The sequence below is a fragment of the Streptococcus sp. DTU_2020_1000888_1_SI_GRL_NUU_041A genome (genome assembly GCF_032387735.1).
In the GTDB taxonomy this organism is placed as follows: Bacteria; Bacillota; Bacilli; order Lactobacillales; family Streptococcaceae; genus Streptococcus; species Streptococcus sanguinis.
This window is the reverse complement of sequence record NZ_CP135591.1, coordinates 2,075,755-2,190,299: the sequence shown is the minus strand read 5'-3', so window position 1 is coordinate 2,190,299 and position 114,545 is coordinate 2,075,755. Positions and strand designations below refer to the sequence as shown.

Annotated in this window: 108 protein-coding genes, 2 pseudogenes and 1 riboswitch (2 of these 111 only partly in view); of the genes and pseudogenes, 67 read left to right on the top strand and 43 right to left on the bottom strand. The window is 44.4% G+C overall.

Annotated elements, in window-relative coordinates; all coding sequences use genetic code 11:
* The 3 genes in view from RSK81_RS10795 to rnhC are tightly spaced (at most 59 nt apart) and all read right to left on the bottom strand, a layout consistent with a single transcriptional unit that may run on beyond the window.
* Positions 1-540: the start of an ATP-dependent RecD-like DNA helicase gene (locus tag RSK81_RS10795; RefSeq protein ID WP_315686787.1), read on the bottom strand. Its footprint begins 1,827 nt before the window's first position; only the first 540 of its 2,367 coding nucleotides appear in the window; it begins with the start codon at positions 538-540; its stop codon lies beyond the left edge, outside the window.
* A 59-nt stretch (positions 541-599) separates the two neighbouring features.
* A complete protein-coding gene (gene lepB / locus RSK81_RS10790; RefSeq protein ID WP_315686785.1) occupies positions 600-1,229 on the bottom strand; it encodes a signal peptidase I in 630 nt (209 codons plus the stop codon).
* A gap of 3 nt (positions 1,230-1,232) precedes the next feature.
* Positions 1,233-2,123: a ribonuclease HIII gene (gene rnhC / locus RSK81_RS10785; protein ID WP_002901499.1), complete on the bottom strand. Its 891-nt coding sequence runs from the start codon at positions 2,121-2,123 to the stop codon at positions 1,233-1,235.
* A 188-nt stretch (positions 2,124-2,311) separates the two neighbouring features.
* Between rnhC and RSK81_RS10780 the strand changes: the two genes are divergently transcribed.
* The 7 genes from RSK81_RS10780 to RSK81_RS10750 all read left to right on the top strand — a co-directional run bounded on the left by RSK81_RS10780 (position 2,312) and on the right by RSK81_RS10750 (position 9,806).
* Complete coding sequence (locus RSK81_RS10780; protein ID WP_002896593.1) at positions 2,312-2,602, top strand: hypothetical protein; 291 nt, start codon at positions 2,312-2,314, stop codon at positions 2,600-2,602.
* Between the two features lie 10 nt (positions 2,603-2,612).
* Positions 2,613-3,164: a CvpA family protein gene (locus tag RSK81_RS10775; protein ID WP_002901497.1), complete on the top strand. Its 552-nt coding sequence runs from the start codon at positions 2,613-2,615 to the stop codon at positions 3,162-3,164.
* 54 nt (positions 3,165-3,218) lie between these two features.
* Positions 3,219-5,552, top strand: coding sequence for an endonuclease MutS2 (locus tag RSK81_RS10770; protein ID WP_002918162.1), 2,334 nt, complete (start codon positions 3,219-3,221; stop codon positions 5,550-5,552).
* A 9-nt stretch (positions 5,553-5,561) separates the two neighbouring features.
* Complete coding sequence (locus RSK81_RS10765) at positions 5,562-6,206, top strand: GNAT family N-acetyltransferase (RefSeq protein WP_002918161.1); 645 nt, start codon at positions 5,562-5,564, stop codon at positions 6,204-6,206.
* A gap of 100 nt (positions 6,207-6,306) precedes the next feature.
* Positions 6,307-7,725, top strand: coding sequence for a C69 family dipeptidase (locus RSK81_RS10760; RefSeq protein WP_002918160.1), 1,419 nt, complete (start codon positions 6,307-6,309; stop codon positions 7,723-7,725).
* An 84-nt stretch (positions 7,726-7,809) separates the two neighbouring features.
* Positions 7,810-8,124, top strand: a complete 315-nt coding sequence (trxA, locus tag RSK81_RS10755) for a thioredoxin (RefSeq protein WP_002901492.1) — start codon at positions 7,810-7,812, stop codon at positions 8,122-8,124.
* 166 nt (positions 8,125-8,290) lie between these two features.
* A riboswitch (glycine riboswitch) is annotated at positions 8,291-8,383 on the top strand.
* 85 nt (positions 8,384-8,468) lie between these two features.
* Positions 8,469-9,806, top strand: a complete 1,338-nt coding sequence (locus RSK81_RS10750; RefSeq protein ID WP_002903371.1) for an alanine/glycine:cation symporter family protein — start codon at positions 8,469-8,471, stop codon at positions 9,804-9,806.
* A 65-nt stretch (positions 9,807-9,871) separates the two neighbouring features.
* Here RSK81_RS10750 and sstT read toward each other — a convergent pair whose 3' ends face one another.
* Positions 9,872-11,089, bottom strand: coding sequence for a serine/threonine transporter SstT (gene sstT, locus RSK81_RS10745; protein WP_002901488.1), 1,218 nt, complete (start codon positions 11,087-11,089; stop codon positions 9,872-9,874).
* A 143-nt stretch (positions 11,090-11,232) separates the two neighbouring features.
* Between sstT and RSK81_RS10740 the strand changes: the two genes are divergently transcribed.
* From RSK81_RS10740 to RSK81_RS10715, 6 genes are all read left to right on the top strand, one after another.
* The gene (locus tag RSK81_RS10740) at positions 11,233-12,096 is read left to right on the top strand and encodes a mechanosensitive ion channel family protein (RefSeq protein ID WP_315686782.1); all 864 of its coding nucleotides are present in this window, start codon (positions 11,233-11,235) and stop codon (positions 12,094-12,096) included.
* A 21-nt stretch (positions 12,097-12,117) separates the two neighbouring features.
* Positions 12,118-12,747: a DUF4352 domain-containing protein gene (locus RSK81_RS10735; protein ID WP_315686780.1), complete on the top strand. Its 630-nt coding sequence runs from the start codon at positions 12,118-12,120 to the stop codon at positions 12,745-12,747.
* 173 nt (positions 12,748-12,920) lie between these two features.
* Positions 12,921-13,823, top strand: coding sequence for a DUF2268 domain-containing protein (locus tag RSK81_RS10730; RefSeq protein WP_315686778.1), 903 nt, complete (start codon positions 12,921-12,923; stop codon positions 13,821-13,823).
* Positions 13,824-13,887: 64 nt separating this feature from the next.
* Complete coding sequence (locus RSK81_RS10725; RefSeq protein ID WP_315686776.1) at positions 13,888-14,256, top strand: EXLDI protein; 369 nt, start codon at positions 13,888-13,890, stop codon at positions 14,254-14,256.
* Positions 14,257-14,506: 250 nt separating this feature from the next.
* Positions 14,507-15,511 (top strand): NADP-dependent oxidoreductase, encoded by a 1,005-nt coding sequence (locus tag RSK81_RS10720; RefSeq protein ID WP_002903364.1) that lies wholly within the window; start codon positions 14,507-14,509, stop codon positions 15,509-15,511.
* A gap of 16 nt (positions 15,512-15,527) precedes the next feature.
* A complete protein-coding gene (locus tag RSK81_RS10715) occupies positions 15,528-16,172 on the top strand; it encodes a TetR/AcrR family transcriptional regulator (protein WP_315686774.1) in 645 nt (214 codons plus the stop codon).
* Between the two features lie 99 nt (positions 16,173-16,271).
* On the opposite strand, the pseudogene RSK81_RS10710 reads toward RSK81_RS10715, so the two are convergent.
* From RSK81_RS10710 to gdhA, 3 genes and pseudogenes are all read right to left on the bottom strand, one after another.
* Positions 16,272-16,417 (bottom strand): annotated as a pseudogene (locus RSK81_RS10710) (NADP oxidoreductase); the annotation flags it as partial.
* A gap of 15 nt (positions 16,418-16,432) precedes the next feature.
* Positions 16,433-16,918 carry a GNAT family N-acetyltransferase gene (locus RSK81_RS10705; RefSeq protein ID WP_315686772.1) on the bottom strand — a complete coding sequence of 162 codons (486 nt, stop codon included), beginning with the start codon at positions 16,916-16,918 and terminating at the stop codon, positions 16,433-16,435.
* Positions 16,919-16,949: 31 nt separating this feature from the next.
* Positions 16,950-18,296, bottom strand: a complete 1,347-nt coding sequence (gene gdhA / locus RSK81_RS10700; RefSeq protein WP_049553248.1) for an NADP-specific glutamate dehydrogenase — start codon at positions 18,294-18,296, stop codon at positions 16,950-16,952.
* A 351-nt stretch (positions 18,297-18,647) separates the two neighbouring features.
* Here gdhA and RSK81_RS10695 point away from each other — a divergent pair, with 351 nt between their 5' ends.
* From RSK81_RS10695 to RSK81_RS10660, 8 genes are all read left to right on the top strand, one after another.
* Positions 18,648-19,586, top strand: coding sequence for a dihydroorotate oxidase (locus tag RSK81_RS10695; protein ID WP_315686770.1), 939 nt, complete (start codon positions 18,648-18,650; stop codon positions 19,584-19,586).
* 162 nt (positions 19,587-19,748) lie between these two features.
* Positions 19,749-20,684 (top strand): peptide-methionine (R)-S-oxide reductase MsrB, encoded by a 936-nt coding sequence (gene msrB, locus RSK81_RS10690; protein ID WP_315686768.1) that lies wholly within the window; start codon positions 19,749-19,751, stop codon positions 20,682-20,684.
* A 158-nt stretch (positions 20,685-20,842) separates the two neighbouring features.
* Positions 20,843-21,715 carry a MetQ/NlpA family ABC transporter substrate-binding protein gene (locus RSK81_RS10685; protein ID WP_002926744.1) on the top strand — a complete coding sequence of 291 codons (873 nt, stop codon included), beginning with the start codon at positions 20,843-20,845 and terminating at the stop codon, positions 21,713-21,715.
* A gap of 249 nt (positions 21,716-21,964) precedes the next feature.
* Positions 21,965-23,032 (top strand): methionine ABC transporter ATP-binding protein, encoded by a 1,068-nt coding sequence (locus tag RSK81_RS10680; protein WP_002934700.1) that lies wholly within the window; start codon positions 21,965-21,967, stop codon positions 23,030-23,032.
* Entirely contained in the window at positions 23,032-23,724 is a 693-nt protein-coding gene (locus RSK81_RS10675; protein ID WP_315686765.1) for a methionine ABC transporter permease, read from the top strand. The genes RSK81_RS10680 and RSK81_RS10675 overlap by 1 nt, the downstream gene beginning before the upstream one ends.
* 137 nt (positions 23,725-23,861) lie before the next feature.
* Positions 23,862-25,133: a TRZ/ATZ family protein gene (locus RSK81_RS10670; RefSeq protein ID WP_315686763.1), complete on the top strand. Its 1,272-nt coding sequence runs from the start codon at positions 23,862-23,864 to the stop codon at positions 25,131-25,133.
* Positions 25,134-25,243: 110 nt separating this feature from the next.
* Entirely contained in the window at positions 25,244-26,626 is a 1,383-nt protein-coding gene (locus RSK81_RS10665; RefSeq protein ID WP_315686762.1) for a CapA family protein, read from the top strand.
* A gap of 184 nt (positions 26,627-26,810) precedes the next feature.
* Positions 26,811-27,011, top strand: a complete 201-nt coding sequence (locus tag RSK81_RS10660) for a RhtB family transporter (RefSeq protein WP_315686761.1) — start codon at positions 26,811-26,813, stop codon at positions 27,009-27,011.
* Between the two features lie 152 nt (positions 27,012-27,163).
* On the opposite strand, the gene RSK81_RS10655 is transcribed toward RSK81_RS10660, so the two are convergent.
* The gene (locus RSK81_RS10655) at positions 27,164-28,036 is read right to left on the bottom strand and encodes a helix-turn-helix domain-containing protein (protein ID WP_315686760.1); all 873 of its coding nucleotides are present in this window, start codon (positions 28,034-28,036) and stop codon (positions 27,164-27,166) included.
* Between the two features lie 105 nt (positions 28,037-28,141).
* Here RSK81_RS10655 and RSK81_RS10650 point away from each other — a divergent pair, with 105 nt between their 5' ends.
* On the top strand, positions 28,142-29,587 hold the full coding sequence (locus RSK81_RS10650) for a glycoside hydrolase family 1 protein (protein WP_315686758.1): 1,446 nt from the start codon (positions 28,142-28,144) through the stop codon (positions 29,585-29,587).
* 76 nt (positions 29,588-29,663) lie between these two features.
* Here RSK81_RS10650 and RSK81_RS10645 read toward each other — a convergent pair whose 3' ends face one another.
* The 3 genes from RSK81_RS10645 to RSK81_RS10635 all read right to left on the bottom strand — a co-directional run bounded on the left by RSK81_RS10645 (position 29,664) and on the right by RSK81_RS10635 (position 33,482).
* Positions 29,664-31,388 carry an ABC transporter permease/substrate binding protein gene (locus RSK81_RS10645; RefSeq protein ID WP_315686756.1) on the bottom strand — a complete coding sequence of 575 codons (1,725 nt, stop codon included), beginning with the start codon at positions 31,386-31,388 and terminating at the stop codon, positions 29,664-29,666.
* 14 nt (positions 31,389-31,402) lie between these two features.
* The gene (locus RSK81_RS10640; RefSeq protein WP_004189995.1) at positions 31,403-32,593 is read right to left on the bottom strand and encodes a glycine betaine/L-proline ABC transporter ATP-binding protein; all 1,191 of its coding nucleotides are present in this window, start codon (positions 32,591-32,593) and stop codon (positions 31,403-31,405) included.
* 247 nt (positions 32,594-32,840) lie between these two features.
* Positions 32,841-33,482 (bottom strand): GntR family transcriptional regulator, encoded by a 642-nt coding sequence (locus RSK81_RS10635; RefSeq protein ID WP_002896558.1) that lies wholly within the window; start codon positions 33,480-33,482, stop codon positions 32,841-32,843.
* A gap of 180 nt (positions 33,483-33,662) precedes the next feature.
* On the opposite strand from RSK81_RS10635, the gene RSK81_RS10630 reads away from it, so the two are divergent.
* The 8 genes from RSK81_RS10630 to RSK81_RS10595 all read left to right on the top strand — a co-directional run bounded on the left by RSK81_RS10630 (position 33,663) and on the right by RSK81_RS10595 (position 42,522).
* Positions 33,663-35,327, top strand: coding sequence for a MutS-related protein (locus RSK81_RS10630; RefSeq protein WP_002926733.1), 1,665 nt, complete (start codon positions 33,663-33,665; stop codon positions 35,325-35,327).
* Between the two features lie 7 nt (positions 35,328-35,334).
* Complete coding sequence (locus RSK81_RS10625; protein WP_002915994.1) at positions 35,335-36,192, top strand: Cof-type HAD-IIB family hydrolase; 858 nt, start codon at positions 35,335-35,337, stop codon at positions 36,190-36,192.
* Positions 36,192-36,824: an SGNH/GDSL hydrolase family protein gene (locus tag RSK81_RS10620; RefSeq protein WP_315686753.1), complete on the top strand. Its 633-nt coding sequence runs from the start codon at positions 36,192-36,194 to the stop codon at positions 36,822-36,824. The genes RSK81_RS10625 and RSK81_RS10620 overlap by 1 nt, the downstream gene beginning before the upstream one ends.
* Positions 36,825-36,969: 145 nt before the next feature.
* Positions 36,970-37,365, top strand: a complete 396-nt coding sequence (locus tag RSK81_RS10615; protein WP_002901456.1) for a CopY/TcrY family copper transport repressor — start codon at positions 36,970-36,972, stop codon at positions 37,363-37,365.
* Between the two features lie 18 nt (positions 37,366-37,383).
* Positions 37,384-37,755: a cupredoxin domain-containing protein gene (locus RSK81_RS10610; RefSeq protein ID WP_002901455.1), complete on the top strand. Its 372-nt coding sequence runs from the start codon at positions 37,384-37,386 to the stop codon at positions 37,753-37,755.
* Between the two features lie 10 nt (positions 37,756-37,765).
* A complete protein-coding gene (locus RSK81_RS10605; RefSeq protein WP_315686751.1) occupies positions 37,766-39,988 on the top strand; it encodes a heavy metal translocating P-type ATPase in 2,223 nt (740 codons plus the stop codon).
* 300 nt (positions 39,989-40,288) lie between these two features.
* Entirely contained in the window at positions 40,289-42,064 is a 1,776-nt protein-coding gene (spxB, locus tag RSK81_RS10600) for a pyruvate oxidase (RefSeq protein ID WP_004189978.1), read from the top strand.
* Between the two features lie 110 nt (positions 42,065-42,174).
* Entirely contained in the window at positions 42,175-42,522 is a 348-nt protein-coding gene (locus RSK81_RS10595) for a VOC family protein (RefSeq protein ID WP_002926730.1), read from the top strand.
* A gap of 134 nt (positions 42,523-42,656) precedes the next feature.
* Here RSK81_RS10595 and RSK81_RS10590 read toward each other — a convergent pair whose 3' ends face one another.
* The 4 genes from RSK81_RS10590 to RSK81_RS10575 all read right to left on the bottom strand — a co-directional run bounded on the left by RSK81_RS10590 (position 42,657) and on the right by RSK81_RS10575 (position 45,696).
* A complete protein-coding gene (locus tag RSK81_RS10590; protein WP_002926729.1) occupies positions 42,657-43,532 on the bottom strand; it encodes a cysteine ABC transporter substrate-binding protein in 876 nt (291 codons plus the stop codon).
* Between the two features lie 88 nt (positions 43,533-43,620).
* Positions 43,621-44,370, bottom strand: coding sequence for an amino acid ABC transporter ATP-binding protein (locus RSK81_RS10585; RefSeq protein WP_002926728.1), 750 nt, complete (start codon positions 44,368-44,370; stop codon positions 43,621-43,623).
* A gap of 8 nt (positions 44,371-44,378) precedes the next feature.
* Complete coding sequence (locus tag RSK81_RS10580) at positions 44,379-45,056, bottom strand: amino acid ABC transporter permease (protein ID WP_315686748.1); 678 nt, start codon at positions 45,054-45,056, stop codon at positions 44,379-44,381.
* The gene (locus tag RSK81_RS10575; RefSeq protein ID WP_002910633.1) at positions 45,016-45,696 is read right to left on the bottom strand and encodes an amino acid ABC transporter permease; all 681 of its coding nucleotides are present in this window, start codon (positions 45,694-45,696) and stop codon (positions 45,016-45,018) included. Before RSK81_RS10575 ends, RSK81_RS10580 begins: the two co-directional genes overlap by 41 nt.
* A 245-nt stretch (positions 45,697-45,941) precedes the next feature.
* Between RSK81_RS10575 and RSK81_RS10570 the strand changes: the two genes are divergently transcribed.
* From RSK81_RS10570 to RSK81_RS10545, 6 genes are all read left to right on the top strand, one after another.
* Positions 45,942-47,177, top strand: a complete 1,236-nt coding sequence (locus tag RSK81_RS10570) for a DUF3592 domain-containing protein (RefSeq protein ID WP_315686747.1) — start codon at positions 45,942-45,944, stop codon at positions 47,175-47,177.
* Positions 47,178-47,406: 229 nt separating this feature from the next.
* The gene (locus RSK81_RS10565; protein WP_002910631.1) at positions 47,407-48,846 is read left to right on the top strand and encodes a 6-phospho-beta-glucosidase; all 1,440 of its coding nucleotides are present in this window, start codon (positions 47,407-47,409) and stop codon (positions 48,844-48,846) included.
* Positions 48,847-49,126: 280 nt separating this feature from the next.
* Entirely contained in the window at positions 49,127-49,807 is a 681-nt protein-coding gene (locus RSK81_RS10560; protein WP_002896543.1) for a response regulator transcription factor, read from the top strand.
* A gap of 1 nt (position 49,808) precedes the next feature.
* Positions 49,809-50,684, top strand: coding sequence for a HAMP domain-containing sensor histidine kinase (locus tag RSK81_RS10555; protein ID WP_315686746.1), 876 nt, complete (start codon positions 49,809-49,811; stop codon positions 50,682-50,684).
* Positions 50,685-51,138: 454 nt separating this feature from the next.
* Positions 51,139-51,972, top strand: coding sequence for a CPBP family intramembrane glutamic endopeptidase (locus RSK81_RS10550; protein ID WP_315686745.1), 834 nt, complete (start codon positions 51,139-51,141; stop codon positions 51,970-51,972).
* Positions 51,973-52,081: 109 nt separating this feature from the next.
* On the top strand, positions 52,082-52,699 hold the full coding sequence (locus RSK81_RS10545; RefSeq protein WP_315686744.1) for a helix-turn-helix transcriptional regulator: 618 nt from the start codon (positions 52,082-52,084) through the stop codon (positions 52,697-52,699).
* Positions 52,700-52,809: 110 nt separating this feature from the next.
* Here RSK81_RS10545 and RSK81_RS10540 read toward each other — a convergent pair whose 3' ends face one another.
* The 9 genes from RSK81_RS10540 to pabB all read right to left on the bottom strand — a co-directional run bounded on the left by RSK81_RS10540 (position 52,810) and on the right by pabB (position 61,256).
* Positions 52,810-53,532 carry a lantibiotic ABC transporter permease gene (locus RSK81_RS10540; protein ID WP_002907252.1) on the bottom strand — a complete coding sequence of 241 codons (723 nt, stop codon included), beginning with the start codon at positions 53,530-53,532 and terminating at the stop codon, positions 52,810-52,812.
* Positions 53,525-54,457: an ABC transporter ATP-binding protein gene (locus tag RSK81_RS10535; protein ID WP_009659733.1), complete on the bottom strand. Its 933-nt coding sequence runs from the start codon at positions 54,455-54,457 to the stop codon at positions 53,525-53,527. Before RSK81_RS10535 ends, RSK81_RS10540 begins: the two co-directional genes overlap by 8 nt.
* A 145-nt stretch (positions 54,458-54,602) precedes the next feature.
* Positions 54,603-55,298 (bottom strand): lantibiotic ABC transporter permease, encoded by a 696-nt coding sequence (locus tag RSK81_RS10530; RefSeq protein WP_125402290.1) that lies wholly within the window; start codon positions 55,296-55,298, stop codon positions 54,603-54,605.
* Positions 55,299-55,310: 12 nt separating this feature from the next.
* The gene (locus RSK81_RS10525) at positions 55,311-56,219 is read right to left on the bottom strand and encodes an ABC transporter ATP-binding protein (RefSeq protein WP_315686742.1); all 909 of its coding nucleotides are present in this window, start codon (positions 56,217-56,219) and stop codon (positions 55,311-55,313) included.
* Between the two features lie 142 nt (positions 56,220-56,361).
* A complete protein-coding gene (locus tag RSK81_RS10520) occupies positions 56,362-57,054 on the bottom strand; it encodes an ABC transporter permease (protein WP_125410747.1) in 693 nt (230 codons plus the stop codon).
* Between the two features lie 38 nt (positions 57,055-57,092).
* A complete protein-coding gene (locus RSK81_RS10515; protein WP_125410746.1) occupies positions 57,093-57,851 on the bottom strand; it encodes an ABC transporter permease in 759 nt (252 codons plus the stop codon).
* 16 nt (positions 57,852-57,867) lie between these two features.
* Positions 57,868-58,776, bottom strand: coding sequence for an ATP-binding cassette domain-containing protein (locus tag RSK81_RS10510; RefSeq protein WP_004188684.1), 909 nt, complete (start codon positions 58,774-58,776; stop codon positions 57,868-57,870).
* Between the two features lie 133 nt (positions 58,777-58,909).
* Positions 58,910-59,524: an alpha/beta fold hydrolase gene (locus RSK81_RS10505; RefSeq protein ID WP_009659590.1), complete on the bottom strand. Its 615-nt coding sequence runs from the start codon at positions 59,522-59,524 to the stop codon at positions 58,910-58,912.
* 1 nt (position 59,525) lies between these two features.
* Complete coding sequence (gene pabB / locus RSK81_RS10500; RefSeq protein ID WP_125410745.1) at positions 59,526-61,256, bottom strand: aminodeoxychorismate synthase component I; 1,731 nt, start codon at positions 61,254-61,256, stop codon at positions 59,526-59,528.
* 132 nt (positions 61,257-61,388) lie between these two features.
* Between pabB and RSK81_RS10495 the strand changes: the two genes are divergently transcribed.
* The 11 genes from RSK81_RS10495 (at position 61,389) to RSK81_RS10445 (ending at position 74,186) form a co-directional block, all read left to right on the top strand.
* Positions 61,389-61,760 (top strand): hypothetical protein, encoded by a 372-nt coding sequence (locus tag RSK81_RS10495; protein WP_002901428.1) that lies wholly within the window; start codon positions 61,389-61,391, stop codon positions 61,758-61,760.
* An 88-nt stretch (positions 61,761-61,848) separates the two neighbouring features.
* The gene (locus RSK81_RS10490; protein ID WP_125410744.1) at positions 61,849-62,943 is read left to right on the top strand and encodes an AI-2E family transporter; all 1,095 of its coding nucleotides are present in this window, start codon (positions 61,849-61,851) and stop codon (positions 62,941-62,943) included.
* A 152-nt stretch (positions 62,944-63,095) separates the two neighbouring features.
* A complete protein-coding gene (locus RSK81_RS10485) occupies positions 63,096-64,058 on the top strand; it encodes a helix-turn-helix transcriptional regulator (protein WP_124764490.1) in 963 nt (320 codons plus the stop codon).
* Between the two features lie 100 nt (positions 64,059-64,158).
* Positions 64,159-64,785 carry a type 1 glutamine amidotransferase family protein gene (locus RSK81_RS10480; protein ID WP_124764492.1) on the top strand — a complete coding sequence of 209 codons (627 nt, stop codon included), beginning with the start codon at positions 64,159-64,161 and terminating at the stop codon, positions 64,783-64,785.
* 527 nt (positions 64,786-65,312) lie between these two features.
* Positions 65,313-67,565, top strand: coding sequence for a 5-methyltetrahydropteroyltriglutamate--homocysteine S-methyltransferase (metE, locus tag RSK81_RS10475; protein WP_125410743.1), 2,253 nt, complete (start codon positions 65,313-65,315; stop codon positions 67,563-67,565).
* 137 nt (positions 67,566-67,702) lie between these two features.
* Positions 67,703-68,581 carry a methylenetetrahydrofolate reductase [NAD(P)H] gene (metF, locus tag RSK81_RS10470; RefSeq protein ID WP_002896521.1) on the top strand — a complete coding sequence of 293 codons (879 nt, stop codon included), beginning with the start codon at positions 67,703-67,705 and terminating at the stop codon, positions 68,579-68,581.
* A 1-nt stretch (position 68,582) separates the two neighbouring features.
* Entirely contained in the window at positions 68,583-69,527 is a 945-nt protein-coding gene (locus RSK81_RS10465; RefSeq protein ID WP_185767989.1) for an AraC family transcriptional regulator, read from the top strand.
* 108 nt (positions 69,528-69,635) lie between these two features.
* Positions 69,636-71,873 (top strand): alpha-galactosidase, encoded by a 2,238-nt coding sequence (locus tag RSK81_RS10460; protein WP_125410741.1) that lies wholly within the window; start codon positions 69,636-69,638, stop codon positions 71,871-71,873.
* A gap of 263 nt (positions 71,874-72,136) precedes the next feature.
* Entirely contained in the window at positions 72,137-72,979 is an 843-nt protein-coding gene (locus RSK81_RS10455) for an HAD family hydrolase (protein ID WP_162065277.1), read from the top strand.
* Positions 72,980-72,990: 11 nt separating this feature from the next.
* The gene (locus tag RSK81_RS10450) at positions 72,991-73,587 is read left to right on the top strand and encodes a histidine phosphatase family protein (protein WP_315686737.1); all 597 of its coding nucleotides are present in this window, start codon (positions 72,991-72,993) and stop codon (positions 73,585-73,587) included.
* Complete coding sequence (locus tag RSK81_RS10445) at positions 73,584-74,186, top strand: histidine phosphatase family protein (RefSeq protein WP_315686735.1); 603 nt, start codon at positions 73,584-73,586, stop codon at positions 74,184-74,186. The genes RSK81_RS10450 and RSK81_RS10445 overlap by 4 nt, the downstream gene beginning before the upstream one ends.
* An 82-nt stretch (positions 74,187-74,268) precedes the next feature.
* Here RSK81_RS10445 and RSK81_RS10440 read toward each other — a convergent pair whose 3' ends face one another.
* The 3 genes from RSK81_RS10440 to RSK81_RS10430 are packed head-to-tail and all read right to left on the bottom strand — an operon-like array spanning position 74,269 to position 76,680.
* Complete coding sequence (locus RSK81_RS10440; protein WP_061589407.1) at positions 74,269-74,742, bottom strand: hypothetical protein; 474 nt, start codon at positions 74,740-74,742, stop codon at positions 74,269-74,271.
* On the bottom strand, positions 74,723-75,634 hold the full coding sequence (locus RSK81_RS10435; RefSeq protein WP_002901413.1) for a phosphodiester glycosidase family protein: 912 nt from the start codon (positions 75,632-75,634) through the stop codon (positions 74,723-74,725). The genes RSK81_RS10440 and RSK81_RS10435 overlap by 20 nt, the downstream gene beginning before the upstream one ends.
* Complete coding sequence (locus RSK81_RS10430) at positions 75,631-76,680, bottom strand: bifunctional glycosyltransferase family 2/GtrA family protein (protein WP_315686734.1); 1,050 nt, start codon at positions 76,678-76,680, stop codon at positions 75,631-75,633. Before RSK81_RS10430 ends, RSK81_RS10435 begins: the two co-directional genes overlap by 4 nt.
* A 917-nt stretch (positions 76,681-77,597) precedes the next feature.
* Here RSK81_RS10430 and RSK81_RS10425 point away from each other — a divergent pair.
* Both RSK81_RS10425 and RSK81_RS10420 read left to right on the top strand, forming a co-directional pair.
* Positions 77,598-80,039 (top strand): TNT domain-containing protein, encoded by a 2,442-nt coding sequence (locus RSK81_RS10425; protein WP_315687778.1) that lies wholly within the window; start codon positions 77,598-77,600, stop codon positions 80,037-80,039.
* Positions 80,040-80,043: 4 nt separating this feature from the next.
* The gene (locus tag RSK81_RS10420) at positions 80,044-80,478 is read left to right on the top strand and encodes an Imm63 family immunity protein (RefSeq protein WP_002934566.1); all 435 of its coding nucleotides are present in this window, start codon (positions 80,044-80,046) and stop codon (positions 80,476-80,478) included.
* Positions 80,479-80,553: 75 nt separating this feature from the next.
* On the opposite strand, the gene RSK81_RS10415 is transcribed toward RSK81_RS10420, so the two are convergent.
* Positions 80,554-81,375, bottom strand: coding sequence for a PrsW family intramembrane metalloprotease (locus tag RSK81_RS10415; protein ID WP_004189920.1), 822 nt, complete (start codon positions 81,373-81,375; stop codon positions 80,554-80,556).
* Positions 81,376-81,535: 160 nt separating this feature from the next.
* On the opposite strand from RSK81_RS10415, the gene RSK81_RS10410 reads away from it, so the two are divergent.
* Positions 81,536-84,592 carry an AAA family ATPase gene (locus RSK81_RS10410; protein ID WP_315686732.1) on the top strand — a complete coding sequence of 1,019 codons (3,057 nt, stop codon included), beginning with the start codon at positions 81,536-81,538 and terminating at the stop codon, positions 84,590-84,592.
* A 61-nt stretch (positions 84,593-84,653) separates the two neighbouring features.
* Here the strand turns inward: RSK81_RS10410 and hutG are convergent, their stop codons facing one another.
* From hutG to RSK81_RS10365, 9 genes are all read right to left on the bottom strand, one after another.
* On the bottom strand, positions 84,654-85,643 hold the full coding sequence (hutG, locus tag RSK81_RS10405; protein ID WP_315686731.1) for a formimidoylglutamase: 990 nt from the start codon (positions 85,641-85,643) through the stop codon (positions 84,654-84,656).
* A 107-nt stretch (positions 85,644-85,750) separates the two neighbouring features.
* Positions 85,751-86,263, bottom strand: coding sequence for a hypothetical protein (locus RSK81_RS10400; protein WP_315686730.1), 513 nt, complete (start codon positions 86,261-86,263; stop codon positions 85,751-85,753).
* Positions 86,264-86,689: 426 nt separating this feature from the next.
* Positions 86,690-88,231, bottom strand: coding sequence for a histidine ammonia-lyase (gene hutH / locus RSK81_RS10395; RefSeq protein WP_032916282.1), 1,542 nt, complete (start codon positions 88,229-88,231; stop codon positions 86,690-86,692).
* A 5-nt stretch (positions 88,232-88,236) separates the two neighbouring features.
* Complete coding sequence (locus RSK81_RS10390) at positions 88,237-89,589, bottom strand: APC family permease (protein WP_002898305.1); 1,353 nt, start codon at positions 89,587-89,589, stop codon at positions 88,237-88,239.
* A 75-nt stretch (positions 89,590-89,664) separates the two neighbouring features.
* Positions 89,665-90,264: a HutD family protein gene (locus RSK81_RS10385; RefSeq protein WP_011836508.1), complete on the bottom strand. Its 600-nt coding sequence runs from the start codon at positions 90,262-90,264 to the stop codon at positions 89,665-89,667.
* Positions 90,265-90,276: 12 nt separating this feature from the next.
* A complete protein-coding gene (locus RSK81_RS10380; protein ID WP_315686728.1) occupies positions 90,277-91,950 on the bottom strand; it encodes a formate--tetrahydrofolate ligase in 1,674 nt (557 codons plus the stop codon).
* A 66-nt stretch (positions 91,951-92,016) separates the two neighbouring features.
* Positions 92,017-92,643, bottom strand: a complete 627-nt coding sequence (locus tag RSK81_RS10375) for a cyclodeaminase/cyclohydrolase family protein (RefSeq protein ID WP_004189907.1) — start codon at positions 92,641-92,643, stop codon at positions 92,017-92,019.
* A 14-nt stretch (positions 92,644-92,657) separates the two neighbouring features.
* Positions 92,658-93,557 (bottom strand): glutamate formimidoyltransferase, encoded by a 900-nt coding sequence (gene ftcD / locus RSK81_RS10370; protein WP_002907222.1) that lies wholly within the window; start codon positions 93,555-93,557, stop codon positions 92,658-92,660.
* 114 nt (positions 93,558-93,671) lie between these two features.
* On the bottom strand, positions 93,672-95,702 hold the full coding sequence (locus RSK81_RS10365; RefSeq protein WP_004189903.1) for a urocanate hydratase: 2,031 nt from the start codon (positions 95,700-95,702) through the stop codon (positions 93,672-93,674).
* A gap of 199 nt (positions 95,703-95,901) precedes the next feature.
* On the opposite strand from RSK81_RS10365, the gene hutI reads away from it, so the two are divergent.
* The 8 genes from hutI to RSK81_RS10325 all read left to right on the top strand — a co-directional run bounded on the left by hutI (position 95,902) and on the right by RSK81_RS10325 (position 101,726).
* The gene (gene hutI, locus RSK81_RS10360) at positions 95,902-97,167 is read left to right on the top strand and encodes an imidazolonepropionase (RefSeq protein ID WP_002919625.1); all 1,266 of its coding nucleotides are present in this window, start codon (positions 95,902-95,904) and stop codon (positions 97,165-97,167) included.
* A gap of 178 nt (positions 97,168-97,345) precedes the next feature.
* Positions 97,346-97,636, top strand: a complete 291-nt coding sequence (gene rpsF, locus RSK81_RS10355; protein WP_002896497.1) for a 30S ribosomal protein S6 — start codon at positions 97,346-97,348, stop codon at positions 97,634-97,636.
* Positions 97,637-97,647: 11 nt separating this feature from the next.
* Positions 97,648-98,142, top strand: a complete 495-nt coding sequence (locus tag RSK81_RS10350; protein WP_125377328.1) for a single-stranded DNA-binding protein — start codon at positions 97,648-97,650, stop codon at positions 98,140-98,142.
* 36 nt (positions 98,143-98,178) lie between these two features.
* Positions 98,179-98,418, top strand: coding sequence for a 30S ribosomal protein S18 (gene rpsR / locus RSK81_RS10345; protein WP_000068664.1), 240 nt, complete (start codon positions 98,179-98,181; stop codon positions 98,416-98,418).
* 53 nt (positions 98,419-98,471) lie between these two features.
* Positions 98,472-99,128 carry a TetR/AcrR family transcriptional regulator gene (locus RSK81_RS10340; protein WP_004189897.1) on the top strand — a complete coding sequence of 219 codons (657 nt, stop codon included), beginning with the start codon at positions 98,472-98,474 and terminating at the stop codon, positions 99,126-99,128.
* A 141-nt stretch (positions 99,129-99,269) separates the two neighbouring features.
* Positions 99,270-99,983, top strand: a complete 714-nt coding sequence (locus RSK81_RS10335; protein WP_004189894.1) for an ABC transporter ATP-binding protein — start codon at positions 99,270-99,272, stop codon at positions 99,981-99,983.
* The gene (locus RSK81_RS10330) at positions 99,976-101,517 is read left to right on the top strand and encodes a hypothetical protein (RefSeq protein WP_004189883.1); all 1,542 of its coding nucleotides are present in this window, start codon (positions 99,976-99,978) and stop codon (positions 101,515-101,517) included. The genes RSK81_RS10335 and RSK81_RS10330 overlap by 8 nt, the downstream gene beginning before the upstream one ends.
* Complete coding sequence (locus RSK81_RS10325) at positions 101,517-101,726, top strand: DUF1648 domain-containing protein (protein WP_004189880.1); 210 nt, start codon at positions 101,517-101,519, stop codon at positions 101,724-101,726. The genes RSK81_RS10330 and RSK81_RS10325 overlap by 1 nt, the downstream gene beginning before the upstream one ends.
* Before the next feature lie 17 nt (positions 101,727-101,743).
* Here RSK81_RS10325 and RSK81_RS10320 read toward each other — a convergent pair whose 3' ends face one another.
* Positions 101,744-102,418 carry a DUF1129 domain-containing protein gene (locus tag RSK81_RS10320; RefSeq protein ID WP_004189878.1) on the bottom strand — a complete coding sequence of 225 codons (675 nt, stop codon included), beginning with the start codon at positions 102,416-102,418 and terminating at the stop codon, positions 101,744-101,746.
* Positions 102,419-102,436: 18 nt separating this feature from the next.
* Positions 102,437-103,381: a magnesium transporter CorA family protein gene (locus RSK81_RS10315; protein WP_002907213.1), complete on the bottom strand. Its 945-nt coding sequence runs from the start codon at positions 103,379-103,381 to the stop codon at positions 102,437-102,439.
* A 128-nt stretch (positions 103,382-103,509) separates the two neighbouring features.
* On the opposite strand from RSK81_RS10315, the gene uvrA reads away from it, so the two are divergent.
* Positions 103,510-106,335 (top strand): excinuclease ABC subunit UvrA, encoded by a 2,826-nt coding sequence (gene uvrA / locus RSK81_RS10310; RefSeq protein WP_315686724.1) that lies wholly within the window; start codon positions 103,510-103,512, stop codon positions 106,333-106,335.
* A 233-nt stretch (positions 106,336-106,568) separates the two neighbouring features.
* Here uvrA and RSK81_RS10305 read toward each other — a convergent pair whose 3' ends face one another.
* Positions 106,569-106,793 carry a hypothetical protein gene (locus RSK81_RS10305; protein WP_125350982.1) on the bottom strand — a complete coding sequence of 75 codons (225 nt, stop codon included), beginning with the start codon at positions 106,791-106,793 and terminating at the stop codon, positions 106,569-106,571.
* Between the two features lie 333 nt (positions 106,794-107,126).
* Between RSK81_RS10305 and RSK81_RS10300 the strand changes: the two genes are divergently transcribed.
* The 5 genes and pseudogenes from RSK81_RS10300 to tnpA all read left to right on the top strand — a co-directional run bounded on the left by RSK81_RS10300 (position 107,127) and on the right by tnpA (position 110,288).
* On the top strand, positions 107,127-108,188 hold the full coding sequence (locus tag RSK81_RS10300; RefSeq protein ID WP_002901374.1) for a M24 family metallopeptidase: 1,062 nt from the start codon (positions 107,127-107,129) through the stop codon (positions 108,186-108,188).
* A 61-nt stretch (positions 108,189-108,249) separates the two neighbouring features.
* Complete coding sequence (efp, locus tag RSK81_RS10295) at positions 108,250-108,810, top strand: elongation factor P (RefSeq protein WP_002896485.1); 561 nt, start codon at positions 108,250-108,252, stop codon at positions 108,808-108,810.
* 19 nt (positions 108,811-108,829) lie between these two features.
* The gene (locus tag RSK81_RS10290; protein WP_002896484.1) at positions 108,830-109,219 is read left to right on the top strand and encodes an Asp23/Gls24 family envelope stress response protein; all 390 of its coding nucleotides are present in this window, start codon (positions 108,830-108,832) and stop codon (positions 109,217-109,219) included.
* The gene (nusB, locus tag RSK81_RS10285; RefSeq protein WP_002901371.1) at positions 109,212-109,643 is read left to right on the top strand and encodes a transcription antitermination factor NusB; all 432 of its coding nucleotides are present in this window, start codon (positions 109,212-109,214) and stop codon (positions 109,641-109,643) included. Before RSK81_RS10290 ends, nusB begins: the two co-directional genes overlap by 8 nt.
* Positions 109,644-109,863: 220 nt before the next feature.
* Positions 109,864-110,288 (top strand): annotated as a pseudogene (gene tnpA / locus RSK81_RS10280) (IS200/IS605 family transposase).
* A 142-nt stretch (positions 110,289-110,430) separates the two neighbouring features.
* On the opposite strand, the gene serS reads toward tnpA, so the two are convergent.
* A complete protein-coding gene (gene serS, locus RSK81_RS10275; RefSeq protein WP_002901365.1) occupies positions 110,431-111,708 on the bottom strand; it encodes a serine--tRNA ligase in 1,278 nt (425 codons plus the stop codon).
* A 310-nt stretch (positions 111,709-112,018) separates the two neighbouring features.
* Here serS and RSK81_RS10270 point away from each other — a divergent pair, with 310 nt between their 5' ends.
* From RSK81_RS10270 to RSK81_RS10260, 3 genes are read left to right on the top strand one after another with little or no spacing between them, the layout of a single operon-like run.
* Positions 112,019-112,576 (top strand): TetR/AcrR family transcriptional regulator, encoded by a 558-nt coding sequence (locus tag RSK81_RS10270; protein WP_002901364.1) that lies wholly within the window; start codon positions 112,019-112,021, stop codon positions 112,574-112,576.
* Positions 112,569-113,147: an NAD(P)H-dependent oxidoreductase gene (locus tag RSK81_RS10265; protein WP_002901362.1), complete on the top strand. Its 579-nt coding sequence runs from the start codon at positions 112,569-112,571 to the stop codon at positions 113,145-113,147. The genes RSK81_RS10270 and RSK81_RS10265 overlap by 8 nt, the downstream gene beginning before the upstream one ends.
* Positions 113,148-113,160: 13 nt before the next feature.
* Positions 113,161-113,793, top strand: a complete 633-nt coding sequence (locus tag RSK81_RS10260; RefSeq protein WP_002901360.1) for a GNAT family N-acetyltransferase — start codon at positions 113,161-113,163, stop codon at positions 113,791-113,793.
* 187 nt (positions 113,794-113,980) lie between these two features.
* Here RSK81_RS10260 and RSK81_RS10255 read toward each other — a convergent pair whose 3' ends face one another.
* Both RSK81_RS10255 and RSK81_RS10250 read right to left on the bottom strand, forming a co-directional pair.
* Positions 113,981-114,343, bottom strand: a complete 363-nt coding sequence (locus RSK81_RS10255; RefSeq protein ID WP_002908911.1) for a DUF956 family protein — start codon at positions 114,341-114,343, stop codon at positions 113,981-113,983.
* Between the two features lie 70 nt (positions 114,344-114,413).
* A protein-coding gene (locus RSK81_RS10250) for a PTS system mannose/fructose/sorbose family transporter subunit IID (RefSeq protein ID WP_002893579.1) crosses the window boundary here: on the bottom strand, positions 114,414-114,545 show its end. The gene runs 810 nt beyond the window's last position; only the last 132 of its 942 coding nucleotides appear in the window; the start codon falls outside the window, past its right edge — the gene reads right to left on this strand; the stop codon is at positions 114,414-114,416.

The window sequence follows — 114,545 nt, the reverse complement described above, 5'->3', positions numbered from 1 at the left end:
TTCTTCCTTGTAGGTATCCTGGATTTGAAAAGCCAGCTTATTGGGAATGCCGTAGGCTGCCAGCTTGGCTAGTACCATCTCCGTTCCGTAGTTGAGTCTGAGCTTGGCGACAAAGGCCTCGCGGTTCTTAGCTGCTAAGCCGTTTATCTGGGTTAGCTTTTCCGGATCTGCTAAAATCTTGTCAATGGTGTCCTCGGTATCTTCTCCGTAGAGTTGGACGATTTTTTGAGCAGTCTTGACTCCGATTCCCTTGAAATGGTCACTAGAGAAGTATTTTACTAGGCCTTTGCTACTGGGTTTGGCTCGCTCATAGCGAGAAATTTTAAGTTGCTGGCCATATTTGGGGTGCTGGACGAGACTGCCCCAGAAGCTGTAGTCTTCGCCTTCCATAACATCTGCCATGGAGCCGGTGACAATGATTTCAAAATCTTCAAAATCCTCAGCATCTGTATTCTCAATATCTAAGAGCAGGATGCGGAAAAAGTTGCTGGGATTTTCAAAAATAATGCGTTCAATCGTTCCTGAAAAGTAAAATTCCATAGTTTATAGGTTCTTCTTTTAAAACGAACCCAGTTGACGTTCAACTGAGTTCGATATGCTTAATAGGTCTTAAAAGGCAGCAGCGGCCAGAAGCGGAACTTAGCTTCGCCCTGGATTTGTTCTTTTTGGAAGGTGCCGACTTGGCGACTATCCTTGGAAACAATCCGGTCGTCACCCAGAAGCAGGTATTCATCATCCAGAAGCTTGATGGTGAAGACAGGGCTGCCTTCACTATCAACAGTGAAGGCTTGAGCCTGAGCTGCGAGTTTTCTGAAAAACACACCATTGTCATCATAATCATCCCCAGTATAAGTGGATTGGAGCTTGTCTTCTTTGAATTTTTTGATGTAGTCTGTCAGGTAAGGCTCGTCTGTTTTTTTGCCGTTGATGTAAAGAGTATCATTTTCATACTGAATAGTATCACCCGGCATACCGATAACCCGCTTGACAATCTCCTTGGTCGTTCCGTCATTATCTGTCTCAGTGGCGACAACGATATCAAATCGGTCAATTGACTGATATTTAAGCACAAGTAGATATTCCCCATTGGCCAGCGTAGGGTCCATAGAGTGGCCATCTATCTTTACAGGGGACCAGAGATAGAGCCGTGATAGGATAATGATAGAGATAAAGATGATAAAGAGCCCCCATTCTTTGAGAATGACAACGGCAGTATTTGATTTTTTCATAGGTTACCTTTCTAAAAGTTTTTGTGCTTTTTCAGTATTTTTAAAGTGGAGTTTAGCAGAATGCTGCAGACCGGCCATTCCATAGGCTTGAAGAATCTGGCTGGCAACGTGATCGCTCTTGCTTCCGGCTCCGCTAGGCAGGGTATAGCCTAACTCTTGACTGAGATTTTCTAGATTTTCCAGAAAGAGGTCACGAGCGATAATAGAGCTGACCGCAACAGCTAGGAACTTTCCTTCAGCCTTTTCAATCAGACTTACCGGATTTGGAAAATGATTTTTTTCCTGCTTTAGGTATTTATTATAGTTTTGCTGGCTGGTAAAGGCATCGATGACGATTTTTTCGGGATTGATGCCTTTCTGCAGCAGTAGGTAGATAGCTTGATTGTGCAGAGCTACCTTGACAGAGACGGCATTGTAGCCAGAAGCGATGACTTCGTTGTACTTCTCTGGCGATAGGAGCAGAGCTTGATGAGCAATTTTTTCTTTCAAGACCGGTGCCAGTTGGCGAATCTTGCTATCGTTCAAGGTTTTAGAATCACCAACGCCCAGTTTTCTCAGAAAGTCGTGCTGGTCTGGAGTAACGAAAGAAGCTACGACGGCTAGACCTCCAAAGTAGGAGCCGTTGCCGACCTCATCTGTCCCAATGAGGGCAAAATTCTGAGAAGCAGGACTATAACTGGATTTGCCTGCTTGATGGCCAAAAAAGCCAGCGTAGTGAGCAGCTTTTGCCCCTTGAAAGAGAACTTTTCCGGAGCTAAAGACACTGACCGTCGCCTGATCCAGCCGGAAGAAATATTGAATATGAGGGTTCTTGCTGGGAGCCAGCTTGCTCTGATATTTCTCAACAAAAGCCTGAATTTCTTGCTGTTTGGGACTGAGTGTGATACTTTCCATACCCCCTATTGTACCATAAAAAGGAAAAGTCGAAAGTCATAAGATTGAAAATCCTACAAAAATTTTGTAGGAGAGCACCGCTGCTTGCAATGTCAAAAAAGATGAAAAAGAAAGTCCCTGTCTAGTTCCAAGTGTTTTTATAACTGACAAAGGGCTTCTTTTTTGATATAATACAATGAGGTGATTTTATGGCAAATTTGAATCGATATAAATTTACATTTGGAAACAAGACCTTAACTCTAACAACAGAACACGATAATCTCTTTATGGAAGAAGTAGAACGGGTAGCAAAGGAAAAATACAAGGCTATCAAAGAGCAGATGCCTGCGGCAGATGATGAAGTCCTGGCGATTTTGCTGGCTGTCAATAGCCTGTCTACCCAGCTCAGCCGCGAGATTGAGTTTGACGACAAGGAAAAAGAACTAGAAGATTTTCGTCACAAAATGCTCAGTGATTTGAGAGAAAAGTCGGGTAAATAGAGGAGAAATAATGCTTTCTATTATTATTTTACTAATATTGGCCTGGAGCTTTTATATTGGCTACTCGCGTGGTATTGTTCTGCAGGGCTATTATGCTGCTGCAACCATGGTTTCCATGCTGGTAGCTGGAGCTTTTTATAAGAGCTTGGCCAAGTTTATCAGTCTTTGGGTGCCTTATGCCAGCGCGACTCAGGGCTCTTCGACCTACTTTTTCCCTAGCTCCCAACTTTTTCACTTGGATCAGGTTTTTTATGCTGGTTTGGCCTATCTTATTATTTTTACAGCTGTCTACATCCTTGGGCGCTTTTTCGGGATTTTTGCGAATCTGATTCCCTACCCCAATAAGCTGGATACCAAATGGTACAATGTGACCAGCGGAGCCATCGCTGTTTGCATCTCTATTTTTGTTTTGGGAATGTGCCTGACTATTTTAGCGACGGTGCCGATGGAGATGGTTCAGGAGCGGCTCAACAGCAGCTTTATGATTCGCTTTATTGTCAAGTATACCCCTATCACATCCAATATCCTCAAAGATCTCTGGGTGAATCAAGTTATCGGATAAAAGACGACTCAGTTGGCCTGCTAGCTGGGTTCTTTTTTACTAGAAAAGAAAATTATGAACACAAAAATTTTAGAAACCTTAGAATTTAAAAAGATTAAAGAACTTTTTGCTCCCTATCTTTTGACCGAGCAGGGGCAGCTGGAGCTGGGTCTGCTCTTGCCGACCAGCAAGAAGGAGACAGTGGCCTCGGCTTTTCTGGAAATGAGAGATATGCAGCAGATTTTTGTGCAGCATCCCCACTTTAGTCTGGCTGCGACTCAGGATATCACTGCCTTGACCAAGCGGTTGGAGCTGGAAAGCGACTTGAATATTGAGGAGTTTTTAGCTCTCAAGCGCGTTTTGGCAGTGACTCAGGAGCTCAAGTCCTTTTATGATGACTTGGAAAATGTGCACTTGGAAAAGCTGGACCGTCTGTTTGAGAACCTAGTTGTTTTCCCTAAGCTGCAAGGAAGTCTGCAGGCTGTGAATGATGGCGGCTTTATCGAAAGCTTTGCTAGCGAAAGTTTGAGCCGCATTCGCCGAAAAATTCAAGAAAATGAAAATCAGGTGCGGGAAATTCTGCAAGAGATTCTCAAAAATAAGGGAGAGATGCTGGCGGATCAGGTAGTGGCCAGCCGGAATGGCCGCAATGTGCTGCCTGTAAAAAATACCTACCGCAACCGCATTTCTGGTGTGGTTCACGATATTTCAGCCAGCGGTAATACCGTCTATATCGAGCCTAGAGCAGTTGTCAATCTAAACGAAGAAATTGCCAGCAGTCGAGCGGACGAGCGTTATGAAATTCAGCGGATTTTGCAGGAATTATCGGACCTATTCCGTCCCCATGCAGCTGAAATTGCCAACAATGCTTGGATTATCGGACATCTGGACCTAGTGCGTGCCAAGGTCCGCTTCATGCAGGAGACGGGAGCGGTGGTGCCAGACCTGTCGGAAGAGCAGGATATCCAACTGCTTAGTGTCCGCCATCCCCTGATTGAAAATGCAGTGGCTAATGATTTGCATTTCGGGCCAGACTTGACAGAGATTGTCATTACCGGGCCTAATACCGGTGGTAAGACCATCATGCTGAAGACCTTGGGTTTGGCTCAGATCATGGCCCAGTCAGGTCTGCCGATTTTGGCGGACAAGGGGAGCCGCGTCGGGATTTTCAGTCAGATTTTTGCAGACATTGGTGATGAGCAGTCCATTGAGCAGAGCCTGTCGACTTTCTCCAGTCACATGACCAATATCGTCTCTATTTTAGAGCAGGTTGATAGCGAGAGTCTGGTTCTGCTGGATGAGCTAGGAGCTGGGACTGACCCGCAAGAGGGTGCAGCTCTGGCTATTGCTATCTTGGAAGACTTGCGGCTAAGACAGATTAAAACCATGGCGACGACCCACTATCCTGAGCTCAAAGCCTATGGGATTGAGACGGACTGGGTGGAAAATGCCAGCATGGAGTTTGATACAGATAGTTTAAGACCTACCTATCGCTTTATGCAGGGAGTGCCTGGCCGTTCCAATGCCTTTGAAATTGCTCGCCGTTTAGGCTTGTCTGAACTTATCGTTAGCCATGCCCAAGAGCAGACTGACACAGACAGTGATGTCAATCGGATCATTGAGCGCCTAGAGGAGCAAACTCTAGAAAGTCGCAAGCGCTTGGATAATATCCGCGAGGTGGAGCAAGAAAATCTCAAATTTAACCGAGCCCTCAAAAAACTTTACAATGAGTTTAACCGAGAAAAGGAAACCGAGCTCAATAAGGCACGGTTGGAAGCTCAGGAAATCGTTGATTTGGCTTTGTCAGAGAGTGAGAGTATTCTCAAAAATCTCCATGATAAGTCCAGTCTCAAACCACATGAGATTATTGAAGCCAAAGCGCAGCTTAAAAAGTTGGCACCAGAAACCGTTGATTTATCAAAGAATAAGGTGCTCAAGCAGGCCAAGAAAAATCGGGCGCCCAAGGTGGGAGATGATATCCTAGTCACCAGCTATGGTCAGCGGGGAACCTTGGTCAAGCAGCTCAAGGACGGCCGTTGGGAAGCTCAGGTCGGTCTCATCAAGATGACTCTAGATGAGCAGGAATTCAACTTACTCAAAGCTGAAAAGGAGCAGCAGCCTAAGCGCAAGCAGGTTAATGTGGTTAAGCGGGCCAATACTGCTGGACCGAAAGCCAGACTGGATCTGCGTGGCAAGCGCTATGAAGAGGCCATGGAAGAGCTTGATGCCTTTATCGATCAGGCCCTCCTCAATAACATGACTCAGGTGGATATTATCCACGGTATCGGGACCGGGGTCATCCGTGAAGGGGTGACAAAATACCTCCGCCGCAACAAGCACGTTAAGTCCTTTGGCTATGCTCCGCAAAATGCTGGCGGCAGCGGTGCAACGATTGTAATTTTTAAGTAAGGGACGGAAATGAGAATACAAACCTATGACTCGACTTATGAGAAAAGTTGGGTTTATACAAAGGCTTTGAGTTATCTCTTTTCGCCTTTCTTTGATGATATGAGCCGTCGCAAGGATGAGTTTACCGAAGAACCTTACCAAGATTCGGTTGAGCTTATAGCAGTGGAAGATGATCAGGTTGTGGGGCTTCTAGATATTGGGATTTACACCGAAGAAGCAAGTCGTTCTTATGCATATTATCCGGGAGAAAAGATAGCTTACTTCGCTAATCTGGCTGTCCATCCTGATTTTCAGAATCAAGGGATAGCCAGTCAACTCTTTCAAACTGCTCGAGAGCAGCTGCATGAAAAGAAAGTTGAGGCCTTGATCATCTTCACCAGAGACGGAGAACAAGCAAATCATCTCTATCAGAAGTGGGGCGGCAAGCTGATTTGTCAAGATTATTTAGTTGTCGGGCGACCCAAAGGTCAAATACCGTTTTCTTTCAGCGTTGATACTAAGCAGCAGACAATCTGTCTGATAGATAAGTCAGGAAATTCCTTAGGCTATTATCAAAGAGAAGGGCATTATATTGTCTCAAGGAAAGAAGATTTAGAGCATTTTGAGATTGATGAGCTTTACAAGGAACATACCTATGTCTTGAAAATCGAATAGGGTATTAGAAGTTTCAGCGAAGAGATAACAGCAGGTTCTTTTATGAGGGCCTGCTTTTTGCTATAATGTAAGCAGCATAAAGTGTTTCGGAGGGAAAATAATGAGACTAAAGCATGCATCAGATTCTTGCACGACTATTTTGGTGGGCAAGGAGGCCAGTTACGACGGTTCAACCATTGTGGCTCGTACAGAGGATTCACAAAATGGGGTCTTTACGCCCAAGAAATTTGTTGTAGTGGAGCCGCAAGACCAGCCACGCCATTATCAGTCAGTTTTAACGTCCTTTGAGATGGATTTGCCGGACAATCCAGTCCGCTATACGGCAGTGCCAGATGCAGTTCCCAAAGATGGGATTTGGGGAGCTGCTGGAATTAACAGCTACAATGTTGCTGTCAGCGCAACGGAAACGATTACGACCAACAGCCGCGTACTGGGGGCAGATCCTTTGGTAGAGTCAGGTATCAGCGAGGAAGATATCCTTACGCTGGTTCTTCCCTATATCAAAACAGCTCGCGAAGGGGTTCTACGCTTAGGGAAAATCCTAGAAGAGTACGGCACTTATGAGTCCAATGGGATTGCTATTTCAGATATTAATGAAATCTGGTGGCTGGAAACCATTGGCGGCCACCATTGGATGGCGCGACGCGTACCAGACGATGCCTATGTGACCAATCCCAATCAGCTGGGCAGCGATTATTTTGAATTTGACAATCCAGAGCATTTCCTCTGTCATCCAAATCTCAAAAACTTTATCGAGGAAAACTATCTCAATTTGAATTACTCGGACGAGGGCTTCAATCCGCGCTATGCTTTTGGTAGCCAGAAGGATAAGGATCGCCATTACAATACACCGCGAGCTTGGGATATCCAGCGTTTTCTCAATCCAGAAGTGGAGCAAGAACCAAGGGGTTTCTTCATTCCATGGTGTCGCAAGCCTTACCGCAAAATCACGATCGAAGATGTCAAGTATGTCCTGAGCAGCCACTATCAGGATTCGCCTTATGATCCTTACGGAGCAGAGGGGGACCACCACAGCAGACGGGCCTTTCGGACTATTGGGATTAATCGGACCAGTCAGACAGCCATCTTGCAGCTGCGCCCTAATCAACCGCAGGAAACGACTGGGATCCAGTGGCTATCCTACGGCTCCATGCCTTACAATACAGCTGTTCCTTTCTTTACTCAAGTCTCAACAACGCCAGACTACTTTGCCAACACGACAGACAAGGTTTCGACGGATTCCTTCTACTGGGCTAATCGGATCATTGCTGGGTTGGCTGATGCTCATTTTAGCAGTCATGTCGGAGATTTGGATGATTATCAGGAAAAGACCATGGCCTGGGGTCATGAAATGATTGGTCGGGTAGACCGAGCTCTGACTAAGGGCGAGGATGTGGACTTTGAAGCTGAAAATCAAGCTATGAGCGACAAGGTGCAAGAAGCGACAGACCAGCTCTTGGAGAAAGTTCTCTTGGATGCCAGCAATCTCATGACCAACCATTTCTCACTGAGTGACTAAGGTCTACCCGTAGCAAATATTTTTCTTTCTGTTGCTTTTGGTGTAAAATGTTATCAAAAGTAAGCTATTTAAAGGAGAAGATTTATGGTAGCAGCCGTTACAGATGCAACATTCGCAGAAGAAACAAAAGACGGATTGGTTCTGATTGACTTTTGGGCAACTTGGTGCGGTCCATGCCGTATGCAGGCGCCTATCTTGGAGCAGTTGGCAGGGGAAGTTCATGAGAACGAATTAAAAATCCTTAAGATGGATGTGGATGAAAATCCAAATACTGCCCGTGAATTTGGCATTATGTCCATTCCGACCCTTCTGTTCAAGAAAGAAGGTCAAGTCGTTAAGCAAGTCGCAGGTGTTCACACCAAAGACCAGCTCAAGGCTATTATCGCGGAATTAAGCTAAGCAAGAAGCCTCTGGGCTTCTTTTTTGCATCAAAAAACGTTTACATGCTCAAAAATTTTCACAAAATATTGACAAAAGGCGAATGTTCTTTTAGAATAATAGAAAATTAATAATCAACACCGAACGAAGTTTTTCAGAAAGAGGCGGGCACCTCTGACTGTGAAATGGACGGAACTCTGGAGAGACCATGAATGGCACCGAAGGGGCAAGGCGGTTTAGAACCGCTCAAACTCTCAGGTAAAAGGACAGAGCGAAGAGGCAGGGATTTCCCTACTCCAGCACATCCAGAGTACATGTTTTGCATGTGCTCTTTCTTTTTCTCGGTGTGAAAAGGAGCTTATATCATGTTGGAAATATTGAATCGTCTGGATTCTTTTGTTTGGGGTCCGCCCCTGCTCATTTTGCTGGTTGGTACTGGTATCTATCTCAGTCTGCGTCTGGGCTTGCTGCAGATTTTTCGACTTCCTCGTGCCTTTCGGCTAATCTTTGTATCGGACGAGGAGCATCAGGGCGATGTCTCTAGCTTTGCGGCTCTCTGTACGGCTCTAGCCGCGACTGTGGGAACGGGAAATATCATCGGAGTGGCAACTGCCATTAAAACCGGTGGACCGGGGGCGCTCTTCTGGATGTGGGTGGCTGCTTTCTTTGGGATGGCGACGAAGTATGCCGAGGGCCTCTTAGCTATCAAGTACCGCCGCAAGGATGCTCATGGTGCTATGGCGGGCGGTCCCATGCACTATATCCTATTAGGGATGGGCGAGAAGTGGCGCCCGCTGGCTATCTTTTTTGCAATAGCTGGTATCTTGGTGGCTCTCTTGGGGATTGGGACCTTTACGCAGGTCAATTCCATCACAGAGGCCATGCAGAATACCATTCAGCTGCCTCCAGCTGTGACAGCTTCTATCTTGGCTATTTTGGTGGCTCTGGTTATTTTCAGCGGCATCCAGTCTATCGCTCGAGTATCGACCAAGGTTGTGCCCTTTATGGCAGCTATTTATATCTTGGGGACTGTGACTGTCTTAGCGGTCAATCTCGATCGATTGCTGCCCACACTCCAGCTGGTCTTTAGCTCAGCTTTTAGTCAGACGGCTGCTGTCGGTGGCTTTGCCGGTGCGACCATCCAGATGGCGATTCAAAACGGGGTCGCGCGTGGAGTTTTTTCCAATGAATCTGGTTTGGGGTCAGCACCCATTGCAGCGGCGGCAGCTCGGACCAAGGAACCGGTAGAACAAGGCTTGATTTCTATGACCGGAACCTTCATCGACACCCTGATTATCTGTAGTCTGACAGGCTTGACGATTTTAATCACAGGGGTCTGGGATGGCAATCTTAACGGTGTGTCCTTGACTCAGGCAGCCTTTGCGAGTGTTTTTGCTAATTTTGGTCCGGTTCTGCTTTCAGTCTTTCTAGTTCTGTTTGCCTTTACGACTATCTTGGGCTGGAACTACTATGGTGAGCGCTGTTTTGAATTTCTCTTTGGGGTTCGCTATATCCGCGTTTATCGCCTGCTATTTGTCCTGATGATTGTTCTCGGTGGTTTTGTAGGTCTAGAGGCGGTCTGGATTCTTGCAGATATTGTCAATGCCCTCATGGCCTTGCCGAACTTAATCGCTCTTCTAGCACTCTCTCCTATTGTCATCGGGGAAACAAAGAAATACTTTGACAAGCATCGAAAGAACTAATTTTCGCACATAAAAAAGCCTCTAGTTTTCTGTAATGATGGAAGTCTAGAGGTTTTTTGTCGAAATTAATAGCGTTTTTCTTTTGGCCAGCTGCTCATCTCGGCCACAGCTGTAAAGAGAACGTCAGTAGAAGAGTTGAGGGCGGTCTCGCAGGAGTCCTGAATGACACCGATAACGAAGCCGACGCTGACTACCTGCATGGCCAAATCATTGGAAATCCCAAAGAGGCTGCAGGCGACTGGAATGAGCAAAAGAGAACCGCCAGCTACGCCGGAAGCCCCGCAAGCAGAAATTGCCGCTACGACACTGAGAACGAGAGCCGTTCCAAAGTCAACCCTGATACCCAGCGTGTTGACAGCAGCCAAGGTCAGGGTGTTGATAGTGATGGCGGCCCCTGCCATATTGATAGTAGCGCCTAGAGGAATAGAGACTGAGTAGGTCTCTGGATTGAGCCCCAGATCCCGACAGAGTTTCATGTTGACGGGGATGTTAGCCGCTGAGCTGCGCGTGAAAAAAGCAGTCACACCACTGACTCGCAAGCAGCGCCAGACCAAGGGATAAGGATTTTTCCGCAGCATGATAAAGGTAATCAAAGGATTGATAATCAGAGCGACAATCAGCATGCTGGCTATCAGGACCAGCAATAGGATGCCATAGCTTTTTAGAGCCTGGAAGCCTTTCCCGGAAATGGTCGTGTAGACCAGGCCTAGAATACCGAGAGGGGCTAGATTGATAATCCACTCGACAATCTTAGAAGTGATATCTGCCAAGGTCTGCAGCAGTTCCTTGCTGTGGTGGCTAGCTTCTCGCATGGCAATCCCAAAGATGACAGCCCAGGAAAGGATACCGATATAGTTAGCGGTGATGAGTGCGTTGACGGGATTGTCCACCAGCTGAAGCAGAAGATTGCTGAGGACTTGTCCGATTCCGTCTGGCGGAGAAACCTTTTGGGAGGACGAAGCCAACTCTATACTAATGGGAAAGAAAAAGTTGACCAGAACCGCTACCAAGGCCGCCGCAAAGGTCCCTAGAAGATAGAGCAAGATGACTGTCTTCATATTGCTCTTTTGCCCTTTCTGCTGTTGAGACAGGGCGTTTGCCACCAGAGCGAAGACTAGGAGCGGAGCGATGGCCTTGAGGCCGCCAACGAAGATTTGGCCCAGGAGTCCTATGGCTTGTGCTTGGGGAAAGGTGATAGCCAGCAGGACACCAATGCCAATCCCGATGGAAATCCGCTTGATTAGATTGGTTCTGTTCCAAATAGTGATGAAGCGATGGACCATGTAAGTTCCTTTCTTGTCTTAGATACTTATTTTATTATACGATAGAAAGGGGGTGAAAGCAACGCTAGGTCGGACTAACCATTCTATGTCCGCGCTGATTGGTCTTTGTGGTATAATGGTAGTAATCTTTTTGGAGGTAGCCTATGTCTAAGACCGGAAATGTCTTTTCCCGTTATATCCAGCAGTTTGACTGGTCCAAAATTGCAGATGACCTTTTTTCCAAGCTGGTCTCTTTACTTCTGCTTTTTATCTTATTTTACATCGTTAAGAAAATCCTGCATTTGTCAGTGACCAAGATCATTGCCCCCTCTCTCAAGCTATCCAAGCAGGATGTAGCCAGACAGAAAACTATTACCCGTCTGATTGAGAATCTGCTTAATTATGTCTTGTATTTCCTCTTGATTTACTGGGTTTTATCCATCTTGGGACTGCCAGTTTCCAGCCTTTTAGCTGGTGCCGGAATTGCTGGTGTAGCTATTGGGATGGGAGCTCAGGGCTTCCTGTCGGATCTAGTCAATGGCTTCTTTATTCTTCTCGAGCGACAGTTAGATGTCGGTGACAATGTCCGCCTGACTAACGGTCCTATCAACATCGCTGGAACAGTGATCAGTGTCGGGATTCGGACGACACAAGTGCGGGACGCGGACGGAACGCTTCATTTTGTTCCAAACCGCAATATCATGGTTGTCAGCAATCTGTCTCGTGGAGACATGCGTGTTCTGATTGACATTCCCATTTATGCCCAGACGGATTTAGACGAGATTTACCGCATCATTTCTAAGGTTAATGAAGAAGCAGTGCCAGAACATCCAGAGATTCTCAAGGAACCGGATGTCTTGGGGCCGCAGATGGCTTCAAATGGTCAGTTCAACTTCCGTATCAGCATGATCGTACAAGGTGGCATGCAGGTTTCCGTTTACCATATCTTCTACCGTCTTTACCATGAGGCGCTTTTGCGAGAGGGGATTGAACTTCCGACGCTTGGGCCTCTTACAAAAGGCGAGTAATTATTGATTAGAAAGGTCCATATGAATCAGCGAATTCAGCAGGAAATTGTCAGTGAGGACAATCATGTTTACCATTTAAAACGTCCTCTTCACAAGCAGGGTCTCTTTTGGGCAGCTCTGGTGTCTGGTATTATCATCTTTCTTCTGGCCTTGCTCAGCATTCTCCTCGTCATTACTACGATTGGCCTTATGGAGGAAAATGACCATCTCAAGTCTCTCACAGGCTACCATAACTCGCCTTTAGAGACCTATTCTAGCCATGCTTTTGAGAAAACAGTTGAATTTTCCAGTGGACTCAAGGTGACCGTTCATTCGGCAGTGGAAGACAACAAAAAAGTCATGAGCGATGAGTCAACAGGAGTAGCTGTCGTTGCGACTATCACGGTTGAAAACACTTCTAAAAAGCCCATTCTGGTCAGTCCTTATGATTTTGGACTCTATGACAAGAAGGAAAATGTCTATATTTTGGATGGCTCAACCTTTGACGATACACAAATCGGCACCAATCTGGCGCCAGGGAAGTCTATCCGCTTTGACTTAGTATTTGACGGGGAAGGCGGCGATGAGGATACCTATACTGTGACCTACGAAAATGCTAAGTGGCAAAAGGAGAAAAACAAGACAAAGCAAGAGAAAAAGAAGGAGCAATAGGGAAAATTATCCTATTACCCTAATGCCTTTGCTACTTTCCGCACTAGATTTGAAAATGGAGACAGCAAACTGTATAGATAAAAGAAGATTTGAGACGAAAGTTTCAAATCTTTTTCTTGACTCTGACCTTAGAGGAGGGTGTATACTGGTGGAAATTAGAAAAGGAGATTACCATGAAAATCAATATGATTCGTTCGGATAAAGTTTATCAAGAGATGCTCGAGCTGCCTTTAGAAAAGAGAGAAGGTTGTTTTCGAGCTAAGATTTTAGCACCTTTTGCAACAAAATATCAAACACAACACATTCCTCTGAAAGCGAAGTATCCCGGAGGATTTGATGCTCTTTTCCTACTTGGCTTTATGAATCAGCTACCCGGCACTCTGTCAGAAAAGGATAGGCCGGCTATTGATGCTCTGAGCTCTGATCAACTCTGGCAAAATTGTCAAGATACCATCAAGAGGAGTATAGGTCTTTTTGAGCAAGCTGGCTATGATTTAGAGGTTGAGGATTACCATTTTACTATTTTATTGGGAAATCCTGAAAAACCTATGTTGCAGCTTAATAAGGGTTACAGTGGAGATGGAGGAATTCCAGGCTACCTCATGCTTAGTCTGCTACCGAATGACTATACTTTGCCACGTGTGCAGGCGGCTCTGGCCCACGAGTGCAACCATAATGTCCGCTTCCAATTTATCAAATGGAACCAGCAGACGACACTAGCAGACTGGGTAGTTAGTGAAGGATTGGCAGAGTCTTTTGCAGCTGAACTCTATGGAAAGGAGCTCATCGGACCTTGGGTCACTTCAACCAGTCCAGAACAATTAGAAGAGATTAAACCCATCATCTCCAGTCAGCTTCAACTAACGGGGATGGCGGAAATGGCTCCTTATCTCTACGGTGATGAAATCGCTGAGATTCAAGGTCAAATACCAGTCGGTATGCCTTATGCTGCAGGCTATGCTTATGGTTATCATCTGATACAAGCTTATCTGAAAAAGACTGGCAAGAACATTATTGAGGCTACGGTAACACAGACGGCAGAGATTTTAGAGGCAACTAAAGACTTTTGGAAATGACACATTTTTGCTTGAAAATCTACCAGAACCTGATATAATGTAGGTGATTTCTGGAGGTATCAGTATGCATTATAAAAGAATTGAATTAAAAGTCACAAATCAAGGTATCCATGAGCGCAAGATTTTTCAAGGGGTTAAAATTTTCAGCCGTAGCAAGCTGTCCAAAGATCAGAAAAGCATTCTGACGCAAAAGATTTACCTGACACCGAAGCAAAACATTGTTTACTATCAACGGACAGATATCAACTATGACCAGGACTGGCATCATAATAAGGACTATTATGAACTAACTTATGGCCAGTTGGACAGAGAAACTGTCTTTAAGGTTTGCCAAGATTTTGACGAACTAAGTCCTTTTCTGGAGACTGAGCTGCTTGAGAAGCTAAAAGAAAAGCAGTCAGCAGGCAAATTTTTTGAAAAATTAGATATATAAAAATCCGGCTGCTTTGATAAGCAGTCGGATTTCTTTAGATTCGTATTAAACGATAATTGAATCTTCTCTCTTTTTAAGTTTCTTTGAAGTCGATAAAACAGGACAACTTTCATCAAAAGATGATAACTAAACAAAAATTGAGATAACTGTGCCACGTCGTCTATGTTGACATCTTTGAAAAATGAGCGTATAATCAAGAAAAATGATTGAGTGCTCACTCAATTTATAGATAAACAAAGGAGCTTATGAAATGGTTGTTCAAGCAATACAGTATAGTCGTTTCGGTGATGAAGAAGTACTAGATTTGGTGAACATTAAATCTGATGTTTTGGAAGTGAATCAAGTTAGGGTAGAAGTTTATGCAGTTGGTTTAAATCCTATTGATTATAAGACTTTTGAGGGTGCAAAGCCACTTCGTTTTCTATCTTTTATGACGAAACTAAGGAAGCCAAGTCGTTGTTTTGAGTCAAAATCATCTCTTTTTCCAAGAGGTGTTGGTCGGGATTTTGCTGGAGTTATCACAGAAATCGGTGAAGGAGTAAGTCGGTTTGCAGTAGGGGACAAGGTTTTTGGAACAATGATTAGTGACCCTGGATTGGGAACCAAGAGGGGAGCTTTGGCAACAGAAATTTGTGTCAATGAATCGGAAATCGTATCGAAACCAGATATGATTGATATGAATCATGCTGCTACTATGGGGGTAGCTTCTCTAACAGTGGGAGGTGCTTTTAGAAAAATTGAGTTAAGTTCTAAAGATATTGTGGTTATTTCAGCAGCGGCAGGTGGTATTGGAAGTATTGCAGTACAGTATGCAGTTGCTAAGGGTGCAACAGTTATCGGAATTGCAAGTAAGAAGAATTCAGAATATCTGAAGTCTTTAGGTGCTATACCAGTAGCTTACGAAGAGAACATCCAGAATGCTCTTCTATCAGCAAGTCCAAAGCCGATTACAAAATTCTTGGATTGCTATGGAAGTGATTATGTTAAATTAGCTTTCAGTTTGGGATTGAAGGGCACGGATATTGGAACGCTAGTACCTTCATCATATGTTATGATAAGAGGAGCTCAGTTCACGGGTCCGAGACATTCCACATATGATGATTTGAACACTCTGGCGGAAATGGTCTCAGATGGGAAGGTTTGGCTGAATATTGATCAGGTTTATGATTTTTCTCTAAAGTCAGTTAGAGAGGCATATCGTAGTCTGAAGTTGGGGCACACTCGAGGTAAAAAAGTCGTAAAAGTAAGAGAGTAGAAGAGAGGTGCTAGCAATGGATAGTTTAGAACAAAAGTATGCACAGACATTAGAAAATAGCAACTTGAGTATAAAACAACGTCAAGTATTATTATCAAGTCTAAAGTTATTTTCAGAAATTGGTTTTGAGAATACAACAGCAAGCCTTATTGCTAAGGAGGCTGGAGTTTCAGAAGGGACCGTTTTTAGTTACTTTAAAACCAAGGAAGGAATATTAGAAGCTATTCTGTCGACTTTTCTCGAACAGGTTATTCCAGATGTGATTGCTGATTTTTCTGAGAAGAAATTTACAGCAAACCAAGAATCTTTTCCAGTGTTTTTGAGAAGCATTGTTCGAGATAGACTAGTTTTCGTTCAGGAGAATCAAATGCAAGTTAAAATTCTCTTGAGTCGTTCTTTTATTGATAAAAATATTTCTGACCAGTTAGGGAATGTTATTGTTCACTCTATTATTAAGCCAATTAGTCCAGTTCTGAATCAGTTTAAAGAAAATGGTGTTATCCGAGATTGGTCAAATGAAAGAATCGTTCGTTATATTCTAGCCTTGAGTCTTTCTTATGTTATTCCAATGATGTTGAATGATAAGGAAGATGTGAACATAGATGAAGCAGTAAACGAAATTGTTGACTGCCTATCTTCTGCCTTAGTAGAAGTAAAATAAATCTTGATTTTTAAGCTTACTATTAAAAATAGTGAGCTTTTTTGAGACCAACATAAAAATCCCCAATCGGAGTGATTGAGGATTGAAAAAATAAATTGAAACAATACCTTGGGCAATCATAGCATTGGCTACGTTTTCGAAGACAGGGATATTGGCACTAGCCAGATATCTTTGCCAAGTCAGTCAGCTTCTGCAGTAGTTTTAGCTGTGTTGAGGATGTTGGTCATGATGTTCTTGAGACAGCCAGAGTATACTGACATCTATTCATCTGATAAGAGGGATTTTATCATCCAGATATTCATAGCTGGGTGGCCGGCGGCGTTAGAAAGTGGTTGTTGCAGTGATGTGAAACCATAGTGTTGATAGATGGCCACGGCCGTAGCCAGTTCAGTAGAGGTTTCTAGATAAAGCTGTTCATAACCTGCTAGGCGGGCTTCCTGAAATATCCGCTTTATCAACCGGCTGGAATAACCTTTGCCACGACTATTTTTAGTGACATACAGTTTTTGTAATTCAGCAATCTTATTAGACACAGGTGCAAAGCCACCACAGCCAACGAGATGGCCTTCATCTTCCAGAATAAAGTAAGCCGCCCTCTCTTGATGTTGATAATAGTCGGCCAAATGATCTAGATGAGAATCAAAGTAGACAGTTCCTGGTTTATCAAGCCCGAATTCTTCTAGGCTGGCTCGAATGAGCTGCGCTACAGTTGGATTGTCTCTCACTTCCATTGGCCGTAAGTTCATGATTTGTCCTCCGATAGGATGTATCGACTAGTTAAACAATACCTTGTGCAATCATAGCGTTTGCTACGTTTTCGAAGGCAGCGATATTTGCTCCTGCAAGGTAGTCAGTACCAAGACCATATGTTTCAGCAGTTGTTTTAGCTGTGTTGAAGATGTTTGTCATGATGTCTTTGAGACGTCCGTCAACTTCTTCGCGAGTCCATGACAGACGAAGGCTGTTTTGGCTCATTTCAAGGGCAGATACAGCAACACCACCAGCATTAGCAGCTTTGGCAGGTCCGTAGAAGATACCATTCTCTTTGTAAACTGCGATAGCATCCAGGTCGCTCGGCATGTTGGCACCTTCAGATACGCAGATAACTCCTTGAGCGACTAAGCGTTTGGCAGCTTCACCATTGATTTCATTTTGTGTCGCACATGGTAGAGCGATGTCATATTTCTCAGCGTAAGTCCAGACAGAACCTTCATGGTAAGTAGCAGTTGCTTTTTCAGCAGCATATTCTGTCAAGCGAGCGCGGCGTTTTTCTTTAACATCAACCAAAAGATCAAAGTCAATACCGTTTTCATCGATAACATAACCGTTTGAGTCAGAAACAGAGATAACAGTTGCACCAAGCTCAGTTGCTTTTTGAAGAGCGTATTGGGCTACGTTACCAGAACCGGAAATAACCACTTTTTTGCCAGCAAAGCTTTGGCCGTTAGCCTTGAGCATTTCTTCGGTATAGTAAACCAAGCCATAGCCAGTTGCTTCCGGACGGATCAAGCTGCCGCCAAATCCAAGAGGTTTACCAGTCAAGACACCGGCATCAAATTGGTTAAGGCGTTTGTATTGACCGTAAAGGTAGCCGATTTCGCGTCCACCGACACCGATATCACCAGCTGGAACGTCAAGAGATGGGCCGATGTGCTTTTGCAATTCTGTCATAAAGCTTTGGCAGAAACGCATCACTTCAGCATCAGTTTTACCTTTAGGATCAAAGTCAGATCCACCTTTACCACCACCGATTGGCAGGCCAGTCAAGACATTTTTAAAGATTTGCTCAAATCCAAGGAATTTCAAGATACCTTGGTTTACAGTTGGGTGGAAACGAAGTCCGCCTTTATAAGGACCAACTGCTGAGTTAAATTGTACGCGGTAACCACGGTTGACTTGTACGTTACCTTCGCGGTCTACCCAAGGAACACGGAAGCTGATAACGCGCTCAGGCTCAGTAATACGTGCTAGGATGTTTTCTTCGATGTATTCTGGGTGTTTTTCAAAAACGGGCTCCAGAGTATTGAGAAACTCTTCAACAGCTTGGAGGAATTCTGCCTCGTGTCCGTTGCGGGCTTTTACGGTCTCGAAAGTGCTTTGGATATATTCTTTAGCAGTTGTCATCTGTCATTCTCCTTTAAATAAAATAGTAAACCATCCTGCCGGAAGCTGCTTGCAGCTTGTGTGATGAGGATGTGTTTAAATTTTTAAAACAGGCATCTTTTAGATGTCATATTTTATTACATGGAACATTATAGCAGACTTTTTTTCTCTTGTAAAGAAAAAAGTTGAATTTTCTAAAAATTTCCACAATTTATTTTCTGAAACATTCCAGAAAATAGTCAAGCGAACGGGATGTTTTCCGAACGTTAGTCAGGAATTGCTGGTTTAAAAAACGAAAAAGTGGAGTTTGGTGATATAATAGAGGAAATGAGCTAAAGGCACTCGCCTTCAGAAAAAAAGGAGCGTTTTACTATGGTTTCGACATCTACACAGATTGCTGGTTTTGCATTTGACAACTGCCTGATGAATGCAGCTGGGGTTGCCTGCATGACAAAAGAGGAACTGGCAGAAGTCAAAGATTCTGCTGCGGGAACTTTTGTGACCAAGACAGCGACGCTGGAATTTCGTCAGGGAAACCCAGAACCGCGCTATCAGGATGTTCCGCTGGGGTCTATCAACTCCATGGGCCTGCCCAACAATGGTTTAGACTACTATCTTGACTACCTGCTGGAACTCCAGGAAAGCGAACCAAATCGCGCTTTCTTCCTCTCTTTGGTCGGTATGTCGCCAGAAGAAACCCACACCATTCTTAAGAAAGTGCAGGCAAGTGACTTTAAAGGCATTACTGAGCTCAATCTCTCCTGCCCCAATGTCCCTGGCAAGCCGCAGATTGCCTATGACTTTGAAACGACGGAAAAAATCTTGTCAGAAGTTTTTGCTTATTTCAAAAAGCCCCTAGGCATTAAGTTGCCTCCTTATTTTGACATTGTGCATTTTGACCAGACCGCTGCGATTTTTAACAAATATCCGCTTAAGTTTGTCAATTGTGTAAACTCAATCGGAAACGGTCTTTATATAGAAGATGAGTCAGTGGTCATTCGTCCGAAAAATGGTTTTGGAGGTATCGGAGGTCAGTACATCAAGCCGACTGCTCTGGCCAATGTCCATGCCTTTTACCAACGCCTTAAACCGGAAATCCAAATCATTGGTACTGGTGGTGTCCTGACGGGGCGCGATGCCTTTGAACATATCCTCTGTGGAGCCAGTATGGTGCAGGTAGGAACAACCCTTCATAAAGAAGGAGTGGCAGCCTTCGAGCGTATCACCACAGAACTCAAGGCTATTATGGAAGAAAAAGGCTATGAAAACCTGGAAGATTTCCGAGGGAAATTGAAGTATATTGAGGAGTAATCTTCTATACAAGAGTTGTAGTGATTTGAAATGAAGAACATGGCTGGGTTGATTGTCATTAAGACCCAGCTTTTCATATCAATTTGAAGAAAGTTCTAATCAAATTGCTATAATTTCAACTCCTTCTATGAGAAAATAGACGCAAAGAAATGAGGTGTTTTTATGGCAGAAATTTATTTAGCAGGCGGATGCTTCTGGGGCTTGGAAGAGTACTTTTCTCGCATTGAGGGTGTGGCGGAAACGACAGTGGGCTACGCCAATGGACAGGTGGAATCAACTAACTACCAGCTGATTCATCAAACGGACCATGCAGAGACGGTTCATCTGGTCTATGATGAAAAGCGGGTCAGCCTGCGGGAAATCCTGCTCTATTATTTCCGAGTCATTGATCCTCTGTCAGTCAATAAGCAGGGAAATGATGTAGGACGTCAGTATCGGACAGGTGTTTACTATACGGATCAAGCCGATAAGACAGTCATTGAGCAGGTCTTTGCTGAGCAGGAAAAGCAGCTGGGACAAAAGATTGCTGTTGAGCTAGAGCCTTTGCGCCACTATGTCCTAGCTGAGGACTATCATCAGGATTATCTCAAGAAAAATCCCGGTGGCTACTGCCATATCAATGTCAATGATGCCTATCAGCCCTTGGTCGATCCAGGCCAATACGAGAAGCCTACAGATGTGGAACTAAAAGAGCAGCTGACGGAAGAGCAGTATCAGGTGACCCAGCATAGTGCGACAGAGCGCCCTTTCCATAATGCCTACAATGCCACTTTTGAAGAAGGGATTTATGTTGATGTGACGACTGGTGAGCCCCTCTTTTTTGCTGGAGACAAGTTTGAGTCTGGCTGCGGCTGGCCTAGCTTTAGCCGGCCCATTGCCAGAGATGTTCTAAAATACTATGAAGACAAGAGTCATGGTATGGAGCGGATCGAAGTGCGCAGCCGTTCTGGCAATGCCCATCTGGGGCATGTCTTTACAGACGGTCCAGAAGCTGCAGGCGGCTTACGCTACTGCATCAACTCAGCAGCTCTGCGATTTATTCCAAAAGAGAAAATGGAAGCAGAAGGATATGGTTATCTGCTGACCTTCATGCAGTAAAAGGGCATAAAATCAACTCAAATGCTTCAATCAGTCATATATTTTTTTTATCACGGCGATAAATTATTTATATAAGCCAAGTCTCCTTGAACATGGTAAAATGAGAAGTAATCTTATAAAATAGAAGATTTAGAATTTTATTCATTAAAGGAGAATAAATGATGAATTTGAAAAAAATCTTTTCAATTGGCTTAGTAGGCCTTGCAGCCTTGGGTTTGGCAGCTTGCGGAGGCTCTTCTAGTAAGGAGAGCAAATCAGCAGACGGACCTGTAACTGTCAAGGTTGGGGTGATGAGCCTGAGTGATACAGAAGAAGCGCGCTGGAACAAGGTTCAAGAGATTCTTGACAAAGAAAATGCAGGTGTTAAATTAGAGTATACGCAGTTTACTGACTACTCTCAGCCTAACCAAGCTCTGCTTGACGGTGATGTGGATATCAACGCTTTCCAACATTACAATTTCCTTGAAAACTGGAACAAAGAGAAGGGAGCAGACCTTGTGTCTGTTGCGGATACCTATATCGCACCTATTCGTCTCTACTCTGGTACAAAGGACGGCAAAAATAAATATACAGATGTGAAAGACATCCCAGAAAATGGTACGATTGCTGTTCCAAATGATGCGACAAATGAGAGCCGTGCTCTTTATCTTCTTGAATCAGCTGGCTTGATCAAGCTTGATGTTAAAGGTAAGGAACTTGCGACTGTTGCCAATATCAAAGAAAATAAGAAGAATCTGACAATTTCTGAGTTGGACGCTTCTCAAACACCAGCTTCTCTGACTTCAGCAGATGCTGCAGTTGTCAATAATACTTTCGTCCGCGAAGCAGGTATTGACTACAAGAAGGCCCTCTTCAAAGAAGAAGCCAATGAAAACTCAAAACAATGGTATAACCTGATTGCAGCGAAACCAGATTGGAAGAAATCAGACAAGGTTGACGCGATTGAAAAAATTATCAAGGCTTACCACACTGATGAAGTGAAAAAAGTTATCGAAGAATCATCAGATGGTATGGATCAGCCAGTTTGGTAATTATTTTCCAGCAGAAGGTCATTGTATTGAATAAATGAAATGATTAAGAAGGGCGGAGATTAGCTTCTCCAGCCCTTTATCTGCTATTATGATCATTTAGTTTAATCATTATCTAGCTTTGAGCTAGGTCGGTATAGATTGTAGCTTATGATTTTACATTTCCCTAGTCGAGCGACAGGCGGAAAGCAAACTAAGAGGCTATAGTGGCTAAATCTCATATTGGACAAATCAAGGAGTGAATCGGAAATTATGGGCAAAGAAATTATCAAATTGGATCACATTGATGTCGTTTTTAAGCAAAAAAAGCAAGACATTAAGGCTGTAGAAGATGTGACCATTCATATTAATCAGGGTGATATTTATGGAATTGTAGGCTATTCTGGTGCCGGGAAATCTACTCTGGTCCGTGTCATTAACTTGCTGCAGGTGCCGTCTGCTGGTAAGATTACGGTGGATGATACGGTTTTCTATGATCATCATCAGGTTCAGCTTACTGCAGCTCAGCTGCGCCAAAAGCGTAAGGATATCGGGATGATTTTCCAGCATTTTAACCTCATGGCACAGATGACAGCCAAGGAAAATGTTGCCTTTGCGCTCAAGCATTCACCTTTATCAGCTGCTGAAAAAGAGAAGAAAGTTCATACGCTTTTAGACTTGGTAGGCTTAGCAGATCGGGCGGACAATTATCCTGCCCAGCTGTCTGGCGGTCAGAAGCAGCGGGTGGCTATTGCGCGGGCCTTGGCCAATGATCCCAAAATCCTAATCTCGGACGAGTCCACATCCGCTCTGGATCCTAAGACCACCAAGCAGATTTTGGCTCTATTGCAGGATTTGAATCAAAAATTGGGTCTGACTATTGTCCTCATTACCCACGAAATGCAGATTGTCAAGGACATTGCTAACCGGGTAGCAGTCATGCAGAATGGCCGACTGATTGAAGAAGGCTCAGTTCTGGATATTTTCTCTAATCCCAAGAATGAGCTGACTCAAGACTTCATTACGACCGCAACGGGTATCAATGAGGCTATGATCAAAATCAACCAGCAAAAGATTGTGCAAAACCTGCCGGAAAATTCCATTCTGGCCCACCTGAAATACTCAGGTGTGGTAACGGACACAGCCATTATAAACGATATTTACAAGCAGTATCACATATCTGCCAATATTCTTCACGCCAATATTGAGATTTTAGATCATGTACCGGTCGGCGAAATGGTCGTTATCTTATCTGGAGAGACCGAGCAACTGGCGGCGGTGCAGGAAGGTCTGCGCGAAGCAGGAGTAGAGCTGCATGTTCTGAAAGAAGGGAGTAACTAATGCTACAGCTGATTCAACAATTTATGCCCAATGTTTATAGAATGGGCTGGTCTGGGCAGGCTGGCTGGGGAACAGCTATTTACCTGACTCTGTATATGACCATCATTCCTTTCTTTATCGGAGGGATTCTAGGCTTTATCGCAGGTCTCTTGCTTGTCTTGACAGGGCCGAGAGGTATTTTGGAAAATAGACTTGTCTTTTTCGTCTTGGACAAAGTTACCTCTATCTTCCGGGCTATTCCGTTCATCATTCTCCTCGCCCTCATCAATCCTTTTACTCGGATTATTGTGGGAACTGGGATTGGACCGACTGCGGCCTTGGTGCCTCTTTCACTGGCTGTTTTTCCTTTCTTTGCCCGTCAGGTTCAGGTGGTCTTATCCGAACTAGACCGAGGAGTCATTGAGGCGGCGCAGGCTAGTGGAGCAACTTTCTGGGACATTGTCGGTGTTTACCTGCGGGAAGGTCTGCCGGACTTGATTCGGGTGACGACTGTTACGCTGATCTCTCTGGTTGGTGAGACCGCTATGGCCGGAGCGATTGGAGCTGGTGGACTGGGAAATGTTGCCCTGACTTATGGTTATCAACGTTTCAATCATGATGTGACCATTCTTGCGACTATTCTTATTTTGCTGCTCATCTTCTTTATTCAGTTTATCGGGGATTTCCTGACACGGAAGATTAGTCATAGATAATGATTGACAACTAGAGCCTTAGCTGGGGCTCTTTTTTATGCTATAATTTTATAAAAAGACTTGCACAATTAGATTAGGCTTGTTATAATAGCTAAAATCTCTTGAAGCCAAGTGTTGGGAAAGTGAGGATATGGCGGATGAAAGCTTATACAAATGTCAATCTGGTGACCTGTGACAGCGTATTTCATGTTTACCGAGAAGGGCTGCTGGTCGTGGAAGATGACCGCATTGCCTACTGTGGTCCCTATGATCAAGCCTGGCTAGGGAAATGCAGTGAAACAGTGGATTATGAAAGTGCTTGGATCATGCCCGGGCTGGTCAACTGCCATATTCATTCGGCCATGACCTTGCTGCGCGGGATTCGTGATGACAGCAATCTGCATGAATGGCTGGAGGACTATATCTGGCCAGCAGAAAGTCAATTCACGGAGGATCTAACGACCCAGGCTGTCCAGCTGGCTCTAGCTGAAATGCTGCAGTCAGGAACAACGACTTTTAACGACATGTATAATCCTCAGGGAGTGGAGATTGACCGAATTTATCAGACTGTGCGGCAGTCTGGTATGCGCTGCTATTTCTCACCAACACTCTTTAGCTCAGGGTCGGAAACAGCAGAAGAGACTCTGGCACGTACTCGGACCATTATTGAGAAAATTCTCTCCTATAATGATGAAGATTTTCAGGTCATGGTGGCGCCTCATTCGCCTTATGCCTGTGACGAAGATCTGCTCAAGGGCAGTCTTAAGCTAGCGCGTGAGCTGGATTTGAAGCTTCATATCCATGTGGCGGAGACACAGGAAGAAAATAAAATCATTCTGGAGCGCTATGGTAAACGACCTCTAGCTTTCTTGAAAGGACTGGGCTATTTGGAGCAACCAGCCATTTTTGCTCACGGAGTTGAGCTGAATCCGTCAGAGATTACGGATTTAGCGGCTTCACCAGTCAGCATCGCCCACAATCCTATCAGTAACCTCAAGCTGGCTTCCGGTGTAGCTCCGGTGATAGACTTACTAGCCGCTGGGGTGACCGTTGGCTTAGCGACGGACTCAGTCGCCTCTAATAATAATCTGGATATGTTTGAAGAGGGGCGGACAGCTGCCCTCCTTCAGAAGATGCGGGCAGGAGATGCGAATCAGTTTACGATTGAGCAGGCCTTGAAAGCTTTGACCATTGAAGGAGCTAAGGCGCTGGGCTTGGAGAAGAAAATCGGCAGTCTAGAAACGGGCAAACAAGCCGATTTCATTGTCATTCAACCTAAGGGACGACTTCATCTCTATCCTTTGGAAAATATGCTGTCGCACCTAGTGTACGCAGTCAAAGGCAGCGATGTTCAGGATGTCTACATTGCAGGGCGACAGGTTGTCCGAGACGGCCAAGTGCTGACGGTTGATCTAGGAAGTTTTGGGTAAGAATGAAAGCCGAGTTTCAGCTCGGCAATCAACTCTTAGATTTGAAAAAATAGTACAATATAGTAAAGATTGATGCGCTATTATCAAGCAAGAAAAAGTGGAGAGGTGTGATGGATAAAAAATTTCTTTGGGAGAAGATTCAGACTTTTTTTCAGGGACTTTGGAAAAAGATATCGGGTTTTGCTACGGAGCACACTCTTCTGACAGATGCCTACCAAGCTTGGCGGGATTGGATTAAGAAGTTGCCGCTTCCTCGTCCTAAGTTCTTTCAAAAACAGCTTAGCAATCGGCAGTTTGTCGGAGTGCTTTTGACAGTTGTTGGACTGTCAGCTGGTCTCATCCTCTTGTCAGAGCATTTACCTGACTTGAGCTTTTCCTTCCCTGCAAAGAAAGAGCAGCAGTCAGATTCCTCACAGAATCAGACGGTTCGTATCATGGCGACTGGGGATTTGCTTTATCACGACGGCCTTTATCTGAGTGCTCAAAAAGAAGATGGCTCTTACGATTTTTCTGAGAATTTCCACTATGCTAAGGAATGGCTTCGGCAAGGAGATTTGGTTTTAGGGGACTTTGAAGGCACGATTCGGCCGGACTATCCCCTAAATGGCTATCCACTTTTTAATGCTCCGGAAGCCGTAGTTCCAGCGATCAAGGATGCTGGCTATCAAGTGATGGACTTGGCTCATAACCATATTTTAGACTCTGGCTTGGAGGGAGTTTTTACTACAGCTCAGGCTTTTGAAAAAGAGGGAATCACTCCCATCGGTGCTTATCCACATGAAAGCCGCAGTCAGGCACCGCTCTTGATAAAGGAAGTCAAAGGCATTAAGATTGCACTGCTAGCCTACTCTTATGGCTACAATGGAATGGAGGGGCTTCTCAGTCAGGAAGACTATGATGATCGCCTGTCCGATCTGGATGAAGAAAAGATGCGGGCGGAGATTGAGCGGGCAGAAAAGGAAGCAGATATTACAGTCGTCATGCCTCAGATGGGGATAGAGTACCAGCTGGAGCCAACAGAGGAGCAGATGACTCTCTACCATAAAATGGTTGACTGGGGAGCAGATATCGTCTTTGGAGGGCATCCGCATGTGGTTCAGCCGGCGGAGATTTTAGAGAAAGACGGCCAGAAGAAGCTGATTATGTATTCTATGGGGAATTTCATTTCCAATCAGCGCATCGAAACCATGGAGGAGATTGAAAATGCTCATTGGACCGAGCGCGGAGTGCTGATGGATGTTACCATTGAAAAGACAACAAAGGGCACGCAGATAAAAAGTGCTCAGGCTCATCCGAGCTGGGTCAGCCGAGTTGAAAAGGGTACTACTTCAGCAGACGGTCTTCCTTTATACACTTACCAAACCTGGATTTTGGATGACTTTATCGAAGGCGGCAAGTATCGAGACAAACTGGACCAAGAAACCAGAGCACGGATTGATACCGCCTATCAGGAAATGAATTCTCATGTTGGACTGAATTGGCCAGGGCAATAAATTGCTTGAATATGATTTTAGCCAGATTGGATTTGCCAATCTGGTTTTTGCTGTTTTAAAATTGAGGACTTTGTTATAATTAAAAAGGATTATAGAACTGTTAATGAATGAAACTGACCGCTTTCGAGCTCGTCTATCATTTTGATTTATTTTATTAGAAAGAAAATGAAATGCAATTTGGTTTGTGGTTGCTTTTGTATGTTATACCCATCTTTATCTTGTTTTTGTTGCTAGTGTGCTCCCTGGTCTTGCTGGTTTTCTGCCTGTTTTTGCGGAGAAATTTCTTCAAGGAAAAGCAAGGGCGCTATTTGCTGCTAGCTATCTTTTTGCTGGGGCTTTTTATTCTTCTGCTGAACTTGCTAGTATAGAAACTATGAGGTCGTAAGGAGAACAATCGAAACACTTAGGTCTTAGCTGACTTATATGTAAAAACATACTATTATTTCTGTCTTTCTTGTGAAATCAGCATAAAAAAACGAATACCCTCAGCATATTTTGGTTAGCAGGTATTCGTTTTTTATTTTCTATTTTAGAGCTTCATTTCTTCCGATACTGGCTTGGTGTCATTTGGTAGTATTTTTTAAACTGGCGGTTGAAGTTGGACAGGTTATTAAAGCCTGCTTGGCTGGAGATTTCCAGTACAGAGAGGTTAGAGTGTTGCAGGAGTTCGGCTGCCTTGCGAAGGCGGAATTGAATCAAGTACTCAATGCATGAAACGCCCAGATGCTTCTTGAAGAAGTTCATGAAATGGGTGGAGCTGTAGCCACAGATGCCAGCCAGTTGGTCAATATTCAGGTCTTCTTGGTAGTGGGCATTGATGTAGTCGATGATGGAGCGAATCTTTTCTTCCTTGCGATAGCCTTCGGGTGACAGGTCTTTGGAAATGACATAGCCGTTCTCAAAGAGCAGGTAGAAGAGCTGGTTGAGCTGGGCTTTGAGCTGAAACTCGTAGTGAGATTTGCGGAAATAGCCTGTTTCCATAGATGTTAAGAGGCACTGACGAATCTCCGTATAGGCTGTATCATTGGGCTTGATAACATGAGTCAAGTCCAACTGACCATTGTAGAGGGGCTGCAGATAGTTGATGCTGGCCTGATCCATGGCAGAGTAGCCCATCAGATCCAGATGAAAATTAATGGCGTCCATATAATGGCGCTCGTCGTTGATGGGGTGGATGGAGTGCAGGGCATTGGGGCGAATCAGGATAATATCACCTTTTTCGCTGTTAAAATAGTCGTCGTCAATATGAAATTGTGCTTTTCCTTCGTGGACATAAATCATTTCAACATCGGTATGCCAGTGGAAAAGAATATCTGGATGACCATTCTCAGTGATGGTGCGGGTCAGAGAATAAGGGGTTCCTTGGTTTTTAAAAACGGTATTTTTATGTAGTTGGCCTAAATCAATCATGGGGATACTCTTTCATAGAATAGTACAATTTATTAAGATAATTGTGTTAGAAAATATGTTTGATAACTATTATAATATAAATATAAAAAAAACGAAAGCGAGAAAATGCAAATGGGTAAATTTCCGCAGAATTTCCTCTGGGGCGGTGCAACTGCAGCTAACCAGTATGAAGGCGCCTATAATCTGGATGGAAAAGGCCTATCTGTTCAGGATGTGACTCCAAAAGGCGGAGTGCCAGCCAAGCCAGGTGATTGCAATCCTTTGATTACCGAGGGGCCGACACCAGATAATCTCAAGCTGGAAGGGATTGATTTCTATCATCGCTATAAGGAGGACATTGCCCTCTTTGCAGAGATGGGCTTCAAGGTCTACCGGACTTCCATTGCCTGGTCTCGGATTTTCCCAAACGGAGACGAGCTGGAACCCAATGAAGCTGGTCTGCAATTCTATGACAATCTTTTTGACGAACTGGCTAAATATGGCATTGAGCCGCTGATTACCCTGTCTCACTATGAAACGCCCCTGCATTTGGCGCGTCAGTACAATGGCTGGGCCAACCGCGATTTGATTGGCTTCTACGAGCGCTATGTTCGCACGGTTTTTACCCGCTACAGGGACAAGGTCAAGTATTGGCTGACCTTTAATGAAATCAACTCTGTTCTCCATGCGCCCTTTATGAGCGGCGGCATTGCTACGCCAGCTGAAGAGTTGTCCAAACAGGACCTCTATCAAGCAATCCATCATGAGTTGGTGGCTTCTGCCTTGGCAACGAAAATCGGCCATGAGATCAATCCTGATTTTAAGATTGGCTGTATGGTTCTTGCCATGCCGGCTTATCCCATGACACCTAAACCTGAAGATGTGCTGGCAGCGCGGGAATTTGAAAATCAAAACTACCTCTTCTCTGATATCCATGCGCGTGGGAAATATCCAGCCTATATCAATCGTTTCTTCAAGGAGAATGGGATTGAGATTCAGTTTGCGCCGGGAGACAAAGAGCTTTTAACTGAAAATACTGTAGACTTTATTTCCTTCTCCTACTATATGAGTGTGGTTGCAGCTCATGATCCGGAAAATTATTCTTCCGGTCGAGGCAATCTTTTAGGTGGTATTATGAATCCTCATCTGGCTAGCTCAGAATGGGGCTGGCAGATTGACCCAGTCGGCTTGCACTTGGTACTAAATAGCTTTTATGACCGCTATCAGCTGCCTCTCTTCATCGTGGAAAATGGTCTCGGTGCCAAGGATGTCTTGGTGGATGGTCCAACTGGCCCAACGGTTGAAGATGACTACCGCATTGATTATCTCAAACAGCATTTGCAGCAGGTAGGAGAAGCGCTGGAAGATGGCGTAGAACTTCTAGGTTACACGACTTGGGGCTGTATTGATCTGGTCTCAGCCAGCACGGCAGAACTCAGCAAGCGTTACGGCTTTATCTACGTTGACCGCAACGATGACGGTAGCGGAACTCTAGCCCGCTACAAGAAAAAATCTTTTGATTGGTACAAAGAAGTCATTGCGACGAATGGAGATAGTCTCTATCAGGATTGAATGGCTTAAACAAAATAGAATGGCTCCTTATAAAATAAAGGATGAATCTTTTGATTCATCCCTTTTTTCTATGCTTTTATTTTTTCCAGCTTTCGACTTCTTTCTGGTGGTTTTTGATCCACTCTTTGGCTGCAGCTTCTGGTGAGCTGCCTTCGTTAATCTTAAGCATGACTTCTTCCATGTCCTTTTGAGTCCAGTTGAAGTTGTCTAGGACCTTGTTGACTTCTGGCAAGTCCTTATCTAGATTTTTTCGAGTAATAGTGTGGATAGCTTCCTTGCCGCCCATGGTTCCCTTAGGATCCTTGAGGTATTTGAGGTCGTACTTGGAGAACATCCAGTGTGGTGACCAGCCGGTTACGATGATATCTTCTTTATTCTTAATAGCCTGATCCAGAGCAGTAGTCATGGCTCCTGTTGAGGAAGAAGAAAGATTCCAGCCACTGAGATTGCTGTATTCTTGCAAAGTCTTCTCAGTCGCGGTCATGATACCAGCGCCGGGCTCAATACCTGTGATAGTTTTCTTGGCTTGGTCTGACAGGTCTTCGATAGAGTCAGCATCCATATAACTTGGTACGACTAGTCCTGTCTTAACGCCCTCAAGGTTTGGCCCCAAGTCCACTAGCTTATCCTTGTACTCCTCATAGAGAGCAGCATGGGTAGTCGGCAACCAGGCAGAAACCATGGCATCGGCTTCGCCATTGGCAACGGACTTCCACATAACGGCATTGTCCAGCGGTGTGATGGTGACATCGTAGCCTATTTCTTTGAGAGCTTCCGCTACGACATTGGTTGAGGCAACTTCGGAGTCCCATTCAACATAGGCAAGGTTGACCTTTTCTTTTTTGCTTTGCTGAAGCTTGGTTACTTGATTTCCGACAAATGCTGTCAGGATGACTGCAGCCAGAGCAGACCAGAGCATAATCTTCTTGCGTTTTTCCTTGGCAGTGACCGGTGATTTTTTAGCCAGAGGTTGGTTGAGCTTCTGAGTCAGGCGGTCAATGATAATGGCCAGGATAACCAGAGACACCCCATTGACAAATCCGGAACCGATGTCGGCATGCTGCAAGGCAGAGAGAACGCCGCGGCCCAGTCCTGGCGCCCCAATCATAGAGGCAGTAACGACCATAGACAGAGCTAACATGATGGTCTGATTGACCCCAGCTAGGATGGTGTTTTTAGCCAGAGGCAGCTCAACTTTGAAGAGCTTCTGCTTGCCATTGCCCCCGAAAGAGTCTGACGCTTCAATCAGCTCGGTCGGAATCTGACGAATGGCTAGATTGGTAAAGCGGACAGTCGGTGGCAGGGCAAAGATGACGGAGGCAAAGACCCCAGGCACCATACCGATACCGAAGAAGGCCACGGCCGGTATCAGGTAGACAAAGGCCGGCATGGTCTGCATAAAGTCCAGCAAGGGCTTAATGACAGCTTCGACACGGTTGCTCTTAGCCATCCAAATCCCCAGTGGAATACCGATGATAATGGAAATGGCACTGGAGACGATGACCAAGGTCACAGTGTTCATGAGATTTTCCCAGAGGCCTTGGTTGTAAACAAAGAGCAGGCCTAGGAGGGTGAGCAGGGGCAGCCCTAGCTTACGCTTGGAAATCAAATAGGTAAAGATAGTGATAACTGCGATAAAGAGCAGGGGCGGAATGAAGAGCAGGGTGTCTGTCATTCCATTCATGATGGCATTTCCGATAGCCTGAAGGACCGAGAAAAGCCCGGAGAAGGTATCAGTTACCCAGTTAGTAAAGGCCTCAACCCATTGAGAAACGGGGATTGGCTGTTGTAAAATATTCAAAATGCGAACCTCCCTTATTCTTCAGATTCAGTAGTATTGGCCAAGGCTTCGATGACTCGACCTTTAATAATAACGCCGACTAACTTGTCCTTATCATCTACAACGGCCAGAGGCGCTGGTGAATCGTAAATCAGCGGGAAAATATCAGTAATCAGGGTTTCCTGAGTGACCTTGCGGACGTTCTTATCAATCACTTCAGCCAGTGCTTGATGTTGCTTACGGGCATCTCGGGCGGCTTCGGCAGTTAGACTACCCTTGAGATGCCGCTTCCTATCCACAGCCAGCAGCATACTGACCTCTTCTTTTTTCATCCGATTAAGAGCCACGGTTGGTCCGTCAATATCAATGTTAGTAGTCAGTGGCGTTGTCATGATATTCTGGGCAGTCAAGACCTTGGAGCGGTCCACATCTTCAACGAACTCTCGAACGAAGTCGTTGGCTGGATTGGTCAGGATTTCCTCACCGGTGCCAATCTGCATAATCTGACCGTCAGCCATAATAGCAATACGGTCACCGATACGCAGGGCCTCATTGAGATCGTGGGTGATAAAGATAATGGTACGCTCATGCTCTGCCTGCAGATCCAGCAGCTCATCCTGCATTTCGCGGCGGATAAGGGGATCTAGAGCTGAGAAGGCCTCGTCCATGAGCAGAATATCAGGATTATTGGCCAAAGCTCGAGCTAGGCCGACCCGCTGCTGCATCCCACCGGAGAGCTGATCGGGGTATTGGTCCTTGAAGGACAGGAGACCGGCATTGTCCAGAGCTTGTTCAGCTAGGCGCGTGCGCTCTTCCTTATCAACACCTCGAACTTCCAGACCGAACTCAGTATTTTCCAAAATGGTCCGATGCGGGAAGAGTCCAAAGTTTTGGAAGACCATATTGAGCTTGTGGCGGCGAACGTCACGCAGCTCCTCTTCGTTCATCTTGGCCACATCTTGGCCGTCGATGTAAATGTCGCCTGATGTTGGGTCAATCAATCGGTTGAGCAGGCGGATAAGGGTAGACTTCCCACTACCGGACAGTCCCATGATGACAAAAATTTCTCCGATCTGAACCTCAAAGTTTACATCGTAAACTCCGACAGTAGCACCAGTTTTTTCTAAAATTTCCGTTTTGCTTTTGGCTTGCTGCACCATTTCCAGTGCCTGCTTTTGCCTTTTGCCGAAAATTTTAGTCAAATGTTTTACTTCTAGTTTATTCAACGTATTTCTCCTTTTGCACAAGTGACTACATGTTTATTTTGATAAGTTGTCACTTAAAAGACCATCACAGTATAACATCGTGTGGTCACTTTGTCAAACCCAAAAGACCGTCAGACCGGTATTTTTCGGATATTATAAAAAAGGGGAGTGATTTTTTGAAATATTTTTGAAAGTCGTAAAAAGCTTGTCAGACAGCGGATTTGCCTGTCTATTCTGTTTTTTTGACAAAGAAAAAACAAGTGCTGTTTCACTTGTTTGTTTCAATTTCATTAAAAAATAAATTATGCATCAAACCGACTGATAATTCGTTGCCAACAAAATAGATGGTATTGCCGGCTTCCAGCTTGGTATAAGGACCAGGCGAGATTAGGAGTTGGTCTCCCTGCTGGACTGCGACAATGGTAGCGCCAGTCGAGTGCCAGATATTGAGTTCATTGATAGATTTTCCTAGGTTGATGGCGTCTGCTGAGAGCTGGAGCTCGTAGGGATTGAAAGGGAAGCGCTGCTGGACATCTTTAGTTCGGCTGAGAAGCTGGTTAAGGAGTTGGGAAAAGTTTGCAAATTCTTCCTCTTGGCGCTGGATGCTCTGGTGGAGCTTGCTTTTGAGGTCCTGCAGAGAGTTGACATCTTTATAGGTCTCAAGGAACTGCTGGGCTTTTTCCTTGGAAGAAATGAATGCCCCGCTGCCGTGGCGGACTTCCATGATTTCCAGATCTACCAGCACATTGATAGCCTTGCGGGCTGTCTCAGGGGAGACATTGAAGTTGCTGGCTAAGGTAGAGCGGGCATAGATCTTGCTGCCGATGGGATATTTGCCGTCAACGATTCGCTCGGCAATAGCGACGGCAATCTGCTGGTAGCGTGGGAATGCGACTTCTTTTTTGCTCATGAGGACCTCCAATTTTACGACAGGAATATAGCTATGATTATAATATAAAACTGGAAGATTGAAAAGTGCCCTTTATAAAATCGACCGTCTTAACCGCCTCTTCTTGCCTTTCTTTTTACTTTTTTAAGTAGTATAATATGTCTAAAAGTCAGAGGTTTTCTGGAAGGGGTGAGGATATTTATGTCACAATTTATCTTGGTATTACTGGGCTTTTTGGCGGTGCTAGTGCTTGTCATAGCCTCTGCTATTCGGAGAAAGCTTCGCTTTAAGAAGCGTTTAGCTGCTGCTTGGGGAAGCCGTGAGCGGGTGGATTGCCGGCCAGACAGTGAGTCCAGTCTATATGAGTCTTTTTTGCTAGACGAAGAAGCTGGAACCTATGATAGTCTGGTGGACGACCAGACTTGGGGAGATTTGGACTTTTTTGATATTTTTCAGGATATTGATACAGCAGCCCAATCCAGTCTAGGTTCAGAGTACCTTTACAGCAAACTCCGCCTGTTGCATTTCGAGGTAGATCAGGAATTTGATGATTTGCAGTCCTATTTTACCCAGCATCCAGAGGTGCGCAATCAGTTGCAGCTGCTTTTTTCTGAGCTTGGCAAGAAAAATCACAATCAAGCTAAGAAACTGATCTATAAACCAGCTCAGGCGAATCACAAGGGGAGTTTTTACCTGTTCTTGGCTGCGATTCCGATACTTTCCCCTTTCCTCTATTTTATCAATCCTAGTCTGGGATATATAGTTCCCATCATCAGTATGGCCTTTAATATCGTTTATTCCATGGCCACGCGCTGGTCTCTCGAGATGAAGTTGGATAGCATGGGCTATCTGGTACGGATCTTCTATATTGGTGAAAAGATTGCCCGCCTGCCCTTGCCCCAGCAAGCTGCTTTGAAAGAAGCGGTGGCTTCTTTTAGCCGAACACAGCTTTTTGGAGAAGTCTTTCGACCCCAGTCGGGTGCCTCTGAGCTGGAGATTTTCTATCTCTATATCAACTCCGTCTTGCTGATACCTCAGTTGGCTCAGGCCTATATCTCCAATCGTTTGGTCAAGGCCAATCAACAGGCTAGGCAAGTGCTGGAGATTCTAGGTCGCTTAGAGGCAGCGATTGCTCTACTTAACTACAAGGAAAGCCTGACAATTTATACGAAACCTAGCTTTACAAGCTCAGCTGGGATGAAAGGCAAGGGCCTCTATCACCCACTCTTAGAGCGGCCTGTCAGCAATGATTTGGATTTTTCTAAGAATATGATGATTAGTGGCGATAATGCTTCTGGAAAATCGACTTACCTGAGAATAGCAGCTATCAATGCTATCTTGGCTCAGGGGTTAGGCTTTGCTTGCGCCGAGAGCTTGACCTTGCAGCATGGTCATGTCCTGAGCTCAATGGATGTGACCGATGACATTGGCTCTGGGGATAGTTACTTTATCGCTGAGAGTAGGGCTATTGAGCGCATGATAGATTCCTTGGAAGAAGAGGGCTTGCACTACTTTTTCATCGATGAGCTTTTTAAAGGAACCAATACTGTTGAGCGGATTGGTGCAGGACTAGCAATCATTGATTGGCTAGCCCAGAAACCCTGTCTTTACATGATTTCGAGCCATGATGTGGAGTTGGTAGCAGCCTCTGGTCAGCTCAATGCTCAATATCACTTTGACAGTCAATATATAGCAGGAGAGATTGTCTTTGACTATAAGATTAAGCAAGGCAGCGCTTTGACCAAGAATGCGGTTAATACACTAGAGAGCCTGAACTATCCAGAAGAGATCACGGATACAGCCAGGGAGATAATCACCGCCTACGAAGCCAGCGGTTCTTGGAACTTGCTGGAAAAGGAACAGTAAAAACCAGATGATAAAGATAGAAATGGATAAAAAGATGACTGTAAAGATGATAGCGACAGACATGGATGGAACCTTGCTAGACGGACAGGGACAGCTGGATTTGCCGCGTCTGGCTACTATTTTAGATGAATTGGAGAAGAGAGACATTCGCTTTGTGGTGGCTACTGGTAATGAAATTCCACGGATGCGTCTGCTATTGAGAGATTTGGTAGAACGCATGACCTTGGTAGTCGCCAACGGAGCCCGGATTTTTGAAAAGAACCAGCTAAGCATGAGCAGCTTCTGGGAACCTGGATTGATTAGGGATGCGCTGGCTTATTTTTCCGGTCATGAAAGGGAGCTTCAGCTGGTTGTGACCTCTGAAAGAGGCGGCTTTGTTCAAGAGGGAACAGAGTTTCCCTTGATTGAAAAGGTTATGACCAAGGAAATGGCCCAGCTTTTCCACAAACGGATGAACTTTGTGCCTAGCCTTCAGGATTATTCCTTTGACAAGGTCTTGAAAATGAGTATGATGGTAGAAGAGGCGGCAGCAGCAGAGTATGCTCGTCTGATTAATCAGCATTTTGCAGGCCGATTGAGCGCGGTTGCTAGTGGTTATGGAGCCATTGACATCCTCCAAGATGGGATGCACAAGGCTTGGGGCTTGCAGCAACTGATGGCTAAGTGGCAGATTCAAAGCTCGGAAATCATGGCTTTTGGCGATAGTGAAAATGATATAGAAATGCTTGAATTAGCTGGTATTTCTTACGCTATGGAGAATGGCGATGAGCGAGTCAAAAAGGTAGCAGATTACCTAGCGCCGGTCAATACAGAAGCCGGTGTTTTACAGGTGCTTGAGCAATACTTAGAAGAGGAAAAAGGATAATGGCAGTACAATTATTAGAAGAATGGCTTCTCAAGGAGCAGGCAAAATTGCAGCAAAACTACAGAGAACTCAATCAACTCTCCGTCAAGGATCCAGACATCATCTTTATCGGAGATTCTATCGTAGAATACTATCCATTGCAGGAACTATTGCAGACGGATAAAAGACTGGTCAACCGCGGCATTCGGGGCTATAAGACTGATTTGCTTTTAGAAAATCTGGATGCCCATCTCTTTGGGCAGGCTTTGGATAAGGTCTTTATCCTGATAGGTACCAATGATATTGGCAAGGAGATGCCTCAGACAGAAACGCTGGCCAATTTAGAAGCCATTATTCAGGAGATTTCTCGTGATTATCCTCTGGCTCAGATCCAGTTGCTGTCTGTCCTGCCGGTCAATGAAGCTCCCGCCTACAAGAGCACGGTCTATGTCCGCAGCAATGAAAAGATTCAGGCTCTCAATCAATCCTATCGCCAGCTGGCTAACGCCTACATGAATGTCCAGTTTATTGATCTCTACGATGCTTTTTTGGACGAGGGAGGCCAGCTGCGCCCAGACTACACAAGGGACGGCCTCCATCTGACCATTGCTGGCTATGCAGCCCTGTCCAAGGCTTTGCAGGAGACGTTATAGAGATAAAAATAGGGAGCGAAAAAAGCCCAACCAGACAAATCTTCAAAGGAAGATTTTTTTTTAAAACTTTTGGTTGACAAATGTAAATCTTAGAGGTAAAATAGGATTATAAGATTTACAAATGTAGATTTAGAAAGGAGAGGTCATGCAAATTTCCAATGCGGAATGGCGCATCATGAAGATTATCTGGATGGAAGGCAAGCAGACCAGCACGGATTTGATTGCCGTCTTGTCCGAGCGCTTTGACTGGTCGAAGTCGACGGTCAAGACTCTCTTGACCCGCTTGGTGGAGAAAGGATGTTTGACTAGAGAAAAATCAGGCAAAGCCTTTGTTTACTCGGCTTTGTTGAAGCAGGACCAGAGTTTAGACTTGGTCGTTGAGGATGTGAAAGACAAGGTTTGCTCCAAAAGGATTGTCCAGGTGCTTGAAAACTTGATTCAGGCGAGTGACTTTACGCTTGCAGATCTTAATCAGCTGCAGCAGGTCCTGGAAGAAAAGAAAGCAGAGGCTGTCGAAACAGTCCCTTGCAATTGTATGTAATAGAAAGAAGGAAATTCCATGTTTGGATTGTTGATTAGTATTGTTTGTTTACTTGTGGTTGCTTTTATTGCTTGGTGGTTCTTTGCAGAGCATGAAAAGGTAAGCGGCCACGCTCGTCAGAAATCAGGTTATCAAGAAATTGAAGTCGAAGTCATGGGGGGCTATTCGCCTGAAACCATTGTCCTGAAAAAGAATGTTCCAGCCCGGATCATCTTTAATCGCAAGGATCCATCTTCATGTCTGGCTCAAGTGATCTTTCCAGATTTTGGCGTTCATGAAGATTTGCCTTTAGGTGAAAAACATGTCATTGAAATTACGCCAGAAAAAGCGGGCGAATATGGGTATTCATGTGGAATGAACATGATGCATGGTCACATGATTGTGGAATAAAGGAGTAGGTATGGTAGAAAAACAAAAAGCAGTTGTGGAAAACGGAGTGCAAAAGATCCGTATTACAGCAGAAAAGGGCTATAGTCCCAAAGAATTTCAACTTCAAAAAGGGATCCCTGCTGAAATCACCTTCCATCGGGTCAATCCTTCCGGCTGTTACAAGGAAATTTTGTTTGAAGATCAGGGGATTTTAGAGCCTTTGGAAGTCGGTGTGGATAAGGTGATATCCTTTACCCCGACAGAAACAGGGGACTTCGAGTTTTCATGTGGAATGAAGATGCAAAAGGGTTCCTACACGGTTGTGGAAAAACGCCGTCGTGTCTTAAGTTTACGGGATCGCTTTTGGATTACTAGTATCTTTACCCTTCCTTTATTGATCTTGATGATCGGGATGATGGCAGGATTTGTATCCCATACAGTCAGTCGCTGGGGGACTTTTCTAGCGACAACGCCGATCATGTTGGTAGCAGGAGTTCCTTTTATCAAGAGTGCCTGGGCCTCATTTAAGAAGCACCATTCCAATATGGATACCTTGGTAGCTCTTGGAACCCTGGTAGCCTATGTCTATAGTGTATTTGCCCTTTTTACTGGTCAGCCAGTATACTTTGAGGCTGCGGGTTTTATCATCTTCTTTATCCTCTTAGGGCAAATCTTTGAAGAACGGATGCGTAACAATGCCTCCGAGGCTGTGGAAAAGTTGTTGGATTTGCAGGCAAAAACGGCTCAAGTTCTCCGTGATGGGAACTATGTCGAGGTGGCGGCAGAAGATATCCAAATTGATGACTTGATTCGGGTCCGTCCTGGGGAAAAGATTGCGGTTGATGGGACGATTGTAGAAGGAAGTACGACCATTGATGAGTCGATGGTGACAGGTGAAAGCTTGCCTGTGGAAAAATCAGTTGGTGATGCAGTTATCGGCTCCACTATCAACAGCAATGGGACCATTCTCTTTAAGGCTGAAAAAGTCGGTAGTGAGACCCTCTTATCTCAAATTGTGGACTTTGTCAAAATGGCCCAATCCAGTCGTGCTCCTATTCAAGATTTGACGGATAAGATTTCAGGTATCTTTGTTCCAGTGGTGACGATTTTGGCCATTGCGACTTTCTGGGTTTGGTCCGTGCTTCTGGGCGCGTCGCTTCAAGAGGCCATGCTCTATGCAGTCTCTGTCCTCATTATTGCCTGTCCTTGTGCCCTTGGTTTAGCAACCCCAACAGCCCTGATGGTCGGAACCGGCCGTAGTGCCAAGATGGGGGTTCTGATTAAAAATGGAACGGTTCTTCAAGAAGTGCAAAAGATTCAAACCGTTGTGTTTGATAAGACAGGGACTATTACCATTGGCCAACCACTTGTAACCGATGTTGTAGGAGATGAAGCGCGTGTCTTGACACTGGCTGCTAGTCTTGAAACTTTTTCAGAACATCCACTAGCCCAAGCGGTGTTATCCCAAGCAGAAGAAAAAGGTTTGGTGTTATTCCCTGTGGAAAACTTCCAAGCGATTGAAGGAAAAGGGGTCCAAGGTCAGATCGACCAGCAGTTGGTGACCTTGGGAAATGGCAAACTTCATGACGGGACAGCGATGGATCCGGAGCTTGAAAAACGGATGGTAGAGTTGCAAGAGCAGGCCAAAACAGTGATCAGTTTGTCTGTGGATGGGCAAGTGATTGGCTTGATTGCCATTCAAGATGCTCCGAAGGCCAGCTCAAAAGAAGCGATCAAAAAGCTCAAAGAACGGGGCTTGAAAACGGTCATGTTAACGGGGGATAATGAACGGGTGGCCCAAGCTATTGCTAAGCAAGTGGGAATTGACACCGTCATTGCTGATGTCCTTCCTCAAGAAAAAGCTAGCGCCATCCAAAAACTGCAAGAATCTAGCAAGGTCGCCTTTGTTGGAGATGGGATCAATGATGCTCCAGCTCTCTCGATCGCGGATGTGGGGATCGCTATGGGATCTGGAACGGATATTGCGATCGAGTCCGGTGGCATCGTGCTCACGCAAAATGATTTACTTGGCGTTGTGCGCGCCTTTGACATGAGTCAAAAGACCTTCCGCAGGATCTTACTCAATCTCTTCTGGGCCTCTATCTACAATATCCTTGGGCTTCCAATTGCTGCTGGAGTCTTTGTAGGACTGGGATTGACCCTCAATCCAGAACTAGCAGGTCTTGCTATGGCCCTTAGTTCTTTGTCTGTTTTGACTAGCTCGCTGCTTCTCAATGTTGAGAAAATTGATTAAATGAAATAAAAAGTGATACAGAATTTTGTATCGCTTTTTGTTCGATTTCCTACAGCTACAAGTCTTAGAGGTGCATGCAAATTATAATAAAATATCCTATACTAATATAGTTTGTGAAATTTTCTCAAAAAAAGAGCATTGTGTTATGTAATAGTTCTATATCATCTATGAGCATATTCTTATACAAGTGAGAAAAAACATGGTAAATTGATAGAGTAAAGTTTCTTGAAGCGTTTTCATTCACAAGTGGAAATGTTTTCAATAACTGAAAATTTATTTTATTGAAGGGGAGTTATTATTATGACTCAAGGAAAAATTACTGCATCTGCAGCAATGCTCAACGTATTGAAAACATGGGGCGTAGACACCATCTACGGTATCCCATCAGGAACACTCAGCTCACTCATGGATGCTTTGGCTGAAGACAAAGATATCCGTTTCTTGCAAGTTCGCCACGAAGAAACTGGTGCTCTTGCAGCGGTGATGCAAGCTAAATTCGGCGGCTCAATCGGGGTTGCAGTTGGTTCAGGTGGCCCAGGTGCGACTCACTTGATTAACGGTGTTTACGATGCAGCTATGGATAACACTCCATTCCTTGCTATTCTTGGATCACGTCCAGTCAACGAACTCAATATGGATGCCTTCCAAGAGCTTAACCAAAACCCAATGTACAACGGTATCGCTGTATACAACAAACGTGTAGCTTACGCTGAGCAATTGCCAAAAGTGATTGACGAAGCTTGCCGTGCTGCTGTTTCTAAAAAAGGTCCAGCTGTTGTTGAAATCCCTGTAAACTTCGGTTTCCAAGAAATCGATGAAAACTCATACTATGGATCAGGTTCTTACGAGCGTTCATTCATCGCTCCTGCTTTGAACGAAACTGAAATCGACAAAGCGGTTGAAATATTGAACAAGGCTGAGCGCCCAGTTATCTACGCTGGATTTGGTGGTGTGAAAGCTGGTGAAGTGATTACTGAATTGTCACGTAAAATCAAAGCACCAATCATCACAACTGGTAAAAACTTTGAAGCTTTCGAATGGAACTATGAAGGTTTGACAGGTTCTGCTTACCGTGTTGGTTGGAAACCAGCCAACGAAGTGGTCTTTGAAGCAGACACAGTTCTTTTCCTTGGTTCAAACTTCCCATTTGCTGAAGTGTACGAAGCCTTCAAGAATACTGAAAAATTCATCCAAGTGGATATCGACCCTTACAAACTTGGTAAACGCCATGCCCTTGACGCTTCAATCCTTGGTGATGCAGGTCAAGCAGCTAAAGCAATCCTTGATAAGGTAGACGCAGTTGAGTCTACTCCATGGTGGCGTGCCAATGTGAAGAACAACCAAAACTGGCGCGATTATATGAACAAACTCGAAGGCAAAACTGAAGGTGAGTTGCAGTTGTACCAAGTTTACAATGCCATTAACAAACATGCTGACCAAGACGCCATCTACTCAATCGACGTAGGTAACACAACTCAAACATCTACTCGTCACCTTCACATGACACCTAAGAACATGTGGCGTACATCTCCACTCTTTGCGACAATGGGGATCGCCCTTCCTGGTGGTATCGCTGCTAAGAAAGACAATCCAGATCGTCAAGTATGGAACATCATGGGTGACGGTGCATTTAACATGTGCTACCCAGACGTTATCACAAACGTTCAATACGATCTTCCAGTTATCAACCTGGTTTTCTCAAATGCTGAGTACGGCTTCATCAAAAACAAATACGAAGACACCAACAAACACTTGTTTGGTGTAGACTTCACAAACGCTGACTACGCTAAAATTGCAGAAGCTCAGGGTGCAGTTGGATTTACAGTTGACCGTATCGAAGACATCGATGCAGTTGTTGCAGAAGCTGTAAAACTCAACAAAGAAGGTAAAACTGTTGTCATCGATGCCCGCATCACTCAACACCGTCCACTTCCAGTAGAAGTACTTGAACTCGATCCAAAACTTCACTCAGAAGAAGCAATCAAAGCCTTCAAGGAAAAATACGAAGCAGAAGAACTCGTACCATTCCGCCTCTTCTTGGAAGAAGAAGGCTTGCAATCACGCGCAATTAAATAATTCCTCTCGCCGAAAATCAAATGTAAACTTTGTAGCCTTTATTCTTTGATTTTCTTAGAGTTGAACTTGAAAAGATCGGAGCAATTCGGTCTTTTTATGGAGGATAGTAAATGAATTTAAATCAATTAGATATCATCGTTTCAGATGTTCCTCAAGTCTGTGCTGACTTGGAGCGTATTTTGGATAAAAAGGCAGACTATGTTGACGACAGTTTTGCTCAGTTCACGATTGGCAGTCATTGCCTCATGTTGACCCAAAATCATCTGATTCCTTTGGAAAATTTTCAGTCAGGAATCATTCTTCATGTCGAGGTTGAGGATGTAGAGCAGAACTACCAACGGTTGAAAGAGCTTGGTGCCGAGATTTTACACGGCCCAGTTGTAACTGATTGGGGCACGGAATCTCTGCTAGTTAAAGGTCCTGCTGGTCTAGTAATTGATTTTTATCGAATGAAATAGGTCTGTTAAAATAGAAAAAACGCATAAAATCAACTGATTACAAAAGTGTTGATTTTATGCGTTTTTATGTGAACTGTTCTTATATTTCGGATAGAAATTGAGTTTTTCCAACTTCTTGCTCTATATCAGCAGGTTTATTTAACTTCCCCGCCTTCAACAACTAGGTCGTCAGCCTTAGCAGCTTCGCCGTATGTTGGATGGAGAGTTTCTTCATAGGCCTTGTGGAAGAAGTTTTCTTTGCCGAGTTTCTTGATTTCGTCGTTGATATAGTTGAGTAGCTCGGTATTGCCTTTCTGCACAGCTGGGGCAATGGTATCTGGATCACCTAGCGAAGTGATGCCGACTTCAAAGCCTTTGTTTTCCAGCGCCCAGGCTAGGACTTCAGTATTGTCTGTAGAAAAGGCGTCGCCGCGGCCGTCCAGCAGGGCTTGGTAAGCATCGCTGTACTGATCATACTTTTGCAGCTTGATATTCGGATAGTTCTTTTCAAAGTAGGTTTCAGCCGTGGTTCCCTTGGTGATGATTAGGGTCTTACCCTCCAACTGCTCAGGCTTGGTGATAACAGAGCCCTTTGGTGATACGACTCCGAGAGATACTTTCATATAGGGCAGGGCGAAGTCGACTTGTTTTTTCCGCTCATCTGTGACAGTGAAGTTGGCTAGGGTAATATCGACCTTGTTGGAGATTAAGTATTCGGCCCGGTTAGCAGCATCTACAGGCACATACTCTGGCTTAACACCCAAATCTTTGGCTAGCTGGTCGCCTAGATAAATGTCATAGCCTTGATATTTGCCGTTGTTATCTACATAGCCGAAAGGTTTCTTGTCGCTAAAAACCGCAATGCGGAGCTTGCCGCTCTTTTTAATTTCCTCAAGACTGCGGGCCTTGACCGTTTTGCTGGAAGCTGCGTCTTTGTTACCAGCATCTTTATTGCTGGAACTGCCGCAAGCGACAAGGAAGAAAGCCAGAGTTAGGGTTGTTAAAGCAAAGATTGTTTTAGATAATTTCATAAGAGACTCCTTTATAAGATATGGGAATGTGAAGAAAGCACAGAACCGCGAAAGAGCAGTCACATCAGTGGTGGGGTAGGCATAACTGTCAGCCTAGTTGGCTGAAGTCAAAGACATTGAGAAATTCCTGAGCTCGCTGGGTTTTAGGTTGGCTGAAGAACTGCTGGGCGGTATTTTCCTCGAGGATACCACCTTGGTCCATGAAGATGATCCGATCGGCAATGGCACGGGCGAACTGCATTTCGTGGGTCACAATCAGCATGGTCCGGCCTTCTTCAGCTAGGTCATTAATGAGCTCTAGCACTTCGCGGACCATCTCGGGATCCAGCGAGGCAGTTACCTCATCAAAAAGGATGATTTCTGGGTGCATGAGGAGCGAACGGACGATTGCCACCCGCTGCTTTTGGCCGCCAGACAGTTGGCGAGCAAAGCTATGCTTTTTATCAGCCAGGCCGACCCGCTCTAGCAGGCTTTCAGCTTCCTTGATGACCTCGTCCTTCTTGCGCCCCTGAGCCTTTATGGGACCAAGAATTAGATTTTGCAGAACATCCAGATGGGGGAAGAGCTCATAGCTTTGAAAGACCATGCCAATCTTCTGACGAACGAGATGGAAGTCCTTTTTCTGGCTGAGGATGGACTGTCCGTCTAGCAAAATATCTCCAGATTGGATGCTTTCAAGGCCGTTGATACAGCGAAGTAGGGTCGACTTGCCGCAGCCAGATGATCCTAGGATGACCACGACCTCTCCTTTTTGGACAGAGAGAGACAGGCCTTTAAGGATGGCATTACTGCCGAAAGACTTGCGAATGTCCCTTAATTCTAAAATGATTTCCGACATGGTGTCCGTTACTCCTTCCAGATGGTTTCCAAATAAGAGGACAGCTTAGAAATAGGAAAGCAGACTGCGAAGTAAAGCAGCAGAATGCAACCATAAATCCAAAAAGCAGCAGAAGGGATAGACAGACGATTGCTGTCAATGATCTGCTGGCCGACCTTGACAACCTCAATGACTCCGATAAGGACGATGAGTGAGGTTGTCTTAATCATCCGCGTGATTAGATTAATCGCCTGCGGCAAAAGCCGTCGCAGTACCTGCGGGATGATAATATAGACATATAGCTGGCGCTGCGACAGTCCCAATGCCTGACCGCTCTCAAACTGATGCTTGGGCAGGGAAGTAATGGCACCTCGTACCAAGTCTCCCATTTCCGCTGTTCCCCAAAGAGAGAAGACGATGATGGCTGAAAGCTCACCAGAGATATTGATGTTGAAGTTTCTGGCTAGGCCAAAGTAAACCAGAAAGAGCAGAACCAGTTGAGGCATGACGCGGATAAACTCTAGATAGGCTCTGGACAGAAAGCGCACGACTTTTGAGTGTGAGGTCATGATGATGCCAAAAATAGTTCCCAAGATAAGGGAGATGATGACCGAGAGGATAGAAATACCAATGGTAACGCCCAGCCCCTGTAAGATACGTAAGAAATTATTCCCCTGAAAGAGAACTTGAATGCCCGAATCCTGCACGCCGCAGCCTCCTTTCTATCCAGCTAAAGCCAAGTGAAATTGGCAGCAAAATAATCAGATAAGCAATGACCAACATGAGCAGAGCTGTATCTGTCTCGTAGTAAAGGCCAATCAAGTCCTTAGCTACAAACATTAGGTCTGCCAAGGCAACAGCTGAAAATACTGAGGTTTCCTTGATTAAAAAGATGACATTGGCACTAAAGGAAGGCAGGGCAATAGCTGCAGCCTGAGGCAGGATGACATAGTAGAAGACTTGTACTGGTCGTAGGCCGATAGAGAGTCCGACTTCCCTCTGCGTTTGGCTGACTGCTTCTAGGCCGCTTCGGAAAGACTCAGCCATATAGGAACCACCCAGAAAGATTAGCCCAATCGTCGCACAAGCCTCAGAGGATAGAACGAGTCCAACACGAGGCAAGCCAAAGTAGAGAAAGAAAAGCTGCAGCAACAGTGGCGTATTGCGGGAAAACTCGATATAGGCGGTTGCTAGCGGCTTCAAAACTGGAATCTTGTAAAAGCGAATCAGACTGACTAAGAATCCGACAGCAATTGATCCCAAAATTCCCCAAAAGGCTATGAACATGGTTAAAAGAAAGGCCTCTTGATAGAGGGGATAGTAATCACTGACGACGTCCCAGTTCACGGCTCTCACTCCTTAAACACTTGATGTTCCTAGTTTAGCATAGATAACAGACCTTTAGTAATATGTATTTTTTATCGCACTGATAAGGAAAATCTATCACTGGTCTGAAGAGAAATGCCAGATTGGGAATTTGTTATTTCAGTTGTGAGCTCGATTAAACCAAGGTGGTTATAAAAAATTGCGCTTTGATTTTGGATGAGTATAAAAAGGCTAAAAATCCCTGACCTATGGTATAATAGGATAATATGACAAAAGACAATACTATTTCAAACAAATTATACAAACTACTCTTTGCTTTATTCAGCTGTTTCGTGGGGCTGTCGTTTCTGTTCATGATGCTGAAAGATGTCTCGTCCACTAATTGGTATAAGAGTCGATTTCAGGGGTGGAAGACCATAACGGCTGAGGTGAGCGATTTTACGACCAGTCCGGAAAATCGCTCTACGCCCGCTTACTACCCTATTTATCACTACATTGTTGATGGCCAAACCTACCAGGGGATTTCAGACATCTATCAATATGAAGTGCCTAAGTCTGGGCAAACCATTAGCATTCTCTATAATCCCAAGTCGCCTGAGCAGAGCCAATATAAGAATGACATCCCCATCCCTGTCCTTGTACTCATGCCATTGCTGGGATTCTTATTATTTATGGCATTTGCTGCCGGCTCCCTCTATCAGGCCTTTAATCCTCTACAGGAGCCAAAGTCGCAACCTAAGGCTGCAAAAAGGATCAGTATTGTTGAGGGAACAGTTCGTAAAGAGAATCCCATTGTATCTTTAGTCTACCTAAGCCTGATTATGATAGCCCTCACTTATATCTGTATCACTGCATCAGGGCAATTCAAAGCCGTATTTTATGGTTGGAAAACTACATCCGCTCAAGTCATTGACTATGATGTGTATGAAACCGGAGGAAGTAGAGGAGGAAGAGGACTAAGTCTTTATAATAGCATCTACCAATATCAAGTAGACGGCGTGGCTTATGAAGGCTATTCTGTTCTCGGTAGATTTACAAAACCCAAAATTCAAAGTCAAATCCCTATTGCCTATAATCCTGAGTATCCCTATCAGAGTGCTTCTAGTGAAGACCGTCATTTCTTTTATATAGTCTTCTTGCCTGGCTTTAGTCTATTGCTAGTCGGCAAGATTCTCTCTCTAATGATTGCTGCTTGGATAAAGAAGGCTAGCCTCGCTCAAGCCAGAAGACTAGGGCCTGTCTATGACGGCTATATTATCGATGTTATCCCCGCTGAACAGTTTAGAGAGTATAATCCGTTGCATGAGATTTGGCTTGAATTTGATATTAACCAAGTGCCCTATCAAACCAGCATTTGCCTTCCCTTAAGAGAACATCATTTTATCTCTTACAGCCAGAATCCTAGACCTATCCCAGTCTATGTGGATCCTCATGATGATAGCCAGTTCCTGATAGATGACAATGATATCTATGCTATTACAAATAAAATACAGATTAGTTGATCCCCCTCCTAATGCCACCTCTCTCCTCATTGGCCAGCAACTGGACGTCCTGCCGTCTTGACCTCCTTTGAGGTGCCTCCACATGAGCTGAAGAGTATCGGAAATGCCGAACCTCACAGACACCATAGAACTTGGAATAGTATCAATTTTCCATAGGATGCTAGAAGTTTATTTGCTGATTGTTTATTATAATATAAGAAAAACGTTTAATTGATAAGGAGGCAAAAAGATGACCGAAAAACTGACTTTTCCGGATGGTTTCTTGTGGGGCGGAGCGACAGCTGCCAACCAGTGCGAGGGTGCTTATGATGCGGATGGTCGCGGGCTGGCCAATGTAGATGTGGTGCCGATTGGTGAGGAGCGTCTGGCTATCATAACAGGTAAGAAAAAGATGTTTGACTTTGAGGATGGCTATTTCTACCCAGCCAAGGAAGCCATTGATATGTACCATCGCTTCAAGGAGGACATTGCCCTCTTTGGTGAGATGGGTTTTAAGACCTATCGGCTGTCCATTGCTTGGAGCCGGATTTTTCCTAAGGGGGATGAGATGGAGCCCAATGAAGCTGGCTTGAAATTTTACGAAGACCTCTTTAAGGAATGCCATAAGTACGGCATTGAGCCCTTGGTGACCATTACTCACTTTGACTGTCCCATGCACTTGATTGAGGAGTATGGTGGTTGGCGGAGCCGTAAGATGCTGGAATTTTATGAGCGTCTCTGCCGTACTCTCTTTACCCGCTACAAGGGCTTGGTCAAGTACTGGCTGACCTTCAATGAAATTAACATGATCCTCCATGCACCATTTATGGGGGCGGGGCTCTGCTTTGAAGAAGGTGAAAATGAAGAGCAGGTCAAGTACCAAGCGGCCCATCATGAGCTGGTTGCCTCAGCTATTGCTACCAAGCTGGCTCATGAGATTGATCCGGAAAATAAGGTCGGCTGTATGTTAGCGGCGGGTCAAAATTATCCTAATACCTGTCATCCACGCGATATATGGGCTGGTATGGAGGAAGACAGGAAAAACTATTTCTTCATCGACGTGCAGGCGCGTGGAGAATATCCTAACTATGCCAAGAAAGCTTGGGAGCGCGAGGGTATCACTGTCGAGATGACAGAAGAAGACCTGCAGCTGCTCAAGGAGCATACGGTGGACTTCATTTCCTTCTCATACTACTCTAGCCGGGTAGCTTCGGGAGATCCTAAGGTTAATGAGCTGACCGAGGGCAATATCTTTGCTTCTCTCAAAAACCCTTATTTGGAAGCTTCTGAGTGGGGCTGGCAGATTGATCCGCTGGGCTTGCGCATTACGCTAAATACCATCTGGGATCGCTATCAAAAGCCCATGTTTATTGTGGAAAATGGTCTGGGTGCAGTGGATACTCCGGATGAAAATGGCTATGTGGCTGATGACTACCGGATTGACTACTTGGCGGCCCATGTCAAGGCCATGCGTGAAGCCATCAATGAGGACGGCGTGGTGCTTTGGGGCTACACGACCTGGGGCTGTATCGACCTAGTATCAGCCGGCACTGGCGAGATGAAGAAGCGCTATGGCTTTATCTACGTGGACCGGGACAATGAAGGAAAGGGAACACTCAAACGTTCCAAGAAAAAATCCTTTGACTGGTACAAGGAAGTCATCGCGACTAACGGAGAATCTGTGAAATAGAAAAAAGGCTGAGATATGAATGTCTCAGCTTTTTTTCCTTAGCCCTCAAGGGCGAAAGTAATACTTCTAAAAACGATTTTGCAAAAAATTTTAAACATATTGAGCCTCCTTTTTATAGCATATACATTTCTTATTTCTTTCTATTTTAAAGTCCGATTCTCAAATATCCTTCAAGTAATTCTAAAATATTTCTAAAGTTTTTCGAATAATCCATCTTTTATTGACTTAGCCTCTTATCCTTGCTACACTAGTGATAGGAAATCTCTGGAGGCGAGTGTTTATGGCTCATATTTTACTCATCGAAGACAATAGTGATATTCATGAAATTCTAAAAGAACTTTTTCAGAAGGAACACACGGTTTATTCTGCCTATTCGGGGACAGAGGGCATTTCGCTGTTTGAGCGGGAGGAGATTGATTTGGTCCTTCTGGACATCATGCTGCCGGGTAAGAACGGTGATGAAGTGTTGAGGGAAATTCGCAGCAGCAATGCTACGGTGCCCGTGGTTATGCTGACGGCTCTTGGGGAGAAAGCGCTGGTTAGCCAGTACCTGCTGAATGGTGCTAATGATTATATCGTCAAACCTTTCAATCTGGATGAGGTTTTTGCCCGTATCACCGTGCAGCTGCGCAGCCAGCAGGCTTTGACTGGCGAGGAAGAAGGCCAGTCCTTTAAAAATATCCGTCTGCTCAAGGCTACCTTTGAGGCGGTTTGTGGAGAGAAAAGCGTCCGTTTGAGTAAGAAAGAATATCATATCCTCCAGCTCTTGCTCCGTCATCCCAAGAAGATCTACACCAAGGAAGAGCTCTTTGAGCAGGTCTGGGAAGAGAGCTATCTGCCTGGGGATAATACCCTGAATACCCACCTCAGCAATCTACGTAAGAAACTGGCTCAGTTGGACCCAACAGAGGAATACATAGAGACTGTTTGGGGACTGGGTGTCCGGCTCAAGGAGGACTGATATGTTGGTGTTAGTCATTTTATTTGCCCTTATCAGTCTGTTTCTGACCATTGGTTTCATACGCTATCATCTGGCGGTCAAGGATGTGGCGCAGCAGATTCGTTTGAAGCGGCAGACAGGGAGCCAGAATCGTCTGGCTCCTGCTGCCCATGCACCTAGTATTTTGGAGCTGACAGAGGAAGCAGAGATGCTCTTTCGGGAGCTAGATAAGACGACCTTTGTTGTCCAGCAGGAAAAGAAGACACTGGATATGGCTATCAGTAATATTGCCCATGATATCCGCACCCCTCTGACCATTGCTAGCGGCTATACCCAGCAGCTGCTGAAGGATGATAGTCAGGAAAGTCAGCAGCTAGTCAAAATTGCAGATAGTCTGGGAATGGTATCCAAACGGCTGGAAGCCTTGATGGAGTACCGCCGGCTGATGGAGGGAGCCATTCGGGCCAATGTCCAGCCGACAGATATATCTCAGCTGGTAACCCAGCAGCTTTTTACTTATTATGATGCCTTCCAGAAAGCTCAGATTGACCTGCAGGTAGAGTTAGCTGAAGGTCTAGAGTTAGAGACAGACCCAGAAATTCTAGAGCGCATTGTCCAAAATATGATAAGCAATGTCCTCAAGCACGGCCGTAAGGCTGCTAGCATTTCTCTGAAAAAAGACGGCGAGCACTGTATCTTTACCGTTAAAAATATCGTCCAGCAGCCTATCCAATATCTGGATAAGCTGACTAATCGCTTTTACTCAGAAAACCTATCCAGCAGCGAGGAGTCTTCTGGTCTGGGGCTCTACATCACCCAGCAGTTAGTCGAAATCCTAGGCGGGGACTTGACAATGAAAGCTGAGGACGACTGGTTTGAACTAGTTGTGACTTTGTAAAAAAGACTTGAAAAAGCAAAATAAGGAAGGCTCAGCTCTATCAGCTAGCCTCAAAATCCGCTCAAAAACCTCAGTTAATTTTCGAATTGGCGGAGGTTTATTTTTAGATTAAGTCGAAGAAAGGCATGATAAATATGCCTTTTTGTTTTGTGGTTTGAAAAGCCAATTATCCTAGAAAGGTCATTTTACCGGTCAAGGTGAAAAATCAGCCAACTACTCTAAACCCTTGATATAACTGACTTGCAACTGACAGTTGACAAAGATTCCAAGTTCAATCCCCCAAAAAGCAACTAGATTTTTTCTTTATTCCAAGTCCAGTCGCTAGAAAGGCAACTGGCTTTTTTGTTAATCTGAAAGCAGAAGCCAAGTTTTTGATTTCGGAATGAACGAGTCGCTGTATTTGAAGATTTGGATTAAAAACTTGAGTTTAATTATATTATAAGGAGGTATTCTCATGAATACAGAAACAACTATCAAACCACAACCAAAACTAATTTTGCCGTTCCTAGCTTGGAACTTCGGCTGGACATGGGGATTCTGGCTGCTGGACATTATCCTCAAAAACCTTTGGCCAGACAGTCCACCTACAGCCTATCTAGCTCTTGAAGCTATTCTAAATGGTATTGCTATGTTTGGGCCTATGCTGGCCAGCCTAATCGTACTGAAAAAGAAAGGCTTCAAGGCCATTTGCTCCTATCTCTTTTCAGGCAAGAAAGAGACCTGGCTCTACTTGCTAATCTATGGTGGCGGTCTGACCACCTTCTATGCCCTAGCTTCTGGCGGCAAGCTGGTAGACGGCGCTTTAGTAAGCTTTCCTTGGTTTTTTATCTATTGTATTGTCCTATCGGGCGGGATTGAAGAATTCGGCTGGCGCGGCTTTCTACAGCCGGCCTTGGAGAAAAAGTTTTCTTTTTTTGTCTCTACCTTGATGACCGGTATTATTTGGGCCATCTGGCATATTCCTCTCTGGTTTTACGATCGCTTTTATGATCGAAGCCAGGATCTTTTCTCAGTTTTTATCATTTTCAGTATCTTTCTCTCTTTCTGGCTTGCTGCACTTTATAAGAAGACCCAGTCTGCCCTTGCTTGTAACATCTTTCATGCGCTCTCCAACACCCTCATCCCGACTTTTGTTGGCATAGCTCAAGCTAACAATCAATTGGATTTCTCTCAAGTCAATCCCTTCTTTTACTTTGGAGGTGTGATTCTCCTGACACTTTATAGTATCTATCTCTGGTATCGGACGGATAGGGAGGAAAAAGCACTTCCATCTAAAGAAGAAGTCTAGCATTTTATGAAGAGATGACAATCAGACTTTGCAGTCTCTCCGCCTTGTGCTATAATAAGTGTCAATGAAAGAAAGTATAAAAAATAAGAAAGAATAGGTAAAATAATCCATGAATCTATCAGACAGAATCCAGTACCTGCGGAAAGTGCGGGGCATTTCTCAGGAGGGACTAGCCGAACAACTCGGTGTGTCTAGACAGGCCGTTTCCAAGTGGGAGAGCGAGCAGAGTATGCCTGATTTGGATAAGATCATTTCCATGAGTGACTATTTTGAGGTGACCACAGACTATCTGCTCAAGGGAATTGAGCCTGTAGTCCAGAAAGAGGAAGAGCAGTCAATCAAGCACAGGAGGATAGCCAGCAATATTTGCTATCAGCTCTCTCTTGGCTTTGTCGGTCTGGGCATCATCCTCTCCATTATCCTAGCTGATTTTCTCAAGATCAGTATCTTGCTAACGCCGGTGCTGATCGTTCAGGGAGTAGGGCTGCTGGTGTGGGGAACGGGCCGCAATCTATCCGAGGTAAGACCTTCTTTTCAGGTTAAGCTAGCCTTGATTTTATTCTTGCTCTTTGTTCCCCTCGGATTTCTATCTAATGTTCTTTTTCCTCTGGGCAAGATCTTTCCATATCCGACCAGTCTGGCAGCCAGCCTTGCCTTTGTCACTTTCTACCTTATCCTAGGAGTCTGTATCAGTTTGTTCTTTAAAAAGCAAGATTGGAAGCAGTGAAAGAAAGCCGATAAAGCCGGCTAGACCAGAAAGGGTGAAATCCGCTCATCATCCAATTAAAATCCGCTCAAAAAAACTCAGCTAATTTAGTGATTAGCTGAGTTTTTATTTTACAAATCTCTCTTCTTCAGTGTAGCCAGTCCTGCTAAGCTAAAGACCGTGATCAGACTGAGAGCAAAGATAGCTGTTTTGGTGATGACACCTGGTATTGAAGCGTCTCCGTAGAAGAACTCCATCTTGATAGCCTTGAACCATTCATTATTGGCATCGACCATTTGACTAGGGAGACCGAGTAAGATGTAGGTCATGATATAGGTGATAAAGACGACACTATAGTTTCGAGTCAAGTAGAGGACAAAGCTGGTAATGCAGTACCAAGCATAGGTACAGATGACCTGCATGACAAAGAGTATTGCGAATTGTCCCCAGAAATTAGCTGGCAGGGTTCCCATATTACCGCCGGTTCGGACAAATTCGATGACAATACCTAAAATGTAGAGCAGTATGAACTGCATAGGAAGTAAGCTAGCGATAACCAGTGCTTTAGAGAAGTAATACTGGGTCCGAGTCTTGCCTGTAGTCAGGTTATTGTGATAAAGTTTGTCATTGAGATCAACACCGAGAAGCAAGCTAGTCATGACATTGCAGGCAATAAAGAGCATGCCGATGTTGTAGGAGACGACATCTATGGCAAAAAAGATACCGTTGTCGGAAATGGCGACTTGGGAAGTGAAAATGGCGAGGAGAATTCCAAAGATGCAGAAAGCCTGGACTCCCCAGAATCCTACGGAGCGGAAGAGACGGTAGTAATCCGCCTTGATACTATTAAACATGAGTGTTTCCTCCTTGTTGGTTGATTAAGTCTGTAAAGTATTTTTCTAAGTCTTTGTGGGCGTAGTAGATTTCCCCGATTGGGATGTCGGCTAGGACTAATTCCTTGGCAATCTTGCGAATTTCTTGTACCTTACCGGAAATATGCAGCTCATCTTCCTTGTTGGTCGGTCTGAGCTGGTAGCCTAGCTTGTCTTGCACTAAATGAGCAGCTTGCTTGATATTATCCGTTTTGAGGATGATATAGTCGCCGCTTTCTCGGTCAAATTCTTCCTTAGACAGCTCCTTGATGAAATGCCCTTGATTGATAAAGCCAAAGCGAGTTGCTACTAGATAAAGCTCGGACAGGATATGGCTGGAAATGATGATGGTGATGCCTAATTCTTGATTGAGGCGCTTGACCATTTCTCTAAATTCCTGAATCCCAACTGGATCTAAACCATTGATGGGCTCGTCCAGAATGAGCAAGTCGGGACGCCCCAAAATGGCAATGGCAATGCCCAACCGCTGTTTCATCCCTAGAGAGAAATTGCGGAATTTTTTCTTTCCAGTATCGGTCAGGCCGACATATTGCAGGGTTTCTTTGATGACTTTGTCAGCATTTGGAATGCCCCGGTCGGTACAGTAGTAGCGCAGATTTTCATAGGCCGACATGTGGGCATGAGCTACAGGGGTCTCGATAACAGATCCAGTATGGCTGAGGGCCTTGGTCCATTCTTGTTGGTTCTGAGAGCCCAGGACAGACACGGACCCTCCGCTAGGATAGATGACTTGAGTGATGATTTTGATCAGTGTGGTCTTACCAGCACCGTTTTTTCCGATGAGACCGTAGATCTCTCCTTTCTTGATGGAAAGACTGACGTCTTTCAGAGCATATTGATCACCGTATTTTTTAGTGAGTCCTTTCACTTCTAAAACATTTTGCATGATGTTTCTCCTTTAATTACTTTGTTTATACTTTTATTATACAAACTAATTATCAAATATTTCTCAAGAAATTCTAAAATATTTCTAAAGAAATATGTAATTGAAGAGATTAAAATGAGCCAGTCAAGAACTAGCTCATTTTCTACTATAAATCCTTTTTATGGAAAGTATAGAGGCTTGCTGCTGTGAAGACGGTCCCCAAAAACAAGGCGATTAGAACAATTCTTAAGGTTACACCGTTGCTTTGAAGTGTCTCAAAATCAAAGCTCATGGTTAAATGCTGCAGCCATAAAGATTTGGGATAAAATTGAGCAAGAGCTCCGGTTAAGGATGCGCAGAAAAGGTAACCTCCCAGAGCAGCAATCATAGATTTACTCAGATAAAGAATAAAGGAGATAATAGCTGTCCAAGCAATGACAGTCAGGCACTGCACAAAGAATAGAAGAATAAACTGAAGCAGGAAGGTGGCAGATAAATCACCAATACCGTTTAGAATGGCCGCTAAGATAAAGTTGATGCTATAATAGAGAGCCAACTGCAGGAACGTTACGCAGACCATGACTAGGGCTTTAGAGACGAAGAAACTGGTACGGGAAACACCGCTGGTTAATGTATTCTTGTAAAGCTGCTTGTTCAGATCTGTCCCGATGACGACCATAGAGAGGATAATGATGATAAATGTATTATTACCGATAGCGTTGGACACCGCTTGTATAAGCTGGACGGCATTTAATTTGCCAAAGACTGCGCTCAAGGTCGTCAGTAGAAAGATGAATTCGGTAATCCAAACAGCCTTGGAACGAAAGAAACGGTAAAAATCTGCTTGAAAAGTATGTAACATGGTTTTTTCTCCTTACTGGACTAAATCTGTAAAGTATTTTTCTAAATCTTTGTGAGCTGCATAGATACCATTGACATGAATGTTGGATAGAACCAACTCCCTGTTGATGTCATTTAGTTCCTGCTCTTGGGCGACAATGTGCAGTTCGTCAGATTTATCGGCGTCCTTGAGCTGATAGTGGAGCTTGCCTTGGATGAGATTGGCAGCCTGTTCTTTATCGCTAGTCTTGAGGACGATATAATCTTCGCTGGCTCGGTCAAAGTCATCTTTGGTGAATTCTGCGACAAGCTGTCCTTGGTCAATCACTCCAAACTTGGTGGCTACCAGATAAAGCTCGGACAAGATGTGGCTGGAAATAATAAAAGTGATTCCCAGTTCTTGATTGAGTCGCTGAATCATCAGTCGAAATTCCTTGATGCCAAGCGGATCGAGGCCATTTATGGGCTCATCTAAAATCATAAGTTCAGGCTTGCTGATAAGGGCAATAGCGATTCCCAAGCGCTGCTTCATTCCTAGCGAAAAGTTGCGGAATTTCTTTTTACCAGTATTGCTCAGTCCGACATAGGCCAGGGTTTTCTTGATGAGCTGGTCGGACTGGGCAATCTGATGGACCTTGCAGTAGTAGTTGAGGTTTTGATAAGCAGTCATCTGATTGTAAGCGACTGGTGTTTCGATGACGGTTCCTATTTTGCGCAGGGCTTCATTCCATTCCTTAGAGTTTTGCGAACCAAAGACAGACACGGTTCCGCTGTTGGCATGAATGAGCCGGCTAATGGTCTTGAGAAGAGTGGTCTTACCAGCTCCGTTCTTGCCAATCAGTCCATAAATATCGCCTTTCTGAATCGAAAGACTCACATGATCGAGGGCATATTGCTGACCATATTGTTTGGTAACTTGCTTTACTTCTAAAACAGTTTGCATGGTATATTCTCGCTTTCTTAGGTTTAACTAAAGTATACAAACTAAATTTCAAATATTTCTCAAGAAATTCTAAAATATTTCTAAAGAAATGCAGAACAACCAAAAGCAATAAAAAAGCAGTCAAAGGGCTGACTGCTTAAATTTATAAGTCTCTGTGCTGAAAGGCTTGGTAACCACCTAAGAGAGAACCAGCTAAGATAAGGAATAAGAATAGTTCAGAATTTATCTGGGGGAAAACGATGACGAGGCTAGACTGAAGCATAATCAGGGCGAAAAAGACGAGATAGCTGGCTAGGGTGGAGCGGGTCAGGTAGAGAAGACAGGTAACTACGGAACTGCAGGTCATAATAAAGAGAAGGGAGCGAAAGAAAGACAAGGAAAAGCTCCAGAAAAAGTTCTTTGGCATAGTCCCAAGTCCATGGAAGAGGCTTCCAAAGATAAAGGCTACAGTAAAGGCTGTTACTAGTTGAAAGATGATAATTATGACAAGAAGAGCTATTTTGGATAAGTAAAATTCTTTCCGAGAAATCCCGCCAGCTAATATATTGTTGTATAGTTTTCTAGTCAGGTCACGACCTAATAGAAAGATGATGAGTACAAGGACAGTAATCATGACAAAGGGCAGGAAATCTTTAGCAAGCTCCCCGAGAGCTTCAAATCCTGTCCAACCTTGGATGACTATTTCTTCTGGATCAGAAGATGTAGAGATATAAAAATTAAAGTTTCTTTCACCAAGAGAGCTGATGAAAATGAGAAAAAAGAGCAGCCCTTCTATTAGCCAAAAAGGTTTGGAGCGGACAAGCTGGTAGAGCTCCGCCTGAATAGTATGTAACATGAAATCTCCTCTGAATGATTAAGATTGTTCCTGTTTTTTTATAAATCTTTCTTTTTGAAAACCATCAGCCCGCTACCTAGAAAGAGCAGGGTGACCGTTACCACTGTCAGGATAGCCTTGATAACAGCTCCGCTATCTGCTGCCATATCTGTGTTAAATCGCAGAGTCAGATAGAGCAGCCATTCATTGTCAGGGTAAAAGATGAGGGGAATAGTCAGTAAGGTACCGCCAAGGAAATAGGTCAGAAAGATAGATACAATCGAGTGGCTGGCATAGAGTACAAAAGAAATGATGGCAATCCATGTAATCGTGCTGAGAAATTGAACGAAGAGAGCAGCTCCCAGCTGAGGCAAAAAAGAGCTGGGGGCACTTCCAATTCCGTTGGATAGACTAGCGGTCACAAAGGAGATAGATAAAATCATCAGGAAGTGAAAGGCTGCGATGCTAACGCAGACAAAGAATTTAGAAAAATAATAGCTGAGCTTAGAGATGCCGTAGCTCAGGCAGTTTTTATACAGTTTCCGAGACAGATCTACTCCAAGGACCATACTGAGACCAATGATGGTGAAAAAGAGTAGACTGTCTGTATTGCCTGCAAAATAGTCCAGAGCTTGAAGGCCGGTTAATTTTCCTAGAGATTGACTAGCAGCCGCATTGCTGGAGATATTTGCTCCAAAATGAATATTTGCATGGAAGAAGGTTGTTGAGATAATCGCACAGAATAGTAAAAACTCAGTAATCCAAAAGCCTTTTGAGCGCATGAGCCGGTAAAAATCGGCTCTAATGAAATCCATCATGATAAGCCTCCCTTTTTCATTCGACCAAGTCTGTAAAGAAGTTTTCTAGGTTTTGTCGTGCATAGTAAATCTCCTGCACCGGTATATCTGCAGCCGCAAGTTCCTTGACAATCTTGCTAATCTCATGCGAATGGGTGAAGATATGAATCTCGTCAGAAGCATTGACCACCTTGATACGATGCATGAGCTGGTCATGGATTAGCCGGCTGGCTTCTTCCAACTGTGACGTTTTAAGCACGATATAGTCTTCGCTCTGTTCTTCAAACTCCGCTTTTGAAATCTCACGAATCAATCGTCCTTCCTCGATAATGCCGAATTGGGTACCAACCAAGTAGAGTTCAGACAGGATATGGCTGGAGATGATAAAGGTCATGCCCAACTCTTCGTTGAGCCGCTGTACCAGCTGTCGGAATTCCTTGATGCCGACCGGATCCAGGCCATTGATAGGCTCGTCCAGTATCATCAGGTCAGGTCTGGTAAGCAGCGCAATAGCCAGACCCAGCCGCTGTTTCATCCCGAGTGAGAAGTCGCGGAATTTCTTCTTGCCGGTATCTGTCAAGTCCACGTATTCCAAGGTTTCACGGATGACCTTGTCCGCATGGGGAATATGGCGGAGCTTGCAGTAGTAGTTTAGATTTTCATAGGCTGTCAGGTGGTTGTGAGCAACCGGTGTTTCGATAACCGAACCGACCCGTTTGAGACTTTGCGTCCATTCTTGATAGTTCTGAGAGCCAAAGAGGGAGACATTGCCATTGCTTGCTTCCAAGAGCTGGGTAATGACCTTAATCAGGGTGGTTTTTCCGGCCCCGTTCTTGCCAATCAAACCATAAATATCTCCTTTTTTTATCGTCAGACTCACATCGGTCAGAGCGTACTGCCGGCCGAATTTTTTGCTGACTTGCTGTAAAACCAAAACATTTTCCATGATCAATTCTCCTTTTCATGATGTTAGGAGAGAAAACTCCCCTTCTTATTAACTAGTATAGCGCCAAACTTTCAAATATTTCTAAAGAATTTCTCAAATATTTCTAAAGTTTTTGGTTTGTCATGTAAAAGGGTCAGAACTCATCTAGGAATTTCTCTATTATTTGAGCAAATGCTTCGGGCGCTTGGCTATTCAGAGTATGGCCGCCCTTTTCTATAATGCAAAGCTGAGAATTTTTCAGCAGCTTGTTAAGTTTGTAGGCAGCTTTTAGATTGGGCTTGTCTTTGCTGCCGCAAACAAGCAGGCTGGGGCGCTTGATTTTCTTTACCTTATCAGTAAGATTTACCTTACGCAGTTCGGTCAAAATCCGTATCATCTGGTCCTTATCGGCTCCTTGCTTGGTGAAGACTCTTTTGGGAATCAGTTTAAAGACAAGAATCTGCAGTCTGTAGAGAAAATTATCTGCTAAATTGTATTGAGTCCCGGATAAAATCAAACCCTTCAGATGAGTAAGAGCTTGGTCAGCTAGGTCCAGTGCCAGCAAGCCACCGAGTGACAAACCGACTAAGATAAATGGCTGTTCTTGGGTCTGAAGGTGCTGGAGGGTTGCTTGTCGAATTTCTTGGTAGCTTTCATTTCCCCTTGGAAAAAGAGCTAGCGACTCCGTTGGGACATTGACTAGGGCTTCTTGAACTTTCTTCCAAGAACGCTCGTCTTGCCCTAGTCCGTGCAGAAAGATAACTTTCATATCAGAGCTCTCCTTTATCAATCTCCAGCTCGTACAGTCCCCTGACTGCATTGCAGGCGTAGATTTTCTCTGCTTGAGCCAGGTCAGCTAGCGTTAAAACTTTCTCAGTAGCCTGACCCTTATCCAGTAGCTGTTGGCGGTAGATACCCTTGAGCAGGCCTAGTTCAGCTGGAGGCGTGTAGAGCTTGCCGTCTAGCTCCAGCAGCAGATTGCCGATAGAGGTTTCCAGTAGCTGGCCTTGGGCATTGTAGTAAATCTGTTCTTGCTGCTTCAAGGTCAGATGTGGCCGATGGCTGGTCTTGAAATAGGTAAAGGGCTGAGCTAGATTGGCTGTTTGCTCGACCAATTTTGCCTTTCTGAATGTCGCCGTCAGCGGCAACAGAGGAGCCATTTCTAGCTCAATGCCGCCGTCTTTTTTAAGAGCTATACGCAGCCTGTAATCCTGTTCTTTTTCCAGCTGAGCGCAGTTTTCTTCTAACTCTTGCTCTAGTCTGTCTTGGTCAAAAGGATAGGCGAAGTAGTTGGCTGCTTCTGTCAGCCTTTGCAGGTGTTGGTCTTGGAAGGTCAGCTTTCCATTCGTTACTTTTCCTGTAGAAATCAGGTCGAATCGCGGATTCTTTCGATAGAGGACGGCAGATTTTTGCTGGGTTTCGATGTATTCGGATTTCCACGTGCTGTCCCAAGTGATTCCGCCGCCAACGCCGTAGATAGCTTTTTTCCGCTCTAGCTGGATGGTGCGGATGGCAACGTTAAAAATCCGTCTCTGGTCTGGCAGACAGATACCTACTGTACCGCAGTAGACCCCGCGGGCAGCTTTTTCTGTCGCCTTGATGATCGCCATGGTCGAAATCTTAGGAGCACCTGTAATGGATCCGCAAGGAAAGAGCGCCTTGAAAAGTTCTGCCAGCCCGACTCTCTCCTGCAGCTGGCTTTTGATGGTAGAGGTCATCTGCCATACTGTAGAGTATTGCTCGACGCTACAGAGATGCTCAACCCGCTCACTGCCCGTCTGAGAAATGCGATTCATGTCATTGCGGAGTAAATCGACAATCATCATATTTTCAGCTCGGTTTTTAGCATCTTGAGCCAGCCATGCAGCCTGCTCTCTATCCTGCTCTAAGGTCAGTCCCCGATTGGTCGTGCCTTTCATAGGACGGGTTGTCAGCTCACCTCGGTGCTCCTCAAAAAAGAGTTCAGGACTGATGGACAAGATGGCGGTCTCATCATGCTCTACATAAGCATTGTAGGCCGCATTTTGCTCAACAACCAGCCTGTTGTAAATAGCCAAGCTATCCTCAGGGTTGAGCTCCGCGTATAGCTGCACCGTGTAGTTGACCTGATAGGTATCGCCTTGACGGATATGATGGTGGATAGTTTCGATGGCCTTTTCATACTCTTGCTCAGAAGTCAGCCCTCGCCAAGCTGCGGGCATTTCCACTTCCTCATAGGTCAAGGGAATGGCAGCCTCCTCGGCCTGAACGTGGATAGTAAAGTAGAGGAGGTATTCTTTCTGGAGCGGAGCCGGATGGACCTGAAATTTCTCCTCAAAAGCTGGAGCTGCTTCATAGCTGACATAGCCGACAGCATAGTATCCTTTCTCCTGCCAGCCCTCAACCTCTGTCAAAAGCGCCTCTACCTGGTCAAGACGACGAGTCTTCAGTTCCTTGATAGGATGAGTAAAAATTAGGCGTTGACCCAACTGCTTAAAATCAATAATCGTTTTCTTGTGCATAAGCTTATTTTATCATAAGATAATATGAATGAAAACGGATTTATCAGATGAGACAGTCATTCTTTTATAAAGGTTGACAGATTAGAAAGTGGCTAGGTATACTATGTTTAAAAAAGAAAGAATGAGATTGCTATGAAGTCAAAGAAATTGTTATTGGTAAATGGAATTACTGGAATTTTAGGAGGCCTCATCATCCTTTACGCTTCTTCTCAGAGATGGCACTGGGAAATAGTTGCTTTAGTTCCCAAAATGGTCGAAAAGTCTGACTGGGGCGTCCTGATCATACTGATCAGCTTGCTGTTTCTTTGTCTTTCCCTGGCTGGAATGGCTCATTATAGTGAAGAGCCAAGAGTCAATAAGATGAGCCATAAGCTTCTCTTTTTCGCCTTTCTTGCAGGAATCATTCCATTTTTGGGGAACTTGGCCGGCGTTCTAGCTATCATATCGGGGATTTTTTATCTTCAAGATGTACCCAAATTCAAGAGCGATGACAAAGCGGACTGACCTGTGTGTTGCCATGCTTCCTCCTGCTCGAAAGCCCTCGGAAATTATGATAAAATAAGGAAATGACAAAACCTTAAAAGGAAGCCTTATGAAAAAAATAAATGAATCTTATAAACTGATCGTCTTTGCGGCGCTTGCTCTGGCTCTGGTTCTCTATATCGGGAACATCTGGTCTGGTCTGCAGAGTCTAACTTCGGTTTTTTCACCCATTATATTGGGTGGAGTCCTAGCCTTCATCTTTAATGTTCCGATGAAAAAGCTGGAAGACCTCTTGGACAAATGCCGAGTCCCTCAGAAGTTGCAGCGCGGTTTGGCCTTAGTTTTAGAGGTGCTGATTTTAGCTCTCATTATGACAGGGATTGTCTCCATCGTCGTGCCCACTTTGACCACAGCGGTCAATCAGCTGAGTGCGACAATCGGCAAGGTAGCACCTCAGGTAGCTAAGTGGTTGCAGCAGTCTGGTTTGCTTTCCTCTAGCCAGCTGAAAGATTTGACCAAGCAGCTGCAAAATAGTGACATTGTCAACCGAGCCATCTCTCTTCTGGGCAGCCTAACGGGCAATATCTCTGCTATCTTTGGCAACTTCTTCTCTGTCATCATGTCAATCTTTCTCATGTTTGCCTTCTTGAGCAGCAAGGAGCATTTGCAGACGATTACGAGCCGTCTTCTGCAGGTTTCACTTCCTGAGAAGGCTGTCAAACGCCTATCCTATGTCGGTTCTGTCATTGTTGAGACCTATGATAAGTTTCTGATGGGGCAGATGATTGAGGCTGTCATTGTCGGTGTTTTAGTCTTTATCGCCTACTCACTGACAGGCCTGCCTTATGCGGCCTTGACAGGAGTTCTGGCTGGAGTGCTCTCTTTCATTCCCTACATTGGTCCTTTCTCAGCTTGTGCTCTGGGAGCTATCTTTATCTTCACTGACAGCCCTTGGAAAGCTCTTCTCTCGATTGCAGTCTTTCAGCTGGTGCAGCTGATTGAGGGCAACATTATCTATCCGCGCGTGGTAGGCCAGTCCGTGGGTCTCCCAACTCTCTTTACCCTAGCCGCAGCCCTGATTGGGGGGAACCTCTTTGGCCTGGTCGGTATGATTTTCTTCACCCCTATCTTCGCAGTTATCTACCGCTTAGTCAGAGAGTTTGTTGAGGAGAAGGAGAAAGCCGAAGGGGACACAAGTAGGTGAAGAAAAAAGAAGCGTCCCTATTGATTCCCTTTAGCAAAGAAGGGTGTTAAAGATGCTAATTTAAATATGACAAAAATGTGTATTGGCTAGAAAGTGCCTTACATTTATAAATAAATGATACTAATTAAGAATCTAAGAGAGTGGTCCGCATTATGTCAAAAAATGATAATATGTTAGCTATTTTATGGATGTTGAGTTCAGGGACAAAAATAACTGCAAAGCAAATATCCGAAAGGCTAGAAATAAACATAAGGACAGTTTATCGCTATATAGATGCATTATGTGTTAGTGGAGTGCCGATAATATCGGAGCCAGGTCATAATGGCGGATATAGTTTGCTTGAAAATTTTATCCGAACACCACTATTTTTTGATACTGAAGAGAAAAAATCACTTTTGCATGCTGCTACTATTGCAATGGAAGCAGGGTATCCTTTTGTAGAAGCATTAAATAGTGCGACATCAAAGTTAAAGATGTTCATGAACGAAGAACAGGAAAAAGTTCTTAATCGTCATTTAGTGGGATTTGAAGTAGTAAGCCGTATTTGTGATCCAGCTGTCAAACCTATATTAATGGAACTTGAGGAAGCTGTTGCTAATGAATGGTCTATGGAAATTGAATACTGTACAGGTTATGAAGGTCATGCTACACATAGGGTTGTTGACCCCTATGGTATGCTTTACTGGAATGAAAAATGGTATACTATTGCGTTTTGCCATCTTAGGAATGAAATTCGTAGTTTCAGGATAGATAGAATAGTTAATATTATAAGAGCTAAAAATTCATTTAAGCGTCCGAAAGATTTTTCGGCGCGTGAGTTTTTTATAAAAAACTTATTATCCGATGTGGAGTGCAAAGTAGGACTTTGCACTTTAGTAATTGAGGGCTCATCAGAAGCACTAAATGATCTTTGCTCACATTGGTTTTTATCGTATCATCTGATACAAAGATCTGACTGTAGAGCTAATTTTTTAATGGATGAAAGTTCAATCCATACATATGTTCCTAATATTCTACTTCCATATGGTAAATCAATCAAGGTTGTTGAACCAAATAGTTTTAAAGATTCCATGGCAGTAATTCTTAAAGATTTGATGTCACATTATCTTCACTGACCGAATTTGTCAGTGAATGTAATATATAATGGTTTCAGATGGTAGTTGAGACCGTCGTAAAATAAACAGAAACAACAAGATTAATGTGGAGGAATAGAAAATGAAGAATATAGTTTACCTTTATGTATTTGATACAATGGCGGATTGGGAAATAGGTTATTTAATGCCTGAAATCAATTTAGGAAGGTACTACAAAAAGGGGGTGCTACCCCTAAAAGTAGTAACTGTAGGAATTACCAAGACTCCTATTACTACAATGGGAGGTCTAAAAATATTGCCAGAAATTGAACTTAATGAGTGTAGTATTGACGATGTTGCTGCTTTGATTTTACCTGGAGGCAATACATGGACAGAAACCATTCATACTCCCATTATAAGAATGGCTGAAAAATATTTAGATAAAGGCATTGTTGTAGGGGCAATTTGTGGTGCTACAATAGGACTGGCTGGGGGAGGTATATTGGACCAACGAGCTCATACAAGCAATGAGTTGGGATATCTTAAAATGTTCTGCCCGAGCTATGATGGAGAAAAGTACTATAAGCAAGAATGTGTAGTTACTGATGGAAATTTGATTACTGCTTCTGGTACAGCTCCCCTTCAATTTGCTTTTCATGTATTGAAAATTTTAGATGTATTCTTACTGGACACTCTGAATTCCTGGTACAATCTTTATAAAACCCAAGAATCAAAATATTTCTTTGACTTGATGAACTCAATTCAATAAAATAGTTTAAAATTGGTAAGATGATTAGTATAAGCCACCTTCCGCTTCGGATAGTTTTTATTGGAAAAGAATGTCTTCCCAAAAAAGGTATCTATTTATGTTTATAATTCTCTGATAATCATTAAGGATTCTAAAGGAAGAATCCATTAACCTTTGGAACTCTTACGGTGAATCTGATTCATTTAAAGCAAACAACTGTAGAGTGTTCCTTATTACAAAATTACCTTGATAGTATTAGCCAGAATCAATAAGGATTTGAAAACTTGTATTACCAAGTAGAATAATCAAGACAAGCAATTGAAGAAACCAACGAGATTTTATTCTCGCTGGTTTTCTTTTTCTGAGCTCATAAGTTCTAGCTATAGCAAACAATAATTTTAGTCAATGGCAGTTGAAAAATAAGGTGACTTGGCTTTCAAGAGAGTAAGGATATAGTTTTAAACTATATCAAACTCTGGAAAATTCCAATTATACAGAGGGGGGATTTTCTGATAAGATAAAATCAAGAAAAATTTTGGAGGACGTTTATGTCAACGACTATTATTGGTTTCCCACGTTTGGGTGAATTCCGCGAATTGAAATTTACAACTGAAAAATACTTTAGACATGAAATCTCAGCAGAAGAGCTTCTGGCTGCAGCTAAGGAGCTGCGCGCTAAGCACTGGAATATTGTTAAGGAAAAAGGAATTTCAGAAATCCCGTCAAATGACTTCTCTCACTATGACAATGTGCTGGATGCGGCCTTTCTCTTTAACGTAGTACCATCATCTGTGCAAGGCTTGGAGCTGACTGACTTGGAGCGTTATTTTGCCTTGGCCCGTGGCTATCAGGGTGAAAAAGGAGATGTCCGCGCCCTTCCGATGAAGAAATGGTTCAACACCAATTACCATTATATCGTTCCTAAATTTGAAAAAGAAACCCAAGTCAAGCTGGCTGGGCATAAGATTTTTGATGAATTTGCAGAAGCTAAAGAGTTGGGCTTGGTAACCCGTCCAGTTGTGGTTGGCCCATTCACTCTCCTGCAAGTATCTGACTTTGAAGACGGTGTGGCTCCGGCTGAATTTGTAGATGCACTAGCTGCAGCTTATCAAGAAGTTTTTGCAAAATTAGCAGAGCTGGGCGCAGAGCGTATCCAGCTGGATGAGCCAAGTCTGGTCAAGGATCTGTCAGCAGAAGAAAAAGCTCTCTTTTTAGATCTTTATAAGAAACTTCTGGCGGATAAGAAAGGCTTGGAAGTCTTGGTTCAAACCTACTTTGGTGATGTTCGTGACATCTATGCAGACCTTGTAGAGCTGCCAGTAGATGCGATTGGTCTGGACTTTGTCGAAGGCAAGAAAACACTTGAACTTGTCAAAGGTGGCTTCCCAGCTGATAAGACTCTTTATGCAGGGATTGTCAATGGTAAGAACATTTGGCGTAACAACTACGAAAAGAGCTTGGCAGTGCTTGAGCAAATCCCAGCTGAAAACATCGTCTTGACAAGCTCATGTTCGCTGCTCCATGTGCCATTTACAACTGCTAATGAAGATTTTGAACCAGCAATCTTGAACCACTTTGCCTTTGCGGTGGAAAAATTGGATGAAATCCGTGACTTGGATGCTATCCGCAATGGCGGCGGTGCAAAAGCACTTGCTGCCAACAAAGAACTCTTTGCGACTGAACGTGTGGGTGAAAATGCGGAACTTCGTGCTCGTATCGCTGGCTTGACAGACGCTGACTACACTCGTTTGCCAGCCTTTGCAGAGCGTGAGGAAATCCAACACAAGACACTCAATCTGCCACCGTTGCCAACTACGACAATTGGATCCTTCCCTCAAACTAAGGAAGTTCGTGCCAAACGCTTGGCCTTCCGTAAGGGTGAGCTGTCAGCAGAAGACTATGACAAGTTCTTGGCTGAGCAAATTGATGAATGGATCAAGTGGCAAGAAGAAGTTGGCTTTGACGTGCTGGTGCACGGTGAGTTCGAGCGTAATGACATGGTTGAGTACTTCGGTCAAAACTTGTCAGGTTACCTCTTCTCTAAGAATGGTTGGGTACAATCATACGGTATGCGTGGGGTTAAACCACCAATCATCTGGGGTGATGTGACTCGTCTCAACCCAATCACTGTCAAATGGTCTAGCTACGCACAAAGCCGTACTGACAAACCTGTCAAAGGTATGCTGACTGGACCTGTTACCATCCTCAACTGGTCCTTCCCGCGTGAAGACATCTCTATCAAGGATTCTACGCTTCAAATCGCTCTCGCTATCAAGGATGAAGTTCTTGACCTTGAAGCTGCTGGTGTTAAGATTATCCAAATCGACGAGGCTGCTCTTCGTGAGAAATTGCCACTCCGTCGCAGTGACTGGTACGAAGACTACCTTGACTGGGCAATTCCAGCCTTCCGTTTGGTACACTCAACAGTAGCGCCTGATACGCAAATCCATACTCACATGTGTTACTCAGAATTTACCGATATCATCCCAGCTATTGACAACATGGATGCGGACGTGATTTCCTTTGAAGCTAGCCGCTCTAACTTGGAAATCCTGGATGAGCTCAAGGCTAAGAACTTCCAGACAGAAGTAGGACCTGGAGTTTACGATATCCACTCACCGCGCGTGCCAAATGAAGGGGAAATCGACCACACGATCGAAGCTATCTTGGCTAAGGTGCCAAGCAGCAAGGTCTGGATCAACCCTGACTGTGGTCTTAAAACTCGTGGTATCCCAGAAACCAAGGCTAGCTTGGTGCGCTTAGTAGAAGCAGCCAAAGCAGCTAGAAAACACTTGAAATAATCCTCCTAGAACCTCAAAAGTTGATCTTGATGGAGGAACATACCAAAATTGAAGCAGAGCTGACAATCCTGCAGAAGTTGTTCTCCTAGGATTGTCCTCAGCTATCACTACCATCATTGAAAGGAACTTTTTGTTATATGGTTCGTCGTCATACACCTAGTCTCTCATTTGAAGTATTTCCTCCCAATCCGGCAGTAGGCAATGATAAGATTTTTCAGGCATTGAGAGAGATGCAAGATTTGGCTCCTCACTTTATCAGTGTGACGGCCAGCAATAATAAGTTTGACATTGAGGAGACGACGGTTCGTTTGACTGAGTTCATCGCCAACGACCTCAAGATACCGACGATTGCTCACCTACCCGCGGTTTATCTGACCAAGGACATGGTGTCCAATATTTTGCAGTCTCTAGATCGGGTTGGTGTCCATCAGATTTTAGCTTTGCGAGGGGATATTTTTCCAGATGTGGCGCCTAAGGATGATTTTACCTATGCGACTGACTTGATAGAATACATCAAGACAGAAGCACCGCACTTTGACATCATCGGAGCCTGCTATCCGGAGGGCCATCCGGATTCGCCAAATCAGATTTCGGATATTCAAAATCTGAAGAAAAAGGTGGATGCTGGCTGTTCTAGTCTGGTGACCCAGCTTTTCTTTGATAATGAGCGCTTTTATGATTTTCAGGACAAGTGTATTTTAGCGGGTATTGAAGTGCCAATCCATGCTGGGATTATGCCGATTCTCAATCGCAATCAGGCTCTGCGCCTGCTCAAGACCTGTGAGAATATCAAGCTGCCAAGAAAATTCCGGGCTATTCTGGATAAATACGAACATGACCCAGAGTCTCTGAGAGCAGCTGGTCTGGCTTATGCTGTGGATCAAATTGTTGACTTGGTGACTCAGGATGTGGCGGGCATACACCTTTATACTATGAATAACGCTGCAACAGCCTATCATATCTATAAGGCTACCCATGCTCTCTTTAATCATAACCCATCCGTCCAATCTTTTTAAGATGAATGAAGAAACCACTAATCAGATTCAGTTGCTGTTTAGTGGTTTTTGTTTTATAATAAGGGTAAAAGTTTTATCCAAATCTAAGGAGGGGCTGATGGAGCATTCACTGACCTTGGTTAAGTCTATGCAGTTTGGCCAAGAAGATTGTTTTTTTGCCTTCTGTGGTTATTCAAAAACGGAAGCCCATCATAGCTTTGGGCCGGCTGTCCGGGATGTTTATGTCATTCACATCGTACTGAAGGGACGGGGGACATACTCCGTGGGCAATCAGCGCTATGATTTGCAGGAAGGGCAGGGCTTTGTGGTGCCACCGGGTCAATCGGTCTTTTATCAGGCTGATGGAGAAGAGCCTTGGTCTTATGTCTGGATGGGACTGGGTGGGCATCTCTTGCCTCCTTATCTGCAGGCTCTGGGCTTACAGTCTGGCCAGTGGTCTTTTGAGCTGACTTCTTTGCAGGAATTTAAGGCCTTGGTCTTTGAAGGTTTGGCCTATGAGGGCAGCGGAATAACAGCTGAACTAGCTCTGCAAAGGCAAGTTTATCGCTTTTTAGAACTCTTGTCCCAGCGTCTCAAGCAGACCTCTTTAATCACGGAAAGCCGTCGGATCAATCCTTATGTCCAGCAGGTCTTGGAACTACTGAGCAGTCATCTGCCAGAAAGTTTATCTGTGCAGGAGTTGGCGCAGAAATTGGCGCTGCACCCTTCCTACCTATCTCGGCTTTTCAAGGATGAAGTAGGCAAGGGGATCAAGGAGTACAGCAATGATTTGCGACTCAATATGGCAGCTGATTTGCTGACGGGCAGCCAGCTTTCGGTGGAAGAGATTGCCAATAAGACAGGCTTTGCCGGAACACAGAGCTTTTCAAAAGCCTTCAAGAAGGCGCGTGGCCAGTCGCCCTTGAATTTTCGCAAGGCTAGCTCTCATCTGGGACAGGAGCTGTAAAAAGTCACATTTGGATAAATAATACTAGAAAGAAAGGCTTACCAAAAGGGGTGGCCTTTTTTATAATGAAAGTGGAAGTTTGACTGCAGACTGTGAAAGGAGAAGACCATGAATAAGGCGAGTATTTGGTTTAACGAAGAGTGCAGGCAATTTCATCTGACTAACGGTGAGATTTCTTATATCTTTCGGGTTTATGAGGATGGTAAACTCTTGCAGCTTTACTACGGAGCGGTGGTACCAGAGCGGGATTATTCTTATTTGGTGGAGCTGCAGCATCGGCCCATGACGACCTATCGGAAAGAAGGAGATTTACGCTATTCTTTGGAGCATGTGCGGCAGGAATTTCCAGAATACGGCACGACAGATTTTCGTCATCCCGCTATCTGTCTGCGGCAGGAAAATGGCTCGCGTATTACTGATTTTGTCTATGTCAGTCATCAGATAGTAGATGGTAAGCCTGCTTTAGAGGGGCTGCCCGCTACTTATACAGAGACTCAAACGGAGGCTAAGACTCTTATTCTAACCCTACGAGATGAGGTGACAGAAGTAGAAGTTCAGCTGTTTTATACGATTTTTGCTGATTGGCCGGTTATCACTCGCTCCAGCAAAGTGATTAATCAAGGCAGGGAAACTTGCTACTTGGAATCCCTAGCTAGTCTGTCGCTTGATCTGCCAGATGCTGATTATGACTGGCTGCAGTTATCAGGGGCATGGGCCCGGGAACGCCATATCAAGGAGCGCCCGCTTCAGCAGGGGATTCAGTCTATTGAGTCAACCCGCGGCATTTCCAGTCCCCACCACAATCCTTTTGTGGCTCTTAAGCGACCGGAAACGACTGAATTTTCAGGTCCAGTACTAGGAACGGCCTTGGTGTATTCAGGTAATTTTCTCATTCAGGCTGAGGTGGATACCTATGATGTGACCCGGTTGCAGCTAGCTATCAATCCTTTTGGTTTTGAGTGGAAGCTGGCTGCAGGCCAGTCCTTTACCAGTCCAGAAGCTCTGCTAGTATATTCTGAGCGGGGCCTCAACGGCATGAGTCAAGTCTTTCATCAGCTATTTCGTCGACGCCTAGCTAGGGGCTACTGGCGCGAGCGAGCGCGTCCTGTTCTCATCAATAACTGGGAAGCTACCTATTTTGACTTTAGTGAGAATCAGCTGCTGGAACTTGCTGAAAAGGCTCAGGAAGTAGGAGTGGAGCTCTTTGTGTTAGATGACGGATGGTTTGGCCAGCGGACTAATGATCGCGCTGGACTGGGGGATTGGTTTGTCAATCCAGAAAGGCTGCCGCAGGGGCTAGGCTCTTTAGCAGAGCGAATTCACGGTTTAGGCATGCAGTTTGGTCTTTGGTTTGAGCCGGAAATGGTCAATAAGGATAGCCAACTCTACCGAACTCATCCTGACTGGCTGCTTGCAGTGCCAGATAGACAGCCCCACCATGGTCGGAACCAGTTTGTTTTGGACTATTCTCGACCAGAAGTAGTGGATGAGATATTTGAGCGTCTGTCAGCTGTTATCGAGGAAGCGCAGCTGGATTATATCAAATGGGATATGAATCGCCCTCTGACGGATGTCTTCTCAGCTGCCTGGCCAGCCGATCAGCAAGGAGAGATTTTTCATCGCTATGTCTTGGGTGTTTATAATTTATATGAGCGTTTGACTAATCGCTATCCGAGCTTGTTATTTGAGTCCTGCTCTTCAGGTGGGGGCCGCTTTGATCCAGGTATGATCTACTATGCTCCTCAAGCTTGGACCAGCGATGATTCGGATGCGATTGAGCGCTTGAAGATCCAGTACGGGACCAGCCTTCTCTATCCGCTTTCGTCCATGGGGGCTCATGTCTCCATCGTGCCCAATCACCAGACCAACCGTCTGACTCCGTTGAAGACGCGGGGCAATGTCGCCTTTTTCGGTTCCTTTGGCTATGAGCTGGATCTTAATCAGCTAAACCCAGAGGAATTGGCTGAAGTCAGGGAACAGATAGCTTTTTACAAGCACCATCGAGAGCTGATTCATAATGGAACTTTTTATCGACTGCAGTCGCCATTTAAGGAAGATGGGCAGACAGCTTGGATGCTTGTCAGTCAGGATCAGAACACTGCACTTTTAGGCACTTTCAAGGCCCTCAATCAAGTCAATCGCTCTCATCAGCGTTTGCAACTGAAAGGACTGGCTGCGGATAAGGTCTATCGGCTAGAGGGGCGTACCTATACTGGGGCCGAGCTTATGCGAGTTGGGCTGGTCACCACGGACGCTTCCAGCGGTCAGCTTCTGGAGGATTCTGAGCAAAAGCCGAGCTATGACTTTGATTCTAAACTCTGGCTATTTGAAGCAGAAGATGAGTAGATAAGATGGGGAATAAAAAGAGCAGAAGGAACAAGCTGATTAAAAGCTGTCCTTCTTGCTTTTTCCTCTGAGAAAAAAAGGATAGTACCATTATCTCTGATAATTCTATAGGAAAAGGCTTTCAAAAAGGTATATAATAGAGTGAAGCTTTTATAAAATAGAGCTGGGTCAGAATGGGAGAATTTGTAAAAAATGAAGAAAGCATTTGCCAGTTTGGATTATTAGTAGAAAGCATTCGGCAAATGCGAGGAAGAGGAAGTTTTATGACGAGAAAAATCATCTTTCTGGACGTGGACGGTACCATCATCGACTATGACAATCATATACCGGAGTCTGCTGTGGTCGCCATTCGCAAGGCACGGGAAAAGGGCCATTTGGTCTATGTGTGTACAGGTCGCAGCAAGGCTGAGATGCCACCGGAAATTTGGGATATTGGCTTTGATGGCATGATTGGTGGCAACGGTTCTTATGTGGAGCATAAGGGGCAGGTTATTCTGCACCAGCTGATTCCGCGAGAGGTTGCTAAGAGGCTAGTCGACTGGCTTCAGGAGCGGGGGCTAGAGTTTTACCTGGAGAGTAATAACGGTCTCTTTGCCAGCAAAGGCTTCCGCGAAGCAGCGCGACCAGTGCTTCGAACCTACGTCCTTGGAAAAGGTGTCAAGCCAGAAAAAGTAGTAAATATGGAAGCTGAAGAAGCTCTTCACGGCTTGGTCTATGGAGGAGAGCTCTATCGGGACGACCTGAACAAAGTCAGCTTTATTCTCAGAAGCTACCAAGACCATCTGGATTCCAAGGCAGCTTTTCCTGAGCTCAAGGCAGGTACGTGGGGTGGCAAGGGCGAGCATGCTCTCTTTGGTGATTTAGGAGTCAAAGACATTACCAAGGCGCATGCTATTGAGGTTCTGCTGAAGCATCTTCATGCTGATAAGGCAGATACTCTGGCTTTTGGCGATGCCAAGGTTGATATTCCTATGCTGGACTATTGTCAGGTCGGCGTTGCTATGGGAAATGGCGGAGCGGAAATCAAGGCCATGGCCGATCTGGTGACAGACTCGGTCAGTCAAGACGGTCTCTACAAGGCCTTTGAAAAGTTAGGACTCATCTAAAGGAGAAATGAATGATGGCAAAAACTCTTTATCTGATGCGGCATGGCCAGACGCTTTTCAACCTACGCCATAAGGTGCAGGGCTGGTGTGATGCTCCTCTGACCGATTTTGGTATCTATCAGGCCAAGGTGGCAGGGCAATATTTTAAGGATACCGGAATTACTTTTGACGATGCTTATAGTTCTACTCAAGAGCGGGCCTGTGATACCTTGGAATTGGTAACAGACGGTAAGATTCCCTATAAACGTGTCAAGGGACTCAAGGAGTGGAACTTCGGCACCTTTGAAGGGGAAAGCGAAGACCTCAATCCACCCCTGCCTTATGGAGATTTCTTTGTAACCTATGGTGGTGAATCACAAGATCAGGTGCAGGAGCGTATGGCAACGACCATTCTTCAGCTCATGCAAGAGACGGATGGTCAGTCTGTACTCATGGTCTCCCATGGCGGAGCTATGGCCAATTTTGCCAGAGCTTGGCGGAAAAACTGGCGTCTGGATGACCTAGGTCACATGACCAACTGCGGGATTTTGAAGTTTACTTTTGAACATGACCAATTTTACCTAGAAGAGGCCATTGGCCACGATTTTAGCGAATGGGAGGGAAAATGAAAGATTTATATTTGATGCGGCATGGTCAGACTTTTTTCAATCAAGAGGGCTTGGTACAGGGAGCTTGCGATTCTCCTTTGACAGAACTGGGGCAGGATCAAGCCCGGCAAGCAGGAGCTTATTTGCAAGAGCGGGGCATTCGTTTTGGTCAGCTCTACTCCTCCACCCAGGAGCGGGCTTCTGATACTCTGGAACTTGTCTCTGGCCGAACCGACTATACTCGCCTTAAAGGCATTAAAGAATGGAACTTTGGCCTTTTTGAAGCCCAGCCCGAACACCTGCAGCCGAAATTTCGACCAGGAGCCACCTCTTTTGAAGACCTTTTTGTCCCTTATGGTGGAGAAGGTGTGGACCAAGTCGGTGAGCGCATGCTGGTCACTCTGACTGAGGTCATGGAGCAGGCAGGAGCAGAGCCAGTCTTGGCTGTTAGTCACGGCGGTGCCATGTGGGTCTTCTATCTCAAGATTGCGGCTCAAGCCCTGGACCCCAAGGTACGCTTTGGCAATTGCGCCATCTGCCATTACCAATATGAGCAGGGACACTTTAAGCTGGCAGAAGTCATGGATCCGCTGACGGGTAGTGTGCATGAGTGTGAATAAAGAAGCAGAGCATTCATCATAATGAGAGTTCAGAAAGATTATCACTACATTAAAAACCTCAGGTTTTCTGAGGTTTTTTGGTTTATACTTGACTGTAGGTTTCACGACGACTTAGTCTTGTATCTTCTTTTTTGCTGGATATTGGCTGTGCCTGGATTTCTTTATTCCATTCACTTCGAGTAAAGACCATGGAGAGTAGTGCCAGAGCCGCAAAGGCTGCTCCTACATACCAATAGGGAGTATCTAGCGTCGTGGAGCGGCCAGACAGATTGACAATGCCACGGAAGAGCATACCGGCTGTCATGATGGCTACAGCTGAGTTCCAGAGGTTGAGGCTGAGCCGAGAGAGATTAGGGATGACCTTCATGAAGAGCAGGAGGAGGATGCCACCCACCAGAGGAATGACAAAGAGGTAGTGCATGTGGCTAGATGTTTCGCCGAAGCTGAAAGATTCATAGATTCTGCTGAAAGCAAAGAAGAAAATAGTTAATAGTGTGTAGATAAGGGCTGTTTTTCTAAAACGTTTTTTGCTGGGATTAGTAACCGATGTAGACAATATCACTCACCGACCTTTCTGAGATAGTATTTCCGTTGGTTGTAGGCTTGTTAATGACCTGACCATTAAAGTAAAGTGTAGAGGAACCGCCGCCGTCAAGGTTATAGGCGGTCTTGACACCGTAAGATTTCATGACTTCTGCCATCTGGTAGAGGGAAAGTCCCTCGCTTTCTGAGGTTCGACCGTCTGAGATGATGATGATGTAGTGGTTTTCATCAATGATACCGATAGCTGTCCGAGGATTGGAAGACATGGACTGGCCGACTTCGGAGTTGGTATCAACGGCAATTTCGCCATTTTCTACAAGAGATGGGCCGAAGGCCAGGAGATTGACCACGCCGTCTTTGACCAGTTGATCGGCAGAGACTTGATCTTCATAGATAATCTTGAAGGAGCCGTCTTTGTAAATAGCCAAATCACCATTGCTGGAGTCTTCTCGGACGGTATCGCGGTAGACGACGCCATTGCGGATGACATAGCCAGTCGTATTGGCTCCATAGTAGTCGCCGTTAATTGCTAGGATAGCATTGTTGTTGGCAGCCGTTTCCGAGGTCTTTGCTGTGACATTGTTTCCGTAGGTGTTTTGGGCAAAGGCTGTTTTCAGGTATTCCGATGAGCTGACGGTTACATCAGCGATGTAGACTTGGGTGTTGCTGACGGTCTTTTCAGTTAGCGTGACCGAGATGTTGTCGTCTGAATAGCTGGTATCCGTCACAGTTGCTGTTTCCGCAGCCTTGCTGGCAGCCTCGGCATTGGACGACGAACTCGTACTTGAAACCGTGGAAATGGTCTCTGCGATGACAAAGGTTTTCAGCATGGAGTAGCTGAAGGAAGCTGTCAGAAGCAGCCCAAAAATGGAGGCGTAGGCATAGCGTTTCTTTAAAAATTTCATGATGCGGTGTGTGTCCTTTCCTTAAAAATAAATCTCTTTTGCACCATCCAAGAGGCAGTGAAGAGCAAGATGCCGACGATGATTTTGACAATCAGAAGGTTGAGACCAAAGACAGCATAGAAGAGGCGAATCAGCAGTGTATCTAGGATAAAGAGCACTACAGCTAGGCTGAAATAGCCAGTTCCTGTCTTGAGTATACTGTCGTCGTTCTTAAAGACCAGCTTTTTATTGGTCGAATAGTTAAAGATTGAGCTGGTTACGCGGGCAATCCCATTTGCGAGAAGAATTCTCAGGCTGGTCGGCGCAGCAGCTAAAAACAAGAGAGCCAGTGCATAGACGATGTAGTCTACGATAAAGCTGCTGAGAGAAGTCAGGGCAAATTTGAAAATATTTTTATAAATCATGAGCCCATCCCGAATTGGTCGGAAGTGGGAGCCTTGATTGTCATTGATATAGACCGTCTCAATGGGCACTTCCAAAATTGGATATTCCTTGCTGGCTTCTAAGAGCATGTTCATTTCATACTCATAGCGCTGGCCCTCTACCTTTAGCATAAATGGGATCATGTTGGTCGTAAAGGCTCGTAAGCCTGTCTGAGTATCGGAAACATCCACGCCAGTCTGAAGCTTGAAAAGAGCCCGAGTCAGACTATTGCCGAAGCTGCTGCGCAGAGGTACCTTGCCAGTAAAGGCGCGAGCTCCCAGAATCAGCCGATTGGGATTTTCAGAAGACTTGCTCGCTACGCGGAAAACATCCCAGACCTTGTGCTGGCCATCCGCATCTGCTGTTACCACCGTTCCATATATTTTCAGTGCTTGGATAAAGGTAAAAGCAGTTTTCAGCGCTTGCCCCTTGCCTTGATTGACCTGATGACGGAGCACAGTCGCGTACTGCTCCGCCTGTTCAAAGACTATCTGGCATTTAGATGAGCTGCCGTCATCGATAACAATGATATGAAAATCACTCTTATGGTGAATTTTTTTTATCAGCTTAATAAGATTATAATCAGGCTCATAGGCCGGAATCACTAGGTAATCCATATCCATACCTCTTTCTTAGATGATTTGTAGAAAGTATACAGACTGCGGCTTAAAAATTCCTAATATAAGTTAGTTTTAAGAAAATGTTAACATTTCTTTAAGGAAAGAGCATGGGGAGAATAGGATAGAAAGGCTGGTGGGGATGGAGCCGGATAATACATAACTATCTTAAATGAGTCTTAAAAATTAGGAAAATAAATATGAAAACACTCCAACTTTTTATTAAAAAACTATAACATTGTACCAAAAATATTAACAGTATAAGAAATATGCGTTATAATATTAATGGTATTACATTATAGAAAGGTTGTCTTATGAAAAAATCATTTCGTAAAGTTGTTATAGCTTCGGCTGTCATACTGAGTGCGATGGCTTTTCAACCTCACGAGGTAAAAGCTTTCGATTTTGGCGGAGGTTTTAGTAGTTCTAGTTTTGGAAGTTCTTTTTCAGCCTCTGATTATGCGCCAATCAGTTCTAATTCTAGTTCTAGTTCAAGCTTAAGCAACATCAGTTCGAGCGACTACCGTCCGATTAGTACACCGTCGGTAAGCGAAAGTGCTAGCAACATCAGTTCAAGTGACTATCGTCCGATTAGTACACCGTCGGTAAGCGAAAGTGTCAGCAACGTTAGTTCGAGCGACTATCGTCCGATTAGCACACCATCGGTAAGCGAAAGTGTCAGCAACGTTAGTTCGAGCGACTATCAGCCAATTAGTACACCGTCGGTAAGCGAAAGTATCAGCAATGTCAGTTCGAGCGACTACCGTCCGATTAGCACATCGTCGACAAGTGAAAGTGCCAGCAGTGTTAGTTCGAGCGACTATCGTCCAATTAATACACCATCAGTAAGCGAGGACGCTAGCAATATCAAACCTAGCGATTACAAACCAATCAGCGATTCATCTGTAAGTGCTTCAGACAGCTTGGCGGATTCTGTTGATTATAAGGCGATTGCTGGGAAAGATGATACTGTAACGACAGACAGTCTTGCTAAAAAAGGTAAAGATGATGCCTTGAAAATGGCTGATTCTAAAGTGGATCAATCTACTACAGACGCTTTGGATGCAGTAGATTTTACCGAAAAGGCCTTGGAGTCTGCCAATACCGGAGCTCAAAAATCAAGTACAGGAAGTAGTCGCTATAACTTAGCTGTCTCACCGGAAGTTGAAACAGCTTTAGATTCCTTGTCAGAAGAACATAGAAATCAGTTTATTAAAGCGTTGAAAGACTATGGTTATGGTCTGAATAATTCTGAAACGTCGGCTACCACAACTCCAGAGTATAGTTTAAGCTCAACTTCCTCAAATAAAAAGGGAAAGTTAGATTTTACTCCTTATGGTCAGTCTACTCTCACCGATAGCCAAGGTCAGCCTACATCGGCTTATCAAGACTTGTTGGATCTTGCAAATAGTAAAGAAAGTCAGCCTCTATTTAATCAATCCGCAAGTAATGACTATCAGATCAAGAAAGGTGATAGCTTAGCCAAAATCGGCAATCTCCATTATCCAGATGATAAGGAAAAAGCTGCAGCAGCTTCTATGCTGGCTCTTCAGGATTTGCATGGGCAGAATAAGCTGAACATCAATAATAAACAAAACCGTATTAATCTGACACCTGGCGATAAGGTCAATGTAGATTTATCTAACTATACATCAGAAGAAATCAGTGCGTTAGCCAAAGGATTTAACAAAATCCAGTCGGCAGAAAATAAAATTGATACTTTCCGTCAGGCTCAAGAAGAAGCTAAGGCCTTGGCGCGAGCTCAAGAAAGACAAAACAGAGCTTCTCAAGTAAGACAAACTCGAACCGAAGCTAGAAATCTTTCCCAAGACCAAGCGAAACAAAATTACACGCATCTGACCCAACAAGCAACACAGAAAAGTCAATCATCTAATTATAGTCCTCTTTATATTAGTCCATTGTTCAATCTCAATAAGGGGAATAAGGTTCAAACCGTCATTCCATATAGGATAGGGGCAAAGAGCTACATTCCAAAGAATAGTTCGCCTGTATCAGGGGGAGTTAGTGACTTTCAAAATAGAAAGGGACTAATTGATAGGATTAATAATTTAGTGAACAATCTTCCCCATGTTTCTAAAAGTATTTCTAATGGAGCCAGGGAATTTGGCGAGAAGCTTATGGATAATGGCGCGCGTGAAGAGAATTTTGTTAAATATATTGTTGGGAGAGGAAGTGTTGCTTCAGGAGAGGTTTTAGACAGTAGCTCAGCGGCTATTAAAAGGATGGCTGATAACCCTGGTGCAGCTCTTTCTGGCATACTTAAAGGCGTTGTCAACTCAGTAGCAGATGTACCAAATACGGGCATAAATCTTGGAAAAACAATAATTGATGGTTGGACTTTAATACCTGAAGAGTTACCATTCATACAGCGAGGAGCTTTGCAAAGTTTCCGTGATAGCACACCATATAATTTTCCTAGACCTCTTGAGTATAGTAGTAAGGCTGAGGAAGATTATAGTATATTTAGTCCAGGTGTGCTAGCCAAGGGGGCTAAATTATTAACTAAAGGAGCTTCTGCTCTAGGAGTTACTAAAATGACTTCAGGTGTTAGGGCAGCTAAAGATTTATCGGTTACAGAGGTGACTAGGAAATCTCCATTTGCAGAAGTTGCTAAACTTGAGCAAAAAGGCCATCAGTCTGCTTTAACAGAAAAAGTTTTAAACAACATAGCAGATAGCGCAAGGGCTCGAGATGCTTCTAACTTCTCTACTTACGCTAGAACTGAAAGAATACTAAATAACATAGCAGATAGCGCAAATGCTCGAAGGGCTTCTAATTTTTATCCTCACATTGGCAGGGAAAAGAGGATTGATACGCATCGTTATGATCTATGGAATCGTCATGTGAATAAAGGCTTGGAGCCATCTGATAGAGCAAAGCTGACCCAATGGTCTCAACTACTTGAACCTGAATTCTATCTTGAGAACAAAAAAGTATTTGACAATCCAGATTATTTTAATCAGCTAACCGGAAACGCTATTTATCCAGGAACTCCCGAAAGTGCTTTGGGCAGAGTTGATGGAAGTATACATAAAGATGGATTTTTGAATGGTGAATACAAAGAATCCGTTATATTACCAGGAACCAGAATAAATAGGATTGGTTCTAATCCAACAGGAAGGTATTTCTCTCCTGCAGGAGCAACATTTGGTGAAAAGGCTTTGCCTCCTTTTATGAAATTACAACCGGATTCAGACTATATTTCTCTAAAAAAGATACCAATAAGAGAAGGATTAGTCGCACCTTGGTTTGATGAACCTGGTATGGGTATTCAATATTATACATATTTGCCGATGAGAGAACTAGAAAAAGGTGGTTACTTACATAAAATAAAAAAGGAATGATTTTATGTTAACAAAATTAAAAAACAAAATTGAAGATGGAATTTCCGAAATTGGAAATATAAAATTAGAAGAATTTGGAATCTATTTTTCAAACAAACCGCCTTACTTTCCAGAAGGAATCAATATAATAGAAAATAGAAATGAAAAATATAATCTAATTTTTACAGAAAGAGGTAAAATTACATCTGAGATTTCTAATCTAACTGATGACGAAGTGGCTTATCAAATTTTAAAAATTATCATTGAGATTGTTTCTTCACAAGCGATTGATGAAAAAAATGTGGATGTAATAGAAAGATTAATTAAAAGAAACGAATTTGATAAAGTTAGTCAATTAGTTGGGGAGACACAGGGGAAGAGGTATAGATACGGAAAGGAGCTACTGCAAAAAATTAATCCTCTTTATGCTTTATGGTACGAAAGCGAGCATTATAAATAAATCTTAGGATAATCATATATCTAATCAGATAGCCATTCAGATCAAAAAAACGACCCTAACGGTCGTTTTTTTGCATTATTCCACTTCCAATTCTTCTTGGTCAATTTTATGGGCTGTTCGGTAAGCTTGGTAAAAGATAAAGACAGCCACAGCGGTCATAGCCGGTACGATGATTGGGATGTCCGTTTCGATAGCAGTCAGCGGTGAGTTCCAGAAGAAGTGGAGAACAAAGGCTGCTAGGAAGTAGAAGAGCCCCACTCGGAAGTAGTTTTTCTGAGTTTTGGCATAGCGCAGCATGAGAGCCAGACCGAGAGTGGTCAGGGCGGTGTAGAGCCAGTGAGAGGCGACGCCGCCAGTAATGCGGCCTAGGATACCAGAGATAGTGAAGGAGAAGCCTTCGGGCAGGTCAGAGAGGATATAAGAGAAGTCCTCGCTAATCTGAAAGCCCATGCCAGCTGTAATCCCCAGCATCAAGAAGGATTTGAACTTTTTGACTGGGACTAGATAGACAGCGAAGGCAACTGCTAACAGCTTGAGCGGTTCTTCAACCAGTGGAGCTGCGATGGCGTTTTCTAGGTCGCTGAGCAAGGTGTTTGGGAAGCTGGTGCTGACCCACTCGTGGATATAGGTGTTGGCCAAGCCAGAGGTCCAGCCTGAAATGAAAAGGCCGCCTAGCAGAGCTACCCCAAGGCTAAGTGCAGGAGTCTGCCATTTTTTACCCAGTTGACGAATCAAGAGCAGGGCGGGTATGATATAGAGCAGGGCCAAGAGGGCTGACAGTCCGACAATCCCATAGGAAGTACCTGACATACTGCCAGTAGTATAGGCTTGTGTCTCGTATTCTAAGCCAATCGCGCTCAGAAGGAGAAAAATGAAAAGAACAATATTTTTCTTCATAAGTAACTTTCTAAAATTTTATTTTCATCCTAGTATAACAAAAAAATCCTAAATAAAACCAATTTAAAAACTGGAAATTAAGGGCTGGTATAATACTTTACTTGCCAAACTGTCTCTTTTTGTTTATATTAGTTCTATAAGGTTTCTTGGAGGCGCTTGCATGACGAAAGATCTATTGAGGTTGAAATTGCTGGGAAGTCCGAGTGTCTTTCTCAATCAGGAGGAAGTCTTTTTTCCTTTTGCTAAAATCAATGCTCTGCTTTATTATCTCCACATCAATGGAGCAGTCAATCGGGAAGAGATTGCAGGAATCCTCTGGGAAAACAAGGATAATCAGACCGCCAAAAAGAATCTACGCAACACCATTTATCAAGCTAACAAGCTACTAGATGGGGAATGGATTGTCGCTCCTAATCGGACTGTTCTGTCGCTTAATCCCGACTGTGCGATTGAAAGTGATGTAGAACGTTTCACAGACCATCCTTCGGAGTATCTGTCGCTCTATCAGGGGGATTTTCTGCAGGGCTTCTATCTTAAGGACAGCGAGGCTTTTGATTACTGGGTGTCCAAGATGCGGACGCGATATGAGCAGCTTTATATCCAAGCCTGCTACCAACAGCTGGAAACAGAAAAAGACCAGCTGGATTTGGAAGAGGCTGAGCGGAATTTGCATCGCTTGATTAGTATTGATGAGTTTGATGAGAAGAACTATCATTTGCTCATGAAGCTTTATCAGGATAATGATCGGCCTGGCAAGGTGATAGAGACTTATTATAAATTGGTCAATATTTTGGATAAGGAACTGGGCATTAGTCCTACGGAACCTATTCAGCAACTATATCATGAGGTGCTTGCTAAGGACCGTAGCGAGCGCAAGACTAAGCAGTTTCTGCGCAATACAGACCACTTTTTCGGACGGGTCAATGAAATCAAGCGTTTGGAAACTTACTTTTCTAAGGTGATAGAGACTCAGGAAGCGCGTGCTCTGGTCCTAGTCGGTGGTACTGGTATCGGAAAGCGGACAGTGACACGTCAAGTACTGGCCAATCAGACCAAGTATTTCCAGATTGTCATGGCGGAGTGCTTCAAGGAAGAGATGAAGGCAGAGCTCCAGCCTTGGCGTGGCTTGCTGGACGGCCTGGGGGACTTGGTTATTCAGCACCAGATTCTCTCTATCAGTCAGTGGCAGATCATTTTGGAAAGTTATTTTCCCATTTTGACAGGCGGCACTTCTGGTTTTCAGTTGGATGCGGACAAGCTGGCTCAGTTTGTGGTGGATATTCTGCAGAAGATTTCTAAGAAAAAAGCTTTGATAATCTTAATTGAGGACTGTCACTGGATGGATGAGGCTAGCGTTGCTGTCTTGGAGCAAGTTATGAATCATTTGACTGGCTATCCTGTGGCCTTTGTGCTGACCAAGCATCTGAGCACCCCTTCTTATTTGGAACATTTTTTCAATCACCTGCTGGTTCGCAATAAGCTAGGCTTTATTGAGCTGCAGCCGCTGAATTTTAAAGATAGTGTGGCTTACTTGCAAGCCCAGACAGGTCAGTTAGCCATACCTGAAGAACGCCTTGAGGATATTTATCGGGTCAGTCAAGGTATCCCTTTCTTCCTATCGGAATACGCTGAGCAGCTCCTGCGAGGAGAAAAGTTTCATCCGCTGACTTCGGCCATCAAGGCCAAGCTGTCTCTGAAGTTGGATTACCTGAGCAGCCAAGAGGAAGAGTTGGTGGACTATCTGGCTTGCTTTAGGGCTCCTGCCTCGGTTTCTCTCTTAGCCAGACTGCTAGGTCTGCCGATGGAAGAGGTTGTTGAAATCACTGAGGAGTTTGGACAGAAGCAGTTCTTGATGGAAGAGGAGCAGAGCGAGGACTTGGTAGTGCGGTTCAGCCAGGAGCTTTTGAGGATTTACACCTATGAGCGTTTGTCATTGGCTAAGAAGCGAATGCTGCATCACCAGATTGCCCAAGGCATGGAAGACCAGTTGGGAGACTCTCTCTATCATGCCCAGCTGCTCAATGAAATCGCCTATCACTACAAGCTGTCCAAGCAGCCGATTAAGTCTCTGGAGTACGAGTTGCATTATCTTGAGGCTACTCTGCAGTTTCATCACGAGCTCTTTCCAATTTATTCGCGGGAATTTGGCTTTATCGAAAAGACGGATGATAGCAATCAGTCCGCGGTTTTAGACCAGTTTGACCGTATCCGTCGGGAGATAGGGGGCTTAGAGAGAAAACACCAGAATCACAAGGATTTTCAGCTATTGGTTCTCCGCTTTCTCTATCTAGAAGGGCGCTATGCTATCCGGACGGGGAATTACCAGCAAGGGATGGACAATATCCAGCAGGTGATTGCTTCGGCCAAGGAGCTGCAGCAGATGGATTTTCTCCTAGAAGGCTATCGGCAGATGATTTACTACTGTATCCAGACGGAAAATATCCCTGAGATGCGCTATTATACGGAGCTGACTCTGGATGCTTCGGTCCAGGCCAACAATCACGAGGCCATTGCTATCAACCTTCGACTCAAAGGGCTCTATCATCTCATGATTGGAGATGAGGAGCAGTCGCTTCACCATCTCTACCAGTCCATTGACTGTTTCAGCCTGACGTCTTCGCTGCGTTCCAAGTACTCGATTCAGATTGCGGCGGCTCTAGACTATTTGGCAGAGATTGAGCAGATTCGCGGGAATTTTACGGCATCTCTGGCTCATCAGAAAGAGGCCATTAAGCTGACGGAAAATAAAACAGCAGAGCCTTCGATTTTTGCTTTCTACATCGGCTTGGGCATGACCTATTATCAGCTGAAAGATTATGAGCAGGCGGAGCGGATTTTCCTCAAGGCGAAAACAGCCTTGAAATCTCTCAGCTTCCCTTGGAAAGAGACCCAGTTGGAAGTTTATCTGGCCTTGATTGGCTGCGAGAAGGGAGATTACCAGCCGGTGCTTAATCTGCTGCGGAAAAAGGATGGTCTTATCAGTCGCTACGGAAATCCGCGGGACAAGGGGCTGATCTACTATCTGATGGCTGTGATTAAGTATGGACTGCTGACTGGCAGCTTGCAGGAAGCAGACTTTGAAGACTTGCTGGATCAGGACTTTGAGACCTACTATGAAACGGCCAAAAGCCAGCTCAATCCCTACAGAGATCGGCACCAACTAAAGGAATTAGAAAACTTACGCCAGAACTTGTCTCAGGCATTAAACACAAAATAAGAGAGGATGAAAGCAATGTTCATCCTCTTTTGATGTTTGTAATGAAGTTTTTAAATCCCCGTTAGTCATGTGCTTGTGCCCAGACTTGGGTCAGGTAAAAGACAAAGCTGGCTGCCAGATTAGCTGTATGGTTGTCTATATCGTGAGGTGGAGAGACTTCGACGATATCAAAGCCGATCAGTTTGCCTGAGGCAGCGATGTGCTGGAAGACCAGAACCGCTAGATTGGGATCCACACCGAGAGACTGAATGGCACTGACGCCAGGAGCGGCACCAGCTGCAAAGCAGTCAATATCAATGGTCAAATAGACCTGCTCCTTGTCGGCCAAAAAGGTATCGACCACCTTACAGACTTCCTTGTAACCCATTTGGTAAATATCCATACCAGTCAGAAATTGGATAGCCTTGGATTTTGCGACAAAGTCAAAGAGAAAGAGATTGTTATTATGCTCCTGAATCCCTAGGATAAGGTAGTTAAAGGCCTGCTTCTGAGCTAGAGTGTCATCGAACATCTGGCGAAAACCGGTACCGGAGTTAGGACCAGTCTGGTCATAGGGACGCAAATCAAAGTGGGCATCCATATTGATAACGGCCAAGTCTTGGTCAGGTGCTAGTGAAGACTTGAGGCCCAGATAGTGGCCGTAGGCGGTTTCGTGGCCGCCTCCTAGGACAATAGGCCGGAGATTGAGCTCTCGCAGACGTTTGACTGCTCGAGCCAAGCTTTGCTGCAGCTGCTCCAGAGAGCGGTTAGGCCCGTCAATATCGCCAACATCAAAGACGTGGACGTTTCTGCCAAGATGCCAAGGAAGCTTGGCCAGCTGAGTTCGGATAGCTTGTGGGCCTTCGACTGCGCCCACTCGGCCGTGGTTGATATAAACCCCTTTGTCACTCTTGAAGCCAATCAAGGCAAAGTTGACCCCGTCAAAGGGTTTTAAGTTGGGATCATTTAAGTCCAAAAACTCAATAACCATCCCCCATTTGGCAGCATATAAATCATCATCCAGTCTCTTATGATAGTAGCTGTTATCTAGCTGATAGTAATCTTCTAACATGATTTTGTCCTTTTCCATAACGATACTTGCGACTTTATTATAAGAGTTTCCGCCAAGCCTGTCAATGACTTTTGGCGGGAAAAATACTCTAACGGATAGTGAATGTTTTATAAGAAAGATAGAATAATAGCGAGAATCAGAATAGTCCATGTAGCATAACGTATCTTAGCATTGGACAGGTAGCTTTCAATAATCTTTGGTCTCTTTGAAAAGAAATAGGCAGTATAGGCTGCAATTGAAAGGAAATAAGCATACGGGGTCAATTCAGGGTTAAGGACTAAGTTGTTTATAACTGTTGCAACAAGAGCGATTAAAGCTGTAAGCATACACCAAGCAGGTAAAAGAGAGTTTTCTTTGCGATTGCGAATGTGGATAATCAACTGGACTAGAAAACCCACTAAGTAAATGATAAGAATAAAAATACAAAGATAAAATCCAGGAAGAAGGAAATCTGTTGTTTCCTTAATTTCTTTTCTTGTCCAAATGCTTATCAGAATGTTTAGCAAATCAAAGAAGAAGGCTTTTACCATAAGATAAAAAAGGTGGGCCATTATCGGTAGAGTGATGCACGCAATCGGATGCATAATTGCAAAATAGTCCACTTTAAACGCTTTTTTCATTATTGCTTATCTCCTTAATTAAAGTCATTCAAGCTTCTAAGATTTTCTCTTTAGTATTGTCATGTCAATTCGGCTTCCAAACAATCTGTCTGGTCACCCATCTAGCCTCTTCTATGATGTGGAAGCGCTTAGTGAGGTCTCTAGTTTGGAAACTAAAATGCCGGATTGGCGAGTACCAAAGATCTTGCTCAGTGCAGGCATCTTTATACTATTAAAAAACATCATCAAATCACATCAGCATCGCCTTTCTGCAGGCCATTGCTGTTAGCAGTTAGTTTGATCTTGAGTATTAAGTTTTTCTTAATGCCACTTGCGACTTTATTATAAGAGTTTCCACCAAGCCTGTCAATGACTTTTGGCGGGAAAAGAAGCCCAGCTGAACGAGAGCGGGCTTCTTAGGTTAGCTTTTTTACAGAGTCATCAGCTTTAGAACTGAATGCTCAAGTCTACAGCTTTTTCAACGGCTGCTAGGAATTCTTCGTTTTCAATCAGCTCAGAAGCTTTGTTGAGCTCTTCATAGATTTCGATGTCCTTGTCAAACTCGATAAAGCGGACATGCTGACGGAAGAGGTCGTAGGCTGGCTTGGTTCCTTTACCAAGTTCATGGTTTTCTGGTTTCAGATCCAGAGCTTGGCAGGCTGCCATGATTTCTGTTGCCACGATGCGGCGAGAATTCTTGAGAATTTCAGCTGCCTTACGTGCTGCAGTAGTTCCCATGCTGACAAAGTCTTCTTGGTTTTCACAAGATGGGATAGAGTCTACGCTGGCTGGATGAGACAAGACCTTGTTCTCAGAAGCAAGCGAAGCACAAGCGTACTGGGTAATCATAAAGCCAGAGTTGAGTCCTGGGTGTTTGACCAAGAATGATGGAAGCTTGCTCAGTTGGCTGTTGACCAGACGTTCTACACGACGCTCGGATACATTTCCGATTTCAGAAATAGCGATGCCTAGGAAGTCGAATGGCTGTGCCATTGGTTCTCCATGGAAGTTACCGCCTGAGATGACATGACCTTCCTTGGTGATGATAGGGTTGTCTGTAACGGAGTTAATCTCAATCTCAACCTTGGTCTTAACATAAGCGATAGAATCCTTGCTGGCACCATGAATCTGCGGAATACAACGCAAGGTGTAAGGGTCTTGGACCCGTTGTTGAGTGGCTACGGTCGTATTTCCACTGCCTTCCAGAAGGTTGCGGATATTGCGGGCTGTAGCCAGCTGTCCGCTTTGAGGCCGAATGGTATGCAGGTCTTCTTCGAAAGGACTGGTAATGCCATTGTGGACTTCCATGGAAAGAGCGCCAGCGACATCTGACAGCTTAAGCAATTGGATGGCATCGTAGGTAGCAAGAGCTCCGATACCTGTCAGGACAGTCGTACCGTTAATCAGTGCCAGCCCTTCCTTTGCTGCTAGAGCAATTTTCTCGATACCAGCCTTGTCCAAAGCTTCTTGTCCAGAGAGCAATTGGCCTTGATAGTAAGCGCGGCCCAGTCCTAACATAGGCAGAACCATGTGAGCTAGCGGTGCTAAGTCACCAGAAGCTCCCAAAGAGCCTTTTTCCGGAATGTAAGGCACGACGCCTTTATTGAGCAATTCCAGGAGCTTTTCGACAGTAGAGAGACGGATACCAGAATAGCCCTTGACCAAGGAATTAATCCGGATTAACATAATCGCACGGACTGCATCTTCAGGTAGAGGATCGCCATAGCCTGAGGAGTGCGTACGGATTAGGTTTTCTTGCAGTTGAGTCGTATCTTCTGGTGAGATGCTGACATTGCAGAGAGAGCCAAAGCCAGTTGTAACACCGTATACGACCCGCTTTTCGCGGACGATATCATCCACGATTTTGCGGGAAGCTTCTACAGCTTTCTTAGCTTCTTGGTCGATTTCGCAAGTGGCTCCATGACGAGCTACTGCGATGACGTCTTCTAAAGTAAGGTGTTCGCCATCCAAATTGATTACATGTGTCATAAGATTCATTCTCCTTCTTGTTCAAGAACTTTATTTTTACAAATCAGTACTATATAGATAAAGTATACTGCACTGGCGATAAGGACACCGATGAGGCCGTAGACATAGTTCATTGGGTTTTCACCCCAAATCATGACGAGACTGACTAGAACCGCCAAAATTGGAATTACTGGACCAAATGGAACGCGGAAGACCACTTTCTTATCTGGATATTTCTTTCTTAATACTAGTACAGCTAGAGCAGTTGGGATGTATTGGAAGAAGCGGAAGACCACACTGAGAGCTGCTAATTCTTCAAATTTACCAGAGAAGAGCAGGACGATAGCCAGAATTCCTGAAATAATAATGGCAACTATAGGGGCATTTTTAGAGTTGGTTTCTGCAATTTTCTTAGGAAGCAGACCTTCATTTGCGATAGCTGCACCATAACGTGGAACCATGATAGATTCCCCGATGTTAAGTCCAGCAATAGAAATCAGCGCTCCGATAGAAACAATCCATGCTCCAACAGGGCCAATCATTTCGACAAAGGCGTCTTGTACAGAAGCATCTGTTTGCAGGATACGGCTGCCTAACATGGCGATAGTTCCTGCGATAATCAGCATATAGAGAACAGAGACAATACTGATAGAGCCCAAAATAGCTCGAGGTACATTCTTTTCCGGATTGCGCATTTCACCAGCAACGATAGACATGGTTTCAAATCCGATAAATCCGTAGAAGATATAAATGGCTGTACTAGAGATAGCTTTCATGATATCTACGCCAGGTTCTAGCTGAAGAAACGGAGTGAAGTTTCCTTTGTCAATTCCTCCTTTGATGAAGAAAATCGCACATAGACTGAAAGCGACAATTGGGATGAGCTTGGCTACGGTTGCGGTCAAGGTGAACATTTTGGAAGTCTTAAGACCTGATATATTCATTAGACTGAGCAAAATAATCAGGCTCACACTGAGCAGAAGTTCATAGGGGGCAAAGGATTTAAAAGTAATGACAAAAAGTCTCGCAAATCCTGCTGCCATAGCAGACCAAGCGATGATGGTAACTGCCCAGCCTAGGAAGCCAACATTAAATCCGACAAAGTCTCCAAAGGCCGCTTTGGAATATTGGAAAGCTCCGCCGTTTTTATTAAAATAACCAGCAGTTTCTGCCAAGCAGACGGCTAAGAGAATAACGAGGAGGGCAGTTCCAAGCATGACAGCTAGAGAGGCAGGACCAAGTCCTTTATAAATCTTTTGCGGTAGGAGGAAAATCCCTGATCCGATAACGGCATTGATACCGTAGAGAGTTGCACCGGAAAAGCTGAATTTCGCTTTTTCCTGTTCTTGTTCTTGTGCAGTGAGTTTAGTTGCATCCATAATAATGTTTCTCCTTTAGAGATATGGGATCCTTTCCAAGTAAAGATAGAATGGTGACAAGGCATCATGGTATCTTTACTTAGTAGGGATGTGGGTCAAACCAGCCCATATAGAAAGGGGCGTTCCCTTTGGCTGGTTACTCGAAAACATTATATGCAGCTCAGTTTCCTGAGTCTCTTTTTCCACTATCAGAAGCTGCTCTGCCTCTAGGTTAAGCACTGGCAGGGTTGTTACCGTCACCGTCAGATCCTCTAAGGCATAGATAAATTGAATTTCGTCATCTTGGCTAAGCTCTTGCCCATTCGAGATGGCAATCATCTGTCCCTGATAATGGTCGCTGTAGATTAAGTTAAAGTCGGTACAAGTCCCACGACTTGTGATAGAATCACTCCCTTCAAAGACATAGGGAGTAAAGGGAGCTAGAACCGTTTCCTCCTGCCGGCTGGCATTGTGGAGATGAAGTGTGTGGTCCAGGCTCATGAGAATGCGGTGAAAGCCGCTGAGGTCAGAAAACTGACTTTCAGCCAACTCCACAGTCGCTGTCGATAGCCGATAGTCAAAGTCCCGCTTGCCATAGTGGCCAGTTGGCGGGGAAAGATAAAGCTGTTTTGTCTTTCCCCCCGACCAATCGGAAACTTGAAAATCATTTACTCTTAAAAGGGTTACATTTGTCATTTTTGGTATTTATTAGAACAAACCGCTGATATTGCCGTCTTTGTCAACATCAATCTTTTCGCTGGCTGGTACCTTAGGCAGCCCTGGCATGGTCATGATTGCACCCGTCAGAGCAACGATAAAACCTGCACCAGCAGAAACTTTGAGCTGGCTGATAGTCACGACAAAGTCTTTAGGTGCGCCCAGTTTCTTAGCATCGTCTGAGAAGGAGTACTGAGTCTTAGCCATACAGATAGGATAGTTGGAGAAGCCCAGCTCATCCAGTTGTTTGAGCTCGCGTTTAGCAGCAGGAGTCAGGCGAACCCCCTTGCCTCCATAAACCTTAGTAACAATTTTGTTCAGCTTGGTCTCAATGGAGTCCTCTTCATTATATACAAATTGGAAGTGATTGTCTCCTTCGGCCAGTTCCACGACTTTTTCAGCCAACTCTTTACCACCAGCTCCGCCATTTGCCCAGACGTCAGAAATAACGACGTCAACGCCGCGTTTTTGGCAGGCGTCATAAACTGCTTGCAACTCTGCTTCGGTATCCAGTGGGAATTTATTGATGGCAACGACTGCTGGCAATCCATAAACATCTTGAATGTTTTCTAGATGTTTTTCCAAGTTTGGCAGACCATCTACAACGGCTTGGACATTTTCTTCAGCCAGATCACTCTTAGCCACACCGCCGTGCATCTTGAGAGCACGGATGGTAGCAACCAGAACTACAGCCGATGGACGAAGCCCAGATGTACGACACTTGATATCAATGAATTTTTCAGCACCCAGGTCAGCACCGAAACCAGCTTCTGTAACTGCATAGTCGGCATATTTGAGAGCCAGCTTAGTAGCTAGGACACTGTTACAGCCATGGGCAATGTTGGCAAAAGGTCCGCCGTGGATCAAGGCTGGCGTATGTTCCAGAGTTTGAACCAAGTTTGGATGGATAGCGTCTTTGAGCACAGCAGCCATAGCGCCACCAGCTTTCAGATCCTTGGCAGTTACTGGCTTACCTTCAAAGCTGTAGCCGATGATGATTTTTTCCAAACGGTTCTTGAGGTCAGTGATATTTTCTGACAGACAGAGAATAGCCATAACCTCAGAAGCAACTGTAATGTCAAAACCATCTTCACGTGGAACACCGTTGACTTTACCTTGCAAGCCATCCACAATGTGGCGCAGTTGCCGATCATTCATATCCACTGCCCGCTTCCAAGTGATGCGACGTGAATCAATACCTAAGGCATTGCCATGGTGGATGTGGTTGTCAATGAGGGCCGCCAGCAGGTTGTTGGCAACACCGATGGCATGAAAGTCACCAGTGAAGTGGAGGTTGATGTCCTCCATAGGCACCACCTGAGCGTGACCACCACCAGCAGCTCCGCCTTTGATACCAAAGACAGGTCCGAGTGAAGGTTCCCGCAGAGCGATAACGGCTTTTTTACCGATAGCAGCCAAAGCATCGACCAATCCGACAGAAGTCGTGGTCTTGCCTTCTCCGGCTGGTGTTGGAGAAATAGCTGTCACGAGAATCAGTTTGCCGTCTGGCTTGTCTTTTAAGGCTTCCAGTTGGCCAGCACTGATTTTTGCCTTGTAATTTCCATAAAGAGACAAGGCGTCCTCAGCAATTCCTAGCTTTTCTGCCACCTCTTTGATGGGCTTCATTTGAACCGAATTCGCAATTTCAATATCTGATAAAACCATATTGTTACCTCTTGAGAAGAGGAAGTCCATTCATAGGAATGAGCGGACTTATCTTCCATTTATCTATTAGACAACTTTCAAAATTTCTTGATAAATTTCATCTGCTAGGGCGCAGCCTTTTTGCAGGAGCTCTTCACCCTTGCTGCGGTAGTCTGCGACGAATGCTTCATCCTTGACACCTGACAGGTTGATGAGGACATTGAGCCAAGCTCCTTGCAGACCAGCCTTAAGGTTGAGAGCTGCGACTCCCAGGTCGCTGGCAGCATTGGTATTGGACTTGCCAACAGCCTTTTGAGTTGTTTGCAGGGCAGTCAAGATGTCTTCCATCATGCCATAAGGTGACTTGGTCGCTTCCTTGAGGGCTTGTTGCATCGCTTCTCGACGGGCAGCCTTGTCTTCCTCCGTTTCCTTAGGCATATCAAAGACGGCAGAGACCAGATTGAAGGCTTCAGTGTCCTTGTCAATAGCTGCGAGCAAGCTTTCTTGCAGGCGGGCGCTTTCTGCGTGCACTTGAGCAATTTCTGCTTCAAATTCTGCGTATTTTTTCTTGCCAAGGGTCAATTCGCAGACCATCTTAGTCAGGGAAATACCGTTCGCTGCGGAAAGAGCAGCGGCAGAGCCACCTCCTGGTGCAGGAGCATCTGAGCCTAGGACTTGGGCAAATTCTGTCAAACTTAAATCTACTAATTTCATAGGTTTCTGTCCTCCTAGCCCAGCAAATGGTTTTCCAGAACTTGCTTACCATAGTCAAAGTCTTCGATTTGCAGATAGTATTCTGCTGCGTCAATCAAAGCCTTGGCTGGAGCTAAACCGATAACTTCTGAGCCGAGGATTCCAACTCCGTAGCGCTTGGCTTCAAAGCGAACAGTTTCAAAGACACGATAGAGTGGGAATTTTTCCAGATTGACCATATTGATAGAAACCTGAGCAATGTTGCGGTCTTCCAGCATAACGCCAATCGCTTTACAGTACTTGTAGCCACCGCTTGATCCACGGATGATTTTGGCAATATTGTTGGCAATTTCCAGATTGTCTGTATCCAAGTTGATGTTGTAGGCGATGAGCGGCATTCTAGCACCGACAGCAGTAACACCAGCAGTTGGGTGAATCTTTCTTTCACCATAGTCAGGTGCCCAGTCAGGTTCCAAGAGTTTTTCTGGCATGCCTTCAAATTGTCCTTTACGAACCTTAGCCAAGTTCTTACGTTCTGGACGAGTCGCAGCATCTTCATAGAGGAAGATAGGGATACCAAGTTCACGGTTGATTCGCTCAGATACGGTCTTCGCAATTTCTACGCATTCCTCACTTGTGATGTCCTTGATCGGTACAAAAGGCAGGACATCAGTTGCGCCCATACGAGGGTGTTCACCCTGGTGCTTGGTCAAGTCAATATTTTCAGAAGCGTATTTAACCAAACGGAAAGCAACTTCCTGAATGTTTTGATCATCACCGACTAGGGTAAAGACGCTGCGGTTGTGGCTGGCATCAGAAGAGTGGTCCAGAAGTGTTACGCCTGGCACGCTCTTAGCTGTTTCCACTAGACCGTCAATGACCGCTTGGTTGCGGCCTTCAGAAAAGTTAGGAATACATTCAACAATTTTTGCCATAAGATATTACCTCGTGTTATATGTTATTAAAATTTACAAAGTAGATAAAGTGGAACTTCCGTTTGAGCCAGGTTGATACCCAGCTCAGGCCGGAAGTTGGGGGACAAGTTTTTTCTATTCGAACAATTTCTTAACAGATTCTTTGACCAAATCTTCGTCAGTTAAGTATGGAATGGTAATGTGGTCTGTTCCTTGGTGGAGGCGGTTGTACTCGATAGCTGTCTCAATAGCATGCTCATTGCGAGCCCAGTTACGACGAGCGACTCCTCCGATTGTATCCCAAGCGATAGCTGATTTGATGATTTCATCAATGCGTTCGCTACCGTCCAGTACCAAGCCAAAGCCACCATTGATTGCTTTACCGATACCAGTTCCACCACCGTTGTGGAGAGCTACCAGACTCATACCGCGAGCTGCATTACCAGCATAACATTGCACGGCCATGTCGCAAGTAACATTAGATCCATCTTTAATATTAGAAGTTTCACGGAATGGAGAGTCAGTACCAGATACATCGTGGTGGTCACGGCCAATCATGACAGGACCAATCTTGCCTTCGCGTACTAATTCATTGAACTTGAGGGCGATATTGACGCGTCCCATACAGTCTTGGTAGAGAATCCGAGCCTGAGTTCCAACAACCAGCTGGTTCTTTTCTGCATCGCGGATCCAGTTGTAGTTGTCGCGGTCTTGGTAGCGGCGGTTAGGGTCGATCACTTCCATAGCTGCATGGTCAGTAGCGACTAGGTCTTCGTGTTTGCCGCTCAGACATACCCAACGGAAAGGACCATAACCATAGTCAAAGAGCATTGGGCCCATGATATCTTCTACATAAGATGGCCAGATGAAGCCGTCTTTGTCATCAAAGCCATTCTTAGAAATTTCCTTGATGCCAGAGTCATAGACTGCCTTCATAAAGGCATTACCGTAGTCAAAGAAGTAGGTGCCGTTGCTAGTCAGGGTCTTGATTGCCTTGAAGTGACGTTCCAATGTTTCGTCAACCAGCTTAGCAAAGGTTTCCTTGTCTTCAGCCAGGAGGCGAGTCCGCTCTTCAAAGCTGATACCAGCTGGACAGTAGCCGCCGTCATAGACATTGTGGCAAGAAGTTTGGTCAGACAGTAGATCTACATGGATATTGTTCTCGTTGACATATTCTAAGAGATCTACGATGTTACCATGATAGGCAATAGAAGTTGATTCGCCAGCTTCCAGAGCTTTTTGAGCCAAGTCGATAGCTTCCTTCGGACTTTCAGCCAATTGGCTAATCCAGCCTTGGGAGTGGCGAGTTTCAATCCGAGATTGGTCTACTTCAGCTACGATTGCCACAGCTTTAGCAATTTCGGCCGCTTTCCCTTGAGCTCCACTCATGCCGCCCAGACCAGAAGAGATGAAGAGTTTGCCAGTCAGGTCGCCATCATCAGCTACACCCAGTTTCAAGCGCCCAGCATTGAGGAGAGTGTTGAAAGTACCATGGACGATACCTTGAGGGCCGATGTACATCCAGCCGCCGGCTGTCATTTGACCATAGTTGGTCACGCCCATTTCTTCTGCAATTTCCCAGTCCTTCATATTGTCATATTCACCGACCAAGAGGCCGTTGGTGATGATAACACGAGGTGCTTCTGGTTTGGACTTGAAGAGTCCGAGTGGGTGGCCAGATTCTACGACCAAGGTTTGATGGTCGGTCATGATTTCCAAGTATTTCTTGATCAAGTTGTACTGCATCCAGTTAGCGCAGACAGATCCAGTTTCTCCGTAGGTAACCAATTCATAAGGATAAAGAGCGATTTCAAAGCTCAGGTTATTGTCAATCATAACCTGCATAGCTTTGGCCGCAGTACAGTTTCCTTTGTACTCGTCAATTGGTTTGCCGTAGATGCGTTCTTTTGGACGCCAGCGGTAGCCATAAATCCGTCCGCGAGTCTTCAGTTCTTCTAAGAATTCTGGAATTACTTCCTCATGGAATCTCTTTGGAATATAGCGAAGGGCATTTTTAAGAGCAATTTCGGTTTGAGCTTGAGTCAAACGGAAGCCCCGGTCAGGTGCTCGGCGGATGCCTTCTTGGAAAACTGTTTTTTCAGGCAGTACATCGTCTAATTTGACAGTCATTGCTGCTGCAATTTCATTTTCACTAAAGTATGACATGAAAAATCCTCCTTTTAGTCAAGTGTAAAATATCTTTCTCCTACATTCTATAAGACTCCCGTCCATAAAGAGTCAAGAAAATGACAAAAACAGTAAAAAAAGTGGGGCTCCTATCTTTTACAAGCTTTTGACTATAATTTGACGATAGTGTATTATGATGAAAAGCAAATATGTCGGAAAATGAAATGGAGGAACAAGCATGACTGCTGATTTACTATTAACTCACTTTAATCAAGTCTTCTGTCCCAAGGACCTCGGCCATCCCCTTTTTGGAGCAGAGATGAAGGAAGCTCAGGTCTTAGAGGACGGCTACATTGCAGTCAAAGACGGCAAAATCCTAGCAGTTGGCAGTGGAGAGCCGGATGCCAGTCTGGTTGGACCAGATACTAAGATTCAGTCTTATGAGGGCAAGATTGCTACACCTGGCTTGATCGACTGTCACACTCACTTGGTCTATGGTGGCAGCCGGGAGCATGAATTTGCTAAGAAATTAGCCGGAGTCCCTTATCTGGAAATTCTTGCCCAAGGCGGCGGTATTCTCAGTACAGTCCGGGCGACACGAGAAGCTTCTTTTGACACTCTCTATGATAAGTCTAAGAGACTGCTGGACTATATGCTGCTGCATGGGGTGACAACAGTTGAGGCTAAGAGCGGCTATGGTTTGGACTGGGAAACAGAGAAGCGCCAGCTAGATGTCGTTGGGGCTCTGGACCGTGACCACGAGATTGATCTCGTTTCTACCTTTATGGCTGCCCACGCCGTTCCACCAGAATATAAGGGACGCTCTCAGGAATATCTGGAGCTCATCGTCAAGGAAATGTTGCCTAGGGTAAAGGCAGAAAATCTAGCTGAGTTCTGTGATATTTTCTGTGAAAAAGGTGTCTTTACAGCTGACGAGTCACGCTACTTGCTTTCTAAGGCTAAAGAAATGGGCTTCAAGCTTCGTATCCATGCTGATGAAATCGAGTCTATCGGCGGGGTAGATGTAGCAGCTGAGCTAGGAGCAACTAGTGCAGAGCACTTGATGGTAGCAACTGATGAGGGCATTCGCAAGATGGCAGAAGCCAAAGTTATCGGCAATCTCCTGCCAGCAACTACTTTCAGTTTGATGGAAGATACCTATGCACCAGCCCGTAAGATGCTGGAAGCTGGCATGGCTATCACTCTGACTACCGACAGTAATCCAGGCTCCTGTCCAACTGCTAACCTGCAGTTCGTCATGCAGCTGGGCTGCTTTATGATGCGTCTGACGCCAGTAGAAGTTCTTAACGCTGTAACCATCAATGCGGCTTACTCAGTTAACCGTCAAGATAAGATTGGCAGCTTTGATACTGGCAAGCAGGCTGACATTACCATCCTAGACGCTAAGAATATCGACTATCCACTTTATTTCTTTGCGACTAACCTGACCCATCAGGTCTACAAGGCTGGAAAACTGGTCGTCGATCAAGGTAGAATTGTCTAGCCTCCCTAAAAACGAATCGTATTTTTCGGACTCTCTCTGGTGACAGGGAGAGTTTTCTTTATATCAAAACTTTTCCTTGCCATTCTGCTGGAAGTCTGCTATAATAGTTATTTGTGAGCAAACCTCACTTACCCCTTGCAAAGTCTCGGGGTCATTAGACCAAAAGGAGGAAAAATCAATGGCTAAATACGAAATTCTTTATATTATTCGTCCAAACATTGAAGAAGAAGCTAAAAACGCTTTGGTAGCACGCTTTGACTCTATCTTGACTGACAATGGTGCAACTGTTGTTGAATCAAAAGACTGGGAAAAACGTCGTCTTGCATACGAAATCCAAGATTTCCGTGAAGGACTTTACCACATCGTTAACGTTGAAGCAAACGACGATGCAGCTCTTAAAGAGTTTGACCGTCTTTCAAAAATCAACGCTGACATTCTTCGTCACATGATCGTCAAACTTGACGCTTAAGAAGGTAGACTATGATTAATAACGTTGTACTGGTGGGTCGCATGACCCGTGATGCTGAGCTTCGCTATACTCCGCAGAACCAAGCGGTCGCAACATTTACTCTGGCTGTCAATCGCAACTTCAAAAATCAAAGTGGCGAGCGAGAAGCAGACTTTATCAATGTTGTCATCTGGCGTCAGCAGGCAGAAAATCTTGCAAATTGGGCTAAAAAAGGAGCCCTGATCGGAATTACAGGCCGTATTCAAACGCGTAACTACGAGAATCAGCAAGGCCAGCGTGTCTATATCACAGAAGTTGTTGCGGACAATTTCCAGCTCTTGGAAAGCCGCTCTAATCGTGAAGGTCAGTCATCTGGCGGTTACGGTGGGAACAGCTTCGGCGGCAGCTCTGCTCCAAGTTATGGCAGTGCAGACTCGTCTAACCAAGTACCGAACTTTTCTCGTGATGAGAGCCCATTTGGCAATTCTAACCCGATGGATATCTCAGACGACGATCTACCTTTCTAAGGACCGAATCTAACTATAATATAAAGGAGAAAACACATGGCTCAACAACGTCGTGGCGGATTCAAACGCCGTAAAAAAGTTGATTACATCGCAGCGAACAAAATTGAATATGTTGATTACAAAGATACTGAGCTTCTTAGCCGTTTCGTTTCAGAACGTGGGAAAATCCTTCCTCGTCGTGTAACAGGAACTTCAGCTAAAAACCAACGTAAAGTAACAACAGCTATCAAACGCGCTCGCGTAATGGCTTTGATGCCTTTCGTAAATGAAGACTAATTAGATTAACAGCAGGCTCTGGCTTGCTGTTTTTTTATTTTATAATTGACAAAATGTCAGTGAAGTGCTATACTGACCACAAGGAGGCAGAAACCATGCGTGATGTCAAGGAAGTAGAGGTGCGGCGGGCAGAGATTATGTCTGCAGCCTTGCAGCTCTTTGCCCAAAAGGGCTATCTAAAGACAAGAACTCAAGACATTATTGATAAGCTTGGAATTTCTCGAGGTCTGCTTTACTATCATTTTAAGGATAAGGAAGACATTCTCTATTATCTGATTGAAAAGAACTCTGAGCCCTTGCTGAGAAAGCTAGAAAATATTAGCTATCAGCCAAATTTGGGGGCCAAGGAAAAAATCAGAACTTTTATTGAGGCAACCCTTATCCCAGAGAAGAGCAGAACACAGGAAAATCAAGTCTTGCAGGAAACCGTCAATTTAGAAACGAATCGTTATGTCTTGGATCGCTTTTATCATAGACTCTGTGAACGGATGATTGTTTTCTTCACTCATATCTTGGAGGAAGGTCAGAAATCTGGAGATTTTCATTTAAAGTATCCGCATGAGACGGCTTCTTTTCTCATGACTGCCTACGTCTTTGTGTCCAATGATATCAAGATGAGTCAGGAAAAACCAGAGGCTTTGCAGGATTATCTCACCAGCTTCCAGGCAATCCTAGAAAGAAGCTTAGGATTAGAAGAATCTATTTTTTAGAATAATCGGCAGTTTTCTGCCTTTTATTTAGAGATAAAACTGACAAAATGTCAGTTCGGATCTTCGTTCTTTTAATCCTGATATTTAAAAAATTTTACGATAACACTGACAATATGTCAGTTTAAATAAAAGGAGAAATTCATGTTAAAAATAGAACATTTAACAAAAGTATACAGCAACGGTAAAAAGGCAGTGGATGATCTTAGTCTGATGGTAGAGCCTGGGGATATTTATGGCTTCATCGGTGCCAATGGAGCAGGTAAAACATCTACTATTAAGTCCATTGTGGGGATTCATGATTTTGATAAAGGAGAGATTTATATCTGCGGACACTCTATCAGGAAGGAACCCTTGCTTTGTAAGAAAAAGATGGCGTTTCTGCCGGATAATCCAGATCTTTATAAAAATCTGACAGCAAGGCAGTTTTTGGATTTTGTAGCAGACATTTATAGGGTTTCTATGGAAAAGAGGCAAGCAGCTATAAAAAAGTATTCTAAAATGTTTGAGCTGGATACGTCTTTGGATCAATTGATATCAGCTTATTCGCATGGGATGAAGCAACGATTGGCACTAATAGCTGCCCTCTTGCATGAGCCAGAATTGTTGATTTTAGATGAACCTTTTGTCGGTTTAGATCCGAAAGGCGCATTTTATTTTAAGCAGATCATGAGAGAGCTAGCCAGTCAAGGAAATACGATTTTCTTTTCAACCCATGTTTTAGAGGTTGCGGAAGAACTCTGCAATAAGGTGGCAATTCTGCAAAAGGGACGTTTGGTGGCTAATGGAAGGACCTCTGAAGTTAAGGGGGCATCCAGTTTAGAAGAAGTATTTATGGAGTTACAGGAAGATGACTAATATTCTTTTGCTTTTAAAAGTACAATTATACAGCACATTTTCGCTTAATGATTTAAGGAAAGGAGGATTTGGCAAGTATTTTAAGTTTGCCCTGCTCTTCATGCTTGTTTTACTTTTTTCAGGCTATAACCTTTTGACGGCTTTGAGTTTGGTCAGGTTGGGGCAGGCAAATTTGATTCCAGCCTATATGATTGCCTTGGTTAGTTTTATTATTTTCTTTTTCAGTCTGATGCAGTCAAATGGCATCTTGTTTGACCAAGAGGAACTTGACAGGCTCATCGTATTACCGCTCAGTATTAGGGAAATCGTCTATGAGAAATATGCTTTTCTTTATCTTTTGAACAGTGTGTTTGCCGTCCTTCTCATGCTCCCAGCAGGACTCGTTTGGTTTAGATATGGTGCGTCCTTGTTGGAGTTGCTTTTTTATCTGCTTTTAATGGGATTTGTCCCTCTTTTACCTCTCTGTTTAGTCTCTTTACTTGGCTTGTGCGTTGCCTACATAGCCTCAAAGGCCCCTCATAAGAATCTAGCTGCCTTCCTTTTTTCTCTCTTCTTGCTTTTGGGGCTGGCAACAGTCAGTATGTGGGCTATGAGAGCCGGACTGTCAGCAGAAAATGTTGGACTCTTGCTTACCAAGCAGCTGACTTCTCTTTATCCTCCAGCTAGCTTATTTTTTAACCCTCAGCATTTTTGGTGGGCTAGCCTTCTGTTGATGCTTATATCTTTTGTTCTGACAGGACTTTTTCTAAGGTATTTAAGTAGAAATTATTTAAAAATAAATCAGATGATAACAGGGGTGAAGTCAGAAAGCAAAGTCTATAGAAGCTGGCAGAAGTCTCCCTTTATGGCTCTCTATAGAAGAGAAATTGAGAATTTTGTGAGTTCCTATCTTTATATGCTCAATAGTGGACTGGGATCCATTTTAATCATCGTTTTAGCCATCTCGCTTTGTTTTATGAGTCCTGATGTCCTCTTTTCTTCGATTGGACTCAGTAATAGCCGAGAATTTTTGCCTCTATTACTGGCTGGATGTCTTAGTATTTCCAATCCTGCAGCTGTCAGTATTTCCTTGGAGGGGGAAGAGATGTGGTTGCTTCAGACGCTCCCGGTTTCTATGGGGCAGATAATGATGGCGAAGCTGGCCTTGACGGTGTCCTTACACTTCGCAGCCTTGCTGCTGGGCTTGCCTGTTCTGGTTTGGCGTTTCTCGCTAGGAGGCTTGCAAGTAGTGGATTTGGTCCTTATTTCACTGGCTTATTCTCTATTTACAGCTCTTCAGGGACTTGTGGTCAATTTTCATTATCCTAAGTTCATCTGGGACAATGAAATGATTGTTATTAAGCAAAGTTTTTCGCCTATCTTGTCTGGAGGGATAAGCATCTTGGTTCTTGTGTTCCCTATTTGCTTTTCCTTGCTATTTGGTATGGACTTGGAGATATCGCTGCGAATCTCAGCTCTTGGACTTTTGCTCTTGGCAGTTGTTCTTTATAGGCATTTAATAAAACAAGGATATTTTAAGGAGGTCCATGGCTAATGAAAAAGAAAGATTTATTCGTTTTGTTTTTCTTAGCAGTAATCATATTTTTGATTATCTGCCTGCTGCCAGAGCAGGTTCCCATTCATTTTAACAGCGCAGGAAAGGCCGACATTGTTGTCAATCGCTTTTGGTTGATTCTCAGTTTACCCATTCCCTACTCTCTTTATTGGAAATATTTCCGAAGCAAATCAAAAAGAGGTCAGTGACCTCTTTTTGTGTGATATTAATATCTCGTAGGCCCCATAGTCGCGCTCTTGATGTTGAAGCGTTTTTTGAGATAGAAGCGCAGGGCTAGGGTAATAGCGCCGACAATAGCAACTACGATATTGGATAGACGGGGGTTGAGGAATTCAGGCAGGAGGCTGGTCAATACGATGGACATGCTCCAGAGGAGAATAGCCGCTGCCATGGTAAGGATAGACTTGAGCAGTTTAGGGCGCTGGCTACGGTCCTTATATGGTCCGTAGAAACGGTAGATAAAGTGGTAGAGAGCATAGAAAGAAAGGCCACCGACGATGCTTCCAAGTACGAGAGTCGTCAGTCCATAGACAGATGGCTGAGAGGAAGCCAGATTGACGATAGAGGTCAGGAGGGTAAAGAACCCAAAGATAAAGAGGACAGAGTCCAGCATCATCCATTTAGGATCGTCATTTTCCTTTGGATGCTCGGCATCATAGCGCTCTTTTGCGGTCAAAGAAGCTGCCCAAGTAGTCGGGGCTCCGTAGAGGCCGCGGGCAGTGATTCCCTTGGTTTGATTTTCCAGGATTTCCGGCAGAATGCCTTCTAAGATAGTTTGGATTTCCTGATCGGATTTGCCGTCTTGTAGGAGTTGGTTAGTCGCGATATGGATAAATTCTTTGTTTTTTTTGCTGAGTTTGTCGAGGGATACTTGTGACATAGGCGTTCTTTCTAAAGGTTAAAATAGTTTTTTGTGCATGAGATAGGCCATGACCGAAGCACTCATGGCAAAGGCGATGAACATGATAATCCAGAAGGCATGTGGTTCGCCGTTGAGAGGCAGTTCGTTATTTTTGAAGTTCATCCCATAGGCCGAGAAAATCATGGTCGGGATAGACATAACAATGGTCACCAGAGCCAAGGCTTTCATGATATTGTTCTGGTTATTAGAAATGATAGAGGCAAAGGTCTCAGTCATACTGTGGAGAATGTTGCCGTAGATATCAGCCATCTCAATGGCCTGCTGGGTCTCAATCAAGGTGTCTTCCAGCAAGTCCTCGTCTTCCAGATATTTCTTGATATTGCTGGTGGAGCTGGTCAGCTTCTTAATCACGCGCTCATTTGTCTTAAGAGATGCCTTGAAATAGACGATGGTCTTTTCCAACTCCATGAGTTCAATCAGTTCTTCGTTTCGCGTGGACTGGTGCAGTTGGCTCTCAATCTGCTCACTCTTACGGTCAATGGAGCGCAGGGCTGTCAGATATAGTTCGGCATTGTGGTAGAGAATCTGAAAGATAAAACGTGACTTCATAAAAGTATAGAAGTTGCGCAGGCGCCTGTGAATGAAGATGTCCAGCAGAGGTAATTTTTCCAAACAAGTGGTGATAATCGCCTCTTCCGTGATGATAATACCAAGGGGGATTGTGACATAGTAAGTCTGGTTATTCCGCTCCTCTGTGATGGGCACGTCAACGATGATCAGTGTGTACTCATCCTCTATAGTAACCCGAGACATTTCTTCCGCATCAAGCGGCGCTCGCAGGTCAGTGATGTCAATGCCAAAGGCGTTGGCAATTTCGATTGATTCGCTCTGGGAAGGATTGACAAGATTGATCCAGGTGCCTGATTCGAGCGCATCAATCTCTTTGAATTCTGTCGTAGTAGATAAAAAGACTTGCTTCATAATCATTTTCCTTTCCAGAGTGTTTTTTGCATACCGTACTATTATACTACAAATTCGGGCTTTTGGGGCAAAAGTTTGCAGAAAAATTTGTTATAATGGAGAAGGTTTATAAGTGAAACGAGGTCAAGATGCAAGATAAAATTGTGATTCATGGAGCGCGAGCTCATAATTTAAAAAATATTGATGTAGAAATTCCACGGGACAAGCTGGTTGTGGTGACTGGTCTGTCTGGTTCGGGTAAGTCCAGCCTAGCTTTTGATACCCTCTATGCTGAGGGGCAGCGCCGCTATGTGGAGAGTCTGTCGGCCTATGCTCGGCAGTTTTTGGGCAATATGGAAAAGCCGGATGTGGACTCGATTGATGGTCTCAGCCCGGCTATTTCCATCGACCAGAAGACGACCAGTAAAAATCCCCGCTCAACAGTGGGAACAGCTACCGAAATCAATGACTATCTGCGCCTTCTCTATGCTCGTGTTGGGACGCCTTACTGTATCAACGGTCATGGAGCTATTACGGCTTCATCTGTTGAGCAGATTGTTGACAAAGTCTTGGAATTGCCAGAGCGTCAGCGGCTGCAGATTTTAGCGCCGGTCATCCGCAAGAAAAAAGGCCAGCATAAGACCGTTTTTGACAAGATTCAGAAAGACGGTTATGTCCGTGTGCGCGTGGATGGCGATATTTACGATGTGACGGAAGTGCCAGAGCTTTCTAAGAGCAAGCAGCATGATATTGAGGTCGTAGTAGACAGAATTGTTATCAAGGAAGGAGTGCGCAGCCGCCTCTTTGACTCAGTCGAAGCTGCTCTGCGGATTGCTGAGGGCTATGTGGTGATTGATACCATGGATGGTCAAGAGCTACTCTTTTCTGAACACTATGCCTGCCCTGTTTGTGGCTTTACAGTGCCAGAGCTAGAGCCGCGACTCTTTTCTTTTAATGCGCCCTTTGGCTCCTGTCCGGACTGTGATGGTCTGGGGGTTAAGCTGGAGGTGGATCTAGATGTCGTTGTGCCAGAAGCTGGCAAGACCTTGCGCGAAGGAGCGCTAGCGCCTTGGAATCCCATCTCCTCCAACTACTATCCGCAGATGCTGGAGCAGGCCATGGCAGCCTTTGGCATTGATATGGACAAGCCATTTGAGGAGCTGACGGAGGAAGAAAAGCAGCTGATTTTCTTTGGCTCAGATGGACGAGAGTTCCATTTTCATTATGAAAATGAATTTGGCGGTGTGCGCGATATTGACATTCCTTTTGAGGGGGTTGTCACCAATATCAACCGCCGCTACCATGAAACCAATAGTGATTTTACTCGGACGCAGATGCGGGCTTATATGAATGAGCTGACTTGTGCGGCTTGTCACGGTTATCGACTCAGCCCTCAGGCCTTGTCTGTCAAGGTTGGCGGCGAAGCTGGCTTGCATATCGGTGAGATTTCAGACTTGTCCATTGCTGATCATTTGCTTCAGTTGGATAAGCTTAGCTTGACTGACAATGAAGCTACTATTGCTCGGCCTATTCTCAAAGAAATTCATGACCGTTTGACCTTCCTTAATAATGTTGGTCTTAATTACCTGACTTTGTCTCGCTCGGCTGGGACTCTATCAGGAGGTGAGAGTCAGCGGATTCGCTTGGCGACTCAGATCGGCTCGAACTTGAGTGGCGTCCTCTATATCCTGGACGAGCCCTCTATTGGTTTGCACCAGCGTGATAATGATCGCCTGATTGCCAGCCTCAAGAAGATGCGCGACCTGGGTAATACGCTCATCGTAGTTGAGCATGATGAGGACACCATGCGGGAGGCTGACTGGCTGATTGACGTGGGACCAGGAGCCGGTGTTTTCGGCGGTGAAATCGTCGCAGCCGGCACTCCTGCGCAAGTAGCTAAGAGTAAGAAATCTATCACAGGCCAATACTTGTCAGGTAAGCGCGAGATCCCAGTACCATTGGAACGCCGTGTAGGCAATGGCCGCTTTATCGAAGTGACTGGTGCTCAGGAAAATAACTTGCAGAATATCACGGCCAGATTCCCCTTGGGCAAATTCATCGCTGTGACGGGAGTTTCTGGATCTGGCAAGTCAACGCTGGTCAACTCTATTCTTAAAAAAGCCATCGCCCAAAAACTCAACCGCAACTCTGCTAAGCCAGGTAAGTTCAAGAAAATCAGGGGTATTGAGCATGTGGATCGACTGATTGATATTGACCAAAGTCCAATTGGCCGGACACCGCGCTCTAATCCGGCTACCTATACTGGAGTATTTGACGATATTCGCGATCTGTTTGCTAAAACCAATGAAGCCAAGATTCGCGGCTATAAGAAGGGCCGTTTCAGCTTTAATGTCAAGGGCGGTCGCTGTGAGGCCTGCTCGGGTGATGGAATTATCAAGATTGAAATGCACTTCCTACCTGACGTCTATGTGGCCTGCGAGGTCTGCCACGGCACCCGCTATAATAGCGAAACTCTAGAGGTTCACTACAAGGAGAAGAATATCGCTCAGGTTCTGGACATGACGGTCAATGATGCGGTAGAATTCTTCCAGCATATTCCCAAGATTGCCCGTAAACTCCAGACTATCAAGGACGTGGGACTAGGCTATGTGACCCTAGGGCAGCCAGCTACAACCTTGTCAGGTGGTGAAGCCCAGCGGATGAAGCTGGCCAGCGAGCTTCACAAGCGCTCGACTGGTAAGTCTTTCTATATCTTGGATGAGCCGACCACGGGTCTGCATTCTGAGGACATTGCCAAGCTCCTTCAAGTGCTATCACGCTTTGTGGACGATGGCAATACAGTCCTCGTTATCGAGCACAATCTGGATGTTATCAAGACAGCTGACCATATCATCGACTTAGGACCAGAAGGCGGTGTCGGTGGCGGTACAATCATTGCGACGGGTACACCGGAAGAAGTTGCTGCTAATCCAGCCAGCTATACTGGTCAGTATTTGAAAGGCAAGCTAAATTAATTTAAGAGTAAAAACGATTTTAGTACAATCTTACGACTCATTAAATTTAGATATTAAATCTCAATTACTATTCTTTATTAAAGTTATAATATATATTTCACAAACTAATAATAAGTGTTGCTAATACTTGTGCGAATTAGAATTAAAAGTGGTATAAATAAAAACGGCCTAAATCCAAAAGATGAAGGTCGTTTTATTATACTAAACAATAGGTATAGTATACAGCGATCATACTAATCAACTTCGACTATTTCATAAGAAACAGCCTGCTCTGCTTCCTCGTCAGGGTATTCAAAGGGATCTGATAAATGCAAAACCTCAGCTCCCACGCTCATGTTGTTTTCAAATTCAGAAATAGCATCTCGTGCGTCTTCCTCTGTGTCAAAGTAATTTCCAAAGTTATCTTCCTCTACAATTTCACCATCGTCAAAATATGCAAGTAATTTGTATTTTGGCATAACAATCTCCTTTGTTTATAGATAATATTAACGTAATAATACTATTATTCGCAAGTTTTGTCAATTCTTTTTGGACGAAACTGACACTATTGTAATTGATTCATAAATAAATCAGAGGTAATTACAGCATATTATTGTTTTTATAGGTAAATTTAGAGAATAGTATTTATCAAGATTTTACAACGGATTCTTAGAAGACTCACAAATTACAAGGAGGTGTTTTGAAATGTGTTATTTTACTTAGTGATAGAACTTAAATATTGTCTAATTTAAATTTTTCTCTTTTCTTGGTTTTTTGATATAATAAGCTTAGTTATTTCACGGAGGTGGCTCATGTTATCAAGAGTTGAAAAGTTTGAAGCAGCATTGGCTCAGACAGAATGCGATGCTGTTTTAGTAACCAATCTGAAAAATATTTACTATCTGACTGGTTTCAGCGGGACAGAAGCGACGGTTTTCATCAGCAGGACTCGTCGGATTTTCCTGACGGATGCACGCTATACGCTGATTGCCAAGGGAGTAGTCCAAGGTTTTGATATTGTCGAAACCCGCGACGCGATTAGAGAGATTGTCAAGATTATTGCGGATGACAAGCTGCAAAAAATCGGTTTTGAGGATGAGATTTCCTATGCCTACTTCAAAATGCTGGAAAGTGTCTTCTCGGCCTACGAACTGGTTCCCATGACAGCCTTCATTGAAAATCTGCGCATGATTAAAGATGAGCACGAAATCGCGACTATTCGCAAGGCCTGTCAGATTTCGGACCAAGCCTTCCTAGATGTACTGGACTTTATCAAGCCTGGTGAGACGACAGAGCTGGCTGTTATGAACTTTTTAGATGCCCGTATGCGCCAGCTAGGTGCTTCAGGTGCCTCTTTTGACTTCATCATCGCTTCGGGCTATCGCTCTGCTATGCCGCATGGTGTGGCTAGTGACAAGGTCATTCAAAAGGGGGAAACCCTGACCATGGACTTTGGCTGCTACTACAATCACTATGTTAGTGATATGACGCGGACAGTTCATGTGGGGCAAGTGACAGATGAAGAGCGGGAAATCTATGATATTGTCCTGCGCAGCAATCAAGCCCTGATAGAAGCAGCTAAGGCTGGTCTTAGCCGGATTGATTTTGACCGGATTCCGCGCCAGATTATTAACGATGCTGGCTACGGTCCTTACTTTAGCCATGGGATTGGCCACGGTATCGGCCTGGATATACATGAAATTCCTTACTTTGGCAAGTCAGAAGAGCCGATTGAAGCCGGCATGGTCCTGACTGATGAGCCGGGTATTTATCTGGACGGCAAATACGGCGTCCGTATTGAAGACGATCTCCTCATCACAGAAACAGGCTGCGAAGTCCTAACTCTTGCGCCGAAAGAGTTGATTGTTATTTGAGAATTATCAGGCTTTATGATAGAATAAGTAGAAATATAATTTTAAAAAGAGGTAATATAGAATGATTGAAGCAAGTAAGCTGAAAGCTGGAATGACCTTTGAAACAGCTGATGGAAAACTCATCCGCGTTTTGGAAGCGAGCCACCACAAACCAGGTAAGGGAAATACGATTATGCGTATGAAATTGCGTGACGTTCGTACTGGTTCTACATTTGACACAAGCTACCGCCCAGAAGAAAAATTTGAACAAGCCATTATTGAAACTGTTCCAGCTCAATACTTGTACCAAATGGATGACACTGCTTATTTCATGAATACTGAGACTTACGATCAATATGAAATTCCAGTAGTCAATGTAGAAGAAGAATTGAAATTTATCCTTGAAAACTCTGATGTGAAAATCCAGTTCTACGGAACAGAAGTGATTGGTGTGACTGTACCAACAACAGTTGAATTGGTCGTGACAGATACTCAGCCATCTATCAAGGGAGCTACTGTTACCGGATCTGGTAAGCCAGCAACACTTGAGACAGGTCTTGTTGTCAACGTACCAGACTTCATCGAAGTTGGACAAAAATTAATCATCAACACTGCAGAAGGAACTTACGTTTCTCGCGCATAATATAGAAGAGGTAATAACTATGGCAGCTGAACAATTAGGTGAAATCGTCATTGCGCCACGTGTTTTGGAAAAAATCATTGCCATTGCAACGGCAAAGGTAGAAGGTGTTTATTCCTTCGCAAATAAGAGTATGTCAGACAGTCTTTCCATGCGCTCACTCGGTCGCGGAGTATCGCTTCATACCGATGAGACAGGTGATGTGACTGTAGATATCTACCTGTATTTGGAATACGGTGTCAGCGTTCCAACTGTTGCAGTAGCGATTCAGAAGGCTGTAAAAAGTGCTGTTTTTGATATGGCTGAGGTAGAGCTGTCAGCGGTCAATATCCATGTGGCAGGTATTGTTCCAGAAAAGGCACCGAAGCCAGACTTGAAAGATCTATTTGATGAGGACTTCCTCAATGACTGATATACTGTTGGAATCCAGAAGAGGTCTGCGCCAGCGGGCTTTTCAGGCCCTGATGAGCCTAGAGTATGAAGGGGATCTTGTAGAAGCTTGCCGTTTTGCTTATTCGTATGATAAGGACGAAGAGGCAGACAAAGCTGCGGAAGCTGATATTCCAGCCTTCTTGCTCAATCTGGTCTCCGGTGTGGTCCAGTCCAAGGACGACTTGGACAAGAAAATTGCCCAGCACCTCAAAAAGGGCTGGACAGTGGATCGTCTGACGCTGGTAGAGAAAAATATCCTGCGTCTGGGGATCTTTGAGATTACAGAGTTTGATACCCCACAGCTGGTAGCAGTCAACGAAGCCATTGAGCTTTCCAAGCAATTCTCTGACGAAAAGTCCAGTAAGTTTATTAACGGGATTTTGAGTAAATTTATCGTTGAATAAAATGAAGGTCGAGACAAATGTCTTGGCTTTTTTTGATTTGTGACATTCAGTTTGTCTCACTTCGTTAGGTGCAAGACAAATAAATCACCCACTATGCGATTGCGTATCAAGGATTATATCAAAAAACTCCAGACACGATACAATAAAGGTGTTCAAGCCAATTGTAAAGTGAAAGGAGGAAAAATCACAAAAAGTACATAGTTTATCACATATAAAGTGGATGTGTTCTATCACATTATGTTTACACTTAAATATATATAAAAAGTGATCTATAATCAATATCGAAGTAGTTTAGGTAGAATATTCCACCTATTATGTGTTTATAAAGATATTGAAATTATAGAAGGGTACTTTATTCCGGATTATGTATATATGTTAATGAGTATCCCATCAAAAATAGGTGTTTTAAATTTTATGGGTTACTTGAAAGGTAAAAGTGCTCTTGTGATGTTTTGTAAACATGTCAATCCTAAGTATAAATTTGAGAAAAGGTATTTTTGAGCAGAAAGCTATTACATGAGTACAGTTGAACCCAACGAAGCCACAATCAAGAAAGATATACAAGAGCAGGAAAAGCACAATATAGCAATGGATAGATTAAGTTTGAAAGAAGGTAAATATCTAATTAGGGGTAGCGGTAAGTAATGCAAACGCCTCTTTGAGAGGCTTGTAACGAGTTAAGAGCAATGAAGCTTGAACAAAGTAAAAGCCAGCATCTTTTGGTGCTAGCTTTTGATATGAGCTAGGCTTATATCCCTGGTACAAACTATCTGTTAGATGAGGTGAATTATTTTGGCGCGATGACTTCTAATCCACCCATGTAAGGACGCAGAACCTCTGGGATAGTTACAGAACCATCTTCGTTTTGGTAATTCTCTAAGATAGCTGCCACCGTACGTCCGACAGCCAGTCCAGAACCGTTGAGAGTATGAAGGAGTTTGACCTTACCATCTGCTTCGTCACGGTAGCGGATTTGAGCTCGACGAGCTTGGAAATCTTCTGTGTTAGAGCAACTAGAGATTTCACGGTAGGTGTTCTGAGCCGGAATCCAAACTTCCAAGTCGTAAGTCTTAGCTGCTGAGAAGCCCATATCTCCAGTACAGAGTGCTACAACTCGGTAAGGCAGATTAAGCTTTTGCAGGATGTTTTCAGCGTTGGCAGTCATCTTTTCTAGCTCTTCATATGATTCTTCTGGCTTGGCAAATTTTACCATTTCAACCTTGTGGAATTGGTGCAGACGGATGAGACCGCGCGTGTCACGGCCAGCAGAGCCCGCTTCAGAGCGGAATGATGGGCTCATAGCTGTGAAGTAGATTGGCAATTCTTTTCCGTCCAAAATTTCATCTCGATAATAGTTGGTCAGTGGAACTTCAGCAGTCGGAATCAGAACGAAGTTGGTATCGCTTAGCTCAAAGGTATCTTCTTTGAACTTAGGATATTGCCCAGTCCCAAACATAGAATCGTGGTTGACCATGTAAGGAGTGATGACTTCGGTGTAGCCTTCTTTGCCATGCTCGTCCAGCATGAAGTTGTAGATAGCACGCTCTAATCGAGCTCCCAGCCCCTTATAGAAGAGGAAACGAGCACCAGTAACTTTTGCTCCACGCTCCCAGTCTAAGATATCCAGTTCTTCACCCAAATCCCAGTGAGCTTTAGCTTCAAAGTCAAATTGGCGCGGTGTCCCCCAGCGACGAACCTCAACGTTTTCGTCCTCATCTGCTCCGACAGGAACACTTTCGTGCGGGATATTCGGCAGAGTGGTAGTGAATTCAGTCAACTTAGCGTCCAGCTCAGCCAAAGTTGCGTCTAGGGTTTTGACTTCAGCAGAGAGTTTTTGCATGGCAGCAATCTTATCATCTGCATTTTCTTTGTTGCGTTTAGCTTGAGCAATTTCAGCAGAAACAGTATTGCGCTCAGCCTTGAGTTCTTCGACCTTGACTAACAAATCCCGACGTTCTTTGTCAATGCTTTTCATTTGGTTAAGGGTAGCAGCGTCAACACCTCGTGTAGCTAATTTTTCAGCGACAGAATCAAAATCTGTACGGATGCGTTTTAAATCTAACATAGGTACCTCCAAAAATAAAAAGCACTTTATGAAACTGTTGGAGCGGCATAGCCGCGGTTCCATCCAACTTCACAAAAGTGCACTTGCTTAATTATTCATTTTTAAACTAACGGTAGAATTTCCTATTTTCTCCTTATCTGCTCACAGCCACCGCAGACTTTCTGAAAAGTGCCCAATAGTACTTATCCGTTTCGACTATTATACAGGATTTTATGGAAAATGTAAATCCCAGGATAGGAAAAATCTTGACAGAAAAAGATAACTATGTTATCTTTAAATAAAGGTAACGAAGTTATCTAAAGGAGTTCTTATGGTAAAACAAACAACGCGCGACCGTATGATTGAGAAGGCAAGCCAGCTTATCAGAGAGTATGGCTATCAGAATATCCCCTTGAGGAAACTGGCATCTCTGCTGGGGGTTACGACTGGCGCTTTTTACAAGGCTTTTGAGAATAAGGAGGAACTTTACTATCAGGTCTGTCTTTTGGAAAACCAGAAGCAGCTTAAGCGTTTAGAGGAGCAGTATCTAGATGGAGTCTCTGATCCTCTGGGTTGCATTTGGCAGATAGGACTCTTTCTTTTATCGGAATATGAAACTAACAGTCAGATGATGGATTTTCTCTTTTTCAGCCCTGTAGCGACAGAGGCTTACCGGAAAGGTGAGCTTCTGGAAATCGGGAATAAGACAGTGGTTTATCTGGATCGGCTGCCTATTGAGAGTCAAAAAGAGAAAAAGATTCTTTTGCTCAAGCTGGACACCTTCATCACAGGCTATGGGCATTTTATTGCTAAAGGCTTGGAGCCTTTTGATGAGGAAGTTTATCGCTCAATGTTCAATGATTTACTAGGAGGTTACAAATATGAGTAAAAATCTCATTGTTTATGCACATCCCTATGATAAAAGCTTTAACCATGCTATTTTAGAGCAGGTTCAGGACTTGTTGGAGAAGAAAGGTCAGACCTATGAACTGGTCGATCTCTATGAGGATGGTTTTAATCCTGTCTATACCAAGGAAGAGCTAGCGCTTTTTAATAAGGGGCAGGCACTAGACCCACTAGTTTTAAAATATCAGGAAGCTCTTGCGTCCTGTGACCGCCTTATCATGATTTTTCCTATCTGGTGGGCGGATATGCCAGCTATTGTCAAGGGATTTGAAGATAAGGTCTTTTTGAAAAATAAGATTTACGAGGAGAGCAAAACTCGCCAGTTAGTTGGTCGTCTGACCAATATTAAAGAGGTATTGGCTATTACTACCTCTGCAGCACCGACCTTCTATCTTAAGTATTTCTGTGGTGACGTCGTCAAGAAAGCTATGTTGGGACATACCTTTAAGTCTATCGGTGCTAGACAGCGCCGTTGGTTGAATTTCGGGAATATTTCTCAGTCTACAGCTGAAAAACGTCAAGCTTTTTTAGAAAAACTATCAGAAAAGATTTGAAGAGGTAGTTATCATGATTCGTTTTAGAAGAGCAGATGAAAGGGATCTTGCTGCAGCAGTCTCGGTTTTAACTGCTGCTTTTGCTGAGCATGAAATCTACAGAGAAAAATTCCGTCCTCTCTTTGGCAGCAGTCAGTCTTATATTGATTTTCTAAATAGATTGCATGCAGTTATGGTTAAGGCAGCGATGCGTCATCATATTTGCCTACTTGCTGAAGTGGACGGACGTCTTATGGCAGTCGCTACTATTCATAAGATCGGTAACCATCCTGTCGGTATACTTTCCTTTTTGCGGGCAGGAGCATGGAGGATGTGGCAATATATTCCCCAGCTTTTAGCCTTTCAAAAAGTCTTTGGGGAGGGCAGTAAAGAAGCTAAGAAAAGGAGTGTTTCAACTCTTTATCTTGAACTACTGGGTGTGCTGCCTGATTATCAAGGGCAGGGAGTTGGTGGTCTTTTTATCTCAAAAGGACTTGAGTTGCTTGCCAAAGAAGAGAAATGCCAGCGGCTTACTTTGATTACTCATACAGAAAGCAACTGTCGTTTTTACAAAAAGAACGGATTTAAACAACTAGATGTCCGTGATGTTGAAGGTGTCAAGACATGGACTTTCGAGAAAAATTTAGCTGATGTTTATCCTTTTTGAAAATCTAATGATGCGGTCTTGCATTGATAATATCAGCTTACTTCATCCCATTATTTCAAGGGGGCTGAAAGAGTGCATTCTCAGACTGATTCACTTTCCAATTTTTTGTGCTAGCTCCATTTTGGTGGTACAAGCTGGTTTTGTCTTAGTCGGAAATATAAAAAATAGGGCAGAAACTTTTTCAACCCTATTTTTTCTTCTTAAAGATTCCAGCAATTTTTTGTAACAGAGTCGGCAATCTAACGACCTTATCATTGCCGATATGTTCTCGCGCAATTTTGAGAATCTTACCAGAGTCTTTGGAGGCAAAGAGAAACTTTCCTTTATCAGTCCAGATTTCAAAGTGGCGGCTGACTTTCTTGCCAGAAACATTAGCACCGATAGCAGTGATGCTAGTCCAAGGCAGTTGGATATAATCTTCTACATTGGCATCAGCGTAAAACTCCAGAGCTGTCTCGCCGATTAAAAATTTCCCAACCTTTCCGCCTAATCCAAGATAGGAAACGCCAGTGGTATTAAACTCAACTGTTTTGTTTTGTGACTGTGCCATAGAGTAACTCCCTTTTAAATAATATAGCTATTATACCACAATAAAAAGAAGGCCGAAACCTTCTTTTTGATTACATCAAACCAGCAACGTGAGCTAGTACACCAACTACGAAGAGGGCGATGATGATAGTGATAGGGGATACTTTTTTCTTAAGCAACCACATACAAGCGAAAGTTAGAAGCAGTCCCATCAAACCAGGAAT

Excerpts from the sequence above, each read along its gene's own strand:
- lepB (WP_315686785.1), bottom strand. The coding sequence starts at position 1,229 with ATGAAAAAATCAAATACTGCCGTTGTCATTCTCAAAGAATGGGGGCTC.
- rnhC (WP_002901499.1), bottom strand. The coding sequence starts at position 2,123 with ATGGAAAGTATCACACTCAGTCCCAAACAGCAAGAAATTCAGGCTTTT.
- RSK81_RS10780 (WP_002896593.1), top strand. The coding sequence starts at position 2,312 with ATGGCAAATTTGAATCGATATAAATTTACATTTGGAAACAAGACCTTA.
- RSK81_RS10775 (WP_002901497.1), top strand. The coding sequence starts at position 2,613 with ATGCTTTCTATTATTATTTTACTAATATTGGCCTGGAGCTTTTATATT.
- RSK81_RS10770 (WP_002918162.1), top strand. The coding sequence starts at position 3,219 with ATGAACACAAAAATTTTAGAAACCTTAGAATTTAAAAAGATTAAAGAA.
- RSK81_RS10765 (WP_002918161.1), top strand. The coding sequence starts at position 5,562 with ATGAGAATACAAACCTATGACTCGACTTATGAGAAAAGTTGGGTTTAT.
- RSK81_RS10760 (WP_002918160.1), top strand. The coding sequence starts at position 6,307 with ATGAGACTAAAGCATGCATCAGATTCTTGCACGACTATTTTGGTGGGC.
- trxA (WP_002901492.1), top strand. The coding sequence starts at position 7,810 with ATGGTAGCAGCCGTTACAGATGCAACATTCGCAGAAGAAACAAAAGAC.
- RSK81_RS10750 (WP_002903371.1), top strand. The coding sequence starts at position 8,469 with ATGTTGGAAATATTGAATCGTCTGGATTCTTTTGTTTGGGGTCCGCCC.
- sstT (WP_002901488.1), bottom strand. The coding sequence starts at position 11,089 with ATGGTCCATCGCTTCATCACTATTTGGAACAGAACCAATCTAATCAAG.
- RSK81_RS10740 (WP_315686782.1), top strand. The coding sequence starts at position 11,233 with ATGTCTAAGACCGGAAATGTCTTTTCCCGTTATATCCAGCAGTTTGAC.
- RSK81_RS10735 (WP_315686780.1), top strand. The coding sequence starts at position 12,118 with ATGAATCAGCGAATTCAGCAGGAAATTGTCAGTGAGGACAATCATGTT.
- RSK81_RS10730 (WP_315686778.1), top strand. The coding sequence starts at position 12,921 with ATGAAAATCAATATGATTCGTTCGGATAAAGTTTATCAAGAGATGCTC.
- RSK81_RS10725 (WP_315686776.1), top strand. The coding sequence starts at position 13,888 with ATGCATTATAAAAGAATTGAATTAAAAGTCACAAATCAAGGTATCCAT.
- RSK81_RS10720 (WP_002903364.1), top strand. The coding sequence starts at position 14,507 with ATGGTTGTTCAAGCAATACAGTATAGTCGTTTCGGTGATGAAGAAGTA.
- RSK81_RS10715 (WP_315686774.1), top strand. The coding sequence starts at position 15,528 with ATGGATAGTTTAGAACAAAAGTATGCACAGACATTAGAAAATAGCAAC.
- RSK81_RS10705 (WP_315686772.1), bottom strand. The coding sequence starts at position 16,918 with ATGAACTTACGGCCAATGGAAGTGAGAGACAATCCAACTGTAGCGCAG.
- gdhA (WP_049553248.1), bottom strand. The coding sequence starts at position 18,296 with ATGACAACTGCTAAAGAATATATCCAAAGCACTTTCGAGACCGTAAAA.
- RSK81_RS10695 (WP_315686770.1), top strand. The coding sequence starts at position 18,648 with ATGGTTTCGACATCTACACAGATTGCTGGTTTTGCATTTGACAACTGC.
- msrB (WP_315686768.1), top strand. The coding sequence starts at position 19,749 with ATGGCAGAAATTTATTTAGCAGGCGGATGCTTCTGGGGCTTGGAAGAG.
- RSK81_RS10685 (WP_002926744.1), top strand. The coding sequence starts at position 20,843 with ATGATGAATTTGAAAAAAATCTTTTCAATTGGCTTAGTAGGCCTTGCA.
- RSK81_RS10680 (WP_002934700.1), top strand. The coding sequence starts at position 21,965 with ATGGGCAAAGAAATTATCAAATTGGATCACATTGATGTCGTTTTTAAG.
- RSK81_RS10675 (WP_315686765.1), top strand. The coding sequence starts at position 23,032 with ATGCTACAGCTGATTCAACAATTTATGCCCAATGTTTATAGAATGGGC.
- RSK81_RS10670 (WP_315686763.1), top strand. The coding sequence starts at position 23,862 with ATGAAAGCTTATACAAATGTCAATCTGGTGACCTGTGACAGCGTATTT.
- RSK81_RS10665 (WP_315686762.1), top strand. The coding sequence starts at position 25,244 with ATGGATAAAAAATTTCTTTGGGAGAAGATTCAGACTTTTTTTCAGGGA.
- RSK81_RS10655 (WP_315686760.1), bottom strand. The coding sequence starts at position 28,036 with ATGATTGATTTAGGCCAACTACATAAAAATACCGTTTTTAAAAACCAA.
- RSK81_RS10650 (WP_315686758.1), top strand. The coding sequence starts at position 28,142 with ATGCAAATGGGTAAATTTCCGCAGAATTTCCTCTGGGGCGGTGCAACT.
- RSK81_RS10635 (WP_002896558.1), bottom strand. The coding sequence starts at position 33,482 with ATGAGCAAAAAAGAAGTCGCATTCCCACGCTACCAGCAGATTGCCGTC.
- RSK81_RS10630 (WP_002926733.1), top strand. The coding sequence starts at position 33,663 with ATGTCACAATTTATCTTGGTATTACTGGGCTTTTTGGCGGTGCTAGTG.
- RSK81_RS10625 (WP_002915994.1), top strand. The coding sequence starts at position 35,335 with ATGATAAAGATAGAAATGGATAAAAAGATGACTGTAAAGATGATAGCG.
- RSK81_RS10620 (WP_315686753.1), top strand. The coding sequence starts at position 36,192 with ATGGCAGTACAATTATTAGAAGAATGGCTTCTCAAGGAGCAGGCAAAA.
- RSK81_RS10615 (WP_002901456.1), top strand. The coding sequence starts at position 36,970 with ATGCAAATTTCCAATGCGGAATGGCGCATCATGAAGATTATCTGGATG.
- RSK81_RS10610 (WP_002901455.1), top strand. The coding sequence starts at position 37,384 with ATGTTTGGATTGTTGATTAGTATTGTTTGTTTACTTGTGGTTGCTTTT.
- RSK81_RS10605 (WP_315686751.1), top strand. The coding sequence starts at position 37,766 with ATGGTAGAAAAACAAAAAGCAGTTGTGGAAAACGGAGTGCAAAAGATC.
- spxB (WP_004189978.1), top strand. The coding sequence starts at position 40,289 with ATGACTCAAGGAAAAATTACTGCATCTGCAGCAATGCTCAACGTATTG.
- RSK81_RS10595 (WP_002926730.1), top strand. The coding sequence starts at position 42,175 with ATGAATTTAAATCAATTAGATATCATCGTTTCAGATGTTCCTCAAGTC.
- RSK81_RS10590 (WP_002926729.1), bottom strand. The coding sequence starts at position 43,532 with ATGAAATTATCTAAAACAATCTTTGCTTTAACAACCCTAACTCTGGCT.
- RSK81_RS10585 (WP_002926728.1), bottom strand. The coding sequence starts at position 44,370 with ATGTCGGAAATCATTTTAGAATTAAGGGACATTCGCAAGTCTTTCGGC.
- RSK81_RS10570 (WP_315686747.1), top strand. The coding sequence starts at position 45,942 with ATGACAAAAGACAATACTATTTCAAACAAATTATACAAACTACTCTTT.
- RSK81_RS10565 (WP_002910631.1), top strand. The coding sequence starts at position 47,407 with ATGACCGAAAAACTGACTTTTCCGGATGGTTTCTTGTGGGGCGGAGCG.
- RSK81_RS10560 (WP_002896543.1), top strand. The coding sequence starts at position 49,127 with ATGGCTCATATTTTACTCATCGAAGACAATAGTGATATTCATGAAATT.
- RSK81_RS10555 (WP_315686746.1), top strand. The coding sequence starts at position 49,809 with ATGTTGGTGTTAGTCATTTTATTTGCCCTTATCAGTCTGTTTCTGACC.
- RSK81_RS10550 (WP_315686745.1), top strand. The coding sequence starts at position 51,139 with ATGAATACAGAAACAACTATCAAACCACAACCAAAACTAATTTTGCCG.
- RSK81_RS10545 (WP_315686744.1), top strand. The coding sequence starts at position 52,082 with ATGAATCTATCAGACAGAATCCAGTACCTGCGGAAAGTGCGGGGCATT.
- RSK81_RS10540 (WP_002907252.1), bottom strand. The coding sequence starts at position 53,532 with ATGTTTAATAGTATCAAGGCGGATTACTACCGTCTCTTCCGCTCCGTA.
- RSK81_RS10535 (WP_009659733.1), bottom strand. The coding sequence starts at position 54,457 with ATGCAAAATGTTTTAGAAGTGAAAGGACTCACTAAAAAATACGGTGAT.
- RSK81_RS10530 (WP_125402290.1), bottom strand. The coding sequence starts at position 55,298 with ATGTTACATACTTTTCAAGCAGATTTTTACCGTTTCTTTCGTTCCAAG.
- RSK81_RS10525 (WP_315686742.1), bottom strand. The coding sequence starts at position 56,219 with ATGCAAACTGTTTTAGAAGTAAAGCAAGTTACCAAACAATATGGTCAG.
- RSK81_RS10520 (WP_125410747.1), bottom strand. The coding sequence starts at position 57,054 with ATGTTACATACTATTCAGGCGGAGCTCTACCAGCTTGTCCGCTCCAAA.
- RSK81_RS10515 (WP_125410746.1), bottom strand. The coding sequence starts at position 57,851 with ATGATGGATTTCATTAGAGCCGATTTTTACCGGCTCATGCGCTCAAAA.
- RSK81_RS10510 (WP_004188684.1), bottom strand. The coding sequence starts at position 58,776 with ATGGAAAATGTTTTGGTTTTACAGCAAGTCAGCAAAAAATTCGGCCGG.
- RSK81_RS10505 (WP_009659590.1), bottom strand. The coding sequence starts at position 59,524 with ATGAAAGTTATCTTTCTGCACGGACTAGGGCAAGACGAGCGTTCTTGG.
- pabB (WP_125410745.1), bottom strand. The coding sequence starts at position 61,256 with ATGCACAAGAAAACGATTATTGATTTTAAGCAGTTGGGTCAACGCCTA.
- RSK81_RS10495 (WP_002901428.1), top strand. The coding sequence starts at position 61,389 with ATGAAGTCAAAGAAATTGTTATTGGTAAATGGAATTACTGGAATTTTA.
- RSK81_RS10490 (WP_125410744.1), top strand. The coding sequence starts at position 61,849 with ATGAAAAAAATAAATGAATCTTATAAACTGATCGTCTTTGCGGCGCTT.
- RSK81_RS10485 (WP_124764490.1), top strand. The coding sequence starts at position 63,096 with ATGTCAAAAAATGATAATATGTTAGCTATTTTATGGATGTTGAGTTCA.
- RSK81_RS10480 (WP_124764492.1), top strand. The coding sequence starts at position 64,159 with ATGAAGAATATAGTTTACCTTTATGTATTTGATACAATGGCGGATTGG.
- metE (WP_125410743.1), top strand. The coding sequence starts at position 65,313 with ATGTCAACGACTATTATTGGTTTCCCACGTTTGGGTGAATTCCGCGAA.
- metF (WP_002896521.1), top strand. The coding sequence starts at position 67,703 with ATGGTTCGTCGTCATACACCTAGTCTCTCATTTGAAGTATTTCCTCCC.
- RSK81_RS10465 (WP_185767989.1), top strand. The coding sequence starts at position 68,583 with ATGAATGAAGAAACCACTAATCAGATTCAGTTGCTGTTTAGTGGTTTT.
- RSK81_RS10460 (WP_125410741.1), top strand. The coding sequence starts at position 69,636 with ATGAATAAGGCGAGTATTTGGTTTAACGAAGAGTGCAGGCAATTTCAT.
- RSK81_RS10455 (WP_162065277.1), top strand. The coding sequence starts at position 72,137 with ATGACGAGAAAAATCATCTTTCTGGACGTGGACGGTACCATCATCGAC.
- RSK81_RS10450 (WP_315686737.1), top strand. The coding sequence starts at position 72,991 with ATGATGGCAAAAACTCTTTATCTGATGCGGCATGGCCAGACGCTTTTC.
- RSK81_RS10445 (WP_315686735.1), top strand. The coding sequence starts at position 73,584 with ATGAAAGATTTATATTTGATGCGGCATGGTCAGACTTTTTTCAATCAA.
- RSK81_RS10435 (WP_002901413.1), bottom strand. The coding sequence starts at position 75,634 with ATGAAATTTTTAAAGAAACGCTATGCCTACGCCTCCATTTTTGGGCTG.
- RSK81_RS10430 (WP_315686734.1), bottom strand. The coding sequence starts at position 76,680 with ATGGATATGGATTACCTAGTGATTCCGGCCTATGAGCCTGATTATAAT.
- RSK81_RS10420 (WP_002934566.1), top strand. The coding sequence starts at position 80,044 with ATGTTAACAAAATTAAAAAACAAAATTGAAGATGGAATTTCCGAAATT.
- RSK81_RS10415 (WP_004189920.1), bottom strand. The coding sequence starts at position 81,375 with ATGAAGAAAAATATTGTTCTTTTCATTTTTCTCCTTCTGAGCGCGATT.
- RSK81_RS10410 (WP_315686732.1), top strand. The coding sequence starts at position 81,536 with ATGACGAAAGATCTATTGAGGTTGAAATTGCTGGGAAGTCCGAGTGTC.
- hutG (WP_315686731.1), bottom strand. The coding sequence starts at position 85,643 with ATGTTAGAAGATTACTATCAGCTAGATAACAGCTACTATCATAAGAGA.
- RSK81_RS10400 (WP_315686730.1), bottom strand. The coding sequence starts at position 86,263 with ATGAAAAAAGCGTTTAAAGTGGACTATTTTGCAATTATGCATCCGATT.
- hutH (WP_032916282.1), bottom strand. The coding sequence starts at position 88,231 with ATGACACATGTAATCAATTTGGATGGCGAACACCTTACTTTAGAAGAC.
- RSK81_RS10390 (WP_002898305.1), bottom strand. The coding sequence starts at position 89,589 with ATGGATGCAACTAAACTCACTGCACAAGAACAAGAACAGGAAAAAGCG.
- RSK81_RS10385 (WP_011836508.1), bottom strand. The coding sequence starts at position 90,264 with ATGACAAATGTAACCCTTTTAAGAGTAAATGATTTTCAAGTTTCCGAT.
- RSK81_RS10380 (WP_315686728.1), bottom strand. The coding sequence starts at position 91,950 with ATGGTTTTATCAGATATTGAAATTGCGAATTCGGTTCAAATGAAGCCC.
- RSK81_RS10375 (WP_004189907.1), bottom strand. The coding sequence starts at position 92,643 with ATGAAATTAGTAGATTTAAGTTTGACAGAATTTGCCCAAGTCCTAGGC.
- ftcD (WP_002907222.1), bottom strand. The coding sequence starts at position 93,557 with ATGGCAAAAATTGTTGAATGTATTCCTAACTTTTCTGAAGGCCGCAAC.
- RSK81_RS10365 (WP_004189903.1), bottom strand. The coding sequence starts at position 95,702 with ATGTCATACTTTAGTGAAAATGAAATTGCAGCAGCAATGACTGTCAAA.
- hutI (WP_002919625.1), top strand. The coding sequence starts at position 95,902 with ATGACTGCTGATTTACTATTAACTCACTTTAATCAAGTCTTCTGTCCC.
- rpsF (WP_002896497.1), top strand. The coding sequence starts at position 97,346 with ATGGCTAAATACGAAATTCTTTATATTATTCGTCCAAACATTGAAGAA.
- RSK81_RS10350 (WP_125377328.1), top strand. The coding sequence starts at position 97,648 with ATGATTAATAACGTTGTACTGGTGGGTCGCATGACCCGTGATGCTGAG.
- rpsR (WP_000068664.1), top strand. The coding sequence starts at position 98,179 with ATGGCTCAACAACGTCGTGGCGGATTCAAACGCCGTAAAAAAGTTGAT.
- RSK81_RS10340 (WP_004189897.1), top strand. The coding sequence starts at position 98,472 with ATGTCAGTGAAGTGCTATACTGACCACAAGGAGGCAGAAACCATGCGT.
- RSK81_RS10335 (WP_004189894.1), top strand. The coding sequence starts at position 99,270 with ATGTTAAAAATAGAACATTTAACAAAAGTATACAGCAACGGTAAAAAG.
- RSK81_RS10330 (WP_004189883.1), top strand. The coding sequence starts at position 99,976 with ATGACTAATATTCTTTTGCTTTTAAAAGTACAATTATACAGCACATTT.
- RSK81_RS10325 (WP_004189880.1), top strand. The coding sequence starts at position 101,517 with ATGAAAAAGAAAGATTTATTCGTTTTGTTTTTCTTAGCAGTAATCATA.
- RSK81_RS10320 (WP_004189878.1), bottom strand. The coding sequence starts at position 102,418 with ATGTCACAAGTATCCCTCGACAAACTCAGCAAAAAAAACAAAGAATTT.
- RSK81_RS10315 (WP_002907213.1), bottom strand. The coding sequence starts at position 103,381 with ATGAAGCAAGTCTTTTTATCTACTACGACAGAATTCAAAGAGATTGAT.
- uvrA (WP_315686724.1), top strand. The coding sequence starts at position 103,510 with ATGCAAGATAAAATTGTGATTCATGGAGCGCGAGCTCATAATTTAAAA.
- RSK81_RS10305 (WP_125350982.1), bottom strand. The coding sequence starts at position 106,793 with ATGCCAAAATACAAATTACTTGCATATTTTGACGATGGTGAAATTGTA.
- RSK81_RS10300 (WP_002901374.1), top strand. The coding sequence starts at position 107,127 with ATGTTATCAAGAGTTGAAAAGTTTGAAGCAGCATTGGCTCAGACAGAA.
- efp (WP_002896485.1), top strand. The coding sequence starts at position 108,250 with ATGATTGAAGCAAGTAAGCTGAAAGCTGGAATGACCTTTGAAACAGCT.
- RSK81_RS10290 (WP_002896484.1), top strand. The coding sequence starts at position 108,830 with ATGGCAGCTGAACAATTAGGTGAAATCGTCATTGCGCCACGTGTTTTG.
- nusB (WP_002901371.1), top strand. The coding sequence starts at position 109,212 with ATGACTGATATACTGTTGGAATCCAGAAGAGGTCTGCGCCAGCGGGCT.
- serS (WP_002901365.1), bottom strand. The coding sequence starts at position 111,708 with ATGTTAGATTTAAAACGCATCCGTACAGATTTTGATTCTGTCGCTGAA.
- RSK81_RS10270 (WP_002901364.1), top strand. The coding sequence starts at position 112,019 with ATGGTAAAACAAACAACGCGCGACCGTATGATTGAGAAGGCAAGCCAG.
- RSK81_RS10265 (WP_002901362.1), top strand. The coding sequence starts at position 112,569 with ATGAGTAAAAATCTCATTGTTTATGCACATCCCTATGATAAAAGCTTT.
- RSK81_RS10260 (WP_002901360.1), top strand. The coding sequence starts at position 113,161 with ATGATTCGTTTTAGAAGAGCAGATGAAAGGGATCTTGCTGCAGCAGTC.
- RSK81_RS10255 (WP_002908911.1), bottom strand. The coding sequence starts at position 114,343 with ATGGCACAGTCACAAAACAAAACAGTTGAGTTTAATACCACTGGCGTT.